87 protein-coding genes, 3 tRNA genes and 2 pseudogenes (1 of these 92 running past the window's edge) are annotated in these 80,835 nt (G+C 49.7%); 69 read left to right on the plus strand and 23 right to left on the minus strand.

The features are described from left to right. The 26 genes and pseudogenes from AC0LWE_RS13695 to AC0LWE_RS13820 form a co-directional block, all read left to right on the plus strand. Positions 1–703: pseudogene (locus tag AC0LWE_RS13695) on the plus strand (DUF1073 domain-containing protein); its annotated part reaches 740 nt to the left of the window's first position; the annotation flags it as partial. Continuing rightward, positions 704–1,144 (plus strand): hypothetical protein, encoded by a 441-nt coding sequence (locus tag AC0LWE_RS13700; protein WP_474265696.1) that lies wholly within the window; start codon positions 704–706, stop codon positions 1,142–1,144. It begins immediately after the preceding pseudogene. Positions 1,145–1,246: 102 nt separating this feature from the next. Beyond that, positions 1,247–1,939, plus strand: coding sequence for a phage head morphogenesis protein (locus tag AC0LWE_RS13705; protein ID WP_474265698.1), 693 nt, complete (start codon positions 1,247–1,249; stop codon positions 1,937–1,939). Continuing rightward, the gene (locus tag AC0LWE_RS13710; RefSeq protein ID WP_474265634.1) at positions 1,939–2,109 is read left to right on the plus strand and encodes a hypothetical protein; all 171 of its coding nucleotides are present in this window, start codon (positions 1,939–1,941) and stop codon (positions 2,107–2,109) included. The genes AC0LWE_RS13705 and AC0LWE_RS13710 overlap by 1 nt, the downstream gene beginning before the upstream one ends. Before the next feature lie 44 nt (positions 2,110–2,153). Continuing rightward, positions 2,154–3,353 (plus strand): DUF2213 domain-containing protein, encoded by a 1,200-nt coding sequence (locus AC0LWE_RS13715; RefSeq protein ID WP_474265636.1) that lies wholly within the window; start codon positions 2,154–2,156, stop codon positions 3,351–3,353. A 1-nt stretch (position 3,354) separates the two neighbouring features. Continuing rightward, the gene (locus AC0LWE_RS13720; protein WP_474265639.1) at positions 3,355–3,837 is read left to right on the plus strand and encodes a structural cement protein Gp24; all 483 of its coding nucleotides are present in this window, start codon (positions 3,355–3,357) and stop codon (positions 3,835–3,837) included. After that, entirely contained in the window at positions 3,837–4,871 is a 1,035-nt protein-coding gene (locus tag AC0LWE_RS13725) for a DUF2184 domain-containing protein (protein WP_474265641.1), read from the plus strand. Before AC0LWE_RS13720 ends, AC0LWE_RS13725 begins: the two co-directional genes overlap by 1 nt. Positions 4,872–4,874: 3 nt before the next feature. Beyond that, entirely contained in the window at positions 4,875–5,201 is a 327-nt protein-coding gene (locus tag AC0LWE_RS13730; protein ID WP_474265643.1) for a hypothetical protein, read from the plus strand. A 2-nt stretch (positions 5,202–5,203) separates the two neighbouring features. Next, positions 5,204–5,647 (plus strand): DUF4054 domain-containing protein, encoded by a 444-nt coding sequence (locus tag AC0LWE_RS13735; RefSeq protein ID WP_474265645.1) that lies wholly within the window; start codon positions 5,204–5,206, stop codon positions 5,645–5,647. 2 nt (positions 5,648–5,649) lie between these two features. Then, complete coding sequence (locus AC0LWE_RS13740; protein ID WP_474265648.1) at positions 5,650–6,147, plus strand: hypothetical protein; 498 nt, start codon at positions 5,650–5,652, stop codon at positions 6,145–6,147. A 4-nt stretch (positions 6,148–6,151) separates the two neighbouring features. Next, on the plus strand, positions 6,152–6,517 hold the full coding sequence (locus AC0LWE_RS13745; RefSeq protein ID WP_474265650.1) for a hypothetical protein: 366 nt from the start codon (positions 6,152–6,154) through the stop codon (positions 6,515–6,517). Further along, a complete protein-coding gene (locus tag AC0LWE_RS13750) occupies positions 6,517–7,068 on the plus strand; it encodes a phage neck terminator protein (RefSeq protein ID WP_474265700.1) in 552 nt (183 codons plus the stop codon). The genes AC0LWE_RS13745 and AC0LWE_RS13750 overlap by 1 nt, the downstream gene beginning before the upstream one ends. Further along, positions 7,069–8,547 carry a DUF3383 domain-containing protein gene (locus tag AC0LWE_RS13755; protein WP_474265652.1) on the plus strand — a complete coding sequence of 493 codons (1,479 nt, stop codon included), beginning with the start codon at positions 7,069–7,071 and terminating at the stop codon, positions 8,545–8,547. Continuing rightward, the gene (locus AC0LWE_RS13760) at positions 8,548–8,988 is read left to right on the plus strand and encodes a phage tail fiber protein (RefSeq protein WP_474265654.1); all 441 of its coding nucleotides are present in this window, start codon (positions 8,548–8,550) and stop codon (positions 8,986–8,988) included. Between the two features lie 8 nt (positions 8,989–8,996). Beyond that, positions 8,997–9,401 carry a hypothetical protein gene (locus tag AC0LWE_RS13765; RefSeq protein WP_285157153.1) on the plus strand — a complete coding sequence of 135 codons (405 nt, stop codon included), beginning with the start codon at positions 8,997–8,999 and terminating at the stop codon, positions 9,399–9,401. Positions 9,402–9,472: 71 nt separating this feature from the next. Beyond that, complete coding sequence (locus tag AC0LWE_RS13770) at positions 9,473–9,613, plus strand: hypothetical protein (protein ID WP_474265656.1); 141 nt, start codon at positions 9,473–9,475, stop codon at positions 9,611–9,613. Beyond that, complete coding sequence (locus tag AC0LWE_RS13775) at positions 9,613–11,382, plus strand: lytic transglycosylase domain-containing protein (protein WP_474265658.1); 1,770 nt, start codon at positions 9,613–9,615, stop codon at positions 11,380–11,382. Before AC0LWE_RS13770 ends, AC0LWE_RS13775 begins: the two co-directional genes overlap by 1 nt. Further along, on the plus strand, positions 11,382–12,182 hold the full coding sequence (locus AC0LWE_RS13780) for a hypothetical protein (protein ID WP_474265660.1): 801 nt from the start codon (positions 11,382–11,384) through the stop codon (positions 12,180–12,182). The genes AC0LWE_RS13775 and AC0LWE_RS13780 overlap by 1 nt, the downstream gene beginning before the upstream one ends. Continuing rightward, positions 12,182–12,493 carry a phage baseplate plug family protein gene (locus AC0LWE_RS13785; protein ID WP_285158196.1) on the plus strand — a complete coding sequence of 104 codons (312 nt, stop codon included), beginning with the start codon at positions 12,182–12,184 and terminating at the stop codon, positions 12,491–12,493. The genes AC0LWE_RS13780 and AC0LWE_RS13785 overlap by 1 nt, the downstream gene beginning before the upstream one ends. Continuing rightward, complete coding sequence (locus AC0LWE_RS13790; RefSeq protein ID WP_474265662.1) at positions 12,483–13,343, plus strand: hypothetical protein; 861 nt, start codon at positions 12,483–12,485, stop codon at positions 13,341–13,343. Before AC0LWE_RS13785 ends, AC0LWE_RS13790 begins: the two co-directional genes overlap by 11 nt. After that, positions 13,344–14,051, plus strand: coding sequence for an oxidoreductase (locus tag AC0LWE_RS13795; protein WP_474265664.1), 708 nt, complete (start codon positions 13,344–13,346; stop codon positions 14,049–14,051). 36 nt (positions 14,052–14,087) lie between these two features. Continuing rightward, positions 14,088–14,447: a contractile injection system sheath initiator gene (locus AC0LWE_RS13800; RefSeq protein WP_474265666.1), complete on the plus strand. Its 360-nt coding sequence runs from the start codon at positions 14,088–14,090 to the stop codon at positions 14,445–14,447. An 8-nt stretch (positions 14,448–14,455) separates the two neighbouring features. After that, complete coding sequence (locus AC0LWE_RS13805; RefSeq protein WP_474265668.1) at positions 14,456–15,688, plus strand: baseplate J/gp47 family protein; 1,233 nt, start codon at positions 14,456–14,458, stop codon at positions 15,686–15,688. After that, the gene (locus tag AC0LWE_RS13810; RefSeq protein WP_219346982.1) at positions 15,685–16,272 is read left to right on the plus strand and encodes a DUF2612 domain-containing protein; all 588 of its coding nucleotides are present in this window, start codon (positions 15,685–15,687) and stop codon (positions 16,270–16,272) included. Before AC0LWE_RS13805 ends, AC0LWE_RS13810 begins: the two co-directional genes overlap by 4 nt. Before the next feature lies 1 nt (position 16,273). Beyond that, positions 16,274–17,293, plus strand: coding sequence for a hypothetical protein (locus AC0LWE_RS13815; protein WP_474265670.1), 1,020 nt, complete (start codon positions 16,274–16,276; stop codon positions 17,291–17,293). Positions 17,294–17,352: 59 nt separating this feature from the next. Continuing rightward, complete coding sequence (locus AC0LWE_RS13820) at positions 17,353–19,932, plus strand: hypothetical protein (protein WP_474265672.1); 2,580 nt, start codon at positions 17,353–17,355, stop codon at positions 19,930–19,932. A 33-nt stretch (positions 19,933–19,965) separates the two neighbouring features. Here the strand turns inward: AC0LWE_RS13820 and AC0LWE_RS13825 are convergent, their stop codons facing one another. After that, positions 19,966–20,628 (minus strand): SGNH/GDSL hydrolase family protein, encoded by a 663-nt coding sequence (locus AC0LWE_RS13825; protein WP_474265674.1) that lies wholly within the window; start codon positions 20,626–20,628, stop codon positions 19,966–19,968. A 31-nt stretch (positions 20,629–20,659) separates the two neighbouring features. Further along, positions 20,660–21,517, minus strand: coding sequence for an SGNH/GDSL hydrolase family protein (locus AC0LWE_RS13830; RefSeq protein ID WP_474265676.1), 858 nt, complete (start codon positions 21,515–21,517; stop codon positions 20,660–20,662). Between the two features lie 82 nt (positions 21,518–21,599). On the opposite strand from AC0LWE_RS13830, the pseudogene AC0LWE_RS13835 reads away from it, so the two are divergent. After that, positions 21,600–21,662 (plus strand): annotated as a pseudogene (locus AC0LWE_RS13835) (HumD family translesion DNA polymerase); the annotation flags it as partial. A 242-nt stretch (positions 21,663–21,904) separates the two neighbouring features. After that, positions 21,905–22,318 carry a lipoprotein YedD gene (gene yedD, locus AC0LWE_RS13840; protein WP_202667609.1) on the plus strand — a complete coding sequence of 138 codons (414 nt, stop codon included), beginning with the start codon at positions 21,905–21,907 and terminating at the stop codon, positions 22,316–22,318. A 52-nt stretch (positions 22,319–22,370) separates the two neighbouring features. Here yedD and amyA read toward each other — a convergent pair whose 3' ends face one another. The 4 genes from amyA to fliD all read right to left on the minus strand — a co-directional run bounded on the left by amyA (position 22,371) and on the right by fliD (position 26,136). Next, the gene (amyA, locus tag AC0LWE_RS13845) at positions 22,371–23,858 is read right to left on the minus strand and encodes an alpha-amylase (protein ID WP_131488538.1); all 1,488 of its coding nucleotides are present in this window, start codon (positions 23,856–23,858) and stop codon (positions 22,371–22,373) included. 66 nt (positions 23,859–23,924) lie between these two features. Further along, on the minus strand, positions 23,925–24,287 hold the full coding sequence (gene fliT, locus AC0LWE_RS13850; protein ID WP_059179627.1) for a flagella biosynthesis regulatory protein FliT: 363 nt from the start codon (positions 24,285–24,287) through the stop codon (positions 23,925–23,927). Then, entirely contained in the window at positions 24,287–24,697 is a 411-nt protein-coding gene (fliS, locus tag AC0LWE_RS13855; protein ID WP_015959526.1) for a flagellar export chaperone FliS, read from the minus strand. The genes fliT and fliS overlap by 1 nt, the downstream gene beginning before the upstream one ends. Before the next feature lie 20 nt (positions 24,698–24,717). Further along, the gene (gene fliD, locus AC0LWE_RS13860) at positions 24,718–26,136 is read right to left on the minus strand and encodes a flagellar filament capping protein FliD (protein ID WP_219347619.1); all 1,419 of its coding nucleotides are present in this window, start codon (positions 26,134–26,136) and stop codon (positions 24,718–24,720) included. A 382-nt stretch (positions 26,137–26,518) separates the two neighbouring features. Between fliD and AC0LWE_RS13865 the strand changes: the two genes are divergently transcribed. From AC0LWE_RS13865 to sdiA, 16 genes are all read left to right on the plus strand, one after another. Continuing rightward, a complete protein-coding gene (locus AC0LWE_RS13865; RefSeq protein WP_133629953.1) occupies positions 26,519–27,355 on the plus strand; it encodes a flagellin N-terminal helical domain-containing protein in 837 nt (278 codons plus the stop codon). Between the two features lie 209 nt (positions 27,356–27,564). Beyond that, positions 27,565–28,980, plus strand: a complete 1,416-nt coding sequence (locus AC0LWE_RS13870) for a hypothetical protein (RefSeq protein ID WP_202667582.1) — start codon at positions 27,565–27,567, stop codon at positions 28,978–28,980. 44 nt (positions 28,981–29,024) lie between these two features. Then, positions 29,025–32,375 carry a bifunctional class I SAM-dependent methyltransferase/glycosyltransferase gene (locus tag AC0LWE_RS13875; RefSeq protein WP_202667583.1) on the plus strand — a complete coding sequence of 1,117 codons (3,351 nt, stop codon included), beginning with the start codon at positions 29,025–29,027 and terminating at the stop codon, positions 32,373–32,375. 65 nt (positions 32,376–32,440) lie between these two features. Beyond that, positions 32,441–33,598 (plus strand): DegT/DnrJ/EryC1/StrS family aminotransferase, encoded by a 1,158-nt coding sequence (locus AC0LWE_RS13880; protein ID WP_202667584.1) that lies wholly within the window; start codon positions 32,441–32,443, stop codon positions 33,596–33,598. 11 nt (positions 33,599–33,609) lie between these two features. Continuing rightward, the gene (locus AC0LWE_RS13885) at positions 33,610–34,308 is read left to right on the plus strand and encodes a WbqC family protein (protein ID WP_219347620.1); all 699 of its coding nucleotides are present in this window, start codon (positions 33,610–33,612) and stop codon (positions 34,306–34,308) included. Between the two features lies 1 nt (position 34,309). Then, a complete protein-coding gene (locus AC0LWE_RS13890) occupies positions 34,310–35,272 on the plus strand; it encodes a glycoside hydrolase family protein (protein WP_219347621.1) in 963 nt (320 codons plus the stop codon). Next, on the plus strand, positions 35,266–36,231 hold the full coding sequence (locus AC0LWE_RS13895) for a glycoside hydrolase family protein (RefSeq protein WP_234593723.1): 966 nt from the start codon (positions 35,266–35,268) through the stop codon (positions 36,229–36,231). Before AC0LWE_RS13890 ends, AC0LWE_RS13895 begins: the two co-directional genes overlap by 7 nt. Further along, the gene (locus AC0LWE_RS13900) at positions 36,228–36,680 is read left to right on the plus strand and encodes a GNAT family N-acetyltransferase (RefSeq protein ID WP_202667587.1); all 453 of its coding nucleotides are present in this window, start codon (positions 36,228–36,230) and stop codon (positions 36,678–36,680) included. The genes AC0LWE_RS13895 and AC0LWE_RS13900 overlap by 4 nt, the downstream gene beginning before the upstream one ends. Next, positions 36,677–37,414 carry a class I SAM-dependent methyltransferase gene (locus AC0LWE_RS13905; RefSeq protein WP_202667588.1) on the plus strand — a complete coding sequence of 246 codons (738 nt, stop codon included), beginning with the start codon at positions 36,677–36,679 and terminating at the stop codon, positions 37,412–37,414. Before AC0LWE_RS13900 ends, AC0LWE_RS13905 begins: the two co-directional genes overlap by 4 nt. Before the next feature lie 157 nt (positions 37,415–37,571). Beyond that, complete coding sequence (locus AC0LWE_RS13910; protein ID WP_015959511.1) at positions 37,572–38,291, plus strand: RNA polymerase sigma factor FliA; 720 nt, start codon at positions 37,572–37,574, stop codon at positions 38,289–38,291. A 55-nt stretch (positions 38,292–38,346) separates the two neighbouring features. Further along, on the plus strand, positions 38,347–38,898 hold the full coding sequence (gene fliZ / locus AC0LWE_RS13915) for a flagella biosynthesis regulatory protein FliZ (protein WP_059179641.1): 552 nt from the start codon (positions 38,347–38,349) through the stop codon (positions 38,896–38,898). 85 nt (positions 38,899–38,983) lie between these two features. Next, on the plus strand, positions 38,984–39,784 hold the full coding sequence (gene tcyJ, locus AC0LWE_RS13920) for a cystine ABC transporter substrate-binding protein (protein ID WP_059179642.1): 801 nt from the start codon (positions 38,984–38,986) through the stop codon (positions 39,782–39,784). 107 nt (positions 39,785–39,891) lie between these two features. Further along, entirely contained in the window at positions 39,892–40,878 is a 987-nt protein-coding gene (dcyD, locus tag AC0LWE_RS13925) for a D-cysteine desulfhydrase (protein WP_202667589.1), read from the plus strand. Between the two features lie 20 nt (positions 40,879–40,898). Further along, the gene (gene tcyL / locus AC0LWE_RS13930; RefSeq protein WP_059179644.1) at positions 40,899–41,567 is read left to right on the plus strand and encodes a cystine ABC transporter permease; all 669 of its coding nucleotides are present in this window, start codon (positions 40,899–40,901) and stop codon (positions 41,565–41,567) included. Then, complete coding sequence (tcyN, locus tag AC0LWE_RS13935) at positions 41,564–42,316, plus strand: L-cystine ABC transporter ATP-binding protein TcyN (protein WP_202667590.1); 753 nt, start codon at positions 41,564–41,566, stop codon at positions 42,314–42,316. Before tcyL ends, tcyN begins: the two co-directional genes overlap by 4 nt. A 222-nt stretch (positions 42,317–42,538) precedes the next feature. After that, positions 42,539–43,261, plus strand: a complete 723-nt coding sequence (gene sdiA / locus AC0LWE_RS13940) for a transcriptional regulator SdiA (protein ID WP_059179646.1) — start codon at positions 42,539–42,541, stop codon at positions 43,259–43,261. Positions 43,262–43,327: 66 nt separating this feature from the next. Here sdiA and AC0LWE_RS13945 read toward each other — a convergent pair whose 3' ends face one another. Both AC0LWE_RS13945 and AC0LWE_RS13950 read right to left on the minus strand, forming a co-directional pair. Beyond that, positions 43,328–43,552 (minus strand): DUF2594 family protein, encoded by a 225-nt coding sequence (locus tag AC0LWE_RS13945; RefSeq protein ID WP_059179647.1) that lies wholly within the window; start codon positions 43,550–43,552, stop codon positions 43,328–43,330. Beyond that, positions 43,539–43,658, minus strand: coding sequence for a hypothetical protein (locus tag AC0LWE_RS13950; protein ID WP_419720701.1), 120 nt, complete (start codon positions 43,656–43,658; stop codon positions 43,539–43,541). The genes AC0LWE_RS13945 and AC0LWE_RS13950 overlap by 14 nt, the downstream gene beginning before the upstream one ends. A gap of 360 nt (positions 43,659–44,018) precedes the next feature. Between AC0LWE_RS13950 and uvrY the strand changes: the two genes are divergently transcribed. The 7 genes from uvrY (at position 44,019) to AC0LWE_RS13985 (ending at position 48,800) form a co-directional block, all read left to right on the plus strand. Then, on the plus strand, positions 44,019–44,675 hold the full coding sequence (uvrY, locus tag AC0LWE_RS13955) for a UvrY/SirA/GacA family response regulator transcription factor (RefSeq protein WP_059179648.1): 657 nt from the start codon (positions 44,019–44,021) through the stop codon (positions 44,673–44,675). Then, positions 44,672–46,504, plus strand: coding sequence for an excinuclease ABC subunit UvrC (gene uvrC, locus AC0LWE_RS13960; protein WP_219347622.1), 1,833 nt, complete (start codon positions 44,672–44,674; stop codon positions 46,502–46,504). The genes uvrY and uvrC overlap by 4 nt, the downstream gene beginning before the upstream one ends. A gap of 55 nt (positions 46,505–46,559) precedes the next feature. Next, the gene (pgsA, locus tag AC0LWE_RS13965) at positions 46,560–47,108 is read left to right on the plus strand and encodes a CDP-diacylglycerol--glycerol-3-phosphate 3-phosphatidyltransferase (RefSeq protein ID WP_015959501.1); all 549 of its coding nucleotides are present in this window, start codon (positions 46,560–46,562) and stop codon (positions 47,106–47,108) included. A gap of 152 nt (positions 47,109–47,260) precedes the next feature. Next, a tRNA-Gly gene (locus tag AC0LWE_RS13970) sits at positions 47,261–47,336 on the plus strand. 46 nt (positions 47,337–47,382) lie between these two features. Continuing rightward, positions 47,383–47,456, plus strand: a tRNA-Cys gene (locus AC0LWE_RS13975). Between the two features lie 12 nt (positions 47,457–47,468). Next, positions 47,469–47,554 (plus strand) — tRNA-Leu (locus AC0LWE_RS13980). Between the two features lie 1,027 nt (positions 47,555–48,581). After that, on the plus strand, positions 48,582–48,800 hold the full coding sequence (locus AC0LWE_RS13985; protein ID WP_059179651.1) for a cold-shock protein: 219 nt from the start codon (positions 48,582–48,584) through the stop codon (positions 48,798–48,800). Positions 48,801–49,095: 295 nt separating this feature from the next. On the opposite strand, the gene AC0LWE_RS13990 is transcribed toward AC0LWE_RS13985, so the two are convergent. The 7 genes from AC0LWE_RS13990 to AC0LWE_RS14020 all read right to left on the minus strand — a co-directional run bounded on the left by AC0LWE_RS13990 (position 49,096) and on the right by AC0LWE_RS14020 (position 55,024). Then, a complete protein-coding gene (locus tag AC0LWE_RS13990) occupies positions 49,096–49,260 on the minus strand; it encodes a YnfU family zinc-binding protein (protein WP_306439023.1) in 165 nt (54 codons plus the stop codon). Between the two features lie 261 nt (positions 49,261–49,521). After that, positions 49,522–49,755, minus strand: coding sequence for a hypothetical protein (locus tag AC0LWE_RS13995; protein WP_059179652.1), 234 nt, complete (start codon positions 49,753–49,755; stop codon positions 49,522–49,524). Positions 49,756–50,000: 245 nt separating this feature from the next. Continuing rightward, positions 50,001–50,717 (minus strand): ABC transporter ATP-binding protein, encoded by a 717-nt coding sequence (locus tag AC0LWE_RS14000; RefSeq protein ID WP_219347623.1) that lies wholly within the window; start codon positions 50,715–50,717, stop codon positions 50,001–50,003. After that, positions 50,714–51,589, minus strand: a complete 876-nt coding sequence (locus tag AC0LWE_RS14005; RefSeq protein WP_059179654.1) for an ATP-binding cassette domain-containing protein — start codon at positions 51,587–51,589, stop codon at positions 50,714–50,716. The genes AC0LWE_RS14000 and AC0LWE_RS14005 overlap by 4 nt, the downstream gene beginning before the upstream one ends. Then, on the minus strand, positions 51,586–52,875 hold the full coding sequence (livM, locus tag AC0LWE_RS14010) for a high-affinity branched-chain amino acid ABC transporter permease LivM (protein WP_059179655.1): 1,290 nt from the start codon (positions 52,873–52,875) through the stop codon (positions 51,586–51,588). Before livM ends, AC0LWE_RS14005 begins: the two co-directional genes overlap by 4 nt. A gap of 11 nt (positions 52,876–52,886) precedes the next feature. Then, complete coding sequence (locus AC0LWE_RS14015; protein WP_059179656.1) at positions 52,887–53,801, minus strand: ABC transporter permease subunit; 915 nt, start codon at positions 53,799–53,801, stop codon at positions 52,887–52,889. Positions 53,802–53,902: 101 nt separating this feature from the next. Next, complete coding sequence (locus AC0LWE_RS14020) at positions 53,903–55,024, minus strand: branched-chain amino acid ABC transporter substrate-binding protein (RefSeq protein ID WP_059179657.1); 1,122 nt, start codon at positions 55,022–55,024, stop codon at positions 53,903–53,905. A 477-nt stretch (positions 55,025–55,501) separates the two neighbouring features. On the opposite strand from AC0LWE_RS14020, the gene AC0LWE_RS14025 reads away from it, so the two are divergent. Beyond that, positions 55,502–56,170, plus strand: coding sequence for a YecA/YgfB family protein (locus AC0LWE_RS14025; RefSeq protein ID WP_131488567.1), 669 nt, complete (start codon positions 55,502–55,504; stop codon positions 56,168–56,170). Positions 56,171–56,210: 40 nt separating this feature from the next. On the opposite strand, the gene tyrP is transcribed toward AC0LWE_RS14025, so the two are convergent. Then, a complete protein-coding gene (tyrP, locus tag AC0LWE_RS14030) occupies positions 56,211–57,422 on the minus strand; it encodes a tyrosine transporter TyrP (RefSeq protein WP_219347624.1) in 1,212 nt (403 codons plus the stop codon). A 249-nt stretch (positions 57,423–57,671) separates the two neighbouring features. Between tyrP and AC0LWE_RS14035 the strand changes: the two genes are divergently transcribed. Both AC0LWE_RS14035 and AC0LWE_RS14040 read left to right on the plus strand, forming a co-directional pair. Continuing rightward, complete coding sequence (locus tag AC0LWE_RS14035) at positions 57,672–58,013, plus strand: hypothetical protein (protein ID WP_219347625.1); 342 nt, start codon at positions 57,672–57,674, stop codon at positions 58,011–58,013. 67 nt (positions 58,014–58,080) lie between these two features. Beyond that, positions 58,081–58,320 carry a YecH family metal-binding protein gene (locus AC0LWE_RS14040; RefSeq protein WP_059179661.1) on the plus strand — a complete coding sequence of 80 codons (240 nt, stop codon included), beginning with the start codon at positions 58,081–58,083 and terminating at the stop codon, positions 58,318–58,320. 30 nt (positions 58,321–58,350) lie between these two features. Here AC0LWE_RS14040 and ftnA read toward each other — a convergent pair whose 3' ends face one another. From ftnA to AC0LWE_RS14055, 3 genes are all read right to left on the minus strand, one after another. Next, on the minus strand, positions 58,351–58,848 hold the full coding sequence (gene ftnA / locus AC0LWE_RS14045; protein WP_059179662.1) for a non-heme ferritin: 498 nt from the start codon (positions 58,846–58,848) through the stop codon (positions 58,351–58,353). Between the two features lie 218 nt (positions 58,849–59,066). Then, positions 59,067–59,405, minus strand: coding sequence for a YecR family lipoprotein (yecR, locus tag AC0LWE_RS14050; protein WP_219347626.1), 339 nt, complete (start codon positions 59,403–59,405; stop codon positions 59,067–59,069). Positions 59,406–59,509: 104 nt separating this feature from the next. Beyond that, the gene (locus AC0LWE_RS14055; protein ID WP_234593616.1) at positions 59,510–61,513 is read right to left on the minus strand and encodes an HD domain-containing phosphohydrolase; all 2,004 of its coding nucleotides are present in this window, start codon (positions 61,511–61,513) and stop codon (positions 59,510–59,512) included. Between the two features lie 421 nt (positions 61,514–61,934). Here AC0LWE_RS14055 and AC0LWE_RS14060 point away from each other — a divergent pair, with 421 nt between their 5' ends. Further along, entirely contained in the window at positions 61,935–62,573 is a 639-nt protein-coding gene (locus AC0LWE_RS14060) for an RpiB/LacA/LacB family sugar-phosphate isomerase (protein WP_059179665.1), read from the plus strand. Between the two features lie 51 nt (positions 62,574–62,624). Here the strand turns inward: AC0LWE_RS14060 and AC0LWE_RS14065 are convergent, their stop codons facing one another. Continuing rightward, on the minus strand, positions 62,625–64,043 hold the full coding sequence (locus AC0LWE_RS14065) for an MFS transporter (protein ID WP_219347627.1): 1,419 nt from the start codon (positions 64,041–64,043) through the stop codon (positions 62,625–62,627). A 214-nt stretch (positions 64,044–64,257) separates the two neighbouring features. Between AC0LWE_RS14065 and azuC the strand changes: the two genes are divergently transcribed. Both azuC and AC0LWE_RS14075 read left to right on the plus strand, forming a co-directional pair. Beyond that, positions 64,258–64,341: a stress response protein AzuC gene (gene azuC / locus AC0LWE_RS14070; RefSeq protein WP_014832437.1), complete on the plus strand. Its 84-nt coding sequence runs from the start codon at positions 64,258–64,260 to the stop codon at positions 64,339–64,341. 107 nt (positions 64,342–64,448) lie between these two features. After that, positions 64,449–64,700 (plus strand): DUF2766 family protein, encoded by a 252-nt coding sequence (locus tag AC0LWE_RS14075; protein ID WP_015959482.1) that lies wholly within the window; start codon positions 64,449–64,451, stop codon positions 64,698–64,700. A gap of 80 nt (positions 64,701–64,780) precedes the next feature. On the opposite strand, the gene AC0LWE_RS14080 is transcribed toward AC0LWE_RS14075, so the two are convergent. Both AC0LWE_RS14080 and AC0LWE_RS14085 read right to left on the minus strand, forming a co-directional pair. Continuing rightward, complete coding sequence (locus AC0LWE_RS14080) at positions 64,781–66,124, minus strand: anaerobic C4-dicarboxylate transporter (RefSeq protein ID WP_059179667.1); 1,344 nt, start codon at positions 66,122–66,124, stop codon at positions 64,781–64,783. A 179-nt stretch (positions 66,125–66,303) separates the two neighbouring features. After that, the gene (locus AC0LWE_RS14085) at positions 66,304–66,807 is read right to left on the minus strand and encodes a non-heme ferritin-like protein (RefSeq protein ID WP_219347628.1); all 504 of its coding nucleotides are present in this window, start codon (positions 66,805–66,807) and stop codon (positions 66,304–66,306) included. A 444-nt stretch (positions 66,808–67,251) separates the two neighbouring features. On the opposite strand from AC0LWE_RS14085, the gene AC0LWE_RS14090 reads away from it, so the two are divergent. The 6 genes from AC0LWE_RS14090 (at position 67,252) to otsA (ending at position 74,071) form a co-directional block, all read left to right on the plus strand. Then, complete coding sequence (locus AC0LWE_RS14090; protein WP_202714217.1) at positions 67,252–67,809, plus strand: DJ-1 family glyoxalase III; 558 nt, start codon at positions 67,252–67,254, stop codon at positions 67,807–67,809. A 315-nt stretch (positions 67,810–68,124) separates the two neighbouring features. After that, on the plus strand, positions 68,125–69,114 hold the full coding sequence (gene araF / locus AC0LWE_RS14095; protein WP_131488581.1) for an arabinose ABC transporter substrate-binding protein AraF: 990 nt from the start codon (positions 68,125–68,127) through the stop codon (positions 69,112–69,114). Positions 69,115–69,180: 66 nt separating this feature from the next. Continuing rightward, positions 69,181–70,695 (plus strand): L-arabinose ABC transporter ATP-binding protein AraG, encoded by a 1,515-nt coding sequence (gene araG, locus AC0LWE_RS14100; RefSeq protein WP_059179671.1) that lies wholly within the window; start codon positions 69,181–69,183, stop codon positions 70,693–70,695. A gap of 14 nt (positions 70,696–70,709) precedes the next feature. Continuing rightward, positions 70,710–71,690: an L-arabinose ABC transporter permease AraH gene (araH, locus tag AC0LWE_RS14105; protein ID WP_133630401.1), complete on the plus strand. Its 981-nt coding sequence runs from the start codon at positions 70,710–70,712 to the stop codon at positions 71,688–71,690. Positions 71,691–71,865: 175 nt separating this feature from the next. After that, the gene (gene otsB / locus AC0LWE_RS14110; protein ID WP_059179672.1) at positions 71,866–72,672 is read left to right on the plus strand and encodes a trehalose-phosphatase; all 807 of its coding nucleotides are present in this window, start codon (positions 71,866–71,868) and stop codon (positions 72,670–72,672) included. Next, on the plus strand, positions 72,647–74,071 hold the full coding sequence (gene otsA, locus AC0LWE_RS14115; RefSeq protein ID WP_219347630.1) for an alpha,alpha-trehalose-phosphate synthase: 1,425 nt from the start codon (positions 72,647–72,649) through the stop codon (positions 74,069–74,071). Before otsB ends, otsA begins: the two co-directional genes overlap by 26 nt. 18 nt (positions 74,072–74,089) lie before the next feature. Here the strand turns inward: otsA and uspC are convergent, their stop codons facing one another. After that, positions 74,090–74,515, minus strand: a complete 426-nt coding sequence (uspC, locus tag AC0LWE_RS14120; protein ID WP_059179674.1) for a universal stress protein UspC — start codon at positions 74,513–74,515, stop codon at positions 74,090–74,092. Between the two features lie 793 nt (positions 74,516–75,308). Between uspC and flhD the strand changes: the two genes are divergently transcribed. The 6 genes from flhD to cheW all read left to right on the plus strand — a co-directional run bounded on the left by flhD (position 75,309) and on the right by cheW (position 80,736). Next, positions 75,309–75,659, plus strand: coding sequence for a flagellar transcriptional regulator FlhD (flhD, locus tag AC0LWE_RS14125; protein ID WP_041689445.1), 351 nt, complete (start codon positions 75,309–75,311; stop codon positions 75,657–75,659). Positions 75,660–75,661: 2 nt separating this feature from the next. After that, entirely contained in the window at positions 75,662–76,240 is a 579-nt protein-coding gene (flhC, locus tag AC0LWE_RS14130; RefSeq protein ID WP_015959471.1) for a flagellar transcriptional regulator FlhC, read from the plus strand. Positions 76,241–76,363: 123 nt separating this feature from the next. Further along, complete coding sequence (motA, locus tag AC0LWE_RS14135) at positions 76,364–77,251, plus strand: flagellar motor stator protein MotA (RefSeq protein WP_015959470.1); 888 nt, start codon at positions 76,364–76,366, stop codon at positions 77,249–77,251. Beyond that, positions 77,248–78,177: a flagellar motor protein MotB gene (motB, locus tag AC0LWE_RS14140; RefSeq protein WP_059179675.1), complete on the plus strand. Its 930-nt coding sequence runs from the start codon at positions 77,248–77,250 to the stop codon at positions 78,175–78,177. The genes motA and motB overlap by 4 nt, the downstream gene beginning before the upstream one ends. Positions 78,178–78,181: 4 nt before the next feature. Then, positions 78,182–80,212 carry a chemotaxis protein CheA gene (gene cheA / locus AC0LWE_RS14145; protein ID WP_059179676.1) on the plus strand — a complete coding sequence of 677 codons (2,031 nt, stop codon included), beginning with the start codon at positions 78,182–78,184 and terminating at the stop codon, positions 80,210–80,212. Between the two features lie 20 nt (positions 80,213–80,232). Then, positions 80,233–80,736: a chemotaxis protein CheW gene (cheW, locus tag AC0LWE_RS14150; protein ID WP_015959467.1), complete on the plus strand. Its 504-nt coding sequence runs from the start codon at positions 80,233–80,235 to the stop codon at positions 80,734–80,736. Positions 80,737–80,835: the final 99 nt, after the last annotated feature.

Below are 80,835 nucleotides of genomic sequence, written 5' to 3' on the forward strand. Positions count from 1 at the left end.
GCCATATGTGAATAACTGGCTGCGCACGCGCGACAGTGTAAGCGACATGATTCACTCTTTTAGCGTACCGGTCATCGGTACCAACATGAGCACCATCCTACAAGGCGGTGGCGCCGAGTCGCTAATCACTCGCTTGCAGTTGTTCAACCAGTGCCGTGATAACCGCGGCGCATTCGCTAAAGACAACGACGCAACGCAGCCGGAAACGGTTGAGTTTGTTAACGCGCCACTGGGTACTCTCGACGTGCTTCAGGCTCAGGCTCAGGAGCAAATGGCAGCCGTATCAAGTATCCCGCTGGTTAAGCTGCTGGGCATTGCTCCTACCGGCCTGAATGCTTCATCAGATGGCGAGATACGCGTTTTCTACGACTACATCCACTCGTTGCAGCAGTCCATCTTCTCAACTGCTCTGAAGCGCGTTCTGGACATCATTCAGCTATCCGAGTTTGGCGACATCGACCCTGAAATCTACTTCGAGTTCGAACCTCTCTACGAGATGAGCGCGAAGGAGAAAGCGGAGATTCGGAAAATCGATGCCGACACTGACTCGGTGTATGTCGCGACTGGTGCGCTGTCAAACAACGAAGTTCGCGAGAAGATCGCAGAAGACCCTGAATCACCCTATCACTCACTGGACTTAAGCGATGACATCGACCTCGAAGAAGACGAAGAAGATGATTCAACTGTGACAGCAAATGATGAGATGAAAGGTAATGGATATGCCAGCGTGAAGCCTAGCGCCGAAATGGCATCTGCCATCTACTCACACCTTGAATCATTGGGCATAAAGGATGCAATTAATCCTGATGATATGCATGTGACGCTTATGTACTCGCGCAATAAGCCCATCTTGGTTAATCCTGAGCCGGGAAGGGTATACGAGGCAGACATCAATGGTGATATTGAGATAATGGGTAAAGCGCCATGGCGAGCCCTAGTGTTGCACCTTGAAAGCCCAGACCTGCAAAAACGATTCTCTGAGTTGAAAGCATCTGGAGCAGAGCACTCTTATCCTGATTATCGCGCCCACCTGTCTTTGAAGTACGATCCAGAAGACGGTGACCTGCAGAAGCTGAAAGATAACCCAATACCTCTCAAAGTAATTTACCTTGAGGGAGAAAGGTTCAAGCCCATTAAGGAATGACAAATGGCCGGAAAGGAGAAGGTAAAAACTATCCGGCCAGTCAGGCCTAATGCAGGTGTTGAGGCATGGTATCGGCGACAGCTTGATAATCAGGTCAGAGAGATGCAGAAGTCCGTTGTGTACTGGCTGACCGCTAACTACAAAGCGAGCGGTGCAGCGGTGGCAATGGACGCATCTCCTGCTGTGTTTATGCGTGATGCCATGAGGAAGCTTGCTAAGCGATGGGCGAAAGCATTCGACAACGTATCTCACAGGCTAGCTGAAAGGTTTGCCGGTGATGCGATGAAGAATACCGATGTATCTCTCCATAACGCGCTTGAAACTGCTGGATTCACGGTTGAGTTCAAAATGACCGCGCCGATGAATAACGCCCTGCAGGCAACCATTGCCGAAAACGTCGGGCTGATACGCTCCATTCCAGAGAAGTATTTCACTGAAGTTGAAGGTCTGGTGATGCGCTCGGTTGCACGAGGTCGTGACCTGTCATATCTCACCGATGAGTTGCAGAAGAGATATGGCATTACCCGACGCCGGGCAGTACTCATAGCACGCGATCAGAGCAACAAGGCGACCGCCGTCATGCAGGCGGCAAGGCAGCAGTCGCTTGGCATCACGCAAGGCATCTGGCGGCACTCCCACGCTGGCAAAGAACCTCGTCCATCTCACGTTAAGGCAGATGGCAAGAAGTTCGACCTCAACAAAGGGATGTATCTGGATGGCAAGTGGACAATGCCGGGTGAAGAGATAAACTGCCGCTGTACTTGGTCGCCAGTAATACCAGGGCTGGAGGGATAATGATTTTAGAAATTGAAAGTCATGAGGTTGCAACTCTGAGAGTTGCTCTCGCTCACTTTAGTGATTATCTGAAAGAGGAAGGGTTGGGTGATGATGACCATGGGATAGAAATGGTTAGGCTATATCAGCAAAACATCAACTCATTACTAAAGAAAATAATCTCCCAATAGGTCGCCTCGGCGGCCTTTTTTATTGCCGGAAATCCGAGAAAAACATGAACCAAACTGAACGGTTGGCATTTGACCGCGCATCCGTGCGCACGTTTGATGGCAACGGCAGGCTTCAGGTAAAGGTCAGCAACATCAGCAAGGCGAATGTCTGCCCCTACTTCGGGCGAGAGATTCCAGGCGCTGATAAGTTAGGACTGGACCCCGAGAAGATTTACCGACTCTGGCGACATCCTGACGAACTGAAGAAAGCCGTAGCAACATTCAACAACATTCCACTCCTTTCCATCCATACCCCTGACTTCCCCGGCGACCCACCACACGAAAGCCGTGTAGGTGTCACGCACTCGAACGCCGCATTCGATGGAACGTATCTCACTAACGGGCTATCCGTATGGGACAACTCAGCCATCGCCGGTATCGAGACGGAAGAACAGGAAGAATTGTCTTCGTCGTACCAATACGTCGCTGACATGACCCCCGGCACGACACCAAATGGTGAAGTCTATGACGGCATCATGCGGGAAATTATCGGGAACCACGTAGCGCTGGTCGAAACAGGCCGCGCAGGAAGCGACGTATTGGTCGCAGATTCTTTACCACCGGAGTTAAAGCACATGAGCAAACGCAAAGCTGCGGCTATTCGCGCCACGCTGAAGCCATTACTGGCAGCAGACGCGGATCTGGAAGCAGAAGTTCGCAAAGCACTTCTGGCTCTCGATGAAGCCGACAAAGAAGACAAGAAAGACAAGCCGGCCGAAGACGAAGAAACCGAAGAAGAAAAGAAAGATCGCGAAGCCAAAGAGAAAGCGGCGCGGGACGAAGAAACAGAAGAAGAGAAAAAGGAACGCGAGGCCAAAGAAAAGGCCGCCAAAGATGAGGAGGAGAAAGATAAAGACAAAGTCTCCAAAACAGCAATGGATTCTGCGATCCGCTTAGCAGCTGATAGCGCAACCAAAAAGGCCGCTCAGAACTTCCGCGAAATCCGCGAAGCTGAACTGGCTGTTCGGCCTCTGATTGGCGATGTGGTGGCGATGGACTCTGCTGCAGATGTTTACCGTACCGCTCTTGAGCAGTCTGGCGTCGACATCAATGGCGTCCACCCGTCCGCGTTCCCGTCAATGGTGAAGATGGCGATCAGCCAGAAAGAAAGCCCACGTCCTGCCGCTTTGGCTCAGGATTCCGCATCAATCAGCGAATTTGAGAAAGCATACCCTACCGCTGGCAAACTGAAACGAGGTTTCTAACATGGCAGTTTTTCAGAGTGTAATTAACCAATATCCGGCCCCCGGTGTCGAAGGTGGCTTTGCCAGCACCAACCCGCACGCAACATTTCTGGCTGGCGAGGCTGCTCTCGTTGCTGGCACTGGCGGTGTGACCATCGGTCGCTTTGCATGGGCAGTCGATGGGGTGGCAACCAATACCGGCACCGGCGCACCTTCTGGCTTCGTCCATCGCGATGGTCAGGCGGTCATCACAGACTGGCTCGGCGCTGCTTCTAACGTAATTCAGAAAGGCCGTGAAACCACACTGATGGTTGCGGGTGACTTCTGGGCGCGTACTGCAACAGCAGCAACTCGTGGGCAGAAAATCTTCGCCGTGCTGGCAGACGGCACCGTGAAGACCGGTGCGGCAGGAGCAACCATTTCCGGCGCTGTTGAGACGCCTTTCTATGCTGGTAGCGCTTGCGACGCTAACGAGCTCGTTAAAATCAGCACCTGGAGCAAGTAATGAAAGAATTTCAGAAACACTACGCCGCAGCGAGCGGCAAATACGGCATTGTGCTGCCGGGCGCTAAAGAATACCTGAAGCCAGAATTTGCGGATAACTTCGCGCTGGCGATGGATGCTCAGCCAACCATGGTTACCACTGGCAGCTCAGGTGTGCCAGCTTTCTTCACCAACTTTGTTGACCCTGAGCTGATCCGAATTCTGGTTACGCCTATGAAGGCAGCCGAAATTATCGGTGAAGTTAAAAAAGGTGACTGGACCACGCTGACCGCGCAATTCCCGGTTGTTGAATCCGCAGGTGAAGTTAGTTCCTACGGCGACTACAACAACAACGGCATGACCGCTGCGAACGTTAACTGGGTTCCACGCCAGTCCTACCACTATCAGACTCATACCCGCTGGGGTGAGCGTGAGCTGGATATGTACGGCGCGGCGCGTATCGGTTATGCGGCAGAACTGAACGTGGCCTCCGCTCTGGTGCTGAACAAGTTCCAGAACAAGAGCTACTTCTACGGTATTGCTGGCCTGCAAAACTATGGACTGCTGAATGATCCAAGTCTGCCGGCATCCATTGCGCCAAACGCAACGGGTACAAGCGGCGGCCTGACCTGGGCTACTAAAGACGGCCAGGCGGTTTACGACGATATTCTCAAACTGTTCGGTCAACTGGTTTCTCAGACCAAGGGCCTGCTGGAAATGACAGACGGCATGACACTGGCGATGTCGCCAGCGATGTCGGTAAATCTGGCTAAAACGAACATGTATAACGTGAACGTTTCAGACCAGCTGAAGAAAAACTTCCCGAACCTGAAAATCGAAACCGCGATCGAGTACTCGACCACTGCGGGTGAGATGGTTCAGCTGATCGCAGATCGCCTTGGCGAGCAGGACACAGCATACGCTGCGTTCACCGAGAAGATGCGTGCGCATGCCGTGGTGACAGAAGAGTCATCCTGGAAGCAGAAAAAATCCGGCGGCACATGGGGCGCGATCATCCGCCAGCCTCTGGCAATCGCAACAATGGTAGGGGTGTAAATTATGGCTGAAGTTGTTGTGGTTGGATGCAAGTTGCCGAACGGGCTTGTGCTAGAAGTGGAAGGTTATAGCGTCGTCCTGAATGGCGCTAACTCCTCTAACGTGATCGGCGGTTACGGTCTCACCGAGAGCGTCGATAAAGACGCCTTCGACAAGTGGCTGAAGATTCATGCTGATCAGGCCTATGTTAAGAACGAACTCGTCTTTGCGCAGGCAAAAGCGAACAGCGCTGAAGCTAAGGCCAACGAAAACGCAGGACGCAAGTCTGGGCTTGAGGGTCTGCCGCAAGATAACCCGATGCCGGGCATCCAAAAATCTGACGGGAAGTAATCATGGCGATCGTTGTCTTTGATATTGCCGCATTCCGCGAACGTTACCCGGAGTTCGACACCGTAAGTGACTCGTTGCTGAATGCTTATTTCGTAGAGGCAACGGTTTACCTTGATAACACCGACTGTAGCGTGGTGGCGGACTCTGTTATCAGGGCCGTCTATTTGAGCATGCTGGTTGCTCACCTTGCCGCGCTGAATTCAGGCGTTAACGGGCAAGCACCATCTGGGTTGGTTGGGCGCGTAGCGAGCGCATCGGAAGGGTCAGTCTCAGTAGCGCTGGGTGAGGTCCCATCAAGTAGTTCGTCATGGTGGTATCTGCAAACTCCTTACGGGGCGGCTTACTGGCAGGCTACCGCAGCATATCGAACGGTTCGCTACGTGCCCGGCACTTCTCCCTCAAACTATCCGGGGCATTACTATCGGCGTGGAGCCTGGCGGAGATAACCATGACAACATTCACCGGCGGCGATGCTCTTGAGAAAAAACTCTCAGAAATTGCAAAAAAGGTTGGAAATGGGACAACGCTAAAAGTTGGCTTCTTGGGCGGCGCTACTTATCCGGACGGAACATCAGTTGCAATGGTGGCTGCCGCTAACGAGTTTGGCGACCCAGGCATGAATCGTCCTCCCAGGCCGTTCATCAGGAACATGATCGCAGAGAAATCTCCATCATGGCCAGATGATATTAGCAAAATCATGGTAGCGACCGGATACGATGGAAAGGTTGCATTTTCCATGATGGGAGAGCGCATAAAGGACCAGATGCAGGAGTCTATCCGTGAATTCTATTCACCGCCACTGGCAGCCAGCACAATTGAGAAAAAGGGATTCGACAAGCCGTTAATTGATACTGCGGTGATGATTAATGCCATTGATTATCAGGTTGATGAATTTGAAATTGGTTCTCAATCATTCTGGCAGAAAATAGTTAATTTCTTCAGGTGAAAATATGAATCTCAGGGGAATTGCTAACAACCTGACCAGCACTATAAACCCCAATGTTGCCGGAGTTTTTCAGGTAAATACGGGATTCACGACACTGCCGGGAGGGAAGCGAGCGCCAGCCTATAACAGCATTGACGTGACTGTGCAGTTGCAGGAGCTTTCTTCAACTGACCTGAAACAGATTGATTCGATAAATATTCAGGGGATTCTGCGCAGCGCTTACCTTAATGGCAACTTCAATGGTGTGAACCGGCCTGAACAAAAAGGTGGGGACATTCTGATGATTGGCGCTGAGAAGTGGCTGGTCGTTAAGGTGCCAGAGCTATGGACGGACTGGTGCCGGGTCATCATCAACCTTCAGAGGTCATAATAATGGCAACTCTCGATATCAAAGAGATTGACCTGCTTGTGCCGCTGCAGGCGTTCCTGATGGAAATAACCGGGCTGACTATTGACGACGTGCTGGACGGGCAGCAGAACCTTACGCCAATGCCGCTTAATGACTTCATCATCATGACGCCACTTAAGCAGATAGGGCTTTCAACCAACCGCATCAAATACGACGACAACGGCGTGTATGGCGGAGGTAAGCAGCTTAACCAACGCAGTACGCAATGGCCCTGTCAGATTGATTGCTACGGCGAGAGCGCGGCTGATAATGCTGCTGTCATCGCCACACTAATCCGCTCAGACTTTGCCTGTGAATGGTTCAGGCAAAACGGCAATGTCATAACCCCTCTTTACTGCTCAGACCCTCATCAAACCACGATGATTAACGGCGAGCAACAATACGAAAGCCGCTGGACGCTGGACTTCATCGGGCAATACAACCCGACGGTATCCACGCGACAGGACTTTATGGACAGCATCACCGTCGGCGTAATTGCCGCAGATTTAAAATACCCACCGGAGAGTGCATAAATGGCAATCCCATTACGCAAAGATATCCAGATTAACCCTGGCGTTTTGCCTGCGGGCGGTTCAGCGCTTGATCTGAATGGCCTTATCCTTACCGACAGCGGTTATGCTCCGGTAGGTACAGTAATTTCGTTTACCACCAAGGAAGATGTAGCGGCCTACTTCGGCAGTGCGTCTCCTGAGTTCAGCATGTCCGAGATTTATTTCCAGGGCTATGACAATTCGACCAAAACCCCCGGCGCTCTGTTGCTTGCCCGGTTCAACCCTGCCCCGGCGGCGGCATGGCTTCGCTCTGGTTCAATGGCGGCTGTTACGCTAGACCAGCTCAAGCTACTGAGTGGCGTTCTTACCCTGTCAGTTGACGGTACATCGCATACTTCCGCAAGCATTGACCTGAGCACCGCAACGAGCTTTGCGCAGGCCGCAGACCTGATTGAAACGGGTATCGGCTCCAGCGTTACCGTTGAGTTCGACACCACACAGAAGCGTTTCATCATCACTTCTGCAACAGCAGGCGATGCCAGTACCATTACTTACGCCACCGGCACATTGTCAGCAGGGCTTAAGCTGACTGCTGCGACCGGTGCGTCACTGTCACAAGGTGCTGATGCTGCGGTAGTGACCGAAGCAATGCAGGCCGTGCTAGATGCCTCTCAGAACTGGGCCATCTTCACTACCTCTTTCACACCGGATGAAGAACAGGCTCTGGAGTTCTCTGCATGGGTTAACGGGCAGAACTATCGCTTTGGCTACGTTCCATTCACCCTGGAAGAGTCGGCGCTGGTATCTGGTTCAACGGATACCCTGTCATACAAAATCATCTCCACGTACGACTACTCGAACGTAATTCCGGTATACGGTGACCAGAGTCATGCGGCTAGCGTTCTCGGTTATGCAGCCTCTCTCGACTTTGACCGTCAGGAAGGGCGTGTGCCGTTTAAATTCCGCTCTCTTGGCGGACTGCTGCCTGAAGTTACCACGTCAGCGAACTACGATGCACTGATCGCCAACGGGTACAACTTCTACGGCGCGTACACGGCTAACAACTATGACACGCGCTACTGGGCCGATGGCACCGTAACCGGCGACTTCAAATGGTTCGACTCCTTCTGCTTCCAGATTTGGTTGAACGCCAACCTGATGCAGGATGCAATCGAGCTGTTCCAGTCCAACCGCAGCATTCCTTACAACGCGCGTGGCAAGGCAATTATCGAGGCTTCATTCGCTGACACCCTGAATCAGGGCATCACGTTTGGCGGCATCCGTACAGGCGTTAACCTTTCAAGCTCTCAGATTTCCGAGATTCAGAATGCAGTCGGCGCGGATATCTCCCCATCGCTGATTGCGAAAGGCTACTACCTGTATATCGCAGACGCGACGCCTACTCAGCGCCAGGAGCGCACAAGCCCAAGTATGACCCTCTGGTACTGCGACGGCGGTTGCGTGCAGAAAATCACTCTCGCCAGCATTGAGGTGCAATAAATGTCGAACACTATTACAAGCGCTGATGCAATCTTTGCCCTCACCGTTACCAACCTGTTTCCCAGCGCGCAGACTCTTGAGGGCTACGCTACTGATGCGATGTTTGCGCTGGGCGATACAGAGATGGCCGTAGGGGTTCGTGGTGCCGACGGTAAGCTTTCCGGCGGGTTCGTGTTTGGTGAGTATCTTCAGACGATCACCATCATGCCAGACAGCCCATCTCGGGATATGTTCGAGACGTGGCAACTAACCTCGTTGACGTCGAAAGCGATCTTCCGCTGCAACGCGACAATCATCCTCCCGGCAATAAGCCGTAAATTCACGCTCACCAACGGCATCCTGCAGCGCGTTAAAGCTATTCCTGACGCGCAGCGCGTACTTCAGGCGATGACCTTCCAGATCAACTGGGAAACAGTAGTAGGCGAAGCGTACAACGCATAAGGGATCACATGGCACGTAAAGAAATTTACTACACCGTCGAGGATAAAGGCCGTGACCAGGGCAAGGTGTTCTTCATTCGCGAAATGGCTGCTTCACAAGCTGAATGGTGGGCTATCCGCGCAGGACTGGCGATGGCTAAGAACGGCGTTAATCTTCCGGATAACTTTTCAGATATGGGCATGGCAGGCATGGCGAAAGTCGGCCTCGCTATGGTGGCTCAAATCCCGCCAGAAGATGCACGGCCTTTACTGGACGAGTTGATGGCGTGTATTCAGGCAGTTCCGGATCCATCGAATCAAAGTGTAAAGCGCAAGCTTATTGATGATGATACTGAGGAGGTCGTTACGCGATTGAAATTGCGCAGCGAAGTCTTCAAGTTGCACGTTGATTTTTTGACCGCCACCGCCAGTTAGACATCCCTCCTGTAATGGGTCAGCAGATCCACGGTCTCGCTGATTACGTCAATGTCCCTAAGACAATTGCTATGGTTCTGTCATCGGGCAAGTGCTCGCTGACAGAGCTCAGCACTACGCTTGGCGTTCAGGATTTATGGTGGTGGCTTGAGATAATTACCATCGACAATTACAACCAAATGGTCGTCGAAAGGGCGAGCGAGGGCTGGTGATGGCAACAGTAATAGACGCCCTGGTTGTCACGCTGGGCCTTGATGCTTCTGGATTCAAGAAAGGAAAGAACGAGGTCTCAGAAGGTTTAGACCAGACGAGAGAGAAGGCAGAATCAACCGCCAAGGACATGGAGGTTTACGGCAAAAAAGCCTCCTCGTTCTTTACCAGTATAGGCAAAAGCATGCTGGCATTGGCCGGTATCGCGTTGAGTGCAAATGGTGTTAAGAATTTCATTAATGACACCACAAAATCACTTGTCGATTTGGGTGTGCAGGCGTCAGCAATAGACACGTCGGCAAAGGCTCTTGATGGTTGGGTTAAGTCGGCCGACGCGGTTGGATCCTCTGCGGCATCAATGAGCTCGAATTTGCAGAAATTCCAGAGTTCGATGTCTCAATTTAACTCAGGATTCGGTGCTGATGACACGCTCAATACCCTGTTCGCGTTTAGTGCTCAAACCGGAACAAAATTCGACACCAATCAGAACGCCAGTCAGATCATGCAGTATCTGGCGGAGAACTGGAATAAGCTCAATACGAACCAGCAGCGCATGTACGGGCAGAAACTTGGTTTCGATAATGCAACGGTTCAGGGGCTGTCAAACGGACGGATGCTAGACCTTCAGAAGTCTTTCGAAGGGACTTCAAGGCAAACGGATAACCTGACTGAGAAGGGTAGGAGGCTGCTTGAGCAGTTCGTAAGGCTGCGGCAGTCGTGGGAATCCACATCTCTCACCCTGTATGAAAAACTACTCCCAGCCGTATGGAAGATTCTAGACGCTCTGAACGATTTAAGTGAGTGGGTAGATCGACATGGGCCGGAAATAAATGCCTCGTTCGATGAGCTTGGGAAAGCATTCTCCATCCTCTGGAAGGATGTTACTGATGTCTCAAAAGCTATCGGTGATTTGCTGAGCATCGATACAAAGAACTGGTCGCTCTCCGCAGACATCAAAAACCTGAACGAGAATCTAGATGAAGGTCGACAAACTGTCCAACTCATCATTGATGCGTTCAAAAGCCTCTTTAATCTGGATTTCTCAACCTTTGGTGAAAAGGTTCAGTCTCTATTTAAAATGGGCGGCGGAAAGGATGATGCACTGCCCGGTGTGAGCTACAGCGCAAACGCAACTGCTGACTGGATTAAAGACAAGACCGGTTTCGATACAAGGAGCGTTGGGAAATGGCTTGGGGAAAAGGCTGAAGGCCTGAAAAATCTTTTCTCTGGTGAAACATCGAGACTCGAAAAACAGTATGGCTTACCAGAGGGTCTGCTGGATGCTCAGGTTACTCAGGAGTCTGGATGGAACCCTAACGCGGTTTCTGGTGCTGGCGCGAAAGGGCTCATGCAGTTTATGCCTGGAACGGCTAAAGACTTCGGCATTCATGGTGATGAATTTGATCCAATGAAATCGCTTGAGGCTGGCGCTAAGTATATGGGTTCCCTTCTTCAGAGGTACGGCGGTGACCTGCAGAAAGCGCTCACTGCATACAACTGGGGGATGGGTAATCTTGAGAAAAAAGGGATGGGAAATGCCCCGGAAGAGGCAAGGAATTACGCGCCTCAAATAATCTCAAGAATGCAGGCGTCACAGAGATACAGCGGGTCATCTTCTGGCGGCGGACAGGGTGGTACTAGCATCACATTCCAGAACACCACCATCAAGACCGATGCGAGAAGCCTTGAGAGCCTTGCGAAAGATGCGGCATCCAAAGGTATGGCCCAAAGCAGCCTGACGCAATCATTCCTCACAGGGCAAAACAGCTGATGTTTAATCTCAATGAAACAACACTTCTCAGTGCGATAAATAGCGGCAACATCTTCTCGATAATCAACAGTACTCTTTCGCCTGGTTATGGGGTTTACCTCAAAACAGGCCTAAGGGCGCTGTCTCCATCATCCTTCCTTGGGGTGGAGTATGGGGCAGATGCAACGGTGGTGTCTGCTCCAATAGAGAGAGGGTCGTACACCTCATTCAACAAGGTGAAGAGACCTCCCATTATCAGGGTGATATTCACTCTTGAAGGATGGACTGGATTTAGCGGAAGCATCCCAAACCTGACTAATTTCACGCTAACCAGCCGCTCAGACATGCTGGCGGCGCTGGATGCGATGGTTGACGATACAGTGCTGTATGACATTGAAACGCCAGACACCACCTATGAAGATTACGATCTCGTACGTTACAACTACCGCACTTCATCGCAGGAGGTAACGCTATTAACGGTAGAGGCAATATTTCAGGACATCATGCAGGAGGCCGAGGTTGGGTTATCTAACACTACGGCCAACAATCAGCCATCACAGAACGACAAATCCAAAGGCGGAGCGGTCGATGCCAAGCAGATTAACGCCAATGCAACTGATAGCACCCTTGATGATGTGACGGGCGCTCTTACCGGGCTGAAAACATCCCTTAGTAGCGCAGCAGTTAAGGTGGCTACATCTGTTACCAAATCAGTTGGAGACGCGACGTCAGGATTGACAAGCGCGGTCAATGGAGCAGCCAGCTCAGCAATAGAGAATCTATCAATGACAGTCGATGAACTGGTTAAGGGGTTGTCCTGATGCAGACAATATCGCTTCAACCAGTTAAGGGGCAGACTTTACAGATTTCTCTGGGTGGACAACGCGTGACGCTCAGGATTAACCAGAGAACTACAGGGATGTTTATCGATGTTGCTTTAAGCGGCATATGGATAGCTCAGGGAGTCTTGTGCCTTAACTGCAACAAAATTGTCAGATATCCGTACCTCAAGTTTAAGGGAGAGTTGTTTTTTGCTGATACAAAAGGCGATCTTGACCCTGTTTATGACGAGTTAGGCTCACGGTTCAAGCTTTTCTACGCTACAGAAGAAGAGATGAGCAATGTCCTATAAAAAGCGAAATATTAAAATCCAGTTCACTCTGACAGACCAAGTGTTTGACGGCTCTCAGGGGCCTTCTCAGGACAACGTTCTCACCATTGAAAATGCCAAGGCTGTCGTTGAGTACAACGGATATGGAGGTTCTGCGCTAACCACGCTGTCATGCAGGGTGTACGGACTGAACCTAAGCAACATGGCAAAGCTGAGTTATGCAGGGAACCTTAGGGGGCCAACGAAGAATAATTACATGAAGGTATGGGCCCAGGATGAGCTCATATTTGCCGGGACGATAACATTTGCCACAACTGACTTTAATGAAGCGCCAGACGCCCCTCTGGTAATCGAGGCTCATGCGCTAGGTGCGGAAAGGTCTCTTCCTTCACAACCATTCTCGGTTGAGGGGAGTGTCGATGTCATTGATGCGATAAGGTCAATTGCCGATCCTCTTGGGATTATGGTTTCCGTGCTTGAGGATATTAAATTCCCCATCAGCAATCCTCATGTGGTTGGCGACCCTGTTAGTCAGATCATCCAGTTAGCGAAGGCTGCAAACCTGAATATTGACTGCAGCACGGGAGTAATTCGCATCTGGTCGATCAAAGGTTCATGGGATGACATCGTTCCTTTTGTCTCTAAAGAGCATGGTCTAATTGGCTATCCGACATGGACCAGAGACGGCCTTTACCTCACGACAATGTTCTCATCAAACCTCATCGCCCCCCGGAAGATGAAGCTTGAAACAGACCTTCCAGGCGCATCTGGGATGTACACAATAAACACCGTAAGGAACATCATTTCATCATGGGTGGAGGGTGGGCCGTGGTTTTCATTTATTGTGGCAAACCAAGAATCGGAGCAATAAATGACCCAGAAAGGTGAATTTTCATTCAAACCGCAGGATGTTAACTGCGAGGCAAACATAAATGAATTCATTTTCAACACTCTTATGTCTCGCCATTCGTTTGTCCAACTGGTCATTGTCAAGAAGGTGAAAGCCGGTCCGCTACTCGATGTCATGCCATTAGTCAGCGGATTTTCTGCTGATGGGTCGCGAGTTGATAACTCGACAGTTTTCAACGTCCCGGTATGGCGTCTCCAGAGAGGGGCCAGCGCCGTAATCATGGACCCGATAGAGGGTGATATTGGTTTGATGCTCTGCTGCGACAGGGATATCACAAAAGTTCGCGATGAAAAGAAGGAATCACTTCCAGCATCTAAGCGAGTGCATAGTAAGTCAGACGGTATTTATCTCGGCGGCGTGTTGAATGCTGAGCCAAGCCAGTATGTGAAGTTCGCTAACGACGGCATCGATATCGTCTCGCCGCTCCTGGTCAACGTCAACGGCAATGTGGTGTCAATCAACGCAGAAAGCCGAGCCGAGATAAATGCGCCGCAGATATTGCTCAACGGGCAGGTTGGGCAGGGTGAGGGAAGTTATGCCGGTACCGCGCACTTCAAGAATAAGGTTACGTCAGATGTAGATTTCCAGGCCGGTGACATATCGCTTGTTGGGCACAGAACCTCTGGTGTCCAGACCGGCGGAGGAACATCAGGCACCCCAGTCCCATAACCCGCTCCGGTGGGTTTTTTATTGCCCGGAGTTTACATGCTCACTAAATCATTCAAGCTGGTGACTGAAAAGTGGGACATCTCACTGGACGACACCGGCAGCATCGCTATCACCTCAAATCCCTACGCAGTGGCTCAGGACGTAGCCTGCGCGTGCTCGACCTTCCTTGGCGAGGCATGGTACGACACCACTCTGGGAATCCCGTATTACGAGCGCATTCTCGGCCACTGGCCAGGCACTCAGCTAATCAACACCAAGATGGCTACGGAAGCCAAAAAGCTCCCATACGTCCAGTCGGCGTTCTGCACAACCACCGTAGGGAAAGTTGACCGCCTAGCATCTGGCGTCATGACCATAACCGACACGAACAACATCCAGACCACAATCCAATTCTGAGGTAACAAATGGCTGAAGTCACAGTTAGCACAGCCGTCCCCTCTGTCACGTTTTCCGATACCGGCATTGCCGTTCCTGATGAGATAGACATTCTCAACGGGCGTTTAACTGACCTTGACACCGCCATGGGCGGCGGGATGAGTAAGAGCCTTACCACGCCTCAGGGCCAGATCGCAATGAGCGACACGGCTATCATAGGCGACAAGAACGACAACCTGGCATGGCTGGTTAATCAGATTAACCCTGACTTCGCTGAAGGACGCATGCAGGATGCGATCGGGCAGATTTACTTCATTGACCGGATTGCGGCGATCGGGACAACGGTAACGGCCACGGCTACCGGCCTGGTGGGTACGGTAATCCCGGCTAACAGCATCGCTCAGGACGCCAGCGGCTATCTCTATTACTCACTAGCTGATGCGGTTATACCGGCCTCTGGTGCGGTTGATATCGTTTTCCAGAATCAGGCATCAGGTCCGATTGCATGTCCCATTGACGCACTGAACACCATCTATCGCGCAATCTCTGGATGGTCTGGCATCACCAATGCAACCGCCGGTGTGCTCGGTAACGAGGTGGAAAGCCGGGCCAACTTTGAATACCGACGTAAGCAATCAGTGGCCGGTAACTCCAACAATCAACTCGGCGCAGTGTATGCAAACGTCCTGGCTGTGCCAGGGGTAACTGACGCATATGTAACGCAGAACAACACCGGCCTGACAGTGGAGAAGGGCTTCACAGATTTTGAGCTTGAGCCTCATTCACTCTACGTGAGCGTGTACGGCGGGGCATCGGCAGACATTGCAAAGGCGATCTGGCAGAAGCTCCCCCCGGGGCCGTCAATGGTTGGAAACACGAGCTATACCGTCGTCGATAACACAAACTATGTTCAGCCCTATCCAGAATATGAAATTAAATGGCAGACGCCATCCGCAGTCAGTGTTTATTTCAAAGTTGAACTAAAGAACAACAATGCGCTGCCTGGTGACATCGCAAACAGAGTCCGTACCGCCGTTCTCAGTGCATTTAATGGCGAGGACGGCGGAACGAGAGCCCGTATTGGCTCAACAATTTATGCCGGGCGTTACTACGCAGGTGTTCAGGCGATTGATAGTGACAACGTAGATATCTTCAGCATCACAATCAGCCGTGACGGCACCACATATCAAACATCTGCATCCTTTGGCATTGATGAAGTCCCTACGCTGGATGCAACCAACATCACGGTGACACTGGCATGATAAACGTCGCGGATACCATCCTGACGCAATATGCCGACAGCCCGAAGCTTAAATCCCTGATTTACTCGTTCAATGATGCCGTAGGTATTGAAGGCTTTCTTGATGACTTCTATGACGTGATCTGGAATATCGAGACGGCAGATACCTACGGGCTCGACGTGTGGGGAAAAATCGTGGTTGTCAGCAGACAGTTGACGGTGACAGAGAACAAGATTTATTTAGGCTTCAGTGAGGCGCTATCAACACCTCCGGTTGTCGATGACCCTCAACCATTCAATCAGGCACCGTTCTATTCTGGCGAACTCCTGACATCCACTGTAACGCTTACCAACGACGTCTATCGCAAGCTGATCATGATGAAAGCAGCTGCGAATATTTCAGACTGCACAATCCCTCAATTGAATAAGTTGCTGATGTTTATGTTTGGCAGCAGCGGGAAGTGCTACGTCAGAAACGATGGCGAAATGGTCATGAGTTACGTTTTTGAATTTCAGTTATCAACCGCTGAGCTTGCCATTGTTCAAAGTTCTGGCGCTCTCCCGGCCCCGATTGGGGTAACAGTAAACATCGTCCAGCAGGTATGACATGAACTCCTCTGATTCCCCATCAAGAACACCAAAAGCTTTTGGCGTGAACGGCCTGAAAAATAGCATCCCTGTAGACTCGTCCCCTGCAACAGATAACAACGGCATTGCAACATTTGATAAGGGATTCCCGCCAGTAACGATGCAGCCGTTGAGCGCGGGCGGCATACCTCCAGCAGGGCAGGACGTAAATGGCGTCCTGTATGCAGTTTCTCTGAAGCAGCAATGGTCTGACGCCGGAATGGGATATCCTTACAATGTTGATTTCTCTACGGCAATCTCAGGGTATCCAAAAGGCTCGCTTCTTGATTCTTCCAACTATAGTGGGACGTGGCTAAATACCATCGATTCCAACACTGCAAATCCTGAATCTCCAACTGGTGCAAATACAGGATGGGTCCCAGGAACGACTTACGGGACTACGGTTATCTCTGGATTGACATCCTCCAGTGTAATTTTAACAAGCTTGCAGGCAGCGAAAGAAAGAATTGTGCTATCCGGAACTCTCACATCGAACATCAATGTGATTTTACCTGCGTGGGTTTATTCATGGTCAATTGTTAACAATTGCACAGGTAACTTTTCTGTTATTTGCAAAACAGCATCAGGAAGCGGGGTTATCGTCAGGCCCGGATATTCAGCCAAAATTTATGGCGATGGCGTAAATATATATAAAGATCTTGGTGAAGCCGCGCAAAGAGATATTGGGAATGGTAGTGGTCAAGTTCCAGATATGAGTTTATTCCCATTCTCAGGTAATTATTTCCAACAGCCCAATGGCTGGATAACACAAATGTTCTCCCTTGAGCTTCCGGCAGGAGTAGTTCAAGGAAATGTTAACTTCCCATTGCCATTCCCAAGTAGGTGCGCTGGCGCAGTAGCTTCTGGTGCCTCAACCGTTGGATTTAGCCTAAACCCAGGAGTGATGACATTCAATATATCTTCACCGACAGTATTGGCATGGAGAAGATATAACTCAACTGACGCATCATCAATAACAGTTATTGCAATGGGTTTTTAGGGGTAACCAATAAAACCTAATAAATAAATTATATTCTATTCCATATAGAAGGCCTCTACATGTCTATTTCTGATACCAATAATGCGAGGAAGTTCGCTTCCATTGCAGAGATTGCTGCTGCCCAAGCAAAGTTAAGCGCAGATAAACTAAATAATGCTCCTGAGTATGCAGCTCAGGCTGCAGCTTCTGCGGCTGCCGCTGCTTTGTCCGCTCAGGTGGCGGTTTCTGCTGAGTCGGTTGTTAATGATTTGGCAATATCTGCCAGTGAATCTGCAACCAGTGCCGCAGCGTCGGCCGCAGAAGCGGGCGGTGCAGCGGAAGCAGCTGTAGGACAATGCGTACGAGTACCTTCAGGTGAGTTAATCGACCCATTGCCTGCATCAGCATCCAGACAAAACACATTTCTGGTATTTGGCTCGACTGGTGAGGCCTCAGTTCTTTCCCAGGATGATGTGGCAATTCTGGATAGCGAGGGAAAAGTGCCGGTATCTATGATTCCGGCTATTGCTCTCTCTGAGGTTTTTGTTGTCAGTAGTCAATCGGCAATGCTCGCCCTTGCCGCTCAGGAAGGTGATATCGCTAAGCGAACTGATCTTGGATATTCGCTTGTATTATCAGCTGAGCCAGCGAGTACATTATCCAATTGGGTCCAATTGAATGACGATGTACTCGCACAGCTTGGATTACAGTCAGGTGCCACAGAGGTAGGTGCATCAGACCATTTGGGTAATGCCACTACAGTCCAGGGAGCCCTTGACCAGAAGCAACCTAAAGCCACATTGATTGCGGCAACCGGTGCAACTCTGGTTGGCGATCCGCTAGATACCACCGTGGCTAACGCGTTATCTCGAAGGATTTATACCGTTGAAACTGTTACACAGCTTCTGGCTAAGGACTTCAGCGGGGTCCAGGATGGAATGCATGTACGCACATACGTAAACGGAAGGGGAGTTAAAAACGTATCTGAATGGGTTATTTCATCAACTCAGGATTCAACTACCTTCAGTCTGACACTGCCCGGTGGTAAATTCGCTAATCTCGTCTGCTTCCCGGATATGAATTATGCGTCATTCGAGTTTGGCGGGACTGATGTGCAAAACGTTGCTGCTGTAGACGAGGGTAACCGTGTAGCCAGAGCCCAAGCAGTAATGAAAAAACTATCTTTCCCATATGGGATTTATAGCATTGCGGCTTTCACCTTAGATGTTGATAAGCGGGGGTTTGAGTTTTCTGGTGCCGGATGGGATATGACCTACCTGCTTTCAACTACAACTGGCATATCAATGCAGCATGTTGTTATTGATCCTAGGGATAGGTCAAAAGACAGGAATCATTTCTATCAGAAAGTCAATGGCTTTACCATTGATGGAAACATAGATAATAGAGGGGCTAATGCGGCATCAAGAACTTTATGCTCAGCTCATTATTCCGAACTTGCTTTTAAGTCTGTTGGACACATTCTTTCCAATATAGATATATGTGGTCTTGTTATTCACTGGAAGGGTTTGACAGGTGGAAGAACCAATGGGGCAACGTCCACAATTAACAGCCTGCGAGTTAGATATAATTCAGTTAAGGTTGATGGTTATGTTGGCGGGGCCAGTCAGACTGCTGTCAGCGTGCTTATTCATGGCCCATCGACAATATTATCATCAGACGCTGCAGCAGGGACTGCATCAGTAAATCTGTCATCTATATCAGGGATATACATTGGAGATGTTCTTGAGATAGGAGGAGGAACCCTTGAAGCTAAGTACGTTACAGGAATTACGGGAACCACTGTAACGCTAGATAGCTCCCTATCATCACCGCATACAAGCGGGGGCACCGTAAGGGTTCCAGTATATGGAACATCGTTTACTGGGACAAATGAAGTAGGTCAAATACAGATAGGAAACTGTGCTGGAACTGAAATAAGAGGTACTTATGCAGAAGAAAGCAAAATCTACATTTTTGGATATGCCGATGCACTTGAAATACATGGGAATACCATTGGTGAGTCAACCCCTTCAATTACCATTGATAGCACGGTAAATAAATTATCAACAATTAGAATTGTATGCAACCAAGTTTCATTTCCAATTACCTTGAATATCGCTGATAGATCTGGGTCAGTAAACGGAATTTTAGACTTGTATAACTTCCCAGAGCTAGAAATAAAACAAAATACAAGAGCGCAGAACTGCATTTTGGTTAATGGGTTATATGCATTTAAGTCTCTTGAGGTTGATAGGTTTTACGATTCAAATATAAATGATAGATCTATGAGCAGATTTAAGTTTAGTGGATTTAGTGCAATTGCTCAGCCAGGAACGAACAATGAAATATTAAGATTCTCCCAGATAACAACTACAACAGGATATGATGGGCACAGCCTAAAGCTAGACTGCACACTAAGAAGGCAGTCGGGCTTATCTGGTTATCTACAGAGAGCTGGTCAGTCATCAATTGTGGGGACCACCGTTTCCGACTCAATAACAAGAATTGCAAACAATTACTCCTTTTACGACGCTGTAAATGGTACTGATATATTCTTTGGATCTAATACTGGTCGCGTCGGAATTGTATTTAAGGGTGAGCCAGCAGGAGGTCAAGCAGTCAGGGCTATGATTAATGGAGAGGTCACAAGCGTCATATAAACAGTAATGGGGGCTTTATGCCCCCTTTAATTTCTAAAGATGCTTTTTAATTTCTGTAGCCCACAAACTATATCCAGTCCTTTTCAAGTGAACCCCGTCATCCATATAAACATCAGGACCAGGATTGAAAAATCCATCAGGAACGTGGACAACCTCACACTTAGGTGATGAATCACAATATTTTGAGGTAATATTGTTAATCACGGAAATCTTCTTGTTAACATCTTTAAAGTCTTTCCTTGCTGATTCATTAACTGGGAGAGCCTCAAGGAGAACAACATCTTTATCCTTTAGAGAGTCAAGAGAATTTATTATTGACTTCCCTATTTCATCGCCAGTTGATTGGCTTAAAGCATCATTTACGCCGCCTTCAAGTATAATCTTTTTATACTTGCTAGTATCAGTATCGATAAACAAACTTCTTATTTGATCAACGGTATATCCACCAACACCCATATTGACGAATTTAGCGCCTAGAGCATAAGGGCTCATCCCTTGCACTAATGAATCACCAAACATTATGTAATCACCGTCAGCCTGGTTTATGTTCATTTTTTTAAAGTCCATCATCACTGACTGAAAGTTTTCTATTCTGCTGTGTTTTTGGTAATTCAATATCTCTCTTCTGCAAAAGAAGATTGCCGCCAGCGCAACTATGCAAGCCAGTATAATTTTTGTTACTTTCCCTATCTTCATGAAAATCCTCGTTATCCAGTTGATAATTAAGCTATAATTTCCTGCTTATAATTCTTGAAATCGCATCATATGTAGCATCATTGAAATTCACATTATCAAAATAAAGAGTCGCACCTATTGTTCCATCACTCATAGACTTTGCATCTGAAAGCGCTGGGAGCCTATTTACCATATCAATGCCTCTATCGTGCAAAATGCCCCACATATCAATAAATCTATCACCATAAGTTTTAGCAAGGGATTCATTTATTGACTTTATGGATCGCAGGGTTTCATTGGAGTCATCTAAAGCTGGAGTAATTCCAATAACAAGATACTTACCACCATCAGGTAGTGATGAAACCATTAATCCAATATCTCTTATAATAAACTTTGGATATGAGAAGTTATTATTTCTTCCAACCCAAAATATATTCAAGGCATCTTTGTCTGAATGCCCTTCGAGCGATGAGAACTTACAACCATTAGAACATTTAATTTCGCTAGGTGATTTAATTATCCAACTATTATCTTTGAGCCTGGTTAGATTTACTTCAACCCCACCAAGAGAGCCTTTGAAGTTGCTCTCAACATACTTTTTGAAATCACCTGATGGTAACATTTTAGTTACATGGTAAACGCCTGGAGATGTTTCTTTCGTATAGATAACTGGAGATAAGCCACCTTGTCTCAAGGCGATATCACTTGAAGACTGCCCTGGAAATCCTTTATTAACTACATCGTATCCATCATTTTTTAAGTGTTCTGGGTAGCCGCGGGATTTCCAGCCTCCAACGCCAAAGGTAAGAGAATCGCCCCATGCGACAATTTTTGGCTGGGTGAGCATTGAATAGCCATAGGATGCTGCGAAAGTGGCAACGGCAATCAAGGCTACAAATTTTGCTTTCATTATCTTGACCATTTCAATAATAAATCATCGTAATGAATGTTATCACCTGGCAACGGCTTACGTCACCGGTTGATCTAAAGTGGTGATCACGTACATCATCAACGATGCTCGTTCTGGTGAGTTCGATGACTGCCCGGTGATGTGATGGGGCATATATGGGGCATAAAGCATCACTCGTTCTAACTCGAATTTAGACGACTGATGTTTTGGTCGACGTTAACAGCCTGTTTTGTAGTGCGCTCTTGGGCGGGTTTAGTCGATTATGAAAAATACACGGTCATATGATGTCGATGCAGGTGTAGTCCTTGCCATTCATTCAGCATCTTGCGCTGGCGGCTTTAAAGCTTTAATGCCACAATATTTTTTTCTTCGCAGGCAGGAAAGATGATGAAAAAAATAGTGATGGTTGGCGCGCTGATGGCGTTGACCGGGTGTGTGCAGGTCGATAATTATCAGGATGTGGTTAAACATCCGGTCCCTGCAGATCTGGCGGGCTATTGGCAGTCGAAAGGGCCGCAAAGCAAAATGGTGAGTCCGCAGGCGATCGCAACGCTTGTGGTGACAAAAGAGGGCGACACGCTGGATTGCCGTCAGTGGCAGCGGGTTGTCGCTGTGCCAGGTAAAATCATGCTGCGCTCAGATGATTTCTATAACGTCACGCGCAAACTGGATGTCTATCAGCTGGAACGCGAAGGCAATACCCTGGAATATGATGGTATGGAATTACAACGCGTCGACCGCCCAACGGTGGAATGCACGCAATACCTGACTAAAAATCCTCTCGAAAGCACCTTGCCATAAATTGTGTGCCGGGTGGCAACACTGCCTTACCCGGCAAACACACTTTCCTCCGTTACAGCACATCCTCCATGACCCAAATACTCACGCTTCCGCCGTTACAGGTAAACGTGCCTTCGCCATCTGCGGCAGTAGTGACCGTCTCCTCACGATTGCCGAGAAAATCACGCCAGCTCTTGTTGCCGTAATTCTCGCCCAGACAGATCGCTTTTTCGCCCTCGTCACCGTTCGACAGCACCACCACACAGCCCGGTTCTTCGTCCGTACCGCTGCGGCTGAACGCAATACAGTTTGGATGATCAAAATAGAGCGTCTGCACCCCATGGGCAAAACGTTGACGGGCGAGGATCAGCTCGTGCAGCTGTTCGATAATCGGCATCTCAATAGGGTACGTTTCGCCGTCACCGCCGGTGTCTTCATAGTTTGCGCCAAAGAGATCGGGATAAAACACGCTGGGCACACCGTTTTCGCGCAGCAGGATTAACGCGTAGGCGAGGGGTTTAAACCAGGATTCTACCGGGGCCTCTAACGCCTGAAGGGGTTGGGTGTCATGGTTCGCCACCAGCGTCACCGCGTGGAACGGATCGGCTTCCACCAGCGTACCGGTGAAAATCTGGCTCATGTCATAGTCACGCCCCTGACGAGACGCTTCATGAAATTTCATTTGCAGCGGGGCGTCGAACAGCATGGTTTTACCTTCAACCTGCTCAATGTACTGCTGCAATTTGTCGACTTCATGGGACCAGTATTCGGCCACGATAAACAGCGGGTTTGGCGCCACTTCCTGGACGTGTTCGATCCACTCTTTGTAGAACCAGGCGGGGATATGTTTGACTGCATCGAGTCGAAAACCGTCGCACTGGGTCTGTTCCATGACCCAACGTGCCCAGTATTTGATCTCTTCCGTCACGGCATGATTGCGAAAATCGATATTTTCGCCCATCAAATAGTCGAAATTCCCCATCTCGTTATCGACCTGATCGTTCCAGCCTTCGCCGGTGTAATCATTGACGATCTTGAAGATGCTGTCCTCGTTCGGGTTTTCGATATGATCAATGCCGCTAAAGCATTTGAAATCCCAGACAAACTGAGAATATTGTCCACCGCGGACAGGGAAGGTGTAGCGGGTCCAGGCTTCGCATTCGATGACTTCTTCATCGATCTGGGTTCGGTCCTGCTCATTGACGCGCTGCACACGGATGGGCTCTTTTTCATCCGCACCCATTTTGTGGTTCACCACCACGTCCAGCAGCACCGCAATGTCATTACTTTTTAACGCCGCGATGGCTTCAAGCAATTGGGCCTTATCACCATATTTAGTGGCAATAGAGCCTTTTTGATCAAATTCACCGAGATCGAATAAATCGTACGAGTCGTAGCCAACAGAATAACCACCCGATGCACCTTTATAGGCGGGGGGCAGCCAAATCATGTTGATGCCGATTTCGTTAAGATTGGGAGCCAGGGCCGTCACTTCCGGCCACAATTCACCGCCGGTGGGGTAGTACCAGTGAAAACATTGTAATAGCGTGGGATTTTTCATCTTCCGTGCTCCAGAGGCCGTTATCGGCGAATCTCTGGAGTATGGATGATAAACCGCTAATGTGGATTACTGATTGATCTCTCCGGGAAACAAAACGTTACCGGAAAGCCTTCCGTAGGTAATATTCACATTTTTCTGCTTGCCGGTCTGAGCCATCAGACCGTGCAGTTCATCCATCCGCTCCTGCAGCAGAATTTTTAGCGTCATTTCATTCTGCAGCACATTGTTCAGCATCACCATCGCCTGTTCCTGTATATGCTTACTGTCAGGCGGGAAAGGGGTAACGCTGATCTTTTCTACCAGCGAAACGTAGGCGACCTCCTGTTCAATAAGCTCATCCCATTTCCCGGATTGAGCAAGGCTCAGCATGGTATTACTCAGTGCAGAAAGTGCATGCCACTTTTTTAGGGATAAGCTGGAGTCTTTCATCAAAATTGATCCTGCGTGGGAGGAAAACCTGGATTGATTTGCTTCCAGGCGTCGGAAATATTAAGCAGCAGTGCTTCAACTTCAACGATAGCCTCAACGTCGTTACGCAGGTTAGCGTGCAACAAACGGCGTACCATATAGTCGTAAAGTGCTGATAGATTATGGGGAAGCGTGCCCCCAACATCCATGTTCAGCCCAGCTTTAAGTCCATTGTCGATAATATTGATGGCTTTCGAGAGCGCTTCGCCTTTAGCAGGGATATCACCCTGCTCAAGGAACAGGCGCGCTCGAACAAGCGCGCTATGGACACCGTCGAATAGCATGACAACCAACTGGTGCGGGCTGGCACTTAAGACGGCAGATTCAACACCTACCTTCTGATAGGCCTGTACACCAGATTTGCTATACATAGTGGTTCCTTTCTCTTCTACTACTTATTGCTGAACTGTTGAGTTAGATAGCTGGCGGTACCGTTAAATTTGGTGACCAGGGCATCTAAATCACTAAATTGTTTTTTGTAACGCGCCATCGTGGCATCGATGGTGAGTTCCATCGCTTCATAACGCTTGCCGATGGATTTCAGTGTCGCGTTGATACCATCTTTCGCATTTTGAATAACCCCTTCTTTGCCGACGGAGGTGCTGAGCATATCGGTCAGTTTGTTATTCATTTGGGTCGCGAAACCGGTCGTTTTGCCGTCACCAACAAAGTAAGCCTGCACGCCAGCTGGGTTATCTGCTAACACCTGGGTCAGCTTCTTGTCATCAATTTTCAGATTCCCAACTGCGCCGTCAGCGCCTTTGATAGGATCCTGGGTGATGCCCAACTGCGCCATAATGGCATACGATCCACTCTGGACATTGGTCAATAAAGAGCGCAGATCGGACTGTACTCCCCTGATAGTGCTGTCACCCATCAATACGCCGTTGCTGGAAGACTGGGCGGTAGCACCCGTCGCAGGCGGTTCGTATTTGGTCAGAGAAGCAATGGTTGACTGTAATGAGTTATAGGCTGTAACCCAGTCAGTAATGGCTTTTTTATTATCCGTGGTGGAACGCGTTACTGACAGCGTTTCATCTGCAGTGCTCTGTGCTTTCAGGGTTAGGGTCACCCCTGGCATCGCGTCGTTGATCACGTTGCTCTGACGGATGATGTCGATACCGTTAACGTTCACAACGGCATTTTGCGATTTGACCTGCTCGTTCAGGGCTGCACTGCCAATCACGTCGTTCAGCGCGTCATCGCCCGTCACTGATACGGTCATATCTGAATCAGTACCGGTGGTTTTTGAGGACAGCATCAAGCGATAATCACCGGTATCGGATTTGATTACGCTTGCGGTCACGCCGCCGTTGGCTGCGTTAATCGCTTTCGCAATGCCATTCAGCGATGTATCACCGTCTGCCAGTTTCACCGTCATCGGTTTGCTGTCAGCGCCAGCCTGGGTGATGGTAATTGTACGGGTGTTATCCGCTGTAGTGCCGCCCAGCTGTTTCGTATTGCTATCAATGGTGCCTGGCGCTGTCGTCAGAACCTGGCCTTTCGCAATCTTGCTGACGTTAACCGTAAACTCGCCAACGTTAGCATTTGTTGAGGTAGTGGCAGCGAACGCGGTATTGGTGCTGGTAACCGTCGTTGAGTTCCAGGTATCAGTGTTAGCCAGCTTAGCCGCAGCGGTTTGCAGATTGGTCAGGGCGCTTTGCAATTTACCGTAACCCGTAATCTGCGCATCGTATTTGGTTTTCTGCGTAGCAATGGCCGTTAATTTTGTCTCTTCAGCAGCCTGTAACTTATCGTACAGGTCTGACAGCCCAGGCAAACCGACGCCGAGGTTACTGATAGTCGCCATACATTGTTCCTTGTCAATGGTAGTTTCAGACTTATATCGGCCATACACCGGAAAAGTTTACGGTAAGCTCAAAAAAATAAATCGTGGAATTACCCCCTCAAACGGAGGCTTATAGAAGCATAACGCTCGCCTCGACAGTTCAAATCCAGGCTCGACCCTTAATAAAGCGCGCAATGCGTATGCACGGGAGGCGAGATTTTGAACGCGAAAAAGGAATGCTTAAAGCGTGGATGAAAAAAAATTCTTTTAAAAACAGTTAATTAAAAAATACCTTCGATATTTTCTAAAGTCTTTTTCAGACCCGTCGATAACCTTGTTGACGGTGAGAGACGCCGTGAGTGTTAGACACCGACCCTAAAAATCAATTTGAAGGAATTTAATCATGGCAGTTATCAATACTAACCTGTTGTCCCTGACTACTCAGAACAACCTGAACAAATCTCAGTCTTCCCTGGGTACCGCTATCGAGCGTCTGTCTTCTGGTCTGCGTATCAACAGCTCTAAAGATGATGCTGCTGGCCAGGCGATTGCTAACCGTATGACCTCCCAGATTAAAGGGATGACTCAGGCAGCACGTAACGCCAACGACGGTATCTCTCTGGTGCAGACCGCTGAAGGTAACCTGAACGAAATCAACTCCAACTTACAGCGTATCCGTGAGCTGGCAGTTCAGGCAGCAAACGACACCAACGGTTCTACCGACCTGACTTCAGTTAACACTGAAATCACTCAGCGTCTGTCTGAAATCGACCGTATCGCGGGTGGTGCTAACTTCAACGGTAAGAGCCTGCTGAACGGTGCAGTATCTACCTCCCTGAGCATTCAGGTTGGTGCGGGTACTTCTGCTAACGACACCATCAAAATTGACAGCACCGCGCTGATCAACGCAACTTCTGGTACTCTGAGCTCCACTCTGAGCACCACCATTTCTAACAACTCAACTGCACAGACCGTAATCTCTGCAGCTGACGCCGCTATCGCTAAAATCGATGGTGCTCGTTCAAACATGGGTGCGATTCAGAACCGTTTCGAATCTACCATCAACAACCTGAACAACTCTATCAGCAACCTGTCTGCTGCACAGTCCCGTATTCAGGATGCTGACTACGCTACCGAAGTTTCTAACATGTCTCGCGCGCAGATCCTGCAGCAGGCTGGTACTTCTGTACTGTCTCAGGCAAACCAGGTTCCTCAGGCGATGCTGTCCCTGCTGCGTTAATTTCGCAGAAAATACAGAAAAGGTTGCTGGAAACAGCAGCCTTTTTTTTGTCTCTCTTCCTTAATTACGTCACTCCACTCACTTTCTAATATCGAAAATAAGCCCTTCATTTAGGTTTTGTTCCCGCCATTATGGTTGCCGCCACGGTGATAACCTTTCAGCATCTGCAGCATTGGCTAAAAATTGTGTCACCACAGGTCACGTAAAATATGAATAATTACGCTCGTACTCGAGCCCTGCATCAATTTTATCGGGATATTTTTACCCGTACGATCTCTTTGCCCGAAGCCGATGTTCTGCCTGCGCATCTCGTGGTCGAAATACTGAACTACGCGAATGCCGATTTCGAGTCGCTTGAAGCGAAACTCTGGGATGCGGAAACCGATTTAGACACGGAAAACGATCGGGCGCTCAAGCTGATGATGAGTGCTATTGCACTCGCCAACGGTGCATTCGATGGCGGTTCTGACGGACCGCTGGCACCTGAAAAGGTCGCGCTGATCACCCGTAAAGTCGTAGAAGCCATGGAACTCTCGGACAATGTGAATTATCTGGTGGCTTCTATTCAACTGCTGTTTCGCGTCAATGAAATCGACTCGGTGCTGTTCCTGATCTCTAACAATCTTTCAACGCTCAGCGAAACGCCGAGCGTGCTTAAAATCCTGCTGCTCATCTGCCTGATGGAAGAGGATTACAACCAGGCGCATGTGGTGATTCAGCAGTTAACGTCCAATGCCGATCTGATTGGCGAAGATCGCATGACGCTGGTGATGGTGGTGTGCTGCATCTATAAGCTGGGTGGTTATCCCGATTCGTTTATTGATTTCCGACCACTGGCTGAACCCCCGCCAAAACTGGATGCATCTCGGTACGAATGGCTGATCGCGCCGGAAGATAACGGCAAAACGACCGTGCTGGTGGCGTGCGATAAAGGCTATTACTACGAACACGCTATTGCGCTGCTGCTCTCCCTCTATGAAACCAACGGCACGGCGCTGAATGTCCATGTCCACATTTATAACTGCGACGCAGAAATGATTTCGCATTTGAAGTCGCTTGGTGAAAAACTGCCAGGTCTGTCGATTTCATTGAGTAGCGAGTATTTTGCGGCGGTAAAAGCGGTCAACGTGCATTACGCCTGTCGCCGTTTTGTCTTCCTGAGCCATGCGATTGAGAAAATCGCCGGGCCGGTTATGGTGCTGGACGCCGATTGCCTGGTAAGAAAATCGTGGGCTGAAGTCAAAACGCGCTACCAGGATAACGAACTGATCTTCTCGCATCATCAGGGGCTACCGCTCTGGGAACAGATCCCAGCCGGGTTCGTCTATACCCGCGGCGGTGAAATCTCACAAAAATATTTTGCGGCGGTGGGGCATTTCATCGACGTTAACCTGGCGTGTGACAAAGCCGAATGGTTCCTCGATCAAATCGCGCTCTCTTTTGCGGTTGATATCTTATCCCCGGTTGAGCAGATGGCCATTGGTCGCGAACCGACGGAAGAACTTATTGATATCAGGCATTCCGACACGGCGTTTAGCTGGGTGGTGACCACGAAGAAAAACGTCGCGGGTCCATACCAGGATTACAAACGCCAGCTGAATAGCAAATATCTGCCAGTGGCCTGAGTCCCGGCAAAGACAGTTTAATTCTTTATTTTGGATACGTTATCGTGACACGCGTTTACTCTGCCTCTCGCTCTACGCCGGCTGCACTCCATGCGGCGGCCTCGCTTTATCTCGCTGATGCGGTTATTCCCGTTGAGGCGCGTATTCTGGAGCTGGGATGCGGGCAGGGTGAATCGTTGATTGCCAACGCGCTGGCCTGGCCAGCAAGCGTGGCGATTGGCGTCGATATTCATGAAGACGACATCGCTCGCGGTCAACAGCAGATAGCGCAGTTTGCACTGGCGAACATTGAGCTGCATCATGCCGGGCTTGCCGATCTGCTGGCCTCCGATTTGGGTGAATTTGATTACATCATCCTGCGCGGCCTGTTCTCTCTGATGGGAGGCGACGAGCGCACAGCGCTGCTGGCCTGGTGCCAGAAGCACCTTTCCGCACAGGGCATGATGGCGATTCACTGGCAGGTACTGCCGGGTGCGCACGATGCGAAAACGTTACAGGACTCACTCAGCTTTCACGCTGGTAGCGCAGAGGGGCTCGACGCTCAGCTGGATTCCGCGCGCGGGATGCTCAGCTATTTGGCGATGACGCTGCCCGAAGGGACCCTGAAAAATCAGGTCACTGACGCAGAGCAGAGCAGCGATCTGACGCTCGCGTTCCGCTATCTTGGCAATATCAATCAGGCCGATTATTTCGCGGATTTCCATCAGCAAATTACCGATGCGGGCTTTAGCTATGTTGGCGATGCCGTTCCCCAGTCTGAAGTGGCGAACACGTTCGGCATCCAGACCGGACAGATGCATGCCCTGATTAGCGGCGGCAGCTCGCGTGAGAAAAGCCAGCAGTATCTTGATCTTGCCGTCAACCGCCGCGAACGTTTTAGCCTCCTCTCGCATGCTGGAGCGCACGACGCTGCGGCTACGCCAGACCTGAAATCAGTTGAGCATTTACATTGGGCAGGCTGTTTCAAGCGCCAGATCAATAGCTATGGTGTGATCGCTAATGGTCATCTCGGACTGGATGGCACACCGCTGAAAACGGAAAATACCACGACTCTGCAAGTGCTTGATGTCTTGACCGAAGTTTGGCCATTGAGCTTGACGTTCGATCAACTGCTTTTCCACTGCCGATTCCCGGAAAATACCAACAGTAATAATCGCGCCGAGCTGGTTGCGTCGCTGCAGGATCTGCTGGCGAATTCAATAAATGGATTGATTGTTAGCGCTGTGCCTTCTGCTTATAACGTGGCGACAGACGATGCATTACGCCTGATTGTGTCTCTGACAGAGGACGCCTTTGCACAGCAAGAGAGCATCACCCTCAGTAATTACTGGGGACAAAGCGTCACGCTTAGCCGTAAAGAGTGGGGATTTGCCACGCGTGGCGTGACGTTCAGCGATGCATCCAGCTGGGCGTTGTTTAGCACGCTGCGTGAAAAAGGTTTGCTGGTCGGCTCGATTGATGCCTGGCGAATTGCGCTGCAAAGCTTTATGAAATCCAATGATGTGGCTGTTATCAAGCAAGTTTATATCGCCTTGCTGATGTTTAGCTGTGAACAAAAGTATGGTGGTTTCTTAGCTAAGGTTAATCTCCAACTCACCGTTAACGGTGATGATAAGCAGTATGACAGTTTGTACGATGAGGTTAACGCGCTAATTAAACAGGGGCGTCATAAAGAAGGACGAGACCGTGTCGCTAACTTACTTAAAGACGATCCGGAAAATGTTCATCTGCTGCGCTGTCAGGCACGATCGAACCTGCTGATGGGCGCCTGGCATCCATCACTTCTGCTCACCAGCCGTTTGCTCGGGCAATATTCCATGCATTGGGATAGCTATTTCGATCTGGCGACCGCGCTGTTTAAGACCAACGAACTTCTTGAAGCACGCAAGCTATTGCGCGCTTTGCTGCGTATTAACGATCAAAATGCTAACTGCTGGAATTTGCTTGCATGTATCTATCACGAGCGCCGTGAGATTGCCATCGCTGAGAAGTGTGCTCGTCACTCGATTCGCATTCATGCCGATGTACCGTATTTCCTTAGTATTTTGGGCATTATCCTCAGTGATAACCAAAAAATAACTGATGCACGGTATTTTCTCGAAAAGGCGTTGTCGCTGAGAAGCCCTGATTTTGACGTCTATACCAGCCTGCTGTTTGTCATGAGTCATGATGCCAGCGTATCGCCTGAGGAGCTTTTTGCGGCTCATCAAAAATATGGTCATCAGGTGAACGAATGGTGTGCCTCACAGCAGGTGACCATAACTCACAGCGGGAATAAAGATCCGCACCGCAAACTGCGCGTCGGATTTGTTTCCGGCGATCTTCGCATCCATCCAGTTAGCAATTTCTTCCTGCCGTTCTGGAACAATCTGGATCGAGAACATTTTGATTTAATTGCCTACAGTACCATCGACCGTCCTGACCATGTTCGAGATCATTATGAGCAAACCGCGACATTGTGGCGCATGGCAACAGAATACAGTGACGCGGAACTGGCGAAACAAATCGCCGAAGATCAGATTGATATTCTGATCGACTTATCAGGCCATACAACGGGAAGCCGGTTGCCGGTGTTTGGCTTTAAACCTGCGCCAGTACAGATCACCTGGTTAGGCTACCCTGGGTCCTCCGGGCTGGAGCAAATGGATTATCGAATTGTCACCCCAGGACTTGGAAAACCGGGGGAGATGGACGACCAATATACTGAAAAATTGCTCTATATGCCTCTGCGAAGCTTCTTTGCGCCAAGCGAGCGTAGCCCAGAAGTTAATCCGCTGCCTGCACTGAGCAATGGCTATTTCACCTATGGCAGCTTCAATCGCCCTAAAAAACTCAATCATCATGTTTTTGCTCTTTGGGCCCAGATCATGGCGCGTAATCCGACGGCCAAATTGCTGATTGGCTTTATGGACGACGACGAAATGATTGCTCGGTATCGCAAAAAACTCTGTGCGCTCGGGGTGCTGGAATCCCAGCTGATTTTCCGTAAAACCACGGGTCTTGAAAACTATCTGAAAATGCATCATGAAGTGGATATTTTGCTCGACTCCTTCCCTTACACCGGCGGTACCACGACCAGTCATGCCGTCTGGATGGGGGTCCCGACGCTGAGCATTGCGGGCGCAACAACGTCCTCCCGACAGGGCGTGGAAATCATGCACATTTATGGTCTGCAAACCTTTATCGCGACGAGTCAGGAAGATTACATCGAGAAAGCCATCGCGTGGCAGAGCAACCTCGAAGAACTGAATAGCTGGCGACAGAGAATGCGAAAAAATATGCCACTAATGCAGGACAGTTCTGGTGTAGCAGATCTGTTGGATAAAGCGCTGCGTAAAGCATGGCAAATTCACTGTGCGGGGCAACCTGCGCAAAGTTTTACCGTAGAAGAGTAAGGTGATTCGTGGCGGAGAAATCCCACCAGCGAAGGTAAATACCGTTTTATTTTGAAGGTGCGCAAATGAATAACAATGTTTATATTACGAGCCCGCTGCTCCCACCGTTGGAGGAGTTTATTCCTTACCTTGAAAAACTTTGGGAAAGTAAAATTCTCACTAACGGTGGTCAGTTTCATCAACAGTTAGAGCAAGCGCTTGCGGATTATCTCGGAGTAAAATACGTCTGCCTGTTTTCTAACGGCACGCTTGCATTGTTAACGGCACTGCAAACTTTACGTATCTCTGGGGAAGTGATTACCACACCTTATTCTTTTGTCGCAACTTCCCACAGCCTTCTGTGGAACGATCTCACGCCAGTTTTTGCTGACATAGATCCAGTGACCTTCAATATTGACCCGGACCGCATTGAGGAGTTAATTACTCCTAAAACCACCGCTATTATGCCTGTGCATTGTTATGGAATTCCTTGCGATATGGAACGTATCCAGCGGATCGCAGATACTTACGGTCTGAAGGTCATCTATGATGCTGCCCACTGCTTTGGCGTAAAACAGGATGATATCAGTATCCTGAATTATGGCGATTTATCGGTGTTAAGCTTCCATGCGACGAAAGTATTTAATACATTCGAAGGCGGCGCAATAATATGTCATGATGCAAAAACCAAACAACGAATTGATTATCTCAAAAATTTTGGTTTTGCCGATGAAACAGTTGTAATGGCACCGGGGATCAACGCAAAGATGAATGAAGTTCAGGCTGCGATGGGTTTGTTGCAACTGAAATATATTGATAGTGCACTGAATGAACGAGCAATAATATATCAACGCTACGTTGGTCTTCTACGTGATGTCTTGCCCCAAATTGAATTTATTACTCCCGCTGAGAACATCAATTGGAACTACTCTTACTTCCCTGTACTGATTAGGGAAAAATCGGCAGTTAGTCGCGACGAGATTTATGCTGCGCTGCGTCAGCATGATATTTATGCACGTCGTTATTTTTATCCGCTGATCAGTGCATTTCCTATGTATCGCCATTTCCCAACGGCGAATGCGCAGCATTTACCCGTCGCGAGTGAAATATCTTATGCTGTGTTATGTCTGCCGATTTTTCCAGGGCTGAGTGAATCCGATCAGACTCGTATTATTTCTGTTATCAAAGAGCTTTTCGATGCTGCATCATCATTCGATGCACCCGCTCTTGTGGTCAATGGATAGGAATCGCGATTATGAATCTGGCGATTATGCAACCTTATTTTTTTCCTTACATAGGTTACTTCCAGCTAATGGCTTCGGTTGATACTTTTGTGGTGTACGACAATATTAAGTACACTAAAAAGGGCTGGATAAATCGTAATCGTATACAAAATCGTGGTGTCGAGAGTCTCATCTCGCTTTCGTTGAAAAATGATTCAGATTATCTTGATATAGGTGCGCGCGAGCTTTCTCTTTCATTTGAGCGCACGAAATTATGTAATCAGATCGCTGGTGCGTATCAGCGAGCACCTTATTTTCGAGAAGTAATGCCAGTACTCGAGAAAATAATCATGAATGACAGCAATAATTTATTTGATTATTTATATCAATCCCTTTTAGCATTGCGTGATTTTTTAGGTTTACGCAGTGAATTGCTGGTTTCTTCGACTATCCCAGCCGATCACAATTTAAAATCTCAGGATCGCGTTCTTGAGATATGTCGGGTGCTTAACGCAAAATGTTACATAAATCCACCCGGCGGTGTTTCTCTTTATTCCCCTCAGGATTTTGCAAACAATGGTGTTGTGTTGAAATTTATTCAACCAAAGCCATGGCAATATTCACATTCTGAGGCAGGATTTATTCCTTGGCTCTCGATAATTGACGTCATGATGTTTAACTCGCGTGACGAAGTCGTACAGCGTCTGAAAATTGGCTATGAGTTGAATTGATATGTTCACATGGAAAAAATTGGGCAAAGTTTTTACCCCTCAGGAAATAACGCATCTTCCGTGGCTGAAAGAGTTTGCTCAGGCGCCTGCCACGTTGGTTTTTGATGATTTTGTCCGCGTTTATTTTTCCTGCCGTCCACCTGCGGACGAAAAGGGAATGTATGTGAGTTATTCCGCATGGGTAGACCTTGCACGTCACGATTTGTTTAAGGTGCTCCGCTTTGCTAAGAAACCGATCCTCTCACTTGGTGGGCATGGTGAATTTGATGAGTTTGGAACTTATCCGGTCTCCGTTGTGCGTGATGAAGGCGTGGTGAAGGCATGGTATGCGGGTTGGACGCGTTGCGAATCGGTTCCTTTTAACGTGGCGATTGGCATGGCTGAAAGTTACGACGATGGTGAAACCTTTAAAAAAACAGGCCCAGGACCCGCAATAAGTTATTCACCTGATGAGCCTTTTGTTATGAGTGGCCCAAAAATCAGACGCTTCAACGGGCAGTGGCAATTGTTTTACATTGCCGGACGTAAATGGAAGAAAGTCGATGGGCGCGCTGAACCCGTATACAAAATCCGTATGGCCACCTCATCCGACGGAGTTAACTGGAAAAAGCTCAACAAAGATCTGATCCCCAGCCGTATAGAGGATGATGAGGCCCAGGCTAGCCCTGACGTTTTCTTTGCCAAAGGTAAATACCATATGTTCTTTAGCTACCGTTATAGCGCGAATTATCGCGGTAAACAAAATGGCTATCGTATTGGTTATGCGTGGAGCACAGATCTTACCGAGTGGCATCGTGATGACAGCAAAGCAGGCATTGATGTTTCAGCATTCGGATGGGATGCCGAAATGATCAGCTATCCCCACGTTTTTGAGTTGGATGGTGAAGTGTATATGGCTTACCTCGGTGATCAGGTCGGACGTTATGGCTTTGGGCTGGCAAAACTGGAAGGGGAGCTATGCTGATGATCAGTTGGGAAAAGTATGGCCTGATTTATTCTCCGACGCACAATCCGCCTCTGCCGAACGGGGTAGGATTTGCTCAGTCGCCACAAGCATTGGTCTTCGACGACTATGTTCGCATCTATTTTTCTACCCGCGAACAGGATATCACTACAGGGAAATTCATCAGTCGCGTTTGTTATGCCGATATGGATAAATCGCTGCAAAAAGTGATCCGTATGAGCCCTGGACCGGTTATCGGTCCAGGAGAACTGGGTACTTTCGACGAACATGGTATTTTCCCTTTCAACGTTTTGCGACATGAAGGCAAAATTCTGGCATGGACGACTGGATGGAATCGTCGAGTCTCGGTCTCTGTCGATACTGCTATTGGTCTTGCGATCAGCGAGGATCAAGGCGAAAGCTTCAAGCGCTTCGCTAATGGACCAGTCATGGCGGCGTCTCTTAATGAACCACACCTTGTTGGTGACGCTTTTGTCATTCACGCTGATGGATGTTTTCACATGTGGTATATCTTTGGCACTGGGTGGAAAAAAAAGTCATCAGAAGCTGAGCCAGATCGTATTTACAAAATTGCTCATGCAAAGTCGGATGACGGTATCGACTGGGAACGTGATAGCAAAACAATCATTGATTCTGTTCTGGGTGATGATGAATGTCAGGCACTCCCCACCGTTATTGAAGCGGGTGGGCGCTATCATATGATCTTCTGTTATCGCGAATGTTTCGATTTCCGGTCGCAGCATGGAAGGGGCTATAGACTGGGATATGCATCGTCAGTCGATTTACTCAACTGGAATCGAGATGACAGTCAGGTTGCACAATTATCATCAGAGGGTGAATGGGACAGCGAAATGCAATGCTACCCGCATCTCTTTCGTTGTGAGGGAAAAGTGTATTTGTTGTACAACGGGAATGCCTTTGGTAAAGAAGGATTTGGCCTGGCGGAAATGATGTTATGACCGAAATTCGATTTGAGCAAAATAGTGTTGTGAGTGAGAACGTGATTGCGCATCTTAATCGATGTGATGATTTTTTCTTGCAGAATCTGACGGCTAAAATCGACATTGCATCTTATGCATCAAAAATTGTGCTTCATGCTCAATGTTTTGAGGCGTGGCACGGAATGACACTTATCGGTCTCGTTGCTGCATATTTCGACAGCAAAACGGGGATAGGATTTATTACTAACGTTTCGGTTATACCGGAATTTCAGCAGTGTGGTTTAGGTGGCCAATTATTGACGTGGTGCATCAATAAACTGCAGGAGGCTGGTGCTTTCCGTATCCGCCTTGAAGTAGACGAAAATAATTTTACTGCACAACGGCTTTATTATAAATATGGATTTAGCGCGGTTGCTACTCAGCGTTCGATAGTGACCATGATGCTCCAAAGCGAGATAAAAAAATGAAAACCCGAGACTATAACCAGGAAATTAAAGACACTGCGGATCATCAGTATGCTTACAATTTTGATTTCGACGTTATGCATCCGTTTATGATTCGTTCGTTTAGTCCATTTTTCAACAAAGGCAGTTTGCTGGAGTTAGGGAGTTTTAAAGGCGACTTTACTGCACGACTGATGGCTAACTTCTCTGATATTACCTGTGTGGAGGCATCACAAGAGGCTCTTGACACTTCGAGGGAGCGTCTCGGAGAAGAGATCACTTATGTACATTCTCGCTTCGAGGATGTCGTACTCCCGCGCCGTTACGATAATATTGTGCTGACACATGTGCTTGAACACATTGATGATCCGGTAAGTTTATTGAAACGTGTGAATGATGAGTGGCTCGCTGAAGGCGGACATTTCTTCCTTGTTTGCCCGAATGCGCATGCGGCTTCACGTCAGATTGCCGTTAAAATGGGTTTGATTAGCCATAATGATGCTGTAACGCATTCAGAGTTCCTACATGGGCATCGCTGCACTTATTCCCTTGATACTCTTGAACGTGATGCCCGGCTTGCTGGTCTTGATGTAGTATATCGTACAGGGATATTTTTCAAGGCGATGGCCAATTTCCAATGGGACAAACTTTTACAAACAGATATTGTTTCAAAACAATATCTCGAGGGTTGTTACCAGCTAGGCCATCATTATCCGGACTTATGTTCAAGCATATTTCTGTTGTGCAAAAAAGGCTGATTTTAACAATTAGCATCAGTTTTTAATGATGCATGCTTTACGGCATGCATCATTACCCTTCAAATAACCCCTCATTTCACCCACTATTCACCCGATTAAAACCCCTCCAGAATCGGATAATCATGCCGATAACTCAATTAACGCAGGGCTGTTTATCGTGAATACACTCTATACCGCTGATGGTGTAATGGATAAACACTCGCTGTGGCAGCGTTATGTCCCGCTGGTGCGTCACGAAGCATTGCGCCTCCAGGTGCGATTGCCAGCGAGTGTTGAATTGGACGACCTGCTACAGGCGGGCGGTATTGGTCTACTGAATGCAGTGGATCGATATGACGCTCTGCAAGGAACGGCATTTACGACTTACGCAGTACAGCGTATTCGTGGTGCGATGCTGGACGAACTGCGTAGCCGTGACTGGGTACCGCGAAGTGTTCGCCGCAATGCACGCGAAGTGGCACATGCTATAGGGCAACTGGAACAAGAGCTGGGACGAAACGCGACAGAAACTGAAGTGGCGGAGCGTCTTGGTATCGCGGTTCAGGATTATCGTCAGATGTTGCTTGATACGAATAACAGCCAACTCTTTTCCTATGATGAGTGGCGTGAAGAGCATGGCGATAGTGTTGAACTGGTGACTGATGAGAATCAGCACGAAAACCCGTTACACCAATTATTGGAAGGTAATTTACGCCAACGCGTAATGGATGCTATTGAAGCATTGCCTGAGCGTGAGCAATTGGTGTTAACCCTCTATTACCAGGAAGAGCTGAATCTTAAGGAGATCGGCGCGGTTCTGGAAGTGGGGGAGTCCAGGGTGAGCCAGTTGCACAGCCAGGCCATTAAACGCTTACGTACCAAGCTGGGTAAGTTATAGGCGAGTCAATTCGCCCGAAAAATGCCGCACAACGTATTGACAACCAGGAGTTATCATGACGGTGCAGCAATCTAAAAGACGGCCTTTAAGCCGCTACCTAAAAGACTTTAAACACAGCCAGACTCATTGTGCTCACTGCAATAAGCTGCTTGACCGTATTACGCTGGTTCGTCGTGGCGAAATCGTGAATAAAATTGCGATCTCCCGTCTCGACACCCTGATGGATGAAGCCGCGTGGCGTGAAGAGCAGCAGGAGTGGGTCGCTTTGTGTCGTTTTTGTGGCGATCTGCATTGCAAAGAGCAGAGCGACTTTTTCGATATTATCGGCTTTAAACAATTCCTCTTTGAACAAACCGAGATGAGCCACGGGACCGTGCGTGAATACGTCGTGCGTCTGCGTCGTCTGGGGCAACATCTGACGGTACAAAATATCTCCCGCGACTTACTGAAAACCGGTTATATGGATGAAAATCTTGAACCGTGGTTGCCTGCAACCAGCACCAATAACTATCGCATCGCGCTGCGTAAATACGCGCAATATAAAGCGCATGTGCCGGGTGCGGTTACGCAGAAAGTCTACGCCGAAGCGACTTCTGATATATATTAAAATTGAATAAGATGTAGCGGACTCGCCTTTGACGCCAAAGGCGAAAGCCTTACACTACTCAAAAAACCACTCTATCGGGGTAATTATGAAATTAGCACTTCTGGGTCGTCAGGCGCTGATGGGCGTAATGGCTGTGGCGCTGGTCGCGGGAATGAGCGTGAAAACGTTCGCGGCTGAAGGATTACTGAATAAAGTCAAAGAGCGCGGCACGCTGCTGGTTGGGCTGGAAGGAACGTATCCACCGTTCAGTTTCCAGGGTGACGATGGCAAGCTGACCGGTTTTGAAGTTGAGTTTGCCGAAGAGCTGGCGAAACATCTGGGGGTGAAAGCGTCGCTGAAACCGACCAAATGGGACGGCATGTTGGCTTCACTGGATTCCAAACGTATTGATGTGGTGATTAACCAGGTCACCATTTCCGATGAACGTAAAAAGAAATATGATTTCTCAACGCCGTATACCGTGTCAGGTATTCAGGCGCTGGTGAAGAAAGGTAACGAAGGCACGATCAAAACCGCTGCAGACCTCAAAGGTAAAAAAGTGGGTGTCGGTCTTGGGACCAACTACGAAGAGTGGCTGCGTCAGAATGTTCAGGGTGTTGATATCCGCACCTATGATGACGACCCGACTAAATATCAGGACCTGCGCGTGGGCCGTATCGATGCGATCCTGGTCGACCGCCTGGCTGCGCTGGATCTGGTGAAGAAAACCAAAGATACGCTGGCCGTCGCCGGTGAGCCGTTCTCTCGTCAGGAGTCTGGCGTTGCAGTCCGTAAAGACAACGACGATCTGGTCAAAGCGATCGACGGTGCTATTGCCGATATGCAAAAAGACGGGACGTTAAAAGCGCTGTCTGAGAAATGGTTCGGTGCTGACGTCACTAAATAAGTCTTAAATGACAAAAAAAGGCGCTTTTAAAAGCGCCTTTTTTATTTCTGGCGTTCTAGCGTGCATAATAAAAAATAATAAACAAAAACAGAGTTACCGGAGGTTCCATGTCACTGCAAAATTTAACGCGCTTTCCGCGCCTGGAGTTCATTGGCGCACCGACGCCGCTAGAATATTTACCGCGGTTTTCGGATTATTTAGGGCGCGATATCTTTATTAAACGTGACGACGTGACCCCTATGGCCATGGGTGGAAACAAACTGCGTAAGCTGGAGTTTTTGGCGGCAGATGCGCTGCGCGAAGGGGCGGATACCCTGCTCACCGCGGGTGCGATTCAGTCTAACCACGTTCGTCAGACGGCGGCCGTGGCCGCAAAACTTGGGCTGAACTGCGTAGCACTCCTGGAAAACCCGATTGGAACGCGTGCGGAAAACTATCTCAGCAACGGAAATCGCCTGCTGCTGGATCTGTTCAACGCGCAGATTGAAATGTGTGACGCATTAACTCATCCGGTAGAACAGCTCGACGCGCTGGCGACGCGCGTAGAAGCGCAGGGCTTTCGGCCTTATGTGATTCCGGTGGGTGGCTCGAATGCGCTTGGTGCGCTGGGTTACGTTGAAAGCGCGCTGGAAATTGCGCAGCAGTGTGAAGGCGCAGTGAGCTTGTCCTCCGTGGTCGTGGCATCGGGCAGTGCTGGAACGCATGCAGGCCTGGCGGTCGGGCTTGAGCAACTGATGCCGGACGTCGAACTCATTGGGGTGACCGTTTCGCGCAGCGTGGCGGATCAAAAGCCAAAAGTTTTCGCTTTGCAGCAGGCGGTCGCGCAGCAGCTGGAAGTTCCGGCGCAGGCTGAGATTGTGCTGTGGGATGACTATTATGCGCCAGGCTACGGCACGCCGAATGATGAAGGGCTGGAAGCGATAAAGTTGCTGGCACGTCTGGAAGGGATCTTGCTTGATCCGGTTTACACGGGTAAGGCGATGGCCGGCCTGATTGACGGTATTACTCAGAAGCGCTTTAAGGATGAAGGCCCAATTCTGTTTGTGCATACGGGCGGAGCGCCTGCGTTATTTGCCTATCATCCTCACGTCTAATTGCAGGTAGAAAAACGATAATGCAAGAAAGTATTCAGCTGGTTATTGATTCGCTACCGTACCTGCTCAAGGGCGCTGTGTTTACGTTACAGCTCAGTCTGGGTGGGATGTTCTTTGGTTTAGTCCTGGGCTTTATTCTGGCGCTGATGCGTATGTCGCCGATTCTGCCGGTGCGTTGGCTGGCGCGCTTTTACATCTCTGTATTTCGCGGTACGCCGCTCATCGCCCAGCTGTTTATGATTTATTACGGTCTGCCGCAGTTTGGTATTGAACTGGATCCTATTCCGGCGGCGATGATTGGCCTGTCGCTGAACACGGCGGCGTATACCTCTGAGACGCTACGTGCAGCGATTTCATCCATTGATAAAGGTCAGTGGGAAGCGGCGGCCAGTATTGGTATGACTCCGTGGCAAACGCTGCGTCGCGCCATTTTGCCCCAGGCCGCGCGCGTGGCGCTCCCGCCGCTGAGCAACAGTTTTATCAGTCTGGTTAAAGACACCTCGCTCGCGGCAACGATTCAGGTGCCGGAGTTGTTCCGTCAGGCGCAGCTGATTACGTCGCGCACGCTGGAAGTTTTCACCATGTATCTGGCCGCATCACTGATTTACTGGGTGATGGCAACCGTGCTGTCCGCGCTGCAAAACTATTTTGAAAATCAGCTTAATCGTCAGGAGCGAGATCCGAAATGAGTGCAATTGACGTCAAAAACCTGACAAAAAAATTCCACGGGCAAACTGTTCTTCACGGTATTGATCTCGAGGTACAGGAGGGCGAAGTGGTGGCAATTATCGGGCCGAGTGGTTCCGGTAAAACCACGCTGCTGCGCAGTATTAATTTGCTGGAACACCCAGAGGAGGGAACCGTTCGCGTGGGTGATATCACCATTGATACCGCGAAGTCGCTCGGTCAGCAAAAAACGCTGATTCGCCATCTGCGCCAGCATGTCGGTTTTGTGTTCCAGAGTTTTAACCTGTTCCCTCATCGCACGGTTATCGAGAATATTATCGAAGGGCCGGTCATCGTTAAGGGGGAACCCAAAGACGAGGCTATTCAACGCGCCCGCGAACTGCTGGCCAAAGTCGGGCTCTCCGGGAAGGAGACCAGCTATCCGCGTCGTCTGTCGGGCGGGCAGCAGCAGCGCGTCGCGATTGCGCGTGCGCTAGCGATGCGCCCCGATGTTATTTTGTTTGACGAACCAACCTCGGCGCTCGATCCCGAGCTGGTTGGCGAAGTGCTTAACACCATTCGCCAACTCGCGCAGGAGAAGCGGACGCTGGTGATTGTCACGCATGAGATGAGCTTTGCCAGAGATGTGGCGGACAGAGCAATCTTCATGGATCAGGGGCGCATTGTGGAGCAGGGGCCAGCAAAAGAATTGTTTACCAATCCTCAACAACCTCGTACGCGTCAATTCCTCGAGAAATTCCTGACGAAATAGCCCTCTTTGATTAATTTGCTCCAGAAGGTCAATCTGGAGCAAAATATTCCCTAATTATCCGAAGCTGTAGATGTTTTTATTCTGCTTTTGCGTATTAAGCGCAGCTAAAATGCAACTAATTCTCAATTGGGACGATTTTTTATACATATAAATAAGTTTTATGTGTTAGGTTATATTCACCATAATAATGATTAGTTTTTTCAGGGGTTTTATTCGGTAAGTATGAGGGATACAGACTTTTTTACATGGCGACGGAATTGCTTCCTGCGATTCCAGGATATGGGCTCTGCGGATGAAGTGTATGAAGAGCTTCAACAACAAACCCAGGCACTTGAATTCGATTATTACTCACTCTGTGTCAGGCATCCGGTTCCCTTTACGCGTCCTAAAATATCCGTTCGTTCAAGCTATCCGGCTGAATGGATGTCGCAATATCAGTCAGAAAATTATTTCGCTATTGATCCGGTATTAAAGCGTGAGAATTTCATGCAGGGGCATCTTCCCTGGACTGACGCGTTATTTGCGGATGCGCAGGCGTTATGGGATGGCGCGCGCGACCATGGCCTGCGTAAGGGCATTACACAATGTTTGATGTTGCCTAATCATGCGCTGGGTTTTCTCTCCGTTTCTCGCACCAGTCAGTTTGGTAAAATGATGGACAGCGAAGAAATAGAATTGCGCCTGCAAATGTTGGTGCAAATGGCACTGACCACATTGCTGCGATTTGAGGATGAAATGGTGATGCCACCTGAGATGAAATTCAGCAAGCGTGAAAAGGAGATTCTGAAGTGGACGGCGGAGGGAAAAACGTCGGCTGAAATCGCAATTATTCTTTCGATCTCAGAAAATACGGTCAATTTCCATCAGAAGAATATGCAGAAGAAATTTAACGCACCGAATAAAACGCAGATTGCGTGTTATGCGGCGGCGACCGGTTTCATCTGACAACACCCTTGTTCTGCGTGCCAGACACGAAGACGGCTGAATGCTTTGCGTTCAGCCGTCTCTTTTTTACTGACGGTAAGCCTGTTTAATTTGCTTAACTGTGCCAGCAAATACGTCAGCCTGGTTTTGATCTTCCATCTGCGCGATTTGTCTTTCCATCTTAATGATCACACGGCCCGCATCGGCCTGGCCCATTGCCTGAAGCATAAGAGTTAACAGTGCTTTCAGACAGGATACTTCCTGCGCCAGTTCTTGGTTGTTTTCCGCGGTGGCGAATTCAGGTGTGCTCATGGATATTCCTCATTACAAAACTGCGCTGGAGCGCGACGATGAAAGTTAAGGCGGCGGAGTATACCATAAGCCAGAGGAAAAAAAGCAGTGGTTGTTTTTTGAACATTTATTGTTTTGTTTATTCGGGTAAACCCGAGTTAAGTATAATTGCTGTTATGTTTTAATATTCCTTAATTGTTTAGGCTTCGTTTGGCTGTTGTTAATTGTTGTTACAAAAATATATCTTCTGTTTTTTGCGCTCTTACGGTGTTTGTTTTTTGTAACTTTTTGAATGCAGGCGCTTAAAAAGGGCGAAGAAAGCTACTTAGACTGGGTTTTTCTTTCCACTTGCTGTACAGACTAATTTCCAAAAAAAGTGAACGGAATCGTACTGTACCTTTTTAACGTTTTAAACTTGGGATGAAAACCGTTAATATAAACGCATTAGCAGTCAGTCGCGATATCCCTATTTCTGGAGACATTTCCTTTGATCAACGTCCTTCTTGTTGATGACCACGAACTCGTGCGCGCAGGGATACGTCGCATACTTGAAGATATAAAGGGTATTAAAGTGGCCGGTGAGGCCTGCTGCGGTGAAGACGCCGTGAAGTGGTGCCGTACCCATTCTGCCGATGTGGTGTTGATGGACATGAATATGCCCGGCATCGGTGGGCTTGAAGCCACGCGCAAAATCGCCCGCGCCTTCGTAGATACTAAAGTCATCATGCTGACCGTTCATACTGAAAACCCGTTGCCCGCGAAAGTGATGCAGGCTGGCGCTGCCGGTTATCTCACTAAAGGCGCTGCGCCACAGGAAGTGGTGAATGCCATTCGTTCCGTGTATGCCGGGCAGCGCTATATCGCCTCGGATATCGCTCAACAGATGGCATTGAGCCAGATTGAGCCGGAAAAAACGGGTTCACCGTTTGCCAGTTTGTCTGAGCGCGAATTGCAGATTATGCTGATGATCACTAAAGGCCAAAAGGTGAATGAGATTTCGGAGCAACTGAATCTCAGCCCCAAAACGGTGAACAGCTACCGCTATCGTATGTTCAGTAAACTGAACATTCATGGCGATGTCGAACTCACTCACCTGGCTATTCGTCATGGTCTGTGTAATACAGAGACCCTAACCAGTCAGTGAGTGATGTGTTCGATTCTAAATCTTTCCTGAAAACCGTGACCAGCCAGCCAGGCGTATACCGTATGTACGACGCTGGCGAGACGGTTATCTACGTCGGCAAGGCGAAGGACCTCAAAAAGCGCCTTTCCAGTTATTTTCGCAATAACCTTGCCTCTCGTAAGACTGAAGCGCTGGTGGCGCAAATTCAGCAGATCGATGTCACCGTCACCCATACGGAGACAGAAGCGCTTCTGCTTGAGCACAACTACATCAAACTGTATCAGCCGCGCTACAACGTCTTATTGCGTGACGACAAGTCATATCCTTTTATCTTCCTGAGCGGCGACACCCATCCGCGCCTGGCGATGCACCGTGGTGCTAAGCATGCGAAAGGGGAGTATTTTGGTCCCTTCCCAAACGGCTATGCGGTGCGTGAAACGCTGGCGTTACTGCAAAAAATTTTCCCGGTTCGTCAGTGCGAAAATAGCGTTTATCGCAACCGCTCCCGGCCGTGTCTACAATACCAGATTGGACGTTGTCTGGGCCCGTGTGTGGCAGGTTTGGTCAGCGAAGATGAATACGCGCAGCAGGTTGAATACGTGCGCTTATTCCTGGCCGGGAAGGACGATCAGGTCCTGACGCAGCTGATTGAACGCATGGAAAAGGCCAGCCAGTCGCTGGCGTTTGAAGAGGCCGCGCGCATTCGCGATCAAATTCAGGCTGTGCGTCGGGTGACGGAAAAACAGTTCGTTTCCAATAATGGCGACGATCTGGATGTTATTGGTGTCTCTTTCGATGCCGGGCTGGCCTGCGTCCATGTTCTGTTTATACGCCAGGGCAAGGTTCTTGGTAGCCGCAGCTATTTCCCAAAAGTGCCCGCTGGCACAGAGTTGGGCGAAGTGGTGGAAACCTTTGTTGGCCAGTTTTATTTGCAGGGCAGTCAGATGCGTACGTTGCCGTCAGAAATTCTGCTCGACTTTGCTCTCAATGATAAAACCCTGTTGGCGGATTCGCTCTCTGAGCTGGCAGGACGGCGGGTCAACGTCCAGACCAAACCGCGCGGCGACCGTGCGCGCTATCTGAAGCTCGCTCGGACCAATGCGGCGACCGCACTCACCACCAAACTCTCTCAGCAATCGACTATTCATCAGCGCCTACTCGCCCTGGCGACCTTGTTAAAATTGCCAGAAGTGAGGCGGATGGAGTGTTTCGACATCAGCCATACTATGGGTGAGCAAACGGTCGCCTCTTGCGTGGTGTTTGACGCTAACGGCCCGCTGCGCGCGGAGTACCGCCGCTATAATATTACGGGTATCACGCCCGGTGATGACTATGCGGCGATGAATCAGGTGCTGCGTCGCCGTTACGGAAAAGCGATTGAAGAGAGCAAAATCCCTGATGTCATCATTATTGATGGCGGGAAAGGGCAGTTGGGTCAGGCGAAACAGGTTTTTGCCGAGTTGGACGTGCCGTGGGATAAACATCATCCGCTGATGCTGGGCGTGGCGAAAGGAACTGACCGTAAGGCTGGCCTGGAAACGCTTTTCTTTGAGCCTGAAGGTGAGGGCTTCAATCTGCCGCCAGATTCTCCCGCTTTGCATGTGATCCAGAATATCCGCGATGAGTCGCACGATCACGCTATTGGTGGACATCGGAAAAAACGGGCGAAAGTGAAAAATACCAGCACGCTTGAAACGATCGAAGGCGTTGGGCCAAAACGTCGACAAATGTTGTTGAAATACATGGGGGGATTGCAAGGACTACTCAACGCGAGCGTGGAGGAAATTGCAAAAGTGCCGGGTATTTCGCAAGGGCTGGCAGAAAAGATCTACTACTCGTTGAAACATTGAGGGCTCTGTAGCAACATAGAGCTAAATTTACTGACAACAGACAGTTACCGTCACTATGCGATTTAATATCCCTACGTTACTTACGCTTTTTCGCGTCGTACTTATCCCCTTCTTTGTTCTGGCATTTTACCTGCCGTTCACCTGGGCACCTTTCGCATGTGCATTCATTTTTCTTATCGCCGCGGTGACGGACTGGTTTGATGGTTATCTGGCGCGTCGCTGGAATCAGAGCACGCGTTTTGGGGCGTTCCTTGATCCTGTTGCGGATAAAGTGATGGTCGCCATTGCGATGGTGCTGGTCGCCGAGCATTACCACACATGGTGGGTGACGCTCCCAGCCGCTACCATGATTGGTCGCGAAATTATTATCTCTGCACTGCGTGAGTGGATGGCGGAGCTGGGTAAACGCAGCAGCGTCGCGGTTTCCTGGATTGGCAAAGTCAAAACGACCGCCCAGATGGCGTCGCTGGTGTGGATGCTGTGGCGTCCAAATGCGTGGGTAGAGTGGGCTGGGATTGGCTTGTTGTGGGTTGCTGCCGTGTTGACGTTATGGTCTATGCTGCAATATCTGAACGCTTCACGCGGCGATTTGCTTGAACAGTGATCGTTTCGACGCAAATTTCAGCAAACGATCCTGGGATGCAAAAATTAACGTTGACTCAAACCGTCATATAAGTAGAATGCAACGCATCGAACGGCGGTACGCTTAGCCAGTCGGTAGTGAAATCAAGTGATTAGCATAATGACTTGATGATTGCGGGAATAGCTCAGTTGGTAGAGCACGACCTTGCCAAGGTCGGGGTCGCGAGTTCGAGTCTCGTTTCCCGCTCCAAATTATAGGCATCGGCAATAGCGGGTGCTGAGTAAAAAGATTTTAAGGCGCGTTAGCAAAGCGGTTATGTAGCGGATTGCAAATCCGTCTAGTCCGGTTCGACTCCGGAACGCGCCTCCAATTTCTTCCCGAGCCCGGATGGTGGAATCGGTAGACACAAGGGATTTAAAATCCCTCGGCCATAGGCTGTACGAGTTCAAGTCTCGTTCCGGGTACCATGGGAAAACAAGAATAAAATCAATGATAAGCAGTGTCGTTAAACCACCTACGGGTGGTTTTTTTGTGCCTAAAAATAGTGTTATCTCACTTCCTTCCTAATATTACCGCTTATTTTTGACCGCTTGTGACCGATATAATTTTTATTTTCCTGTCGTAACGAGCCGTGTGCGAAATTGTTTTGTGACCAGATATCTGCTGTTTATCCCGGAGGCTAACCGCTCCTCAGTCAGCCTGGCGTAGGTTGGACATCGTGTTATCTACGCAGGGATGTTAATTAACGCTTTGCGAGGTAATTTATTGCCGCTTCGTATGCTAACGCTTCGTCAACTGAAGAGCTCGTCTCGTAAATATAGACATACTTGCGGGTAAGGTGCTGAATGAGCATTTTGGGCGTTATGTGGTCTGCTACACCTGCCTGGATAATGTCAAAAACAGCACTGCCTATGACCCTGTCTACATCGTTTGTGGCAAATTCGTTGGATGAGAAGCTCAACATGTCGCCTTTCCCGCGTTGTTAATAGATACCTTTAAGCATATACGCCTTGCATCATTCGTGTACCGTTCAGCCGTAGTTTTTAGGCCGTGGCGATGATTATTTGATGGGTTGTGACATCGATCGCTGCACCGCAATAGTGCGTCTAACATGGCGCTTCAAGGGCCAGGTTAAAGCTGATAAGTATGAACAAAATGAAAGTGTTGCTGGTGTATTAATCGTGTGTGATGGCCTTAGAATCGTGACCTCATAAGAGGTAAAAAACATGTCGATTATGTGCGCGATACCCTTCTCTGGAAAAGCGTTCGATCCGGCAAATAACCTCACCGGATGTGACGGAGGGTAAAGAATACTTTGCTTATTATCACTGTCCGTGCCTTAATGGTCTGCTAAGTTCGATGCACAGGCGAACGTAAACATTTTATCGGGCAGTCCTCATTACCAGGTGCTATCGCTGATACCCCTCCTTCTGAGTCCATACGTTTATTATTATACGTTTATTATCTCACTCATCATGCGTAACAGGAGTAAATATGTCCTCAAGAATTAGAGGCCTGGTAAAGTGGTATAAAGAAGACAAAGGTTTTGGTTTCATCTCTCCTCTTGATGGAGGAAAAGATATCTCTGTTCATGTTTCGAATCTTCAGGGGGATAATTTTAAAACCCTGTTTGAAGGACAGAAGGTCGAATACACTATTTACAAAAGTAATAAAGGTCCCGCTGCTTCTAACGTCATACTTTGTGAAAAATAAAGATGTGTCGCTCTGCGATGTAGAGAATGCCGGAGCAGGCATAACGGTAAGGTGACTGAAAGGCCGAAAGTTTTAAACTGAGGCCAGCATCGTTACCGATGTGCTGACCACGATGATGAAGCGCAGGCTTTCCTGATGAACAGTCTACACGCTGACGTTAACTGGCGGTACAAACAGTAACGAGCGCCAATGATTAGACGACCTACAGCAGCATCATTTTTGGTATTCCCTACACTATTGCTAAATATGGGGCGTTAGTTGTAACGCTCATCATATCTGCAGTAATTTTTTGCAGTCATTTTGATGACTTGAACAAGGTGCTGCAAAACGGGCAGACCAGTTGGGAACCTTTTTGAACGCGACTAAAACTATGTTCTGAGTCTTTAGAACAGTTTGGGCATGGGCATTTAACTAAGTAATTACGACGGGTTTGTGAATTTTTACGTCCAGACATAGGCATCTCCTGATATAAGGGACGACAACGATACACGTTTAATATACTAATTACTTGTGTTTTTTTACTTTAAATTGGGGAATAGCCGTAATTATGGAACACAAGTTTTTTTTCGAGGAAATCTACAGGTCTGGTCTGTAATGTGGCTCAAATATATTTAAGCGAAAAGGAGACATCTTTTTTAATCAGAATCTCGTATCCGCATTTTGATGACGAAGTGCTCACGTCTCTTTGAACCGTCAAATCTTGATTTCACAACGCCGTCGTTTACAGTCTACCGTTAATCTTCTGGTTATCTTTCAGAACTTCAATCGCAGTTTGCATTGCAATTTTGTTGTCCCTGCCTGTAAGTTTTTTCTGTGTAACCTGCAAGTATTCAAGAATCGTGCGGGCATTGATGGGGCGGCCTGTTTTACCGACTTCGAGTACTGCATTACCGAGGATGATTTTTACTGGCGGAAGCTGGGCTGGGTACCAATCGAGGGTGTCTTCTGATTTCATAACAAATTTCTCTGGGAAGGGCAGTGTACCATAAATTGAGTGAGCCTGCGCGTTGACGGCATCGTCCGTTTTGTACTAATGCCCATTCAAAAAATTCGCCATACTGAATTCTGTTGAACATAGCCTTCTGATATTCATTTAAAAAATAAGGTTTCAATGGCAAAAAACGAGGTGGCTACTCTCGAAGCAATAAGCTGTGTTATGAAACCACCCCAGGCTGGTCTTTGTGTCTAAATTCCAGTGAATTACACGCCGCCCAAATAGGCTTTTCGCACATCCTGATTACCTAAAAGTTCCTCACCGCTACCGCTCAGTCGGATTTGTCCGTTGACCATCACATATCCGCGATCGGAAAGCTTGAGCGCGTGATGCGCATTTTGCTCCACCAAAAAAATTGTCATTCCATTACGCGCCAGCTCGCGCAGCGTCTGGAAAATTTGTTTTACCACGATTGGCGCAAGGCCAAGACTTGGCTCATCAAGCAGCAGGAGTTTTGGACGACTCATCAACGCCCGCGCAATCGCTAGCATTTGCTGCTCTCCCCCGGACATGGTCATCGCGCGCTGTTTACGCCGCTCTTTCAGCCGCGGAAACAAATCAAACATCGTTTGCAGATCGTGCGCGGCATGTTGGTTACCCACAGGAATGGTCCCCATCAGCAAATTTTCTTCAACGGTCATATCCGGGAAAATACGTCGACCTTCCGGAGCCTGCGCGATACCGCCCGACGCCACGTAATGCGTCGATTGATGGCTGATATCCTCGCCGCAAAACAGGATCTGACCTTTTCGAATGCGTGGCTGGCCGAAAATGGACATCAATAGCGTCGATTTTCCCGCGCCGTTAGCCCCAATCAGCGCCACGGTTTCGCCTTGATTCATCTGCAAAGACACCTGCTTTAATGCCTGAATCACGCCATAAAACACATCCACGTCCTTAAACTCCAGCATCGTCTCGCTCATACGCTGACCTCGCTTTCATCGGTGCCCAGATACGCGGCGATAACCTTCTCATCATGCTGGATTTCATGCGGTTTACCCTGCGCAATCACATCGCCATGGTCGAGAACAATAATGTGATCCGAAATTTCCATCACCATTCCCATATCATGTTCAATCAGCAAGACCGTGATTTTATGATGGTCGCGCAAAAAACGAATGATTTTACTCAGCGCACGCGTTTCGACGGGGTTTAACCCAGCGGCGGGTTCATCCAGACACAGCATCTCTGGCCCCGTACACATTGCGCGCGCAATTTCGAGACGCCGCTGCTGACCGTAGGACATCTCACCCGCCAGGCGATTAGCGCAATCAACCAGATCCACTACCTCTAGCCAGTAAAATGCTCGATCCAACGCGTCGCTCTCCGCACGGCGGTACGCGGGGGTATTCAGCACGCCGGCAATCAGGTTTCGGTTAACGCGCATGTGCTGCGCGACCAGCAGGTTTTCCACCACGGACATTTCCCGAAAAAGGCGGATATTCTGGAATGTGCGAGCCAGTCCTGCGCGGTTGACCAGATGCGTTCCGCCAAACATTTTGTAGAAAATACGCCCCCCAAGCTGCGCCGGATTGATCCAGTCTCCGGGCTGAAATTTTTGCCCAAGAACCTGAATCACGTTGGTGGTTTTGCTGAGCGTATTGAACAGAATCGTGCCGCCAGAGGCTTTGTAGAAACCTGTCAGACAGTTAAACACCGTGGTTTTTCCGGCACCATTCGGGCCGATTAAAGCGGTTATTGAGCCGCGCTGGACGTCCAGATTCACATCGTTTAGCGCCTTAATCCCGCCAAAATGCATCATTAAATGTTCAACGTTTAATATCGTCCCGTTCATGGCGCGACTCCTTTGCGAACTGCAAATCCGCTGCGGTTAATGCGAATCAGACCGCGCGGCCGCCAGATCATCATCACGACCATCAGCATGCCAAATAACAGCACGCGGTATTCCGCAAAGCTGCGCAACAGCTCTGGCGTGACGGTGAGTACGAATGCGGCTAACACCACACCGACAGTCGATCCCATTCCGCCTAAAACGACGATGGCGAGGATCAGCGCGGACTCAAAAAACGTAAACGACGTGGGGTTAACAAATCCCTGATAGGTCGCGAAGAACACCCCGGCAATACCTGCCGTCGACGCGCCAAGGGTAAATGCGGAGAGTTTGACCAGCACATGATTTAGCCCCATCGAACGACAGGCGATTTCATCCTCACGCAACGCTTCCCACGCGCGTCCAATCGGCATACGCGTCAGACGGTGTTTGACGTAGAGCACCAGCAAAACGACCAGCAGGAGGACGACATAGATGAAAATAAACTTCAGGTTGGGGTTGTAGGTCAGATGGAAAAACTCGTGGAACGGCACGCCGCCTTCTTTGGCTCGTCGTCCAAACTCAAGGCCGAAAAAGGTGGGAGGAGGGGCCGAAACACCGTTTGGTCCGCCGGTGAAGGTCAGCCAGTTGTTGAGGATAAGGCGGATAATTTCCCCGAATCCGAGCGTCACAATCGCCAGATAATCGCCGTGCATGCGCAAAACCGGAAATCCCAGTAAAGCGCCGGCTGCGGCAGCCATTAGTGCCGCCAGCGGCAACATCGTCCAGAATCCCAGGCCCAGGTATTGATAACCCAGCGCTAAACCGTAAGCACCAATAGCGTAAAAGGCGACGTAGCCCAGGTCCAGCAAGCCCGCCAGGCCGACAACGATATTCAGCCCCAGCCCTAACAGGACATAAATCAGCCCGAGGATCGCGACCGTCAGTACATATTTTGTGGCGATAAACGGGAAACAAACTGCCAGTGTCAGCACCAGCGGGATAATCCAGCGCATCCGGCTTTTATACTCAGGTGGCCGGACGTAAACGCCCGAGTTATCGGTATCGAAACGGGATAATAACCGTGTTCCCATAGCCGTCATCAAAAACGCGCTCAGTAAAAAGCGCCCCGTCACCACGGTGGCAACGATCCACGCCAGCCGTCGCCCTTCAAAGTTGAAACTGTAGCCATCCAGCACCACGCCGACGATGGGGCCAAAAATGATTAATGCGATCATGCCGGCAAAGATGGCATCCAGAACGCAGCGTTTGAGCGAAAAACCGTCGTGCACATCAGTTTGCGATGTCATATTTGACTCCCTCATACTTTGGCGACAACCGGGCGGCCAAGCAGTCCTTGAGGACGGAAAATGAGGATCACCACCAGTAATCCAAACGAAAACACATCTTTGTAATCAGAATTCACCATCCCCGAAAATTGTGCCTCGGCGATCCCGAGAATCAATCCGCCCAGCATCGCCCCCGGCAGCGACCCAATCCCGCCGAGAACCGCAGCCGTAAAGGCTTTGATGCCGATAACAAACCCGACGTAAAAATCAAAGGTGCCGTAGTTCATGGTAATCAACACACCCGCAAGGCCAGCCATGGCTGCACCAATCACGAACACCAGCGAAATAATCCGGTCCGTGTTTATACCTAAAATCGACGCCATTTTGCGGTCCTGCTGAACGGCGCGGCACATGCGTCCTAATCGGGTATTGCTGATTATCCAGGTGAGCAGCAGCATGCCTGCGAACGAGGCAATCAGAATAAACACTTTGGTATAGGTGACCTGGACAAACCCCTCGCCAAGGTGAAAACGGAACACGCCATCCAGCATTGTTGGCACGCCTTGCTGACGCGGCCCCTGGCTGATTTGTGCATAGTTTTGCAGGATTAATGACATCCCGATGGCCGAGATCAGCGGAGCCAGACGCGTTGAGTTGCGCAGCGGTTTATAAGCGATGCGTTCAATCGTCCAGCCATAGACGCCCGTCACGATAATGGTGAAAACCAGCGTGCCGAGGATTAATAACGGAAATGACTCCAGGCCAAACCAGGCGAGCAACGCCAGGCCGATGGCGCTGAGATAGGCGGAAATCATATACACTTCGCCGTGAGCGAAATTTATCATCCCGATAATGCCGTATACCATCGTATAGCCGATGGCAATGAGTCCGTAAACGGAACCTAGCGTTAAGCCGTTGATCAACTGCTGAAGAAAGAATGTGCTCATCACCGCGCGCTCGTGTTATGGGCTGCACGACACATGCGTGCAGCCTGATGGTTATATCGCGTCGATAAAAAGCTATCGACGTTGAGCGTGACGCCGTTCCGTTACGGCACTTCGGTATATTTCCCTTTGTCATCCCACTGATACACGACGTAGTCGGAGACTTTCAGGTCACCCTTGTCATCCCAGGATTTTTTGCCCATCACCGTTTCAACCGGATTGGCCTTCAGCCAGGCGCTGGCTTTGGCAGAATCCGTACCGCCAGTCGCTTTAAAGGCTGCGGCGATGGCTTGAACAGAGGCGTAGGAATAAAGGGTGTAACCTTCGGGTTCAAATTTACTGGTGCGGAATTTCTCGATGACGGCTTTGCCGTCGGGGATCAAACGGGGATCTTTGCCAAAGGTCATGTAAATACCGTTGGTGTATTTCGGCCCACCTGCCGCGGTCACCATCTCTTCGTTGACGATACAGTCGCCGGAGAAGAATTTGGCCTGCACGCCTTGCTCACGCATCTGACGCACCAGTGGACCGGCTTCCGGGTGACAGCCACCGAAGAACACGACATCCGGTTTTTGCGCGCCAATTTTCGTGACCAGGGCGTTGAAGTCTTTCTCACCGCGCGACAAGCCTTCGTACATCACGTCATTAACGCCACGCTTTGCCAGCGCGGCTTTCGTCGCATCCGCCAGTCCCTGACCGTAGGTGTCTTTATCGTGAATGATCACCACCCGTTTGGCCTTCAGCTTATCAATAATAAAATCGCTGGCGACTTTCCCTTGCTGATCGTCACGTCCGCACATGCGGAACATATCGCTCATGCCGCGTTCGGTGATTAACGGGTTGGTAGAGCCTGGAGTGATGGCCAGGACGCCTGCATCGTTGTACACCTCGGAGGCAGGCATCGTCGACGATGAGCAAAAATGCCCGACAACCGCTTTGACTTTGTCCTGATCAACCAGACGGTTAGCGACGGAGACGGCCTGTTTAGGCTCGCAGGCGTCATCACCCTGAACCAGCTTAATCTTTTCTCCGTTGATCCCACCGGCGGCATTGATATCTTCGGCGGCCTGAGTCGCCCCATGCCAGTACTGATCGCCATAGGTCGCGTTTGGCCCGGTGAATGGCCCCGCGACGCCAATGACGATATCCGCCTGAGCGGAAAATGCCGTGACCAGACAACCTGCTACTACAAGAGAAAGGGGACTTCTGAGTAATTTCAGCGACATTATTATGTTCCTTAGCAAAGAGGTTTTTGCACCACGGACCAAAACCTGAAGGCAGATGGCGCAGTCAATCCAAAAACAAAAGCGAGAACAAAATGCACGAAACAAACGCGAGCCTGACAATATCCTGCTGATACGACGAGATTTCCTGTCACCCTTTACGGGCAGGAACATTAAGCAAAATGGTTGCCAGAGTGGATAACCCGTTGCGGGGTTTTGACTTATTTCAGTATAGAGCGCCGTTTTATGCGCTCTGGCGGCATCAACTGAAATTACAGCGGGGATCACATCTCATTAACAATAATGCCCGCCACGTGTGCAACGGTCACGATTCAAGCTATTTTGCACCAGGAAAGCCCATGAGGATGGTGTTGTTATCGGTGTTTGAACACGCTGCGCCGCACGCCTGACGCTGGCGTTGAGAAGTCCCTGGGCATTCTGTGATAAAATCGTTTTCTTTTTTTATCAGGAGTGTCTGCAATGACTGAAGGCCCATTAACTGAAAACGAACTGGAGTGGCTGGAAGAGACGTTGATGTCTTACGGTCATGAGGATGCGTCCGTGATTGACGTTTCCGAGCTTGACGGCATGCTTACCGCGGTTTTATCGGGTCCGGTAGTCGTTGAACCCGATACCTGGCTGGTGGCGGTGTGGGGCGGTCAAAAGTATGTTCCGCGCTGGAAAAACGATCGCGAAATGAACCGATTTATCGATCTCTGCTTTAAGCATTTGAACGATATCGCTGAGCGGCTGAGTGATTATCCCGATCAGTTTGAACCGGTTTTCGGGGTTAACGACGTGGACGGGAAAAGCTACACCGTGGTGGAAGAGTGGTGTTACGGCTATATGCGCGGGATGGCACTGACCGACTGGTCATCGTTGCCGGAAGCGCTGAAAGCCGATTTAGACATCATTACGCTGCACGGAACGGAAGCGAATGCCGAACAGCTGGATGAATTGACCGAAGACGAATATCACGCCAGCATTGAACGAATCAAACCGGCGGCGCTTCGTTTATATAACTACTGGGTGGCGAACCCGCTGGTGACCGTGGCCCAGCAACCGATCATCAATGGTACGAAAGTGGGCCGTAACGATCCTTGTCCGTGCGGCAGCGGTAAGAAATTCAAAAGCTGCTGTTTGCATTAATTGCATTGATAAAAATAGGGCTCATTATGAGCCCCTTTTCTTAACCGATTTCCGGTAACAATCCTGCTGCGATTGAAAACTGTACCAGGATAACCACAATACCGCAGGTGAATACCATTGCCAGAAGCGGTTTGCCCCCCCATACCCGATAGCCTGAGTCAGGATGTTGCTGACGGCTTTTCCATGCCAGAAGGGAAGGAAGCAGCAGCGCAAGCACGGCGAGCGCCACGCCCGCGTACCCCAGCGCCATCACAAATCCGCGTGGATAAAACAGCGCGAAGGCGAGTGGCGGCAAGAAGGTCACAACGCCAGTCTGGATGCGGCCACCGACGGAGCGACGGCGCTGGAACAAGTCCGCCAGATAATCGAACAGACCCAGCGCCACGCCGAGGAAAGAGGTCGCCAGCGCAAGGTCGGCAAACAGATGAACCGCCAGCTCAACATGCGGCGAGGCTACCACTTCACGCAGCGCCTGAAGGAATCCATTCAAACCGGAATGGTCAGCCATTAAGCCGATAAACGTCGAGGAATCGATGCTGCCCAACGTCACCAGTTGCCAGAAGATATAAGCAATTAATGGAATGGCGCTGCCGATGATAAACACCCGACGCAGCTTGCGGATATCACCGTTCATGTAGCTCACAATGCTCGGCACGCTACCGTGAAAGCCAAATGAAGTGAAAATCACCGGGATGGCGGAAAGCGCCAGGCCTTGCTGAAGCGGAAGTGTCAGTAAATTGACTTTGTGCACGTGGGGGGCAAGCAGAACGAGCATCACCACCAGGAAAATAATTTTGGCGCTAAACAGAAAACGGTTAAACAGATCGACAAGAGAGGTCCCGACACATACCACGCCGCCACCGATTACGGTGAAAAAGATAACGCCGGTCGCCGGGGAAATGTCCGTACCAAACCAGTCATTCACACTTGAGGCGATCAACTCACCCGCGCCGCTTATATAAGCCGCGGTCAGCGCGTACATCAGGAACATCATGCTGAAACCGGTGATCCATTGACCGTAGCGGCCCAGATAGCGTGCCGCCAGCGAGCCAAGCCCTGTGTCAGCAGGAACGTGCTGATAGACCTCAAGCAGCAGCAATGCCGTGTAGCACATCAGCGCCCACAGGCAGCCTAAAAGCAGTAACGTGACGCTAAAGCCGACACCGGCAGCGGCCAGCGGCATCGCCAGCATTCCTGCGCCAATCGTCGTGCCTGCGACGATAAAAATACTTCCCAGAGTTCTGTTTCTCACGCTTTCCTCTACCGCAACAACAAATCGCAACCCATTCTGCGGCGCAGAGTAAGTGAAAAGCACCACTTCGTCAAATCACCGTTACAAGTGGTGTAATAAAATATTTACGATTTCGGCTTGGTGCGATATTTAGGGCAACTGGCTGATACTTTTGAGGGTTTTGCCTACTTCATAAGGGCAATACTTTCGCGCGAAAATCAGGCGTACCTTAAACAGTAAATATAAATAATCAACAAAAGTGAGAAGCTGATGGCAGGGGATAATCCCTTTCAGGCCGTATGGAGTCGTTCGGGCAATTTACTGTGTCACGGACACTGGATTATTCACTACAACGGTGAGGCACTTGAATTGCCTGAGCCGCGTCGTGAAAAAGATATGGGGACGTGGGCGATCTACAACATTATGGATCCGGACGATGAGATTTTTGCCCAGGGTTTGAAAGAGGATGAGTGGATAATTGAAAACGTCGAGTGGCTCACCGACCTGTTCTTCGACAACGGTATTCCGCTCGAAAGCGTCAACTATCGCGCCTTTTATCAGGCGATTAATCCTCATGACTGGCGATGCACCAGCTGTGCCGGGTGCATGTAAACCTGTGCCAGCGCAAGGCGTGAGGCCGACTTCGCGTGTAGTCTGTGCCTTTCTTTCTGGAGGGGTTATGACGTCAATTCACGGGCATGAAGTGCTCAATATGATGCTGGAATCTGATGAGCAATATTCAGAAACCAGTCTGATTCAGGTTATCCATACGCGATTCGGTGAAAGTGCGCGTTTCCATACGTGTTCTGCGGAGAATATGACGGCCGCGCAGCTCGTGGAATTCCTGAAGAATAAAGGTAAATTTATTCCCTTATCGGAAGGGTTTTCTACGCACCAAAGTAAAATATGTCAGCATTAAAAAAGGGAGCCAGCAGGCTCCCTTTTAAAATTAATTCTGGGTGTCGAGCGTGGAAAGCTCTTTATCAATAAAGTACAGACCTTCGCCAGATTTACCCACCAGTGACAATTTATCCAGAACAGATTTAAACAATTTCTCTTCTTCGTGTTGTTCTGCCACATACCACTGCAGGAAATTAAAGGTTGGATAATCCTGACCAATCATCGCAGCGTGGGTTAATTCATTAATTTTTTGCGTGATCAGCTGTTCATGTTCGTACGTTGCGCGGAACAATTCATCCAGAGAGGCGTACTCCGCGAAAGGGGATGCAACAGGATTAATGCGCGGCAGACTGCCGGTATCGGCCAGATAATCAAACAGACGCTGCATGTGCGTCATCTCTTCCTGAGCGTGACGACGCAGAAATGCGGCTGCGCCTTCAAAACTGTGGAAGCTACACCAGGCACTCATCTGTTGATAAAGCAGGGATGAAAAAAGCTCAAGGTTCATTTGCTCGTTGAGCTTATCGATCATTTCAGTTTTCAGCATAGTGCAGCTCCATATAATTATTTATGAGTCGGGCAGAGCGCCACTATAATTTGTTATTAAATTATTTGCAAAAGGTAAAATAAAGATATTATTTATTTAAAATACGAATGGGAATAAAACGCATTGGCAATGGTTAATATTTTAATGAGAATTGTTCTGTTTCTTATTTGAATATGCTGCCAGCGCTATTCTGGCAGCACTATTATTAATAGTAGGTATTAATAGTAGGTTTGCTTTGCCGAGGGACTAATCGCGTAACCCTGGCATTTGTACTGGATAGTCACGCTTTCATTCAGGCACAGCGAACCGCTGACAACAGTGCAGGTTTTTATCGGCTGGCCATAGGCTGAAGCGGTCGCATAACCCATTGCCTGGCATTCACGTGTCGCCGTACCGTTAGTCACGTAATCATCATAATGGCTATTTTGCAGTATTGCCTGACCCATATTGAGCCTGACAACGCCGCTGGTGCTGTCCACGCTGTTCACTTCAGCCTGGCGGGTCACATTACAACCCGCGAGCAACATAAGCGCGCCTGCAAGGAATAATCTCTTCATATTTCGCTCTGAGTCATTGAAAACACTCTATCCTACCGTCTGATCCGGCGTGCAATGCCTGGAATAGCCAGCCAATCCGCTCTTTCTCTTCGCGAAGGCGGGGCTTAATCCGCCAGACTGTCAAATATCGTGCGAAACTTGAGATGGTGTTTGCGGAATAACGCAATGAGTTGCGGATCGAAGTGGCGTCCAGCGCCATCAAAGATCACCTCGCACGCCTGTTCGTGAGTAAATGCGGGTTTGTACACGCGTTTTTGCCGTAATGCGTCGTACACATCCGCCAACGCCAGGATGCGTGCTTCTAGCGGAATATTCTCGCCGCGAAGCCCCTCGGGATAGCCGCTGCCGTCCCATTTTTCGTGATGGAAGTGAATAATATTTTCCGCGACCGGACCCAGCGCCAGGCCCTGAATGATCATATAGCCTTTCGTCGTATGCAGTTTCATTTCGCTGAATTCTTGAGGCGTTAGCGGCCCCTGCTTGCGCAAAATGCGGTCGGGGACGGCGATTTTCCCGACATCATGCAGCGAAGCGAAATGCTCAATGTCTGCGATCATTTTGCGGGACAATTTCAGCTCGCGAGCCATCATTACGCAGTATTTCGCGACGCGCTGGATATGGCTTCCGGTCTCGTCATCGTGCGCGCGGTTGACCTTTTCCAGCGCCTGCACAATATTGCGATTGATTAACCGATTCTCTTTTATATGGCGGCGCATCATTATCAGCATAAACAGGCTAAACAGCGCCGTCACAAGCAAAATGACGCTGACTATTTTCAGCGTGTTTTTGGTTAAATCAGGAAAGAAATCAGGTTCTTCCTGGCGCTCCAGTTGCGTACGGAAGCTGGAGAGGCGGTGAATCTGAGTGAGCAGGTGAAAGAGAGGGTGATCGGGCTGAACCCAGGGGCCGACAATAAACTCAGATCGCGTGATGCCAGCCACTTTTAGCACGCCCCGGAACAACTCATTGCCGCGAAGCGTCGACTCCAGCGAACTTAAATCGCCCAGAATATAGTCAATTTTGTTGTTTTCGATGGCATCGATCAGGCCGTTAAGGCTGTGTTGTGTCACGATAACGACGTCATTACCGAATCGTTCCTGTAAATAGCGGGCGGAGAACGATCCCTCCAGCACGCCGACACGCTGGCTGCGAATACTTTCCTCATCCCACAAAAATGGCTGTTTGATTCGATTGTAATAGACGTTGTGCCAGGCAATGTCCGGCCCAATTCGACCTGCTGCATGCTCGGTATTGCTGCTTTCGGCGACATCAACAAGACGAACAGGCCAGCGCTGTTTGTCCAGCGTTTCGGCATAATTATCAATAAAATGAACATCCACTTCCATGCCGAGTAATTCGCGCATGTCATTAATCATATTGATCGCGGTTCCCTGGTAACCACGGTTGTCTTTCCAGATTATCGGCGCAAAGTTTTCATTTTTAGGTAACCAGATTTCCAGATGATTATTGGCAAGCCAGGCTTTTTCATCATTTGAAATAACAATACGACTGAGAAGGTATTGTCGCTTACTCTCCTCCAGCGCCTGGCGTAACGCCCCGCTGCGGTACCACTCACCAATAAAGGTATTTACCTTTTCACGTAAATCGCGCAGCTCCGGGCTGAATGCTAGCACCACGGGGATACGCAGTTCAGGAAAAGGATGGGAGAGCAGGTAGTAGCGCTGGGTGTTTTCCATCTCACTGGCGTCATTGATGTAGAAGTCTGCTTTACGCTCGCTCAGTAAGCGGAAGGCTTCTTCGCTGGTGGCGACTAGGTGAATTGAGCGAAACGTCAGATCCGGATAACGCTTTTGTACGCTCTCAAGCGTCGCATCATTCTGGCGAAACAGAACGCGAGCGTTAGCCAGCTCTTCTGCAGTATTCACCCACATCGATGGGCTGGCAGCTACCACTTCATTGATAAACAACTGTGATGAGAGGATTTTGGTGCGCGCCCTCGACTCCGTTCGCAGAACGCCTGCATACACGCCGTAGCTGTCGGCATTAAAACGCTGTCCGATTTCAGGCCCACCTATCGGCTTGAGTTCCAGATGTGTGTCATATTTAAGGTTAATCGCGCGGATAAGTTCGGGATAGAAACCCTGCATTTCGCCCTGGGGAGTGCGCCAGTATTCAAAACTGTCGGCATCATAAATCCAGATGGGAACAGGGTTTGATTGAGGGGAGGGTTGTGCAAACGTTATTCTTGCCCAGAACAGGCCATAAAGGATAATTATCCCGATTAGCAATGCGATGCGAGGCTTCCGGCGGCGCATATTCACAGGTGTTCCCCAAAGGATTTTATGGTCTTTAAAATGCAGTCTAGCTAACTGACGGATTCGCGAGTACAAATTTCGTCACTTTATGCGCACGCATAAATTTGCACCGTCAAAACAGAAATGTGTGAAGTCACCTTAATTTTTTAAAACATTTTTTCAGTTAATTTGAAAGTATGTTTGCCAGATAGTAGAGTTGAGTGGACGAGCTATCTGTGGCGGGACAACCCGCATCGCATTCAGGAGATGAAGAATGAAAATTGCACTGATGATGGAAAACAGCCAGGCGGGGAAAAACGCCATTATTCTTAATGAATTGAAAGGCGTAGCCGACGAAAAAGGCTTCCCGGTGTTTAACGTGGGGATGAGTGATGAGAACGATCATCACCTGACGTACATCCACCTGGGCATCATGGCCAGCATCCTGATCAATTCTAAGGCTGTTGACTTCGTCGTGACCGGCTGCGGCACCGGCCAGGGCGCGTTGATGTCCCTGAACATCCATCCTGGCGTGAACTGCGGCTACTGTATCGATCCGGCTGATGCCTTCCTGTTTGCCCAGATCAACAACGGTAACGCACTGGCGCTGCCGTTTGCCAAAGGCTTTGGTTGGGGCGCGGAACTGAACGTGCGCTTTATCTTTGAAAAAGCATTCACTGGCCGTAAAGGCGAAGGTTATCCACCGGAGCGTAAAGAGCCACAGGTCCGTAATGCCGGTATCCTGAATCAGGTTAAAGCCGCCGTTGTGAAGGACAACTATCTGGATACACTGCGCGCAATCGACCCGGAACTGGTGAAAACCGCCGTGTCAGGCCAGCGCTTCCAGCAGTGTTTCTTTGAAAACTGCCAGGACAAAGAGATTGAAGCCTTTGTTCGCGGTATCGTCGGTTAATCTTACTATAAGTCGCTAAGACGAAAAGCCAGCATCGCGCTGGCTTTTTTATTATCGTTTTTTCGATACCGCGCTGCCTGCATCTTTGGTCAGGCTTAGCGTATCAAACATTCCGATCAGGCAGATTAAGGCGATAGCGACAAAGGCCAGCCGGAAGCTCAGACCGGGTATCGCAGCCATACCTAACGCATCGCTCATTTTCTCACCAATACGAATCCCAATCGCACCCAACGTAATGCCCAACCCGACGGCGAGCTGTGTGGCCGTCGAAAACAGCGTGTTGGCGTAGCTCATCTGCGCGGAAGGCACATCAGAAAAGGCCAGCGTGCTGACGGCGGTAAACTGAATGGAACGGAAAACCCCGCCTAAATACAAGATTAACAAAATAAGCCAGACAGGCGTTTGTGGCGTGATAAGCGCGCACGCCAACAGCGACAGGACATTTAACGCGCCATTAATCAGTAATAATTTCCGAAAACCCAGACGACGGATGAGCGGCGTTGTCGCAGGTTTGATGGTCAGGTTCCCCACGAAAACGGCCAGCACCAGCAGGCCAGAGTGAAACGCATCCATGCCAAAACCGACCTGAAACATGAGCGGCAGCAGGAAGGGAACTGCGCTAATAGAGGCGCGAAACAGGGAACCGCCGTACATTGTCACGCGAAAGGTGGGGACCTGCATGGCGTCGAGGCGGATCATCGGCCATTTGGCGCGTTGAAAATGGCGCAAAGCGTAGAACAATGTTACGCATCCGACTGCCAAAAGCGCGAATGTCACAGCGGTATCGGTCTGCTGAGCCCCCATTGATTCCATCGCGTACACCAGACTTACCATGGCGATGGTCGTTGCTATGAATCCCGGCAAGTCGAACGGACGGCGGGCATCTTCATGCAAATCCGGGATAATACGCAGCGCCAGGATAATCGCGATGATCCCAAGCGGAACATTAATAAAGAAGATCCAGCGCCAGTCGGCGTAGCTCGTAATAAATCCGCCGAGCGGCGGCCCGATTATCGGCGCAACCAACGCGGGCCAGGTTAACGTGGCGATGGCTGTGATGAGCAGATGTTTAGGCGTTGTTCGCAAGACGGCGAGCCGACCCACAGGCACCATCAGCGCACCACCCATTCCTTGCAATATGCGCATGGCGACGAACTGATCGACTGTTGTGGATAACCCGCAAAATACCGATGCCAGCGTAAAGATGGCCAGTGCAACTGCGAACACCTTCCGGGCACCGAAGCGATCGGCAATCCAGCCGCTGGCGGGGATCAGTACCGCGAGCGTGATGAGGTAAGCGCTGATGCCGATGTTTAACTCTACCGCCTCAACGCCAAAACTCCTGGCCATATCTGGAAGGGCGGTCGCAATCACGGTTCCATCGAGAAACTCCATAAAGAACGCACCGGCGACTAAAAGTGCCGCTGGAGATATCCCGCGGCTCTCCTTCACGTTGATATTTTCTGTCATCTTTACCCTGCCGTATCAAAAAAATTTATAAAAATTTACTGGAACTTATCAGGCGCTAACTCACGGATTTGTCGGTGCTTTTATTAACAATCCGGCAGCATTGTTGGTTTTTTGACTGTGACGCGTATCACATAATTATTGATTTTTGTGATGTTGGTCATATTATATGCGGATAAAGAATTACACCTGCATAACAAATTACTGGAGCATGACCATGAAACTGCGCAAAATCCTCAAAAGCATGTGGGCCAACTACTGCAATACATTTAAAGACGTTCCGCCAGGCGCAATGTTCTGATGAAAAAACCTGCTTCGGCAGGTTTTTTTATGTCTGCGGTCGACGAGAGGGAAGATGAAAGGGCTGGCGTTTTGCTACTATGGCGCTCTTTATTAAAGGAGCAGCCTATGTCTCAAAATCTGAGCGCCGATCAGGAACTGGTATCTGACGTCGTCGCGTGCCAGTTGGTAATCAAACAAATCCTTGATGTGTTAGACATTATTGCGCCTATCGAAGTGCGCGAAAAAATGTCCACCCAACTGAAAAACATCGATTTCACCAGCCATCCTGCTGCAGCGGATCCGGTTACGCTTCGCGCAATCCAAAAAGCCATCGCGTTAATCGAACTCAAATTCACACCGCAGGGTGAGTCGCACTAAAATAAACCGATGTTTTGAAATTAGAAAGGTTTTTGACAAAAAACGCAGAGGGCGACGAGAAACGTCGCCCTTTTGGCAGATTAAAAGAAGGTTTGTACCAGCAGATAGCTCGCCGCACAGGCGCAGCTTACGCCAATCAGCCCCGGTAAAATAAAGCTGTGGTTGATGATAAATTTACCGATGCGCGTGGTTCCGGAGCGATCAAAGCCGATACAGGCTAAATCGCTTGGGTAAGTCGGAAGAACAAAGTAGCCGTACGATGCCGGGAAGAAGGCAATCAGCATTTTGGGTTCGATGCCTAACATCAATCCCATCGGTGCGACCGCCGTCAACGCGGCAGCCTGGCTGTTCACCAGCTTAGAAACTAAAAACAGCACGATGGCGTAGGTCCACGGATGGCTTTTCACCACCCCTTCCAGCGCCATTTTCAGCTCGTCGAGATGGGCCTGGAAAAACGTATCACTCATCCAGGCAACGCCGAATACAGAGAAAATCGCCACCATACCGGCTTTAAACACCGCACCGTTTGATATGGCCGAGGCATTAACCTTACACACTATCAGCATGACGGCCCCGGCAATCAGCATCATCATTTGAATCACCAGATTCATCGACAGTGCGGTCATTTTCCCTTTAATTTCAAACGCGGGACGTAAGTCTGGAAGTGCACCCAGCAGAACAACGACGGCTATACCGGCAAAGAAAATCCACGTGGACCAGTAAGACTCTTTAGGAAATCGTTGATTCATTAATGTTTCAGTACTGCCGAAGATAAACTCGCGCTGTTTCGGATCTTTTATCTTTTCCTGAAACTCCACGTCATCCGCCAGATCCTTTCCGCGACGCAGGCTCCAGAGTGCCGCGATCAGCACCCCGAAAAGTGAGGCGGGAACGGAAATGGCCAGGATCTCGAGAATCCCCCATGCCTGTCCAACGCCATGCTGGGCGCCGATAATGGAGACCAGCGATACCACGGCAACGGAAACCGGCGAGGCGGTAATCGCCATCTGTGACGCGATAGATGCCACCGCCATAGGACGTTCCGGACGTATCCCTTTTTTAAGCGCGATATCAGCGATAATTGGAAACATGGTGTAAACCACGTGTCCCGTACCGCACAGGAAAGTGAGCGTCCAGGTGGTGAAGGGGGCGAGGAGGGTAATGTGCTGCGGATGTCGCCTCAGTAGTCGTTCTGCAAACTGCATCATCACGTTCAGCCCGCCAGCCGTTTGTAACGTCGCCGCGCAGCCGATCACCGCGAGAATCGTGAGCATCACGTCAACAGGCGGCTTGCCGGGTTGCAATCCAAAGATAAAGGTTAAAATGAAAAGGCCGATGCCGCTTATCAGCCCAAGCCCCATCCCGCCAAAACGTGTTCCAACCAGCAGGCAAAGAATGATGACTATAAACTCGATGGTGATCATGAAGCTCCCTCGTCAATAATGAAATTGCCTAAATCATTTCATTTTGTGAGGGTATTGGTTGGGAGCCAGATCGGATTTGTTAAATTTCAATAAAAGCAAAGAGTTGGTAACGAATGATTAACAACCAGAGAAGGGTCTGCGGGCCGGACGACCACAGACTTCATCTGTAGACTGCACGATTAATGACGCTGGCAATTCACCAGATTCAGTAAATGTTGATCGGTTTGCTCAACACAAAGCCCTGCACATTTCGCGCTACGCACTTCATCAAGAATGGTTTTCAGCAATACACCGTCGTGCTGCTGGTCTTTTTCCATATCCTGTAAAAAATCGAGCGTAGCGCTGTCCTGAAGGAATTCTGCTTCGTCAGCGAGTTTGTTCAGCGTGGTCAAACGTGTTTCATAATCGTCGAGCGTTTTTTGGAAAAGCTCTTCAAGCGAAGAATAAGAGCCATCGGTCATATTCATGGCTTTAACCACAGGATTACCCCCGGCACTTTTCATAAAGTCGAAAACACGCATCATTTGCGTGATATTGCTTTGCGCCTGGGCGCGCAGGAAAGTGGCTGTACCGTTGAGACTGTGTTCGGTACACCAGTTGCTTAAATGGAGATACAGATTGGAGGTGTTGAATTCAAGATTCATCTGGGCGTTGAGTTTCTGAATCATTCCTGGCGTCGTCATAATAATATCCTTATTTCTGGAACCCGATCATTGATACGAGAATAGAGCTGTTCAGCATGTCCTGAATGTGATCGACTGTTCACTTTCTTTACTGACTCAAATCAGCATAGCGTCATCACCGCGCTAAGAAAATGCTTAAAGGATTAGATTTACGAACAATGACATTTTTTATTATTCCTTCACCTGTTATGAATTATCTCGACTTATATTTATCAGGGGATGAAATGTCATTTTTATTGTATTTGCCATCTATTACAGAAAGTTAGGTTGTTTATTTGTTTTGATATCATAAATACCGTGACATGTTTATTTTTGAGAGGTGGCATATATTGAGGTGGATCATTTTATATAAAATACTAAAAAGTGTGATCCAGGCACATTTTTGATTGTGCGCTTTCCATGAAGATGAAACGATGTTTTAAATTATATTGAAATGGAGGCTCCATGGCGAAAGTCGCAGTATTGTTAGCACCAGGATTTGAAGAAGCAGAAGCCATTATCACCATTGATATTCTGCGACGTATGCACATTGAGGTTGAAATGCTGGCCTGTGCAGAGTCGCGAGCGGTGGTGAGTTACCACGATATTCCTATGGTGGCAGACAGCACGCTACGGGAGCGGATGGATACCCTGTACGATGCCGTGGTACTGCCCGGCGGGCCACAGGGCAGTGTGAATCTGGCCGCCAGTCGGGACGTTATCCGTTTTATATCCATGCATGATGAAGCCGGCAAATTAATATGCCCTATTTGCTCTGCAGCGGCGCGAGTATTAGGCGGGAATGGCCTGCTCAAGGGGCGGCGCTATGTCTGCTCTGGCGATTTATGGCAATCCGTGACTGACGGCGAATATGTCGATGCCCCTGTCGTTGAAGATCAAAACCTTCTGAGCGGAAAAGGTCTTGGACATGCGTTTGATTTTGCCCTGACGCTCTCGGCACGTTTATTGGGTGATGAAACGCCGGTTCGCGATCACGCCGATCACATTTACTACGCCTGGTAAATTCTGAGCCGGACGCTATGGCGTTCGGCTTACAGGGACTTCTTAGCTGACCTTATGGATAATCTTGCTTAACCCCTTCTGATTTGTCCGACAAACCCCGTCATTTTTATGTCATTTCTCGCTGAATCTATGCACGCAATTACTGTAATTCTGCGGTGTGATGGCGCTCTCTTATGGATGATTAATTTCCCGCTAAAACTATCTCCAGCACTATCACTTATAACAGGTTTTCTCTAATGCCTTGTTTTAAGTCCGATTAAATAAAAAGTACGTCAATGTTCCCTACATAAAAGAACGCTAAAGCTGGAGATAACCATGCACAAATTTACTAAAACGCTCGCGGCCATCGGTCTGGCTGCCGTTATGTCACAATCCGCTATGGCAGAGAATTTAAAACTCGGTTTTTTGGTTAAACAGCCAGAAGAACCCTGGTTCCAGACCGAGTGGAAATTCGCGGATAAAGCCGGGAAAGATCTGGGTTTTGAAGTCATTAAAATCGCCGTACCAGATGGTGAAAAAACGTTAAATGCGATTGATAGCCTCGCGGCCAGCGGCGCAAAAGGTTTCGTGATTTGTACGCCGGATCCGAAACTCGGCTCGGCTATTGTCGCTAAAGCGAAGGGTTACGGGATGAAAGTCATTGCGGTTGACGATCAGTTCGTTACCGCAAAAGGCAAACCGATGGATACCGTTCCACTGGTGATGATGGCGGCCACCAAAATCGGGGAGCGTCAGGGCCAGGAACTCTATAAAGAGATGCAGAAACGCGGTTGGGACGTGAAAGAAACCGCCGTAATGGCGATTACGGCCGATGAGCTGGACACCGCTCGCCGCCGCACAACCGGCTCCATGGATGCGCTTAAAGCAGCAGGCTTCCCGGAAGCGCAAATCTATAAAGTGCCGACGAAATCGAACGATATCCCAGGCGCATTTGATGCCGCTAACTCCATGCTGGTTCAGCATCCTGAAGTGAAACACTGGCTGGTGCTGGGCATGAACGACAACACCGTGTTGGGCGGCGTGCGTGCAACGGAAGGGCAGGGCTTTAAAGCCCCTGATGTGATTGGTGTGGGCATTAACGGTGTTGATGCGGTGAGTGAGCTGTCGAAAGCACAGGCGACCGGTTTCTATGGCTCCCTGCTGCCAAGCCCGGATGTCCACGGCTACAAATCCAGCGAAATGCTCTACAACTGGGTGACCAAAGACGCTGAGCCACCGAAGTTTACGGAGGTCACTGACGTTGTGCTGATCACCCGTGACAACTTCAAAGAGGAACTCGCCAAAAAAGGACTGGGCGGTAAGTAATTCGTTGTGATTGCGCCCCTCATTTACGAGGGGCCAGCCGTACACTACTGGAATCACGGAGACGTTATGCAACAGTCTGACCCGTATCTCTCTTTCCGCGGCATCGGTAAAACGTTTCCCGGTGTTAATGCGCTGACCGATATCAGCTTTGACTGCTATCCGGGTCAGGTTCATGCCCTGATGGGGGAGAATGGCGCGGGAAAATCCACGCTGTTAAAAATCCTCAGCGGAAACTATTCCCCGACGACCGGAACCATCGCCATTCGTGGTGAAGAGATGGCGTTTGCGGATACCACCGCTGCGCTGAATGCCGGGGTCGCTATTATCTATCAGGAACTGCATTTGGTTCCTGAGATGACGGTAGCGGAAAATATCTATCTGGGACAACTCCCGCATAAAGGCGGTTTCGTTAATCGCTCTTTACTCAATTATGAAGCCGGGCTGCAGCTAAAACATCTGGGCCTGGATATTGATCCGCAAATCCCATTGAAATACCTGTCTATCGGTCAATGGCAGATGGTGGAGATTGCCAAGGCGCTGGCGAGAAACGCGAAAATTATCGCCTTCGATGAGCCGACAAGTTCACTCTCCGCGCGTGAAATCGAAAACCTGTTCCGCGTTATTCGTGAACTGCGCAAAGAAGGGCGCATCATTTTATATGTTTCACACCGTATGGAAGAGATCTTTGCCCTGAGCGATGCCATTACCGTTTTCAAGGATGGTCGCTACGTGCGGACCTTCACCGACATGCAGCAGGTTAATCATGATCAGCTGGTGCAGGCGATGGTCGGACGCGAGCTGGGGGATATCTATCACTGGCAACCACGGCAGTACGGCGCAGAGCGTTTGCGTCTTGAGAATGTAAAAGCGCCTGGCGTACGCACGCCAATCAGCCTGACGGTGCGCAGCGGCGAAATCGTCGGCCTGTTCGGTCTGGTGGGCGCTGGACGCAGTGAATTAATGAAAGGGCTGTTTGGCGGGACGCGCATCACGGAAGGCCAGGTCTACATCGACGGCCAGCCGGTGAATATCCAAAAACCGGCGCACGCCATTCGCGCGGGCATGATGCTGTGTCCGGAAGACCGCAAAGCCGACGGGATCATTCCGGTTCACTCGGTTCGCGACAACATTAATATTTCAGCGCGGCGTAAGTTTATTCGTGCGGGCTGCCTGATTAATGACGGCTGGGAATCCAGCAATGCGGATCACCATATCCGTTCGCTGAATATTAAAACGCCGGGCGCTGAACAGTTGATCATGAACCTCTCCGGCGGCAACCAGCAGAAGGCGATTCTCGGCCGCTGGCTGTCAGAAGAGATGAAGGTCATTTTGCTCGATGAACCGACCCGCGGCATCGACGTTGGGGCCAAACACGAGATCTATAACGTCATCTATGAACTGGCAAAACGCGGCGTGGCGGTGCTGTTTGCGTCCAGCGATCTTCCCGAAGTGCTTGGCGTTGCAGACCGCATCATCGTGATGCGTGAAGGCGATATTGCCGGCGAGTTACACCATGAACAGGCGAATGAACAACAGGCGTTGAGCCTCGCCATGCCTAAAGTCAGCCAGGCTGTCGCCTGAGTAAGGAGTTAATGATGTCCTCTGTTACTACATCGCAAACGCAGAAGTCGGCTTTCAGCCTTGGTCGCATCTGGGATCAATACGGAATGCTGGTGGTGTTTGCCGTCCTGTTTATCGGCTGTGCGATTTTTGTGCCTAACTTCGCCAGCTTCATCAATATGAAAGGCCTCGGGCTGGCGATTTCTATGTCTGGCATGGTCGCCTGCGGCATGCTTTTCTGTCTGGCCTCCGGTGATTTCGATCTGTCTGTCGCCTCGGTGATTGCCTGTGCCGGCGTGACAACGGCAGTGGTCATCAACATGACGGAAAGCCTGTGGATTGGCGTTTTTGCGGGTCTGATGCTGGGTATGCTCAGCGGGCTGGTGAACGGCTTCGTGATCGCGCGTTTAAAAATCAACGCCCTGATTACCACCCTCGCGACCATGCAGATTGTGCGCGGTCTGGCGTACATCATCTCTGACGGTAAAGCGGTGGGTATTGAAGACGAGCGATTTTTTGCGCTGGGCTACGCCAACTGGCTGGGTCTGCCCGCGCCAATCTGGCTGACGGTGGGCTGTCTGATCATTTTCGGTTTCTTGCTGAACAGAACCACTTTTGGGCGCAACACCCTGGCGATTGGTGGCAATGAAGAAGCGGCGCGTCTGGCAGGTGTTCCGGTTGTGCGTACGAAGATTATTATCTTTGTGCTTTCCGGACTGGTGTCGGCAGCGGCGGGGATTATTTTGGCTTCGCGGATGACCAGTGGACAGCCGATGACGTCGATTGGTTATGAGCTGATTGTCATCTCTGCCTGCGTTTTAGGCGGCGTATCGCTTAAAGGCGGCATCGGAAAAATCTCATATGTGGTGGCGGGTATCCTGATCCTCGGCACGGTTGAGAACGCCATGAACCTGCTGAACATCTCCCCGTTCTCTCAGTATGTGGTACGCGGCCTGATCCTACTGGCGGCGGTGATTTTCGACCGTTACAAGCAAAAAGCGAAACGCACCGTTTAAGCACTTTTCCCCTCCTAACGACCCAACTTTTAAGTCTAGTCGTCCCCCCCAACCGCTTGCCAGCTTTGCTGGTAGGCGGTTTGCGAAATGGCGAGCCCCGTCACACTGTCTATACTTACATGGCTACTGAGATGCTAACCGTTTCGACATCTCGCTAACTGTAAGGAGGACAAGGGTGGCAGACACGTTAACCATACCGCCTGTGCTGACCGGAGAGTACGCATTCTTTTTCGACCTCGACGGGACGCTGGCCGAGATCAAACCGCATCCTGACGAGGTGGTTTTACCTGCCGATATTCTCCGGATGTTGAATCAGCTATCAGAACTGAATCAGGGGGCTCTGGCATTGATATCAGGGCGCTCAATGGCCGAACTCGATGAACTTGCCCGGCCTTACCGTTTTCCGCTTGCCGGCGTGCACGGAGCGGAGCGCCGCGACATCCATGATCAATCGCATATCGTTTCTCTCCCCGAGCCGCTCGTGAAGTCACTGCATGCGAAACTCACATCTGCGCTTTCCCATTTTCCGGGGACGGAACTGGAAGCGAAAGGCATGGCCTTTGCACTGCACTATCGCGGTGCGCCAGAGCATGAGCAGGCGATAACTCAGCTTGCGGCGTCTGTCGTTGAGGCTAACGCTCAGCTGGCGATTCAGCCAGGCAAATGCGTTGTTGAGATCAAGCCAAGGGGAATCAATAAAGGCGAGGCGCTGAAGGCGTTCATGGCCGAGATGCCGTTTAAAGGGAGAACACCTGTCTTTGTCGGTGACGACCTGACCGATGAAAGCGGTTTTAGCGTCGTGAATCAGGAAAACGGGATATCGGTAAAAGTCGGGCAGGGTGAAACCTGTGCGAAATGGCGACTGGCGAATGTTGCCAGCGTCTGGCAGTGGATCGCTGAAATCGCTAACCAGCAACAAGAAGAAAAAATAGCGCATCACAACAGGAGAAAACATTATGGGTCGCTTAGTCGTAGTCTCTAACCGTATTGCGCCACCGGATGATAAAAAATCCAGCGCCGGGGGTCTGGCGGTAGGGATTTTGGGTGCCTTAAAAACAGCGGGTGGACTCTGGTTTGGCTGGAGTGGAGAAGTCGGTAACGAAGATAAGCCTTTACAGAAAGTCACACGCGGTAATATCACGTGGGCTTCGTTTAATCTCAGTGAACAAGATCATGAGGAGTATTACTCCCAGTTCTCTAACGCGGTGCTGTGGCCTGCGTTTCACTATCGCCTGGATCTGGTCAAGTTCCAGCGAGACTCCTGGGATGGCTACACGCGCGTCAATGCGCTGTTAGCGGACAAACTGCTGCCACTGATCGAAGAAGACGATATTTTGTGGATCCACGATTATCACTTGCTTCCGTTTGCCAGCGAGCTGAGAAAACGGGGTGTGAACAATCGCATCGGTTTCTTCCTGCATATTCCGTTCCCGACGCCGGAAATTTTTACCGCCATTCCACCGCATGAAGAGCTGCTGGAAGGATTGTGCGACTATGACCTGCTGGGCTTCCAGACGGAGAATGACCGTCAGGCGTTCCTCGAGAGCGTCGCGGGTAAAACGCGACAGACCACCCATCATGGAAAATCCCATCAGGCATGGGGGAAAACCTTTGATACAGAAGTGTATCCGATTGGGATTGAGCCAGACGAAATTGCCGCTGATGCCTCCGGGCCGCTGCCACCTAAACTGGCTCAGCTGAAAAATGAGCTGAAGAATGTTAAAAACATTTTCTCTGTCGAGCGACTGGATTATTCAAAAGGGTTGCCCGAGCGCTTTCAGGCTTACGAGAGGCTGCTGGAGAAGTATCCTCAGCATCACGGTAAGATTCGTTATACGCAAATTGCGCCAACGTCGCGTGGTGAAGTCCAGGCTTATCAGGACATTCGTCACCAACTCGAAACTGAAGCCGGGCGTATTAACGGACGTTATGGCCAGTTGGGCTGGACTCCTCTCTATTATCTGAATCAACACTTCGAGCGTAAAGTCCTGATGAAGGTGTTCCGCTACGCTGAGGTTGGTCTGGTGACGCCGCTGCGTGATGGGATGAATCTTGTCGCAAAAGAGTATGTGGCTGCGCAAGATCCTAAAGACCCAGGCGTGCTGGTTCTGTCGCAGTTTGCCGGGGCGGCCAATGAACTCACCTCTGCGCTGCTCGTCAATCCATACGACAGTGATGATGTGGCGAATGCGTTGGATCGCGCGCTCAAAATGCCGTTAACGGAACGCATTTCCCGGCATGCGGAGATGATGAAAGTCATCCGCGAAAACGATATTAACCACTGGCAGGAGACGTTTATCCGCGATCTCAAGCGTACAACTCCCCGTAGCGTGGAGAGCAATCTGCAAAAAAAGATTGCAACCTTCCCTAAACTCGCCTGATAGATACCCCTCGGCAAATCAATTGCCGAGGGGAACCAGCAGCACATCCACCTGGCTTGAACTGACAATCGCTTTTGCAGAGCACGCCGCGCGTGAGAAAAAACTGTGGTTATGATTCCCACATATCACCAGATCAATGCGCTGTTTGCGGCAAATATCCAGAATATGTTCATTCAGCTCACCCGTCGCAATATAGGTACGCTCGACAGGGTAATGGGCTCTATCTTCCAACTCCTGAAGAAATTGCTGCGTCTCTTCCTGCAAAAGCCCACGTATGTTTTCCAGCATCGGTGCGGCCAGCTGATTGTACATTTCCGGCTCAGCGGCGAGGGTGATAAAACTGACGCGAGCGTCGAGGGGGCGTGCTATGGAAACGGCGCGTGCGACGAGGAGATGGCTTTCGGGTGAGACCGCAACAGAGACGAGAATGTGGGAGTAACTCATTACGCACTCCTTATACTATAAGCCCACGATATCCAACACCATTACCGCTATTCTACTGAGTTCGCAAGTGGGCAATACGACACTCGTGTGACGCTTATCATAATTATTCATTAATTATTCTTATAAAACGAATAGTGGCATAACGCAGGTTGCTACGATAAATGAGGAACTTAACGGAAATCCAACAAAATTAATCATGCGCTATTGAATGGTTGTAACCTGTTATCAACCTGTTTGATATGATAACCATTCGCGATTATTTAACATTCATCAATAACTAACACGTTGTTTTTACGATAAATAATGAAATTGTTTCTATGGTAGAAATGAGCGTGAGGCACTTTATGGCTGTCTCGAAACCCCAATCGTAAATTTGTGTTCATATTGTTAATACTTATGCATGACTATTCGTGCAGTGAGAATAGAAAGGAGTCGCATTCGAACGCTTTTTGTTCAATCAACAAGTCATACTGATGGGTTTGCAGATTTTTCTGGCTAAATTTTGTGATCTATATCACACTTTTTTTAAATTCTTGGTAGGGCTGGATTGTATGTCTCAAACCTGACGAGTAGAGTTGCCGCAATTAGGAAAAATCTTAGTTATTTGTAAGAATTGATAAAGCGTGTTATCAGAATGTAACAATTACAGCACTGAGCGTTTTACTCAGCACGACCCTTAATACAACTATGCATTTAGCCTTTTCTTTATTTTTTTACCGGGGTTTTCCCGGCGACATCACGGGATGCGGTTTATCCGCATAAAAATTATAGTTGGTTATTGTGGATGGGAAAAATGCACACATCCGAAATGTTGAAACATGTCTATGACATCAATTTGTCATACTTATTACTTGCACAACGTTTGATTAGTCAAGACAAACCTTCCGCGATGTTCCGCCTTGGTATTAGTGAAGAAATGGCGACAACATTGGGTGGTTTAACGCTTCCGCAGATGGTTAAACTGGCGGAAACTAATCAACTGGTTTGCCAGTTCCGTTTCGACAGTCACCAGACCATTACGCGTCTGACTCAAGATTCTCGCGTTGACGATCTGCAACAGATCCATACCGGTATTCTGCTTTCAACGCGTCTCCTCACTGAAGTCAGCCAGACTGACGAAGTGGCCCGGAAGAAAAGGGCTTAACGATGAGCGAAAAAAGCATTGTTCAGGAAGCACGCGACATTCAGTTGGCAATGGAACTGATCACGCTGGGTGCCCGCTTGCAAATGCTGGAAAGCGAAACTCAATTGAGTCGCGGTCGTCTTATCAAGTTGTATAAAGAATTACGTGGCAGCCCGCCGCCAAAAGGCATGCTGCCATTTTCAACCGATTGGTTTATGACCTGGGAGCAAAACATCCATGCATCGATGTTTTGCAATGCCTGGCAATATCTTCTTAAAACGGGTTTATGCACTGGCGTAGACGCCGTTATCAAAGCGTACAAACTTTATCTTGAGCAATGTCCGCAGCCTGAAGAAGGCCCGTTGCTTGCGCTGACCCGAGCCTGGACTTTGGTGCGCTTTGTTGAAAGCGGCCTGTTGCAATTGTCGCGCTGTAACTGCTGTGACGGCAACTTTATTACCCACGCTCATCAGCCTGTAGGTAGCTTTGCCTGCAGTTTATGCCAGCCGCCATCACGTGCGGTAAAAAGACGTAAACTTTCCCCGCAATCTGCCGATAGTAATCCACAACTGCTGGATGAACAGATCGAACAAGCTGTTTAACCCGAACGTAGGGGCAAGATTCCAGCAGCGGTAAGAAATTACCGCTGCTTTTTTTTACCCCGCATTCCGGTCAATCATTCGAACTGAGCATCTTGCCATAGTCACTAGCTGAAGGATGATGTCGTGCTTATCGTATTAGGTTACCTGGTAGTTCTCGGTACAGTTTTCGGCGGTTACATGATGACCGGCGGACACCTTGGAGCACTCTATCAACCCGCTGAGCTGATTATTATCGGCGGCGCAGGCATAGGTGCATTCATCGTTGGCAACAACGGTAAATCCATTAAGGGCACGCTTAAGGCGCTCCCATTACTTTTTCGTCGTTCGAAATACACCAAAAGCATGTACATGGATCTGCTCGCGCTGCTCTATCGCCTGATGGCGAAGTCGCGTCAGCAGGGCATGTTCTCGCTGGAAAGGGATATCGAGAACCCGAAAGAGAGCGAAATTTTCGCCAGCTATCCACGTATTCTCGCTGATGCGATGATGCTGGATTTTATCGTCGACTACTTACGTCTCATCATCAGCGGCAACATGAATACCTTCGAAATCGAAGCGCTGATGGACGAAGAGATCGAAACCCACGAGAGCGAATCCGAAGTGCCGGCCGCTGCGCTGGCTATGGTCGGCGACTCCTTACCGGCATTCGGTATCGTTGCGGCGGTCATGGGTGTGGTTCACGCGCTGGCGTCAGCAGACCGTCCGGCGGCGGAGTTGGGTGCATTGATTGCCCACGCGATGGTGGGTACGTTCGTCGGTATTCTTCTGGCGTATGGTTTTATCTCTCCACTGTCGAGTGTGTTACGTCAGAAGAGCGCGGAAACAACGAAGATGATGCAGTGCGTGAAAATCACGTTGCTGTCGAACCTGAACGGCTACGCACCGCCAATCGCGGTGGAATTTGGGCGTAAAACCCTTTACTCCAGCGAGCGTCCTTCGTTTATCGAGCTGGAAGAACACGTACGTGCGGTGAAAAACCCAAACCAACAGACGACCACTGAGGACGCATGAAAAATCAGTCCCATCCCATCGTCATAGTAAAAAAGCGCAAACACAAAGGTCACGGGCACGGTTCCCATGGCTCGTGGAAAATCGCGTATGCGGACTTTATGACCGCGATGATGGCGTTTTTCCTTGTGATGTGGCTGGTGTCGATCTCAAGCCCCAAGGAGCTGATACAGATTGCGGAATATTTCAGAACCCCGCTGGCGACAGCCATTACGGGTGGGCCGCGAGTCTCTAACAGCGACAGCCCAATTCCTGGCGGTGGTGATGATTTCACCCAACAGAAGGGTGAAGTCAAAAAAGAACCGAATATTGATGAGCTGAAAAAGCGTATGGAACAAGCGCGCCTCAAAAAATTACGTGGCGACCTTGACCAGTTGATCGAGGCCGACCCGAAACTGCGCGCGCTGCGTCCACATCTGAAAATCGATCTGGTGCAGGAAGGGTTACGCATCCAGATTATTGATAGCCAGAACCGCCCAATGTTCAAAACAGGTAGCGCGGAAGTCGAATATTACATGCGCGATATTTTGCGCGGTATTGCGCCTGTGCTGAACGGTATTCCTAATCACATCAGTCTTTCTGGCCATACGGATGATTTTCCGTATGCCAACGGTGAAAAGGGATACAGCAACTGGGAACTCTCAGCCGATCGTGCCAACGCCTCGCGTCGCGAGCTGGTGGCAGGTGGGCTTGATGAAGGCAAAGTTCTGCGCGTAGTCGGCATGTCATCCAGTATGCGTGTGACCGACCGCGGGCCGGAAGATGCCGTCAACCGTCGTATTAGTCTTTTGGTACTCAATCAGCAGGCGGAGCAGAGCATTCTGCACGAAAACGCCGATAGCCAGAATGAGTCACTGGACGATTTAAAACAGCCAGGGGCAGTTCCTTCGGCTGCCGTTCCAACATCGCCACAAGCCAATCCGAGGTGATAGCGTGAGCATGGATATTAGCGATTTTTACCAGACGTTTTTTGATGAAGCCGACGAGTTGTTGGCTGATATGGAGCAGCATCTCCTGAATTTGGTGCCTGAGGCCCCGGATTCAGAACAGCTGAATGCCATATTCCGTGCGGCACATTCTATTAAAGGTGGCGCCGGAACCTTTGGTTTTACCATTTTGCAGGAAACTACCCATTTAATGGAAAACCTGCTGGATGAGGCTCGTCGCGGTGAGATGCAGCTCAACACCGACATTATTAACCTGTTTTTGGAAACCAAAGATATTATGCAGGAACAGCTTGATGCCTATAAAAGCTCGACAGAGCCGGACGCTGCCAGCTTTGAATATATCTGCAACGCGCTGCGTCAGTTAGCATTGGAAGCGAAAGGCCAGGCGGCAACGCCAGCCGTTAGCGCGGCAAAATTAAGCGTTGTGGATGCGCTGGCGTCAGACGACGCGGCAGCCCCTGTCGCGGAAGATAAACTCCGCGTCGTGCTCTCTCGACTGAAAGAAAGCGAAGTCAATTTGCTCGAAGACGAGCTGGGTAATCTGGCGACGCTGAGCAACGTGGTAAAAGGCAAAGACAGCCTGGCAGCCACCATCGACGGCGGTATCGGTCAGGATGACATCGTGGCGGTTCTCTGCTTCGTTATCGAAGCCGATCAAATTGCTTTCGAAATGGAATCTGCCGCCGTTGAAGCGCCTGCTGAAATCGACGCTGAACCTGAATTCACAGCACCTGCGGTTGTTGCCCCTACGACGGCTCTGAAAGCGGTGCCAAATGATGCTGCGGCTCCAAATCGCGCTGAGCGTGAAAAACCGGCAGCCCGCACGAGTGAATCGACCAGCATCCGCGTCGCGGTAGAAAAGGTCGATCAGCTGATCAACCTGGTCGGTGAGCTGGTGATCACCCAATCCATGCTGGCACAGCGTTCTAACGAACTGGACCCGGTGACGCATGGTGATTTGATTACCAGTATGGGTCAGTTACAACGTAACGCCCGCGATTTGCAGGAATCGGTGATGTCCATCCGTATGATGCCGATGGAATATGTATTCAGCCGCTTCCCGCGTCTGGTTCGCGATCTGGCCAGCAAGCTGGGTAAACAAATCGACCTGACGCAAATCGGGAGCTCTACTGAGCTGGATAAGAGCCTGATTGAACGCATTATCGATCCGTTAACGCACCTTGTGCGTAACAGCCTTGACCACGGTATCGAATCACCGGAAAACCGTATTGCGGCGGGTAAATCCCCGGTCGGTAACCTGACGCTGTCTGCTGAACATCAGGGCGGCAACATTTGCATCGAAGTGATTGATGACGGTGCGGGTCTGAATCGTGAACGTATCCTGGCGAAAGCCATGTCGCAGGGGATGGCCGTTAACGAAAACATGACCGACGAAGAAGTGGGCATGCTGATCTTCGCGCCTGGCTTCTCGACTGCCGAGCAGGTCACTGACGTATCGGGCCGTGGTGTGGGTATGGACGTGGTGAAACGTAACATCCAGGAAATGGGTGGTCACGTTGAAATCAAATCCAAACAAGGTTCAGGCACGACGATTCGTATTCTGCTGCCGCTGACGCTGGCTATCCTCGACGGAATGTCGGTGAAAGTGGCCGGTGAAGTCTTTATCCTGCCGCTGAACGCGGTCATGGAATCCTTGCAGCCGAGTGATGAAGATTTGCATCCGCTGGCCGGTGGTGAGCGCGTACTGGAAGTGCGTGGCGAATATCTGCCGCTGGTGGAACTGTGGAAAGTGTTTGAGGTTGACGGTGCGAAAACCGAAGCCACTCAGGGCATCGTGGTGATTCTGCAGAGTGCAGGCCGTCGCTATGCGCTGCTGGTCGATCAGTTAATTGGTCAGCACCAGGTGGTGGTAAAAAACCTCGAAAGCAACTACCGCAAAGTGCCGGGAATTTCAGCTGCCACCATCCTTGGCGATGGCAGCGTCGCACTGATCGTCGATGTGTCGGCGCTTCAGGGATTAAATCGTGAACAACGTGTGGCGTACACAGCCGCCTGATTAGTAAAGAAGGTAAAAACATGACCGGTATGAGTAATGTAACGAAACTGGCAGGCGAGCCATCAGGGCAAGAATTTCTGGTTTTCACTTTAGGCGATGAAGAGTACGGCATCGATATTCTTAAAGTGCAGGAGATTCGCGGCTACGATCAGGTGACTCGCATTGCCAACACCCCTGCGTTTATCAAAGGTGTGACAAACCTGCGTGGCGTCATTGTCCCTATCGTCGATCTGCGCGTGAAGTTCAGCCAGGGCGACGTGGAGTACAACGAGAATACCGTGGTGATCGTCCTGAACTTGGGTCAGCGCGTGGTGGGCATTGTGGTTGACGGTGTTTCTGATGTGCTGTCCCTGGCCGCAGACCAGATTCGCCCGGCACCTGAATTTGCCGTCACGCTGTCGACAGAATACCTGACTGGTCTGGGTGCGCTCGGTGACCGTATGTTAATTCTGGTGAACATCGAGAAGCTGTTGAACAGCGATGAGATGGCCTTGCTGGATATCGCAGCGAATCACGTAGCATAAATTTGGTTAGTTGAATGATGTTTGGGGACGTAGTGGAATGTTTCCGTTCACTACGATTTCTCCGCCACATGAACGATCCGCTGCGGTGAACGTGTTAAG

This window comes from Lelliottia sp. RD5 (genome assembly GCF_056032945.1).

Excerpts from the sequence above, each read along its gene's own strand:
- AC0LWE_RS14015 (WP_059179656.1), bottom strand. The coding sequence starts at position 53,801 with ATGAGCACATTCTTTCTTCAGCAGTTGATCAACGGCTTAACGCTAGGT.
- AC0LWE_RS14055 (WP_234593616.1), bottom strand. The coding sequence starts at position 61,513 with ATGCAGGGTTTCTATCCCGAACTTATCCGCGCGATTAACCTTAAATAT.
- AC0LWE_RS13830 (WP_474265676.1), bottom strand. The coding sequence starts at position 21,517 with ATGAAAGCAAAATTTGTAGCCTTGATTGCCGTTGCCACTTTCGCAGCA.
- AC0LWE_RS13715 (WP_474265636.1), top strand. The coding sequence starts at position 2,154 with ATGAACCAAACTGAACGGTTGGCATTTGACCGCGCATCCGTGCGCACG.
- AC0LWE_RS13820 (WP_474265672.1), top strand. The coding sequence starts at position 17,353 with ATGTCTATTTCTGATACCAATAATGCGAGGAAGTTCGCTTCCATTGCA.
- AC0LWE_RS13945 (WP_059179647.1), bottom strand. The coding sequence starts at position 43,552 with ATGAGCACACCTGAATTCGCCACCGCGGAAAACAACCAAGAACTGGCG.
- AC0LWE_RS13760 (WP_474265654.1), top strand. The coding sequence starts at position 8,548 with ATGTCGAACACTATTACAAGCGCTGATGCAATCTTTGCCCTCACCGTT.
- AC0LWE_RS13730 (WP_474265643.1), top strand. The coding sequence starts at position 4,875 with ATGGCTGAAGTTGTTGTGGTTGGATGCAAGTTGCCGAACGGGCTTGTG.
- AC0LWE_RS13985 (WP_059179651.1), top strand. The coding sequence starts at position 48,582 with ATGTCCTCAAGAATTAGAGGCCTGGTAAAGTGGTATAAAGAAGACAAA.
- AC0LWE_RS13805 (WP_474265668.1), top strand. The coding sequence starts at position 14,456 with ATGGCTGAAGTCACAGTTAGCACAGCCGTCCCCTCTGTCACGTTTTCC.
- fliT (WP_059179627.1), bottom strand. The coding sequence starts at position 24,287 with ATGAAAGACTCCAGCTTATCCCTAAAAAAGTGGCATGCACTTTCTGCA.
- AC0LWE_RS13775 (WP_474265658.1), top strand. The coding sequence starts at position 9,613 with ATGGCAACAGTAATAGACGCCCTGGTTGTCACGCTGGGCCTTGATGCT.
- AC0LWE_RS14035 (WP_219347625.1), top strand. The coding sequence starts at position 57,672 with ATGGCAGGGGATAATCCCTTTCAGGCCGTATGGAGTCGTTCGGGCAAT.
- AC0LWE_RS13995 (WP_059179652.1), bottom strand. The coding sequence starts at position 49,755 with ATGAAATCAGAAGACACCCTCGATTGGTACCCAGCCCAGCTTCCGCCA.
- yedD (WP_202667609.1), top strand. The coding sequence starts at position 21,905 with ATGAAAAAAATAGTGATGGTTGGCGCGCTGATGGCGTTGACCGGGTGT.
- araG (WP_059179671.1), top strand. The coding sequence starts at position 69,181 with ATGCAACAGTCTGACCCGTATCTCTCTTTCCGCGGCATCGGTAAAACG.
- araH (WP_133630401.1), top strand. The coding sequence starts at position 70,710 with ATGTCCTCTGTTACTACATCGCAAACGCAGAAGTCGGCTTTCAGCCTT.
- ftnA (WP_059179662.1), bottom strand. The coding sequence starts at position 58,848 with ATGCTGAAAACTGAAATGATCGATAAGCTCAACGAGCAAATGAACCTT.
- dcyD (WP_202667589.1), top strand. The coding sequence starts at position 39,892 with ATGTCACTGCAAAATTTAACGCGCTTTCCGCGCCTGGAGTTCATTGGC.
- AC0LWE_RS14085 (WP_219347628.1), bottom strand. The coding sequence starts at position 66,807 with ATGACGACGCCAGGAATGATTCAGAAACTCAACGCCCAGATGAATCTT.
- sdiA (WP_059179646.1), top strand. The coding sequence starts at position 42,539 with ATGAGGGATACAGACTTTTTTACATGGCGACGGAATTGCTTCCTGCGA.
- AC0LWE_RS13745 (WP_474265650.1), top strand. The coding sequence starts at position 6,152 with ATGAATCTCAGGGGAATTGCTAACAACCTGACCAGCACTATAAACCCC.
- AC0LWE_RS14005 (WP_059179654.1), bottom strand. The coding sequence starts at position 51,589 with ATGAACGGGACGATATTAAACGTTGAACATTTAATGATGCATTTTGGC.
- AC0LWE_RS14000 (WP_219347623.1), bottom strand. The coding sequence starts at position 50,717 with ATGAGCGAGACGATGCTGGAGTTTAAGGACGTGGATGTGTTTTATGGC.
- AC0LWE_RS13900 (WP_202667587.1), top strand. The coding sequence starts at position 36,228 with ATGACCGAAATTCGATTTGAGCAAAATAGTGTTGTGAGTGAGAACGTG.
- AC0LWE_RS13895 (WP_234593723.1), top strand. The coding sequence starts at position 35,266 with ATGCTGATGATCAGTTGGGAAAAGTATGGCCTGATTTATTCTCCGACG.
- amyA (WP_131488538.1), bottom strand. The coding sequence starts at position 23,858 with ATGAAAAATCCCACGCTATTACAATGTTTTCACTGGTACTACCCCACC.
- flhD (WP_041689445.1), top strand. The coding sequence starts at position 75,309 with ATGCACACATCCGAAATGTTGAAACATGTCTATGACATCAATTTGTCA.
- fliD (WP_219347619.1), bottom strand. The coding sequence starts at position 26,136 with ATGGCGACTATCAGTAACCTCGGCGTCGGTTTGCCTGGGCTGTCAGAC.
- motB (WP_059179675.1), top strand. The coding sequence starts at position 77,248 with ATGAAAAATCAGTCCCATCCCATCGTCATAGTAAAAAAGCGCAAACAC.
- tcyJ (WP_059179642.1), top strand. The coding sequence starts at position 38,984 with ATGAAATTAGCACTTCTGGGTCGTCAGGCGCTGATGGGCGTAATGGCT.
- AC0LWE_RS13700 (WP_474265696.1), top strand. The coding sequence starts at position 704 with ATGAAAGGTAATGGATATGCCAGCGTGAAGCCTAGCGCCGAAATGGCA.
- AC0LWE_RS13765 (WP_285157153.1), top strand. The coding sequence starts at position 8,997 with ATGGCACGTAAAGAAATTTACTACACCGTCGAGGATAAAGGCCGTGAC.
- AC0LWE_RS13735 (WP_474265645.1), top strand. The coding sequence starts at position 5,204 with ATGGCGATCGTTGTCTTTGATATTGCCGCATTCCGCGAACGTTACCCG.
- AC0LWE_RS14020 (WP_059179657.1), bottom strand. The coding sequence starts at position 55,024 with ATGTCGCTGAAATTACTCAGAAGTCCCCTTTCTCTTGTAGTAGCAGGT.
- AC0LWE_RS13905 (WP_202667588.1), top strand. The coding sequence starts at position 36,677 with ATGAAAACCCGAGACTATAACCAGGAAATTAAAGACACTGCGGATCAT.
- livM (WP_059179655.1), bottom strand. The coding sequence starts at position 52,875 with ATGACATCGCAAACTGATGTGCACGACGGTTTTTCGCTCAAACGCTGC.
- AC0LWE_RS13770 (WP_474265656.1), top strand. The coding sequence starts at position 9,473 with ATGGTTCTGTCATCGGGCAAGTGCTCGCTGACAGAGCTCAGCACTACG.
- AC0LWE_RS13705 (WP_474265698.1), top strand. The coding sequence starts at position 1,247 with ATGCAGAAGTCCGTTGTGTACTGGCTGACCGCTAACTACAAAGCGAGC.
- AC0LWE_RS14060 (WP_059179665.1), top strand. The coding sequence starts at position 61,935 with ATGAAAATTGCACTGATGATGGAAAACAGCCAGGCGGGGAAAAACGCC.
- flhC (WP_015959471.1), top strand. The coding sequence starts at position 75,662 with ATGAGCGAAAAAAGCATTGTTCAGGAAGCACGCGACATTCAGTTGGCA.
- azuC (WP_014832437.1), top strand. The coding sequence starts at position 64,258 with ATGAAACTGCGCAAAATCCTCAAAAGCATGTGGGCCAACTACTGCAAT.
- AC0LWE_RS13885 (WP_219347620.1), top strand. The coding sequence starts at position 33,610 with ATGAATCTGGCGATTATGCAACCTTATTTTTTTCCTTACATAGGTTAC.
- AC0LWE_RS14065 (WP_219347627.1), bottom strand. The coding sequence starts at position 64,043 with ATGACAGAAAATATCAACGTGAAGGAGAGCCGCGGGATATCTCCAGCG.
- tcyN (WP_202667590.1), top strand. The coding sequence starts at position 41,564 with ATGAGTGCAATTGACGTCAAAAACCTGACAAAAAAATTCCACGGGCAA.
- AC0LWE_RS13800 (WP_474265666.1), top strand. The coding sequence starts at position 14,088 with ATGCTCACTAAATCATTCAAGCTGGTGACTGAAAAGTGGGACATCTCA.
- AC0LWE_RS13780 (WP_474265660.1), top strand. The coding sequence starts at position 11,382 with ATGTTTAATCTCAATGAAACAACACTTCTCAGTGCGATAAATAGCGGC.
- AC0LWE_RS13815 (WP_474265670.1), top strand. The coding sequence starts at position 16,274 with ATGAACTCCTCTGATTCCCCATCAAGAACACCAAAAGCTTTTGGCGTG.
- AC0LWE_RS14090 (WP_202714217.1), top strand. The coding sequence starts at position 67,252 with ATGGCGAAAGTCGCAGTATTGTTAGCACCAGGATTTGAAGAAGCAGAA.
- AC0LWE_RS13870 (WP_202667582.1), top strand. The coding sequence starts at position 27,565 with ATGAATAATTACGCTCGTACTCGAGCCCTGCATCAATTTTATCGGGAT.
- otsA (WP_219347630.1), top strand. The coding sequence starts at position 72,647 with ATGGGTCGCTTAGTCGTAGTCTCTAACCGTATTGCGCCACCGGATGAT.
- AC0LWE_RS13710 (WP_474265634.1), top strand. The coding sequence starts at position 1,939 with ATGATTTTAGAAATTGAAAGTCATGAGGTTGCAACTCTGAGAGTTGCT.
- AC0LWE_RS13755 (WP_474265652.1), top strand. The coding sequence starts at position 7,069 with ATGGCAATCCCATTACGCAAAGATATCCAGATTAACCCTGGCGTTTTG.
- AC0LWE_RS13725 (WP_474265641.1), top strand. The coding sequence starts at position 3,837 with ATGAAAGAATTTCAGAAACACTACGCCGCAGCGAGCGGCAAATACGGC.
- AC0LWE_RS13720 (WP_474265639.1), top strand. The coding sequence starts at position 3,355 with ATGGCAGTTTTTCAGAGTGTAATTAACCAATATCCGGCCCCCGGTGTC.
- AC0LWE_RS14080 (WP_059179667.1), bottom strand. The coding sequence starts at position 66,124 with ATGATCACCATCGAGTTTATAGTCATCATTCTTTGCCTGCTGGTTGGA.
- araF (WP_131488581.1), top strand. The coding sequence starts at position 68,125 with ATGCACAAATTTACTAAAACGCTCGCGGCCATCGGTCTGGCTGCCGTT.
- AC0LWE_RS14040 (WP_059179661.1), top strand. The coding sequence starts at position 58,081 with ATGACGTCAATTCACGGGCATGAAGTGCTCAATATGATGCTGGAATCT.
- AC0LWE_RS13785 (WP_285158196.1), top strand. The coding sequence starts at position 12,182 with ATGCAGACAATATCGCTTCAACCAGTTAAGGGGCAGACTTTACAGATT.
- tcyL (WP_059179644.1), top strand. The coding sequence starts at position 40,899 with ATGCAAGAAAGTATTCAGCTGGTTATTGATTCGCTACCGTACCTGCTC.
- fliS (WP_015959526.1), bottom strand. The coding sequence starts at position 24,697 with ATGTATAGCAAATCTGGTGTACAGGCCTATCAGAAGGTAGGTGTTGAA.
- yecR (WP_219347626.1), bottom strand. The coding sequence starts at position 59,405 with ATGAAGAGATTATTCCTTGCAGGCGCGCTTATGTTGCTCGCGGGTTGT.
- AC0LWE_RS14075 (WP_015959482.1), top strand. The coding sequence starts at position 64,449 with ATGTCTCAAAATCTGAGCGCCGATCAGGAACTGGTATCTGACGTCGTC.
- AC0LWE_RS13865 (WP_133629953.1), top strand. The coding sequence starts at position 26,519 with ATGGCAGTTATCAATACTAACCTGTTGTCCCTGACTACTCAGAACAAC.
- AC0LWE_RS13950 (WP_419720701.1), bottom strand. The coding sequence starts at position 43,658 with ATGTTCAAAAAACAACCACTGCTTTTTTTCCTCTGGCTTATGGTATAC.
- AC0LWE_RS13790 (WP_474265662.1), top strand. The coding sequence starts at position 12,483 with ATGTCCTATAAAAAGCGAAATATTAAAATCCAGTTCACTCTGACAGAC.
- cheW (WP_015959467.1), top strand. The coding sequence starts at position 80,233 with ATGACCGGTATGAGTAATGTAACGAAACTGGCAGGCGAGCCATCAGGG.
- uspC (WP_059179674.1), bottom strand. The coding sequence starts at position 74,515 with ATGAGTTACTCCCACATTCTCGTCTCTGTTGCGGTCTCACCCGAAAGC.
- fliZ (WP_059179641.1), top strand. The coding sequence starts at position 38,347 with ATGACGGTGCAGCAATCTAAAAGACGGCCTTTAAGCCGCTACCTAAAA.
- AC0LWE_RS13740 (WP_474265648.1), top strand. The coding sequence starts at position 5,650 with ATGACAACATTCACCGGCGGCGATGCTCTTGAGAAAAAACTCTCAGAA.
- pgsA (WP_015959501.1), top strand. The coding sequence starts at position 46,560 with ATGCGATTTAATATCCCTACGTTACTTACGCTTTTTCGCGTCGTACTT.
- AC0LWE_RS13810 (WP_219346982.1), top strand. The coding sequence starts at position 15,685 with ATGATAAACGTCGCGGATACCATCCTGACGCAATATGCCGACAGCCCG.
- AC0LWE_RS14025 (WP_131488567.1), top strand. The coding sequence starts at position 55,502 with ATGACTGAAGGCCCATTAACTGAAAACGAACTGGAGTGGCTGGAAGAG.
- AC0LWE_RS13795 (WP_474265664.1), top strand. The coding sequence starts at position 13,344 with ATGACCCAGAAAGGTGAATTTTCATTCAAACCGCAGGATGTTAACTGC.
- AC0LWE_RS13890 (WP_219347621.1), top strand. The coding sequence starts at position 34,310 with ATGTTCACATGGAAAAAATTGGGCAAAGTTTTTACCCCTCAGGAAATA.
- AC0LWE_RS13990 (WP_306439023.1), bottom strand. The coding sequence starts at position 49,260 with ATGCCTATGTCTGGACGTAAAAATTCACAAACCCGTCGTAATTACTTA.
- AC0LWE_RS13880 (WP_202667584.1), top strand. The coding sequence starts at position 32,441 with ATGAATAACAATGTTTATATTACGAGCCCGCTGCTCCCACCGTTGGAG.
- AC0LWE_RS13825 (WP_474265674.1), bottom strand. The coding sequence starts at position 20,628 with ATGAAGATAGGGAAAGTAACAAAAATTATACTGGCTTGCATAGTTGCG.